The sequence below is a fragment of the Actinomycetota bacterium genome, assembly GCA_041658565.1.
Classification (GTDB): Bacteria; Actinomycetota; AC-67; order AC-67; family AC-67; genus JBAZZY01.
In genome coordinates this window covers 1-111,280 of sequence record JBAZZY010000006.1, presented here as the reverse complement: position 1 = coordinate 111,280, position 111,280 = coordinate 1, and the positions used below count along the sequence as shown (strand labels likewise).

Below are 111,280 nucleotides of genomic sequence, written 5' to 3'. Positions count from 1 at the left end.
CCCGCCAACCCGGCCGGTGACGCGCCGCGATGTCCGGCGCGCGCGACGCCACGTTCTCGGAAGGAGCCGCGCGCGACATGCGGTCCCATTCCTCAACGTAGAGCACCCACGCAGCCGCCAGGATGAACGAGGGCACCTCGAGCCACCAGCGGTCGCCGGCTGTCAGCGAGCCCGGAAGCAGGAACAGAGGCAATGTGCTCCCAATGGCAAGCAATGGGTTACCGAGCGGCACCGCAGCTGTGTGCGCCAGCCACACCGTGACCCACACGCCGAAGGCGACAATCATCAGCAACTCCGGCGACGGGTTCACCGGCGCCACCTGCACCAAGATCTGCTCTCGTCCTTCGCCCGCAGCCGACCACAGCGCTGCAAGCGTCTTGCCCGAGGGAAGCGGTCCCCACAGCGTCGTTCCGAAGAAGCGAATCGCGACGAACCACAACAGCGCGACGTACGAGGCGACCAAGCCCACAGGCGGCATCAGGTTCAACCGACGCACCACCCACGACGTCGTCGACGCAAGCACGATCGTGAGCGCGACGACCTCGCCCAGCCCGTACGGCTTGAACAGCCGGCCGAGCGGCAGCGAGGCCGCGGCTACGAGCGCCGCAACCGCGAACTCGGGTGCGATACCCCGGCGTTCAGCAGCGTTTTCCATATCGTTGGGAATCGGTCGGCGGCTCCGGCAACGGCAACGTTCCAACCTGCGCGCCCGAGGAGGTTTTGGGATTCGGCCAGACGTTGATCAAACAGCGTCCTCTCACGTGCCTGCGCTTGCCGGAACGACAATGTGTCGAGCAGCACCGCGCCGCACCAGTTGAAAGACGACGCCAGCCCCGCAAGCGCAACTGCGACTTCCGGCGAAGGCGGCGGCATAATCGCGACCAAGGCACCACCAACTGCCGGGGGAGTGCCAAGTTTGCGCAGGGCTCCAAACGGCGATTCGCGCGACGACCTGCGCGCCATCGCCAGTGCGGTCAGCAGCGGATCGGCCGCTTCGCGACCCCAGCGCACGCTTCCGGTCGGTCCATCCGCCGTCGCAACACGAAGGGCAAACCCATCGCGCGCAAGTTCCCACACCAATGTTGCGGCAGCAGAAATCGCCCACTCCAGGCAGACGTGCCCTCCGCCTCCGGGATACACCGACCCACGCGTGTCGACGAGAATCGTCGCGCGCGGATGCGGACGAACTTCGTCCTGGCGAATCATTAACTCGTTTCGGCGCGCGGTAGATCGCCAGTGGATCTTGCGCAGGTCGTCGCCCTCCTGCCAGCCGCGCACGGCGTACATCTCGTCGCCGGCCGCCGACAGGCGCGAGGCGAGCAACCGGCCGCTGCCTCCCCGTCGCTCGGGCGGCTCCTGCTCGCCGAGCGTCTCGACGTACGGGTACACCACCAGCGTCGTCGCCGGGACAACCTCGCGGGCCACCGAGGCCAACCCAAAAGGATCGGTCAGGCGCGCGCGCATCGGTCCGACCACATGCCGCCCGCGCGCCCGCGCGCGCCGCTCGATAACGACGCTCATGTCGTGTCCGTGGTGCAATCCGGGGATCGCAACGCGCACCGGGCCACCCAACTCGATCGGAAGATCGTCTTCGAGCATGAGCGGAGGGCTGGAGATCCGTCCCGTGCTGGTAGCCGTCAACCGCAACCGCAACGTCCCGCCGGCAAACGAACGCGCCGGTTCGAGCGCGCGTGCGCAGGTGATGTGGTGACGCCCGCGAACCACGAACGCCGATGCGAGTCCCTGCAGTAGCAGCGCCGCGAGCGAGATCGCGTACAACTCCCGCACGGCGGTGGCGCGCGCGAGCGGGTAACACAGCACCCCGGCAACGAGCAGCGCCCGGCCCCGGCGCGTCGGCATCGCTACCTCCCGATCGGCACAGGAACCCGCTCAAGAATCTCGCGCAGGATGTTTCCCCCACTGCGGCCACTCATCTCCGCTTCCGGAGCGATTGCGAGCCGGTGCTCGATCACAGAGCAAGCGAGCAACTTAACGTCGTCGGGCGTCGCGAACCGGCGCCCCAGCGCCGCCGCATGCACGCGCGCCGCGCGCAACAGCCCGAGCGCTGCGCGCGGACTGGCTCCCAACGAAAGCTCCGGCGCCTCTCGCGTCGCGGCGACGAGCGCAACGATGTAGTGATGCACACTCTCCGCGACGTGCACGGTCTTGGCCGCATCGGTCATCGCACGCATGAGCGCCGCGTCACAAACCGCCGACACGTCCAGGAGCGCCGAGTGCTCACCGTGACGGTGCAACACTTCGATCTCGGCTGCCTGACTGGGGTAGCCGATCGACAGCCGCATCAGGAATCGGTCCAGTTGCGCAAACGGCAACGGATACGTGCCTTCGTGTTCGATCGGGTTCTGGGTCGCGATGACCATGAACGGATCCGGCAGTTTGTAGGCCACGCCGTCGGCCGTCACCTGCCGCTCCTCCATCGCCTCCAACAGAGCCGACTGCGTCTTGGGCGACGCACGATTGATCTCGTCGCCGAGCACGACGCTGGCAAACACCGCGCCGGGCTTGAATTCGAACTCACGACGCTCCTGGTTGTAGACGGTTGCGCCGGTTACGTCCGTCGGCAGCAAATCCGGCGTGAACTGAATGCGACGCCAGTCGCAACCGATCGTGCGCGCGATCGCTTTGGCCAATAAAGTCTTACCGACGCCCGGAACGTCCTCAATGAGCAAGTGCCCTTCGGCAAGCAAGCACATCAGTGCGAGCCGGATTTGCTCATCCTTGCCTTGAATGACCTGTTCTATGTTCTCGACGATGCGATTAAAGACGGTGGGGAAATCACCGTCGGGCGAGGACGAACGTCGCTGAGCCACAGGTGACACCGAGGCTACCTTCCCGCACCCCTCACCGCTAGCGTCTCGGCGCAATGCGCGCGGCCCCCGGCTTCGCCGGGGGCCGCGGTTCGCGTGAGCCGGATCTAGGAGATCCGCTCGATGATCATGGCCATTCCCTGGCCGCCGCCGACACACATGGTCTCGAGTCCGTAACGGCCGCCGGTTTCCCGCAGGCCGTTGATGAGCGTGCCCATGATGCGCGCGCCGGTTACTCCGTACGGGTGTCCGAGCGCGATCGCGCCGCCGTTGGGGTTGACGCGGTCACCGAACGGGTCGATGCCGACCTCACGGCAAACCGGCAACACCTGCGCCGCGAAGGCTTCGTTCAACTCGAACTGATCGATCTGGTCGATCGTGAGTCCGGCTGCCTTCAAGACCTTGCGAACAGCTTCGATCGGACCGACGCCCATGATTTCGGGATCGATGCCCGATACAGCGCTGGCAACGATGCGAGCAAGCGGCGTGATGCCGAGCTGCGCCGCGCGCTCCGCACTCATCACAATCGCCGCCGCGCCACCGTCGTTCAACGGACATGCGTTGCCGGCCGTGATCGTGCCGTTCTCGCCGAAAGCCGGCTTCAGCGAAGCGAGCTTCTCGAGCGTGGTGCCGGCCCGCGGACCGTCGTCCTTGGACACCACGGTGCCGTCGACCTTCGTGTACTCGCTGATTTCCCAGTCGAAGAACCCACGCTCTTGCGCCGCAACGGCGCGGTCTTGCGAACGCTTGCCGAACACGTCCATGTCCTCGCGCGCGACGTTGTACTTCTGAGCAACCTTCTCGGCCGTGTGGCCCATCGGCATGTAGACACTGGTGAACGTCGTGCCGCCCTGACCTGGGTGGAACGCGGCGAAGTCGCGGGGCAACTGCGGTACGCGCGAAATCGACTCAGCGCCTGCAGCGACAAAGACATCGCCCTCTCCGGCCTTGATTGCGTGGAAAGCCATGCGAATCGCCTGGAGACTCGACGCGCAGAACCGGTTCACAGTCGTGCCGGGAACGCTGTCGGGCAAACCCGCGAGCAACGCTATGCGCCGACCGAGGTTCATCCCCTGCTCTTCCTCGGGGAACCCGCACCCGGCCACGACATCTTCAATCTCCGCCGGGTCAAGTTGCGGGATCTTCTCGAGCGCCTTCTTGACCGCAAAAGCGCCCAAGTCGTCCGGGCGAACGTCGATCAGTGAGCCTTTGCCGGCCCGGCCGATCGGCGTGCGCGCGGTTGCAACGATGACTGCCTCGGGCATCACACACCCTCCTTGAAGTCGTTAGGAGGCCCTATTGAAACCTCCCGAGGGCGTGTGCGCCAATCCGCTACGCGCTGGCGCCGGGGACCTGCATTCCCCCGGACCTCCGCCGCATGGTGGCGAAGTAAGCGATGGAACTGATCCACCCCAAACCGACCATCGACGGGACGACGAGCGCGATCATCCATCCAGCCTTGTGTCCCGATGGGAAACGCTCGATCGGGCGCGTCGTCGCATCCACAACGGCCCACGCAGTTGTTATCACCCCCACCGCAAACAGGATGAGGATGAGACGCACCAACAACAGACCACCGTCAATAGCGAGCATGGCTCCCCCCGCGCTGCGCTTGACCTTGCCTGAAATGGTACTCCCCCTACGCAATAGCCCTTTGCCTGCGGAAACAGGGCAGGCGCGCGCTTGGTACCATCTGCGGACCGGGCCGCTAGCTCAACAGGCAGAGCATCGGACTTTTAATCCGACGGACGGGGTTCGAGTCCCTGGCGGCCCACCGCTCTGAGCAGGGCTTTTGCATTCGGCAGCCTAATTCGCGGCGCCAGTTCCCGGCAATTTCCCGGCAGTCGTTTCGCCGAGCACCCTTTGGATAGCCTCCGAGGCCTTCTCTTGGAGCCCTTCGACGACGTGAGAATACGTGTCGAGCGTGAACGCGACGGACGAATGCCCGAGGGCCTCCGATGCGATCTTGGGATGCACTCCACCGACCAAGAGCGCGGTTGCGTATCCGTGACGTACGTCATGCAGTCTGGTTCGCCCGAGACCAGCGGACGCAGCGATCCGGCGGAACGCATTCGAGAAGCTATCGGGATCAAGCGCGCGCCCGTCGCCTGCATCGAACACAACGTCTAGATCCTGCCATGCCTCGCCGAGCAGCAGGCGGCGAGCGGCCTGAGCGGCCCTGTGGCGGCGCAAAGCATCGACCAGAATCGGCGGCGCGGCGATCTCGCGTCGCGCGCGCGGGGTCTTGGGGTCCAGGAAGCGCAGGTCGGTTGCCCCCTTGCCCGGCGCGCGCTGCAACGACGACGAGACCCGTATCCGCGCCGCGTCAAGGTCAACATCGCGCCAGCGCAGCCCGAGCAGTTCGCCGCGCCGAAGCCCCGTCGAGACGGCGGCGAGCATCGGCATTTCCCACGGCCCCCCCTTGGCGGCCTTGACGAGCGCGACGAGTTCGGGCGGGGTCGGGATCGCAAGATCCGGCCTCGACGGCCTCGGGGCCTGCGCCGCAGCAGCGGGGTTCGTCGCGATCAACTGCCAGCGCACCGCCTGCCGCAGCGCCTGCCCGAGAACTCGGTGACAGTGAATGACAGAGCGAGGCGCCAGCCCGGCAGCGCTCATCTGGTCGATGATCATCTGGACGTGCGCCGCGCGCAGCCTGGATAGCTTCACGCCCCCGATCCGCGGGACGATATGGCCCCGGACGAGGCCGGAGTATCGCTCGAAGGTGCGCGGGCGAACCCTGGTCTGGACGTGGGGGAGCCAACGATCAAGGTATGCCGCGACCGTCAGGCGCTCGGTGTCTAGGTCCGTCCCGGTGTCGATCTCGCGCAGCAGCTTTGTAAGCGCGCGCTCGGCGTCGGCCTTCGTGCCGCGAACCGTGCGGAACACTCGCCGGCGCTTGCCGGTTATCGAGTCAAAACCCCGGGACACCTCGACCTCCCAGGACCTTTTACCGCCCCTGCGAATCGAACCCCTCATGGCTTTACCTCCTGCCTTTGCGCGCGCCAGACAGCAGCGCGCAAACCTGGTTCATGGCTTCGACTTCCGCTTCCTCGGCGGCTCAAGTCCGCCAGCCTTGCCCTTCTTGGTGGGTCCCAGGAGCCCAAGCGCGCGCGTGCGTGCGACGTGCTTAGTCGCGGCTGAGTGGCTCAAGTGAAACCGGGCAGCGACCGCCTTGGTGGGATGATCTCCACGACGAAACGCTTCTCGATAGGTCTGGGCCACCTTCCGCCAATGATCGGCCCCGTACTCGGGCGGACGCCCGACCGAGCGGGTGCTTTCCCACCGCTCAAGTTCGCCTTCGGTGCGCGCGCGCCAGTCGGCATCCTCGTTGTCGAGACCCGCCCGAAAGAGGCCGACGACTCGCCCTCTCCGCTCCTTGATGAGTTTCGCGAGCGGGATGCTGCGAAGGGCCGTGGCGGTAAGCACCTTGGATTGACGCGCGCGCGGATCGGCGCCAAAAGCGTAGCCCATGATCTCTACGCCCACACACTCCATTGATGAGCCGACTTGATCGAAGGTGAGTTTGATCCGCCACCCTTTGTAGGCGAACTCGGTGAACTGAATCCGGGGACTGAGGTCCTTCGGCATGAGTGCGATGGTATAGAAACGGGAATGTACCGTCAAGGCCTAGTACCTATCCCAATACCCTGCCAACATTCTTGAATAGGGGTAGGGCTTGACAGCCCATACCGCTATCTTCACCATGAGCGACATGGACACGAACGAAGTTCTCGAACTCGCGGCGGTGCGCGCGCTCGCCCGCACCGGCACCGCGCGCCAGATCCGTCAGGCGGCCGGGCTGTCACTCGCCGAAGTTGCTTCTTCTCTGGGGGTTTCCTCGGCGGCCGTCTGCCGATGGGAGCACGGGCAGCGGATTCCTCGTGGCGAGCGCGCACAGCGATACGGGGCGCTCTTGCGACTCTTGGCGGGCGCCTCATGAGCGCGCGCTTGACGCTTTCGGTGTCTGAGGCCGCTGTCGCACTCGGCCTCGGACGCGGCCTGACCTATTCGCTTGTGCGCGAGGGCCGCTTGCCCTCGGTCCGGCTCGGGTCTCGGATTCTGATTCCGCGCGCGGCCCTGGAGTCGTTCCTCGCCGCGCAACCTGACCCGCGCGCGCCTGACGCGACCGCCTGAATAACGAAAGCCCCGGCGAACCGGGGCTCCGACCTCGACCGAAGGTGACTTCATTGTATCCCACCCAGCCGACCGAAACACCCCCCCCTGCCCCGCCGATCGTCGCGCGCGCCGACCAAGGCGACGCCAAGATTCTCGACGACGTTCGCGCCGCGATCGGTCGATTCGTCGTCTTGCCGTCCGAGGCCGCGAGCATCGCGGTTCCGCTCTGGATCGCCGCGACCCACGCCCAACGAGTCGCGACCCACGCGACCCGCCTTGCCGTGCTCTCGCCGGAAAAACGCTGCGGCAAAACTCGCTTGCTCGACATCCTCGCGGTCTTGTCGCGCGCGCCGTTGATCTCGGCGAACGCCTCAACCGCGGCGATCTTTCGCAGCATCGACGAGGACGACCCGCCGACGTTGCTGCTCGACGAGGCCGACTCGATCTTCGGCAAGCGGGCCGACGACGCCGGAGTCCAAGACCTGCGCGGCTTGCTGAACGCCGGTTTTGGTCGCGACCGGCCTTCGCTTCGCTGCATCGGGGCGAAGCAGGTTCCGACCCCCTTTCCCACTTTCGCGATGGCAGCCCTCGCCGCGATCGGCGACTTGCCGGACACGATCCTCGACCGCTCGGTAATTGTCCGGATGCGCCGCCGTTCGCCCGGCGAACGAGTCGATCCGTTTCGCGCGCGTCGTGACAAGCCACCTCTCCACGCTCTCCGCGATCGCCTCGCGGCCTGGATCGAGGCGAACCTCGATGCCCTCCGTGATGCCGACCCGCTGCTGCCCCTCGAAGATCGGGCGGCCGATGCTTGGGAGCCACTCATCGCCGTTGCGGACCTCGCGGGCGGCGCGTGGCCTGACCGCGCCCGCACCGCGGCGGTGTTTCTCGCGAACGAGGCCGACGCAGCGGCGAGCGAACTCTCGCTCGGGCTTCGACTACTCGCCGATCTCCGCACGATCTTTGGCGACCTCGGGACGACCGAGGCGTCGAGCGCGGCCCTGGTCGATCATCTTCGCGCCCTGTCCGAGTCGCCCTGGGGCGCCTTCGACTTCACGGCGGCCAAGCTCGCCCACCGCCTTCGGCCGTACGGGGTGTCTCCTTTACCCCTGCGCCCCGGCGGCGCCAGCGGTCCACAGGTGCGCGGGTATCGACTCTCGGACCTCGCGGACGTTTTCGCGCGGTATCTTCCCGCCGTCCCCCCGTCACAGACCGTCACGCCGTCACATTCGCAGGTCGGGCCGGTGACACCCTCAGGCGCTGTGACGGTCCAGACCGTCACACGGGGCGAAAGTGTCACAGGCTTGACCAGGGATTGTGACGCTGTGACACCCTGTGACACCCCCGTCCGGGGACCGAAAACCCCTCAGGAGACGCTTGCCGATGCCTTCGGCCCTTTCGTCGAGCAGAGCGAATGAGCCCCCTCTCCGCGGCCCTCGCCTACGCCGCGCGCGGCTGGTCGGTGTTTCCGTGCGAGCCTTGCGGCAAGCGTCCCTTAGGGCGTCTCGTGCCTCACGGCCTACTTGATGCGTCCCAGGACCCCGAGCAGATTTCCCGCTGGTGGACTGGCGCGCGCACCGCCAACATCGGGATATCTTGCGGTCCCTCCGGTCTACTCGTTCTTGATCTCGACGGCGCCGAAGGCGAGGCCTCGGCGCTAGAACTACAACAGCGACACGGCCCGCTCCCGAGCGACACGCTATGGCAGCGAACGGGCGGCGGTGGCTGGCAAGCGTTCTTTCGCAACCCCGGCGATCTCGGGAACACCGCCTCGAAGATCGCACGCGGAATCGACACTCGCGGGGTCGGTGGATACGTCATCGGTTCGCCGAGCATTCATCCCAGCGGCACCGCTTACGGGTGGTGGAACGAAGGCGCCGCGGTCGGGCCCTTGCCCGCATGGCTTCATCGCTTGCTTGTTCCGGCCCGGCGTCTGACGCTTTCTGCGCCGTCGGTAGACGTTCGAGATTCCTACGTGCGCGCGGCAGTCGAGCGTGAGGCGGACACCGTGGCCTCGGCGTCTCAGGGTGCCCGAAACGAGACCCTCAACGCGGCGGCCTTCTCGCTCGCGCGCCTGATCGGCGAACACCTATCGACCGAACAGATCCTCGGCGCATTGATGAGCGCCGCCGCCGCTTGCGGCCTTCCTGCCGCTGAAGCATCCCGAACGATTCGCTCGGCGATCGCGGCCCGCCAACGGGCGGCCTCGTGAGCGCGCGCGCGAGCGGCTCGACCTTGTTCGTTCCGTCCGACAGAAAGGATCTCCCGATGAAGACTCACCCTGCGCGCGCCTGGCGCCTCTCAGGCGGCAAGTGGTCCGAAGTCAGCATCGACCGCCCCATTGACGCACCACTGGTGCACTCGGTGGCCTACGGCCCCTCGGGCCATAGCGACTCCTGGGAGTGCTTCCGCGCCGTGCGCGTGCACCAGACGCCTCAGGGCTTCGTCATCGACTGGTACAGCGCGCCACGGGGCCGGACGACGTTCGTTGCGGACTCACCCGGCGACATGCTCGACCTCTTAGCGCGACTGGTGCCGCTCGTGCGGGACTCGATCGTCATCGACGTGCTCGACCAGGTGCGCGAGCAGATCGAGGCAGGCGGCGAACTGTCCGGCCTCAGTGGGCGTCTGGCGCGCGCCCTGTGGTCTGCCGGATCATCCGAGGCCTTGTCGGACGCGCAGGAACGAACGTCTCGATCCGAGGACGCGGCCGACCCCGCATAGGGGGGGCATAGGCGCGCGCGCATAGATGAACGTCTGGAAAGCACCCCGCGTCACTCGGCCCGCATTGTGTGCAGACCCGGTTTCCCTGAGAACTCGGACTCATACAACGAACACCATCAAGACCCGACGAGTCGAGACCTGCGCGACCTACCCTCCCCGCATAGGGGGGGCGTAGGTGCGCGCGCATAGATGAACGTCTAGGACAACCCCCGCGCTAGGACTCTGCACCCGTGTACGCCTCAGAGCGAATCGTGACCTGAAGGAGAGTTTTTTCGATGCCACTGCCCCCGAAGCCTCCAGCCCGCCGCCAGCGGCGAAACAAGCGGGACGCGACCGGCGCGCGCGCAGTACGCCCCGTGAGCACACTTCCCGTTCACCATCCCCCCGAGGCGCGCACGCAGTGGCTCGCGTCCACCAGCCGGGCATGGGCCTCGTTCTGGTCGAGCGACTTCGCCGGACTCCTGTGCCTAGACACCGATCTCTTTGCCCTGCTGCGGTTGTTCGACCTTCGCGACGAGCGCGCGCGCATGGCGAACGTCGCGCGTAAGAACCGGTTCCTCCTCGGGTCCAAAAACCAACTCGTGTTGAATCCCGCCTACAGAATCATCTCCTCGATGGATACCGAGATTCGTGCACTGGAGGATCGTTTCGGCCTTTCGCCGCTGGGCCGTCTTCATCTGGGGGTCACTTTCGCGGCGGCCACTCGCTCCCTCGAAGACCTCCACTCAGAGTCCGAGCGGCTCGCCGGCGACCCAGACGAGACGGACCCGCGAATGGTCTTCGAGGAGGAGGACCCCAAAGCATGAAGAGCCCCAACGGGTCAGCCCCCGATGAGCCCTGGTGGCAGGTCCGAATCGACGACGCGAGACGCCCTGTCGCGGCCTTGGGCCTTTGGCGGTGGCGCTCGGGTTGAACACCACCGCCAAGACCCGCAACGTTGCTCTACAGCACGGGCTTCGGCCTCATCATGACCCAGCGCCCTCAAGCGCCAGCTCTGCGGCGGGAACCACGCACGCGCGCGCCAGACTCTCGACCCTGGCCCCCATCGCTGCGGTCCAGGGGAGCGCGATCACATCCTTCGCGCTTGCGGTATCCCACGCGCCTTCGAGGCGATCGCACTCTGCCGCGTAGTCGATCCAGCGTCGCTCTCGCTCGTCGTTCGCGCCGTTGTCGCGTGCATCCCACGACCGGAGCGCCTCGGCAAGGATCGGGTCCGCCTCGGCAACCGCGCGCGTGTACACCCCGGCGCGGACGCGCGGCATCAAGAGTTCTTGCGCGGCCTCTGCCAGTGGATCGTGCGGATCGTCCGCCACTTCAGCGAAGACCCATACCTTGCCGGGCATGAGGAGTTCGTCATGCTTGAACACGTACCGCCGCTGACTCATCGTGATTCCCCCTTTTGTAAGTAAGACCGTGCATTCGACTCGGCGCGCTCGTCAGGCGGTGCGCGAGTCAGGCGGTGCGCGCGCCCGGGCGACATCGGCGCAAAGTTCCCGGCAATTTCCCGGCAGTCGTGCCGACACGGCCCAACACGGCCCGACACGCGATGATCGCGAAAACGCGCTCTGGCCCGCAAAACACGCCAATACTCGGCACTCGCCGATACGCGCCGAAACGCGGGAGCACGCTCTTTTAATCCGACGGACGGGGTTCGAGTCCCTGGCGGCCCACCGAGTCATCTTCGTTTTGCATTGGTCAGCTCGGACTATGGATGCCGTATTACCTGGATCGGAGGATTCCACTCTGCTCCTGAGTGAGCGACTCAAGCGGTGCCTCGAGGACGCGGGCAGGCGCGCGCGCGTCCTCGGCCACCCATCGATCGGGTGCGAGCACGTATTCCTCTCCATGCTCGAGGACACCCACGGCTGGCCTGCGGAACTCCTCGGGCGGCTCCAGGTCTTTGAGGCGACGGTCGCTCGACTGACGGAATTGCTGGCGGACCCGAAGTATCGATGGAGCCCATATCCGATCCCAGATGAGGCCGAGCCAGGGTTTACCGACCCCCGTGCGCCGGCGCTGGGGCCGACGCCCAGGATGCTGCACTGCATGGACGAGGCCGTCGGGTGTGGGCGATCCCTTGGACACGACGCCATCTCCTCCGAGCACCTCCTCCTCGCGTTCGCGGAGGACGCGCGCGGCGTCTGCGCCAAAGTGCTCGACGAGGTGGGGGTCCGGACGCGCGTTGTTGAGGAGACCACGCGCCTCATGACGGCCGACGACTACTACTCCACCGAGCAATGCATGATTGTCGGCCCCAACGAGAACTTCCTCGGGTGGCCGGAAATCCAGGACGGGAACCTGTGGATCAGAAGGGTCACGGGAAAGCTCGTCCGGCCTGAAGACGCGTGATTCAGCCGCAATCAGGCAGCAGGGCATGACTGCAGCGGCGCGGTGCGCGCCGCAAACACGCCTCAACCCTCAGTTACTCGACGGAGATGCCGGCTTCAATTGCGCGAAAATCGCTGCGGACGCAGCGTGTGCAAACGTACTGAGCGCCCCCGCGCTCAGTCGCCGGAAGCCACCCCGTCGGGATGTCACCCGGTGCACATCTTGCCGTCGCCCCGCACCGCGCGCATTCGCACGTTTCGGTTCGCCTACCCATTGCCGCATTCTGCCCGACAATCGCGCCCGGCTGCGACAGCGCGGTTATGGAGCCAGCACTGCATCGACTTCGTTGTCCGCCGCACGGCAGGAGTACGGGGGGCGTTCGATCTCGGTGATCTCGCGGGCGAACACTCGGCCGGTCGCGTCGGGGAGCATCAGCGGCAACGCGGCGTAGTCGTGAAGAGCCTTCAGACGTCCGTGCTCCTCCGCGCGACGAAGGATGGTCAAACCGATCGCATATGCCATCGGCGCAAGTTCCTCGAGCACGCGGTTGCGGTGCACGCGCTCCTCCAGGTCCACCTGCGCGATCGCGTCCAATCCGGTCTCGTACAACAAATCGATCAGCAATCCGACCTCGACGCTGTACCCGGTGAAGAACGGAACGCGCTCGAGTACTTCGCGCCGCCCCGCGTACTCGCCGGCAAGCGGCTGCAGCAGTCCGCTCAGTTCGGGGAACAGCGCGTTCAGCAGTGGGCGGGCCAGCAGCTCTGTGACGCGTCCGCCGCCGGAAGGGAGCAGCTCTTCTCCGAGCGCCAGCGGGCGGCGGTAGTAGCCCTTGACGAACGACACGCTCTGGTCCATCACAAGCGGAGCGATGAGCCGCGTCACGAAGTGCGGAGCGAAGTTCCGGATGTCGGCGTCGAGCCAAACAACGACGTCGCCCGTCAGCGCCGCAAGGCTTCGCCATAGCGACTCGCCTTTGCCCTGGACCCACGGGATCTCGGGGAGCAAGTCCTGCGCGCGCAACACGACCGCCCCGCCGGCGCGCGCCGCCGCCGCGGTGCGGTCGGTGGACCCCCCGTCGATCACGACCAACTCGTCCACCAGTCCAATGCCGCCGACCAAGTAGTCCGACACGGTTCGCGCGATGCCGCCGACCGTCGCCTCCTCGTTCAGCGCCGGAAGGCAGACGCTCACGCGCATGCCGAGCGCGCGCTTGCGCGCGGCCAACTCAGTCGGGCCGGGGAGATCCTCGGCGCCAAACGTGCGGCGGTCGAGCCACCGCTCGGCGACCCGATTCATCCAGGGAAGTTCTCGTATGTCGCTTGTCATCGCCGGGCCAGGATACGGCCCGCGACACAAGGTCGGAAAATCACGCCGTGGGGCATGCCGGACACCCGGGCGCGCGACGAGCGCCCGCGTTCGGTATCCTTTTCCGGCCCGCCCCCATCGTCCAGCGGCCTAGGATCCCACTCTTTCAAGGTGGTGACACGGGTTCGAATCCCGTTGGGGGTACTGCTCCGTCCTATGCTCGTGTCGCTGGCATCCTTGCTCTCACGTACCTGGCACCCATCCCGGCGCATATGAGCCAGCCTCCCTCCGGGACCCATTAGGACTGATGCTCACGCGCCCACGCAGCGAGCGTCTGCGCGGTTTTCGCTCCGGCGATCTTGGCGGCGCGGAGATCGGCCGTCAGCCACCGCCCACCCAGATCCTCGGCCAGGGCAACATACGTCGCGTCGTACCCGCTGAGCCCTCGACACGTGTGGTGTGCCGTGCGCACCAAGGCCGTCTCGGCCAAGGGCAGCGTCCTGATACCGAGCCGGATGACCAGCCTGAGAGCGCTCTCAACGAACACAGCGTCCCTGCCCGACTTCCGCGCAAGGACATGCACGAGTTCGGAATGGAACAACGACGGAACCACGTATCCGTCCGGCGCTTCCCGAAGATGCGCCCGCACCGCGAGCGCCAACTCGCGGTGCGGTTCGTCGGTGAAGAACCACCCGATCGCGACGGACGCGTCCAGAACGAGGAGCGTCTCAGGCACTGCCGCGCAGCTCTCGCAGCACTTCGACGCCGGGGGTTGGATCGATAGACCTCATCGAGAGAGCGTCCATCTCTTCGAGGATCTTGGCTCTGGCCTCGCCCGCGTCCTTCTCTGCGAACCGCTCCTGAAAGTCCCTGATCGAGATCAGCACAGCCACGGGCCTGCGCCCCTTCTCAAGCAGGATAGGCTCTCCGTCGTCGAGGATGGCCTCCACGATCTTCCCGAGCGATTGGCGCAGGTCTAGCGCGGTGACCTTCTTCATACACTGAACATATAACGTGTCTATACACGTGTCAAATACCGGCCACGGCTGATCGTCTGAGTGGGACCCGACGAGATGCGAGCCCGTCAGTCAAGGATGCGTTGGATCATCGCCAGCATCTCGGGGTTCGAGAGCGACTCGATCAGGGGTACCACCATCGACCCAGCGACGAAAGCTCGCCGGGTGCTAGCATGAGTTAATGATCCCATTTGCCCGACTTCTGGCTATTGTCTCCGTAGGAGCGGCGTCTCTGGGGGCGACCATGCCGGCCGTGAGCGACCCGACGACGGACGCCTCGTGCGCCGCCCTATGGGCAGGCACCGCGGGAATCCCGGTCGAGTCGCTCACCCGCTCGATTCCGGGCACGAACATCGAGCAATCCTGGGAGTCCGCCGGATCCGGTGACCTGCCCGAGGAAGTGGACATCCGAACGACCACCGAGACGTTCAACCGCCGCTACCAGTTCGCGTTGCGCGATGATCGACTGTGGTTCTCCCGCATCTCGGACGGCGCGCGTCAGTGGCGGACGGTTCCACTCCCGGCGTGTCTTGAGGGAGGCTTGCGCGCGATATCGGCGGACGACGATGAACTCGCGGCCGTCGACTCGGAAGGCCGCATCTTCACACTCGACGGGATTCTCTCCGACCCAGCTCTGTGGAACTGGACGAATCGTTGGGGGCCCTATCTTTGGGCCGGAACCGGATTCCGCATCCCAAGCGACACGACTGCCTGGTCCTTCTCGGACCTGTCCAACGCCGAGGACGTCACCTGGACCGATCGGGCGGGGAACAGCCAGCGCGTCGGCGGCGGAAAAGTCACGACGATCTACGTGCTGCGCGGCGACCGCCGCACGATCACGTTCCTCGACCCGTGGCTTCCGAACGACACGAGCTACGAGGTGTGCGGACCATTCGATGGACGGCTCGAGTTGGAGGCGCTGAGCGCGAGCGGCTCGACGATAGCGGTCATGACGCGCCACGGCGACGTCTTCGCGCGCCTTTACGACTTCGACATCTCGGGGGGCGATGCCGCGTTCTTTGGGTACTCCTACGAGGACCAGCGCGAGCGCCCCAACCCACTCGTCCAACTACCGGCTCCGGACTGGGTCGATCTCGGACGGCCGCCGGGCCGCGTAACCGACCGACTCTCGATTCACAAAACCGGGACCGACTCCGTCCACCGCATCGTGCGCGTGGGCGGGATCGACGATTACGACAACGCCGGATTCTGGGAGCGGGAAGTCGCCGGTGGGGACTGGGAATTCCACGCGCGCGCCGGACAGATCGAGGGAACAGCTCTGGCGCCCGCACCGAGTCCGGCCGTCGATCCCGCGCTGCTGGGCACGCCCTACACGCGCGCCTACGGCCCGGCGCCCGTCGAGGGTGCCGTCGTCGAAGTGCCCGCATTCCACTACGCGTGCACTCCAACCGCGCTGCACGCTCTCTTGCCGAGCGGAGAACAACTCGAACTCGTCCTTCACTCCGTGGACGGACTCCGACAGGAACCACGCGAAGAAGGACTCGTAGCCGAGCAGCGCCGCTACTACGCAGCAATCGAAGTGCCGGATGCGGTACGAGACGCGGCGTCGCCGGAAGCGCGGACTTGGCTGGAGCACACTTTCGGATTGAAGCAGTTCACCGAAACCGAACTCCTCGCCAGCACGGGCTCACTTGTCTTCCCCGAACTCGGATGGACCTTGCCGGCGATCGCGGGCGGGGAGACACTGGTCGCGCGCCCGGACCCCGGCGGCGACCCCGCCGCCGAAGCGTGGCGCTTGCGCCGCGCTGGCGCCCCGCTTCCGAACTTCGCGAGCGACAGGCCGATTGGATTCGAGTAGATCCCGGGCAGGGTTCTTGGCCCGGTCCGCCCCCATCGTCCAGCGGCCTGGGATCCCACTCCTTTGAGGGTTCGAAAGCGCCTGGATCAGGGGCACCGATCCGTACGTGGGTCGAAGTACCGGCAGAAGAAGACCAACGATCAACTGGGGAGAGGTAGTAGATCGAGCGCGTTGGTCGAATCGAAGAACACGAGCGCATCAAAGATGTCGGCAACTCGATACGAAGCAAACTCCTCATCCACACTGCGACCGGCAGTCACCGCATGACCGACTTCCCGCATTCGCCACTCCCGGGCAACAGGATGCTCCCTGCCGTCCGAGAGCCGAATAACAGCACGCTTGAGTCCAGCTTCATGGCAAAGCCATTCGAAGCTTCCCTCGAACGAAGGGATGGCTTCGACTACCTGAGGCGCCGACATGCCGCGGCCGTCGCGAGCATCTAGCCGAACACGGAAAGAGCCCTCATGAAAGGCGAAACCGATCGCCTTGTAGCTGTCTATGAGATCGTCGAGGACACCACCCATGAACTCCGGAATTCGTGCCACGTGGAAGTTGTGTGCCCACAACACGAGCTTGCTCTCTTTGCCCAGACGATCGAGTATCCACCGGACGTTTTCGGCCATGCATCGATCACGGTGTTTGACGGCGCGCAAATCCTCCAAGGTCGGTGGTGGGAGTGCGCGCAGCTGAAGAGATTGAAGAATAACGGACGCGTTCAGCGCCGCCACCCAAGACCCCTCGGTCCTTTGCAGACTGTCCATCTCGGCAACGCGCCGACTGATTTCAGCTGACGCGCGAAGAAGCCCGGGAGCACTCACTGAGGAAACAGTGTCAGCGATTCCAGCGGCAATCACCTCTTCCAAGGCTTCCATGACCGGCCCGACGGATGCCGCATACATCGGATCGCTTTCGGCTAGGAATCGACGAACGACATCAACCGAGCCGGCGTCCAATTCCTGCTGCATATCGAAGCCAACGAAACGGATCCTCTCGGAACGAGATCCGTTGCGGGCGCGTATCCATTGAAGCAACTCAAGAAGTTCTATCGAGCGCCACGGATACATTCCCGCAGGCAAGTTCGAGAGAGGAGTCTTCACGGGACCCAAGAGATTGTCGACGGCACCGACTACAGATACGTCTCGCTCAATACCAAGTGTCGTAAAGCCAAGTTCCTCAACCAGGAATCGGAAGAGCCGATGCTTCATTCGCGCTTCCTCTTGCGTCCCGTGAGTCGACTCCCCCAGTCCTATCACTCGCGAATCTCCGACGAGGTCGGCAATGCACTCCAGGTCAGACCAGTCTTCATCGTCAGGGTCATCGGACCGAATGGCCGACGCGTGCTCGCGTACCCAGGAAACCTCGGATAGAGACTGCCTCATCGTGATCCCAGTTCTACCGGAAGAGGCACATTGGCAACAAGCCCTCCAACTCGTCGGCCCGCTACGCGGCTCCGCAGACAAAACCCGCACGCTAGCTCCCCAGCGACTTGCCCGATCCGATCGCAAAGAGGTTTTTGGCCGTCGCGGGCGAAACCTCGGTGCATGCGAATCCTGAAGATCTTTCTCGCCGCGGCAACAACGCTCGCGGTTTCCGTCGGCGCTCCGGCGGCGCCCGGTGCGTGCGACCGGACTCCGAACCCCGCGCGGTGGAGCGACGTCGGCACGCCGGACGCCGGTCTCGAGCACATGCGCATCACCGTCCACCGTGGGGCTGCGAATCTCGCGCCGGAGGACACCATCCCGGCGTTTGAGTATGCGATCGCCTACGGGCTCGACATGATCGAGGTGGACGTCCAGCAAACTCTCGACGGACGCTGGGTCGTGCTGCACGACTATGAGGTCGACGACAAGACCAACGGCAGCGGACTGATTCCGCTGATGACCTACGACGAGGTCACCGCGCTGAACGCGGCCGACAACGACGGGTGGCGCGGCACCGAGTACGACCCGACCTACGTTCCCGGACTTGAGGAGGTGCTCGCGCTCGCGAGCAAGCACGACGTCGGCATTAGCTTCGACCTAAAGGAAACGGTCGCCAACGCAGCGGGCGTCGCGCTGCTCGCCTCGCAGTACCCCGGCATCATCGAGCGGTCGATCTTCCAACCGTACGTTCCCGGACGTACCGAGCAGATCCTGGCCGTGGCGCCGGACGCCACAGTGATGTTCAACAGCCAGTACGAAGACACGCCGCCCGCGGCTCTGTTCGCCCTCGGTACGGAGTACCAGTGGTTCGGCTCGTCCTTGCCCAACTTCCCACCGGAGGCGATCGCCGCGATCCACGATGCGTGCGGGTTCGTGCAGCCGAACGTGTATCAGGGAGACGTCACCGGTTCCGAGGCCGGCGACCTCGCGTTCGCGCGCGACATCGGCGCCGACGGCGCGATGGTGAACAACCCCGACGTCGCGGTCGCCGTGCTCGACCGACCGGTCGCAACCTCGATCACCCTTGACGGGGCGCGCGCGTGCTTGGTCGGCAATCGCGGACTCGGGCTCCCCGGAAAGACACTCGAGGTCGACGGCTCGCCGATTCAGACCGCGCGCGGCGGGTGCGTCGCACTGCCGCAGGACTGGGAGTCCGTCGTCTTCGCCGGCGACGACTCCGCATTGCCGTCGGCGTTGTGAGTTGTGGTTAGCCCTCGTACTTGAACGAAATACTGACGCGCGCGCGGTAGGCGGTGACCTTGCCGTCCTCGATCGTGACGTCGAACTTCACGACCTCGCCGATGCGAAGGTCCCGAAGCGTCTTGGCCGCGGTCTCGACGGCGTTCTTGACGGCTGCTTCCCACGACATATCGCTGGTGCCGATTACCTCGGTAACGCGATAGATGCTCTCTGCCATCTCGCTCCCCCTCCTTCGGACGCCTGTTCCGCACATCCTTCCAGAAAAGCCAACCGCTTCATAGCCCCCGATTCGGCGGTCGGCGGGGACGACTCAGCAGGGAAGCCGCAGCGCCGCGCAGATCGCGCCGGTGGGGTTCTCAGTGAAGGCTGCCCCGGACGGGGCATCGCCCGGCGGAAGTGAACGATCGACGGGCACCGTCGAGAACCGGATCCCCGACGGCGCCGAGGCGTCGTGGTGCACGAACATCGTGTCTGTCGTGCGCGCCGGCACGGCTTCACCCACATCCGACGGCGAAATGGCCAACATCAGCCGGTTTCCGACATCAATCCGATGACCGGACACGGTGAGAGGCACGATTACCTCCCGCGGGTTCGCACCCAAACCCCGCACGCCGCGACGGCCGCGCGCGAACTCCGTCACGTCTCCCGCCGGCGTTACTTCCGCCAGCGACACGTGAATCTGTCCCTCTCCCACGCCGGCGGCGTTCGACGACGACACCCATACCGACGCCTCGGGAAGACCGGTGATCTCGATCGTGTCCGGCATCGGATCGGTGAAGTACACGAGTCGCATGCCGGGTCGGCCTTGGGAGCCCTGGGTTCGCAGCATCGAGCCGACGAACGGCACGCCGGGCGGGCTGGATGCATTAGGCACGTTGAAGAGCGGTTCTGCCTCGCCGGCCGGCGAGTCCACGACCAGGGCTCCAGTCGCGTCGCTGCCGCTGCGCGACAGGAGCCGCACCTGGTCGGTCGTGCCCGGAATCGGCCACGCGGCCTCGAGCCGGAAACGATTGGCCCCCCACTCCTGCGCGACGGCGATCGGAGCCTCGTTCGGGTGCGACTGACCCGCGAGCGCCCGAGCAATCCAAGCGAAGACCTCGTCGAGCACCGCGAAATTGCCACCGACGTCGCCGTGACCGTCGTTGGAGATCAGCATCCGAACATCCTGCGCGTAGGGATCTTCGGCGGACGCGCCGCGCGCACGCATGTGCTCGTACGCCTCGGTCACCAACTGGGGAAGCACCAAGCGGTCCATGAAACTCGTGACGAAGTACACAGGGACATCGATTGCATCCAGCCCGGGAGTCAGATCCAGGATGATCGATCCCTCGGGATGCGAGCCGTCGGCTATGCACCCGGCGGCCGCATCGGTCAGTCGCGTGTTCCCGCGCGACATCGGAATCGCTTGGAGCAGAAATGTCGAGCAGGTGCCGTCACCCTCGAACCGAGTCGGGCCCTGCATCGGCACGACGGCGTCAACCCACCTGCCGCCCTCATCGCACGGAACACTTAGGTCGAAACTCGCTGCGCGCGAGGAGCCGCAGTTGTAGATTGCCGCGACCATCGCGAGCCATCCTCCCTGCGACACGCCGTAAACGGCGACCTTGGTAGGGGCCAGTTCGCGGTACATCCACGCAAGCACTGCAGCTTGGTCGGCGACGTCATCCCGTTGAAGGAACGCAGATTGGCCTCCCGAGGCCCCCTGTCCTCGCACGTCATAGCTCAGCACAACCAGGCCTCTGCCGACCGCGTTGTACATGTCGGCGACGGTCGCCTCCTTGGAGAACCCGAAGCCGTGCGCGATGAGTACGGCGGGGCAATCGCCGCCGACACAAGCATCAGGAACCCACAGACGCGCGGCAAGATGCACCGGCTCCGTGAACCCGGGTGAGCAGAGAACGAGTTCCTCATCGTGGAACCCGAATTGCGCGCGCTGCTGCGCGAGAACGGGATTCGCGGAGTCCGGCCGCGGGGTCTCGACGCAGGCACTCGCTCGGCCTCCCACCGGCGTAGCACACGCAGCAACGATGAAAAGCATCAACAGGGTGCGCTTCACATTCCCTCCTCGCGGGGCTTCCCGGCCCTCGGTATCTTCGAAGCGGGGAGAACTTCGTCGCACAAGGCCGGCATTCCTTCCGGCGCGCGCGCGCCATGGTGTACCGTTTGCGCATGCCCAAATCGACCCCGGCGCGCGCGCGCATCCCGGCGCCATGACCGATATCAGATCACTTCTCGAACGCGGACCGACGATCTCGTTCGAGTTCTTCCCGCCGAAGACGCCCGAGATGGAAGAGCAGTTGCGGCGCGCGTTGGACGAACTCGCACCGCTGCAGCCGTCGTTCGTATCGGTCACCTACGGCGCCCTTGGTTCCACGCGGGACCGCACGCGTGACCTCGTGATCGACATCGACAACCGCTATGACTTCCCCGCGATGGCGCACCTCACGTGCGTCGGACACACGAAGGCCGAGATCCTCGAGATCCTGACCCAATACCGCGCAGCCGGCGTGACCAACATCCTGGCGCTCGCGGGAGATCCCCCAGCCGACGCGCCGCCACCAGGCGGCGATTTCACCTACGCGCTGGAGTTGGTGGAACTCATTCGCACGTCGGGCGACTTCTGCGTTGGAGTCGCGGCTCACCCCGAACTGCACCCGCGCTCGGGTGGAGACCGTGACGCTGATCGCCGCCACCTCGCCGCGAAACTCGAGCGCTCCGACTTCGCCGTGACGCAGTTCTTCTTCGACGCGGACGACTACTTGCGGATGATCGACGAACTCGCAACGTTGGGGTGCACCAAGCCCGTGCTGCCGGGAGTGATGCCGATCATCAACGTGGCCGGCGCGCGCCGAATGGCCGCGATGAACCATGCGATCATTCCCGACGAGCTCAACGCGCGCCTCGACGCGGTCGAAGGAGATCCCGAGGCCGTGCGCGCGCTCGGCGTCGAAGTCGCAACGTCACTGTGCGAACGCTTGATCCGCGAACATGCGCCGGGGCTACACCTCTACTCGCTCAACCGTTCCCAGACCCCGACAGAGATCCTCAAGAACCTCGGCCTGGCCTAAGCCTCCACGCTGCGCGGAATCCGGCGCCGAAACTACGAACTTCGAATCCGTCCCCGCGCCGTGCGCGGGGACCCCGCGGGCGCGACGGGACCGCGGCGCATTTCGGTACCGGGGTTGTCGTCGCGCCTGTGCTCGCCCGAGTTCCCAGGCGCTCCGGACGCGTCGCCCGAACGCCCCTGATGAACCTTGCCGGCGGCCTTGGCGCCGTTCTCCATGGCGCGCTCCAACGCTTGCAGCGCGTTCGGGCTCGCATGTCCGGACGCCTCCAGGCGCGCGCGCACTTCGCCCAAACGCGTCACGTGCTTTCCAATCATTTCGAGCACGTGGGCATGCAGAGCCTCGAAATCCTTTCCGATGGCCTTTTGCGCAGAGGCCAGGGCTCGGTCCTCTGAGCGGGCGAGGTCGGAAGTCGCGCGCCCGATGCGATCCTGTCGGCCGCGCGCGCGCAGCACGTCGATCTCGCCAAGCCGTTCAGCCGCCTGTGCCAGATGCGTGTTGACCTCGGATTCCGGTGATCGCGCCATCGCCAATTGCAGACGCTCAATCGCGCGATCGACCCCGTACAACGAATCCCCGGGGACGGCGGTGTCCGCCGCGACCGCGACACCGGATCCGGCCAGCATGAACGTAGCCGCAGCCGCCAAGACCGCAATGCGGCGACGGTGCCGGAACAGCGGAGACACCGGACGCACCGACTTCCCAGCGGCCAGACGCATCTCCGACAAATGCGCTTCGGCGACATCCGCGGACGGTACACGCAAGAACACGCGTCGCACGAGTCCGCTGAACTCCGTCGGATCGTTCCCTTGAGGCTCACGTGTGGTCTTCATGTCTCTGTTACCGCCGGATTCCCCTAAAAGGGTACGCCCTCGGCCTCGATCGCCCGCCGGACGGCCGCCAAACCACGGCGTTGCAAGGCCTTGACCGCCCCTCTCCGCCGGCCGGTAATCCGCGCGACTTCCGCCACCGTCAGGTCCCCGAGAATCCGAAGCAGCAGAACGGATCTCTGCCCCTCGGGAAGTCCGTCCAACAGCGCGCGCACACGTCGGGCTTCCAGCGCCGCAATCGCCTCTTCTCCCACATCGCCGGCGGCAGCGTCCGGGCGCGGATCCAATCCGGCGGGCTCCGACGGGCGGCGACTACGGCTCCGTCGCTCTTGCTCGAGACGATGGTGCGCGATGACGAAGACCCAGGAGCGGAACTTACGCGAATTCCCCGAGAACCGAGGGATGTTCCGCACCACATCGACGAACACCTCTCCGAGGAGATCCTCCGGCTCGAAGGCACCCTGCGCACGAAGGTAGCCGAGAACGGCCGGCGACAGATCCTCGTAGAGCGCGCGCCATGCGTCCTCGTCCGCGCGCGCGGCGGCCGCGAGGATCGCGGCAAACTCCGACTCCGAAATCACAGCGCCATATTCGCATTGCGGTCGGACGGGTGCGACCCGTCTACCGCGTTACCACCAAGGCGTCCACGGCCGAGGGGGATCCCGCCGGAACAAGCACCGGGTTGACGTCGATTTCCGCGATCTGCGGGAAGTCCACGCCGAGCCGTCCGAGCCGCACAAGCATTCCGGCGAGCACCTCGACGTCCACCGCTGGTTCACCGCGCAGCGGACCCAGCAGCGCGCTCGCGCGCACCTGCGAGATCATCTCGCGCGCATCGGCGATTGACAGGTCGGCCGTGCGGAAGGACACGTCGCGCGCCGCTTCGGCGAAGATGCCGCCCTGTCCGAACATCACACACGGCCCGAACACCGGATCGCGCAACAGGCCGACGGTGAACTCGCGCGCCGACGACAGCATCGCCTGCACCAGGATCCCCTCCGCAGCATCGTCCCCCAGGCGCGCGTGCAGCGTCTCCCAGGCGCGCGCGAGTTCCTCCGGATTGCGGATCCCGGCAACAACGAGCCCGCGTTCGGTCTTGTGCGCGATTCCGCGTCCGCAAGCCTTCGCGACGACGGGGAATCCGAGGCGCGCGGCCGCATCGGAAGCACCTTCAAGTGATTCGCACAGCTCCCAACCGACCGTAGGAATCCCGTACGCGCCCAGCAGTTCCAGCGATTCGCGCTCGGACAACGACGCACCGGCCGGCACTGCGGCGAGCAACTCCGCGGCGCGCGCGCGATCTACTTCGAACTCGATCCGCGGTTCGGCCATCCGCGCCAGCGCGTGCGCATGCTCGGCCATTCGCGCCAGCACGAGCACTGCGCGGTCGGGCGTGTGGTACACGGGCAAGCGGCCGAGCGCCTCCGGTGGCGGAGCCACCCCTCCGAGCGACACGCCGATAATCAGCTTGCCGGTCTCCTGCGAAAGCGCGATGGAGCGTTCGGCGGTCTCGATGCCGAGTTGCCTGTACGCGGCAAGGCCGAGATCCGTGCCGTCTCCCAGGTAAGGATCGGTGGAACTCAGCAGCCCGAGGACGAGGATTGCGTCGAACCCGGGATCCCTCGCCAGGATGTTCAGCACTTCCAAGTGCGCGGCGTGGTCCAAGCCGCCGACCAGATCCACCGGATTGTCCTTGCTCCAGTACGGCGGCAGCAGTTGGTCGATCGCCGCAACGGTCTCGGCCGACAGCGCAGGGACTTCCAGACCCGCGGCCACGCAAGCGTCGGTCGCGAGCACGCCCCAGCCGCCGCCCCAAGTGATGATCCCGACTCGGGATCCCTTCGGCAGCGGCGCGACGTCCAGCGCGGTCGCGACGTCCATCATCTCCTCGATCGAGTTGCTAAGGATCGCCCCCGACTGCTTCACGACACCTTCGAACAACACCTCGGGTGTCGCAAGCGCCGCGGTGTGCGACTGCGCCGCGCGCGATCCTTCGCCGGTGCGCCCGCCCTTGGTGAGCACGACCGGCTTCACCGCGACGGCGCGCGCCAGACTTCGCAAAAGGCGCTCGCCGTCGTGCGCGCCTTCCATGTACAGCGCGATCACGCGGGTCTTCTCGTCGTCTGTGAGGAAGTCCAAGTAGTCGGCCCAATCAAGCGTGGCCGCGTTACCCACTGAGAAGAACAAGCTGAACCCGGTCCCGTGAAGGTGGCCGCGACCAAGGCCTTGGCTGCCGACGTTTCCACTCTGAGACAGGAATGCGACGCCGCCGGGCTCGGGACGCGGTGAGGCCATCATCGCGCGCGCGTGTGCGCGCGCCGAGAAGAACCCCATCGAGTTCGGACCCACCATCGCAAGGCCCCACCGGTTCGCGACCTCGACCAGACGCGATTCGGCCTCTTGGTTGCCGGTCTCGGCGAAGCCGGCGGTGATCATCGCCACGGCCCGCACGCCGGCCTGCGCCGCCTCTTCGAGCGCGTCGGCGGCCGCTGATGCCGGGACGCACACCAAAGCTACGTCGGGTACCTCCGGCAGATCCGCCACCGAGGGGTAGGCCTTCAGGCCGAGGATCTCGCTTTCCTTCGGGTTCACCGGATACAGGCGACCTTCGTAAGCGCCTTCAATGATGTTAAACAGAATGCGGTGTCCCCACTTCAGCGGGTTGTTCGACGCCCCGACGAGCGCGATCGATCGGGGACTTGCGAATCGTGCCAAATAGGAGGACACGGGGGCATCGTCGTCTAGAACGTGATCATCAGGGCTCAAAATGCTCACCTTTTCGAGGGAATCAACTCAGTCAGCAGGATACACGCGGCTCGGCGCAGCCGGATCGCCGCGTCCGCTAAGCCGATGCAATCCCGCGATAGCCGGCGCGCACGGCCTCGATCATCTTCGCGTGACCTCGCGGCGGCCCCCATCGCTCGACGGCCGCAGCGACGGCATCTTCCGGGATCACCTCGGCGACGGCCGCGGCCGCCATCGCCAGCGTCAACTCCGTCGCGCGGACGCCGGGGAACTCGACCGAAGTCGCCCCGGGGACCAGTGCGCCGAGTGACGGCTCGATCAAGACTCGCCGCGCCGTAGCGTGCATCGACACCGTCTTGCGCGCGCCGTCCTCGGACGAAATCACGAGCACGTCGGGCGCGCGCACCTGCAAGTCCTCAATAGGCTCGGGCGACAGGATCACTTCGGCGACCGAGAACCCTTTCATCACCGTCACCGGAATCACGCTCTTTTGTGTTGCGTACAAGCCGGACAACACAGCGGCGCGCGCGATGATCGAAGCGGCCGTCCCGACACGCATTCCAGCGCTTCCGGCAAGCACGACGCCCATTCGCCGCTCGAGCGTCGAGACGAACTCGACGGGCACTGCGAAGTCCTCAAGTCGCGGCACTGCAGCACTCCCGCGCGCGAGCGCGGAAGAGAACTCGCGCGCGCCGTCGTGGTGGCGCGCGATCCCGTACCCCGGCGTCGCGTGCGCGCGCTCGGAAAGCTGCGCCATTCGCTCGTCGTTGCGCTTCATGTAGTGCGCAGTGCAGATTCCCCAGACGTCCACGAGGGCAAACCCGTCGTGCGCGACCGCTTGCGCGATAACGTCGGGCAGATCGGGATCCGCCGCAGTGACCCGCGCCACGAAACCGGCACCCGCCGCCTCGGCAAGACGAACAAGATCCAGCGGCCGCTCGAGGTTGCCCTGAGGTGTCGTCGCGGTCAGCGCGCCCAAGGGCGTAGTGACCGAATGCTGGCCGCCGGTCATGCCGAAGTTGAAATTGTTGAACACCACAACGCACACGCCGATGTTGCGACGCGCCGCGTTGATCAAGTGTCCGCCGCCGATCCCGCACCCGCCGTCGCCGACAAGCACCACGACACGAAGCTGCGGGCGTGCGAGTTTGATTCCGGTCGCGTAGGTGATCGAACGCCCGTGCAATCCGTGAAACGTCGACAGGTTGATCTTCTGATCGGCAATTCCTTGGCACCCGATGTCGCTCACGACCATAACGTCGTCGGGACCGAGTTCGGCGCGCTCCAACCCGGCAGCGAGCCCGCGGAAGATCGACTCATGCGAACACCCCGCGCAGAAGGGCAGGTTCTCCAGCTCGATCAAGCTCACGAGAACGCAGCCTCCAAGATCTCCTCTGGGTCGATCAACGTCCCGTCGATCCGGTTGACCGGCGCGCGCACGCACTCCGGCGCGAGCAGCCAGATCTCGCGCGCGTACTGCCCGGAGTTCAACTCGGGAACCACAACGCGGTCGATGCCGCCGAGCGCGCGCCGGATAGCGGTTTCGGGAACCGGGTACAGGGTTTGCAGGACCAGCAGCGACAGCATCCGTCCTGACGCGCGCGCGCGCCGGACTGCCTCGCGCGCGGCGCGCGCCGGTGTCCCGTAGGCGACGACCAAGGCGCGCGCGCCCTCCTGCAAGTCCGCATCGACGATCGCGAGTTCGTCCGCGCGAGACTCGATCTTTTCGACCAAGTGACGCAGCTTGCGCTCCACCAGCGGCGTGTCGGTCGTGATGACACCGCGCTCGTCGTGCATCGAGCCCGTGAAGCGCGCCAGCCGCCGGTCGCCGACTGCGAGAAACCCCGGAACATCTTGAGGACGGAAGAACGCATAGGGAACTCGATCACCGGGCGCGCGCACAACGGCCTCCGGGCGCCGAAAATCCCCGAAATCCACGGTGTCCGACGTAAGCGCGAGGTCCTTGGAGCTGAGCACAATCACCGGCGTGCGCAGACGCTCGGCCGTATTGAACGCTTCGATCGTCAGCCGGTAGGCGTCGGCGTGGTTAGTCGCCGCATACACGACCAGCGGGTAGCCGCCCGAGGTGATCCAGCGCACGAACTGCACGTCGCCTTCGGCCGTCGTCGTGGCCCCTCCGGTCGCCGGACCCATGCGCTGGACGTCGACGATCACCAGCGGCACTTCGCCCATCGTCGCCAGGCCGATGTTCTCGGAGTAAAGGCTCATGCCGGGACCGCTCGTCACCGTCAGCGCCTTCGCGCCGGCCATGGCCGCGCCGATGCAAAAGCCGATCGAGGCCAGCTCGTCTTCACCTTGGATCGCAACGCCGCCCGAGGGCGGCAGGTGCCGCATCATCAATTCCAAGACGCCGCTGGCCGGCGTGATCGGATAACCGGCGAAGAAGTCGCAGCCCGCGTGCATCGCCCCGATCGCAATCGCTTCGGAACCGTCCAGATAGACGCGCACATCTTGATTCTAGGCCCGGCGCGCGCCGCCGGCCCGGCGCGCGCCGGCAGGAATGCGACCATCGCGGGGCGAACTTCATCGGCATGAGACCACGTCGATTCGTCCCACTTCTCCTGGCTCTCGCGCTCGCAGCCGGTTTCGCGGGCGCGCGCACGGCGACAGCAGACGCCGTCATCGGACAACCGCTGTGCGGGACCGAAGGAACGGCTCCCGCCCCGGCGACGTCCGGTGCCTTGCATGTTGCGACCTTCAACGTCTTGCACGGCTTGTCCGAGGACCCCCCGGACTACCCGGCGCATTCGACCCTGGACGAGCGTACCGAGATGGCCGCCGAGCAACTGGCAGCCTCCGGCGTCGATCTCGTGGGGATGCAAGAAGTGTCATTCACGGCGGCAAACGACCAGACGCGGCACACTCCGGGGCTCGTAGTCCAGCGCATCGCAGCACAGATGGCCCAAACCTCGGGTCATTCCTGGCACTGGTGCTGGTACCTGGCAAACCCGCACGTCCCGGGCGAGGACACCGCGGCCGGCGGCGGCGGACCGCTATCGGATCAACTCGCCGCGCTGGGCTCGTCGCGGTACGCATCCTTCAAGGAAGGAGTCGCGGTGCTCAGCCGTTATCCGATCCTGCTGGCCGAGGGACGTCGCCTTCCGAGCCGTCTTCCGGCCGAGGCTGCGTTGTGCCCACCCGAATCCTTCACGCAGTTCCCGCCCGAGTGCGCCGCGACGGTCGTGATCGAGTCGCGCGCCGCGCTGTGGGCGCGCGTTGCCGCGCCGGGCGGCGCAACCGACATCGTCACGACACACCTCGCTCACGGCCTGACCGACGCAAGCGACGCATCGGCGTTCACGCAAGTGGCCGCCGCTCTCGCCTTTGCGGAGCAGAAGTCGGCCGATGGCGCGGCGGCGCGGCGCTTCTTCACTTGCGACTGCAACTCGCGACGCGACGACGATGTCCCCGTCGTTCCATCGATCGAGGCCGCCGGATGGACCGACATGTTCCCGGAAACTTGCGAGAGCGCGGGAGACGCCGGCTGCACTGCCGGCCCCGACAAGATCGTGACGGACACGCCGATGCGCGACTTCATGGACGCGCGTATCGACTACGTCTTTGAGAAGTCCTGTCCGGCCGAAGACGCCGGGCTGCTGGCGAACCAGGCGCGCGCGCGCGACGACGGCTCGTATCTGTGGCCGAGCGACCACATCGGCATCATCGCCACCTGCTGAACGGACTAGAGCACGTGCGGCAAGACGCGCGCGGCAATGCCTCCGACGAGTAACGCCATACCCACGGAGCCGGCCGTTATGGCCAGCGTTCGTCGCATGCCGAGTTCGCTCTTCATCACCGCAAAGGTCGCCACGCACGGGATGTAGATCGTGTTCACCAGCGCGTAGGTCACGATCTGCGGAGCCGTCATGAAGTGCCTGAGATCTCCGCCCTGCGTCCCGTACTGAACGATCGCGAGCGTCACCAACAGCTGCAGCGCCAGCTCCTTGCGCAGCACGGCGAATATCAGTGCCAAACCGGCAACGGGCGGCAGCAGTAACCAGTCCTCGACCACCAGCGACAGTGGACGCGTGAGCTTCCACATCAACCCGGTCTCGTAGACTGCGCCGAGCACGAAACTGCCGAGCACGACGATCGGCGTGGCGACGACGACGAATGAGCGGAACCGGTGCCAGGTCTTGCGCAGGACGTGACGCAACACCGGTCGCCGGAACGAGAAGACCTCCATGATCATTCCGGCCGGACGGCCGGGCAGCAGCATGTTCAACCCGCGGCCGGCCGCGGCCACCAGAACCAGATCGGTTGCGAAGACGATGAGGGCGGGTCCCCATCCCGCGAACCGCGCAACGGCGCCGGCGATCACCGCAGTGCGCGCGCTACACGGAATCAGCACGATCAGCATGCTCGCGATCGTCCGCTCGCGTTTGTTGCCCAGCACGCGCGTTCCGATGATTGCCGGAACACTGCAACCGAACCCAGTAAACAACGGAATCACCGCGCGCCCGTGCAGGCCCAGGCGCGTCATGGCGCGGTCGGCGAAGAACGCGGCGGCGTTCAGGTACCCGGAATCCTCAAGAATCGCGATGAGGAAGTAGACGGTGAGCACGTAGGGAATGCCGACGCCGAGCGCCGCCGAAACGCCGGCGTCCAACCCCCACAGCACCGTCCGCGCGAAAACGCCGGTCCCCAGAGTCGCGTGCACAAGTCCCTGGATGAGTGGAGACGCCGTCGCCGCCCACGCGGAGGAGAACCCCGTGGCGAGCGCATTTCCCACGAAGAACAGGAACGACACGAGTCCGCCCAGAACCCCAGCCAAAAGCAACAGCCCCGTTACCGGGTGCGTTGCGATCTTCCACGCGCGGTCCTCGGGCGGCTCGCCGCGATGATGCTGCACCGACGTTGCGATGTGTGCCGCAAGACGGTGCCGTTCGGTGACGACGGCGCCGGCGCCCTGCGATTGCTCAAACGTTGCCACCCTGCGCCGGGCGACTTCGGCAGCTTCCGGGAACCGCTGCGCCGCTTCCGCGTCGCCCTCCAGCAACATCAGTGAGTCCGCACGGGTCGCACCCTCGGGCAGCGCGGCGGCGACTTCGGCAACGGCGGTCTCCAGCGCGCGCCCGTACTTCGGAGGGCGCGCAGAACTGCGCTGCGTCAGCACAGTCTCGATCAGGCTGGGAATCCCGACCTTGCGCGAGGCGATCGTGGGAATGACCGGAACCCGCAACGCACGCTGCAAACGCGCAACGTCGGTCATCAGTCCCACTTTGGCAGCCTCGTCCATGAGGTTGAGCGCAACGATCGTCGGCAACTCGAGGTCCAGGATTTGCAGCACCAGGTACAAGTTCCGCGCGAGGTTCGAAGCGTCCGCAATTACGACGACGACGTCGGGCTCGGATTCCTGCAGCGCGCGCCGACCGAGCGCTTGGTCCGACAACGTCGATCCGCCGATCGCATAGGTGCCGGGCAGGTCTACAACACGAACGCGCGTATCTCCGACGGTGACGACAGAGGCTGCGACGGTGATCGTCGTTCCGGGGAAGTTCGCGGTCTCCACAGACCCACCCGTCACGGCGTTGAAGAGCGTCGATTTCCCAACGTTTGGATTGCCTGCGAGCGCCACGACGAGTTCACCGCCCGGCGGGGGCGTTACCGCGTGCCGGTGCGAAAACGGCCACCGGCGGCGGCGTTCGGTTCCGTGGCACCCGGCCGATTGCGCGCGGCCGGTCCCGTCATGACACGAACTCACTTCAGCGCTCCGTCGGTGTGCGGTTCGACGGTGATCACGCCGGCAACCTCGCGCCCAAGCGCGTAACGCGCGCGGCCGACGCGAACCAACAGCGGGCCGCCGAAGGGTGCGGCAGTCTCGATACGAACTTCGGTACCCGGCAGCAGCCCCAGCGAGCCAAGGTAGACGAGCAGGTCGGGGTCTTCCCGCGAAATGCTCAAGATGCGCGCACGCGCCCCGGGGGAGAGCGAGTCGAGCCCGACACCGGACTCATCGCGCAGCGTTCCGTCGCGCGCGGGAATCGGATGCCCGTGAGGGCAAGTTTCCGGATGCCCGAGCACCTCGTCGATCTGGTCGGTGACCAAGTCCGACAACGCGTGCTCCAGCACGCACGCCGGCTCGTGGACCCCATCCCACGGCACCTTCAAAACGTCGGTGAACAGGCGCTCGACGAGACGATGGCGGCGAACCGTGCGAAGCGCAAGGCGGCGACCGACCGGCGTGAGGCCGGCACCAGACTTCCCGACGGTCACCCACCCGCGCGCGGCGAGCCGCCGCAGCATCTCGCTGGTCGAGGCTGCGGATACCCCCAACTCACGCGAAACCGTGGCAACCGAAGCTTTCCCCTGGCGCTCCAAATGCTCCAAGGCCTTCAGGTACATCTCTTCGCTTGGTGTTGAATCCGCCGATCCGGGAGCAGCCCCCCGCGCCGGCGCGCGCTTCTTCGGCATATTCCCAATGGTCGGGCATCCGGCGCCGGACCTGCATGATACGGATTGCCTAACTTCTATAGTTAGGCCCCCCGAACGTTTCCCTCTTTGGCATCTGCCGACTCGACTAGCATGGGTCGGAAACGCACGCGAGGGGAGGACGGGCCGTGAAGGCGAGCAAGAAGCTAATCGCGGGGCTGAACCGGGCACTGGCCGAGGAACTTGCGGCAATCGGCCGCTACACGGTGCATGCCGAGATGGCGTCGAACTGGGGATACGCGTTGCTCCACACGACGACCGAGGCGCGCGCGCACGACGAGATGCGCCACGCGGAGATGCTGATCGAACGCGTCATCTTCCTGGATGGGGCTCCGTCGGTGGAGAAGCCCGCACCAATCAAGATCGGTCGCGACGTTAAAGCGCAGATCGCCATCGACCTCGCCGACGAAGTCGCCGCGCGCAAGCTCTACAACGAGCTGATCGAACTGGCGCGCGCCGAAAAGGACCGCGGAACAGAGGACCTGCTCGCCCAGATCCTGCACGATGAAGAGCGCCACCTCGACGACCTCGAAGCCCAAACCGATCAGATCGAGCAGATGGGTTTGGAGAACTTTCTCGCCCTGCAGGTGAAGTAACTCTTATCCGCGGTTGGTCGGCACACCCACCGGCTGTCCCTGAGCGGCGAGTTCGAGGATCTTGTCGTCGGGGAGTTCATCGAGGAACTCGGTCGGCACTTCAGAGGCGATGTCGTTGAGGACCTGCGTCGCGCGCACGTAGCGCATCGCGAGCGCCATGTCGCCCTTCAGGCGGAGGCGACCCTGCATGACCGCCTTCATCGGGTCGATCTCCTTCTTCATGACCTTCTTCCACACCGAGTAAGGCGCACGGATCACGAACTTAGCGTCGGCGGCCTGATCGACGGGAACCTGACGCGCGTCCCGGCACTCGCCGTGCCAAAGGTCGAAGTAACCGCAAACTTCTTCCAGCAGGCCCTTGTCGGGCTCGGGGTCGAACACGTAGGCAATCGCGCCTTCCCAGTCGGGGGCCGCATCCCGGTACTCGGGGGAAGCGTTGATCGCGTCCTTGTATTCCTGCATCCACTCTTCGCTCGGCCAAATCGCCATGATGTCCCCTCGCTCGGATGTCTTCGTGCAGGCCGAGAGTTTCACCTGTTCGAGGCCCTTCGCGCACGTCGGGCCGACGATACCTGCATGATGCAGTTGTTGTATCTTGCAAGCATCATGCCGAACGACACGAAGTTGGAACCCCTGGTAGCCCAGATGGAAGCTTGCTGGAGCGACCTGGCGCGGTTCATGCGCGAGCGTCGTGCCTACGGCGCATCACGGCTGGACATCGCCGCGGAACTCTCGCACGCACAACTGCAAGCTCTGCACATACTCGTCGCCGAGGACTGCCGGGTGTGCGATCTCGCGGGACGGCTTGGACTGGCCGAGAGCACCACAACCCGGCTCGTGGACCGCCTGGAAGCCGAGGGACTCGTTGCGCGCGCGCCGTCGTCTGAAGACCGGCGCGCGGTCGTAGTTGCCTTGACCCTGGACGGGCGCGCGACCGCCAAGCGGCTGCGTGCAGGACGACGCGAACTGCTGCGACAAATGCTCGCCGGCCTCTCCTCAAACGAGAGCCGGCAATTCGTCCGGCTCTTCACACGCGTCACAGAATCGTTGAGCGCGGACGAGCGTCCCGCCGGGACAACGGAGGACGTTCGATGACGATGACCCGACGGCAAGTCATGCTCACCTTCGTCGGAGTGATGGCCGGCATGCTCCTGGCCGCGCTCGACCAGACAATCGTGGCGACCGCTCTACCTAGAATCGTCGAGGACTTACACGGCTTCGATCACCTGTCGTGGGTGGTGACGGCATACCTGCTCGCTTCGACCGTGACCGTTCCGCTGTACGGAAAACTGTCGGATCTCTACGGACGCCGTCGGTTCTTCATCATCGCGATCAGCGTCTTCCTGACCGGATCGGCGCTGTCGGGCTTCTCGCAAAGCATGACCCAGCTCATCGCGTTTCGCGCGATACAGGGTCTCGGCGCCGGCGGGATCTTCGCGCTGGCGCAAGCGACGATCGGCGACTTGTTCTCTCCGCGCGAGCGCGGCCGGTACCAGGGCTACACCGGCGCGCTGTTCGCCGCCGCGTCGGTGATCGGACCGCTCGCCGGCGGCGCGTTGACCGATCACGCGTCGTGGCGGTGGATCTTCTACGTCAACCTGCCGATCGGAGCCATCGCGCTCGCGGTCGTCACAACCTCGATGCACCTTCCATTCCACCGCCGCGAACACAAGATCGACTACGCGGGAGCCGGCGTGCTGGCGGCGGCGGTAACGTCGCTGTTGCTCGTCGCCGTCTGGGGCGGATCCACGTACCCGTGGGGATCACCGCAGATCCGAGTTGCAGCCGCCCTTGGCATCGCGCTGGCCGGGGTGTTCATCGCCATCGAGCTGCGAGCGAGCGAACCGATCTTGCCGCTCCGCCTCTTCCGCAACTCCATCGTCGTCGCCGGAAGCGCAGCGTCGCTGCTCGTGGGGGCCGGGATGTTCGGCGTGACCATCTATGTGGTCGTGTTCGTCCAGCGCGTCATCGGCTCGTCGGCGACCAACTCCGGAGTGGTACTCATCCCGCTGATGCTTGGAATGGTCGTCTCCAGCGTGGCCACCGGCCAGATGGTATCGCGCACCGGCCGCTACAAGGTCTTCCCCATCCTTGGATCCGCCGTGACCTTCGTCGGGTTCTGGCTGCTCACCCGGATGGACATCGCTACAACAAATGCCGTCGCGACTCGCAACATGGTCGTTGTCGGTGTGGGCATCGGGCTGATGTTCCAGACCTACGTGCTCGCCGTCCAAAACGCAGTCGATCGGGCCGACCTGGGAATCGCGACTGCGACAACACAGTTCTTTCGCTCGATCGGCGCGACGTTCGGCGTCGCGGTTCTCGGGACCGTACTGAACCAGCGACTCGTTTCCGAAATCACGACGCGCCTTGGCCCCGCCGGCCGCGTGATGGACGTGCGCGGATTGCTTAAGTCGGCAAGAACCGTCGACCTATCTCCACAAGCCGCCGAAGCGCTGCGCGGAGCGTTGGCCGCGTCACTGCACTCGGTATTCATGGTGGCGCTTCCGATCGTCGCCGCCGCACTTATCCCGGCTTTATTGCTGAAGGAGATCCCGCTGCGCACACACGCCAACGTGCATGCGCCGGTCGAACCCACTGCCGAACCCTAGAACGCAGCGCCGCTCAGACTTCGGCCGCGCAAATCTCGACGATGCGCGCTACCACGTCGGACGGTTCCTTGTGTCCGCGGCGACGGTTTGCGGGTTCGAGAACGCTCCAGATCTTGCGCCCGAGCGCGACCGTCGATGTGAGCCCGGGCGACCATGCGGACGGACGGCGTGCCGCATCGCGAACGGCGCGCTCGACCGCACCCGGGATCGCGGGAACCTTCGCAACCACGCGCTCGGAAGTGAGGCCGAGCAGCATCGCGTTATCCCCGCCCCCAAAGGGCGCGCGCGCATCGTTCTTGTAGAGCACGACCGGAGTACCGATTGCATACGCGATCGCAGTCTCGGCGACACCGCCTTCGTCGGGGACGCGTCCGTTGACGTTGAACACCAGGCAGTCGGCGCGCTCCGCAATCTGGAACACATCCAAGGCGAAGATCGCCCGATCGACGAGCGGGCGGGTCGGCACCAGTCGCGAACCGAGCGCCGAGGAGGCGAAGCGCATCACGTACGCCTCAATGCCGTCGCGGTGCGGCAAGAACGTCTCGTACCCGGCAGCCTCGAGCGCTTCAGCGATCGCCGTCATGCCGCCGATCTCCTCGGGACTGAACAGCGGTCCGGAGCAGTACACGATCTTCTTCTGCGTAGTCACGTCGAGGCCTCCCTTGTGGGGCGACCCTAGCGCACGCGCGCCGAAAACAGGCGCGCGCTACAGAAGACGCGAGTACAAAGGGAAGACGTCGGTAACGACGTACGCCTTCACCCAAGATGGAAGCGTCGTCCCCGCAGGGAGCGTGAGACGGACCTCCGAAACATTGCCGTCGTCACCCGCGATCACGCGCAGGTTCTCCTTGTAGGCCATGCTCACCATCTCACCGGTCGCCGCGTCGGCCAACACCACCGACACCACATGCGAGTTCGCCGGGTAAGACGCTCCGGGAGCGAGCACCAACTTCGCCGAGACCACGCCCTCCTGGACGAGGGTCGGACGCTGGATGGTCATGCGCGAAACGCTGAGTCCCTCAGGTCGCTTGTTTGCCGCCCCGTTGGGGTTGTACGCGTCGGTGATGAACGTGCCGCTCGCCGGCAGTGTGCCCTCGGTGTTGCACAGACCGGTGACGTACAACAGCGGACCGTAGAAAGGAACGTCCGCGCACGTAACTTCCGCATACAGCGACGCACCGGACCGGACGCGAAGGTCTTGACCCAACTGACCGCGCAACTCGAAGCGTCGCATGGGGACGTCGCCGAAACTGAACGGCAGGGTCAGGTTTCGCTGGTTCAGGATTACGAAGTCGTCCTTGTAGCGCCCCGCCAACGGGAACGAGAAGTACGCGTTCGGATCCACCACGGCCTGGCCGCCCACGTGCTTCGTACCGACAACCCACATCAGCAAGTTCCCCTCACCGGCAGCGTTGGGAGGGCCGATGTCGAGTACACCTGCGATCCAGTCGTAGCTGTCGAAGCCGATCTGGTTGACGCTCGGGATCAGCGGCGGCATCGGAACTGCAAGACGCCGGATGTCGAAGGCGCTCACCGAATTGGTGCCGACCGACAGGGGCAGCGAGCCGGCGGACGCCGCGGTCCGGAAACGGATCACATCGTTGAACGGCGACACCGTAGTGCCGCCCACGACGTAGTTGCCGACCGGAAGGCCACCGGTCGTGTAGTTCCCACCGATCCGCACCGAGTACTCGGTGTCGGGCGCAAGAAACCCATTCGGCGCGATGTGAACGAAGTGGCCGTCACCCGAGATCTGCGCAGTGAAGTCGAATGCCGGGAACGTGGAAACCAAACTCTCGCCCGAAAGAGCCGGCGGAGCGGCAAGCATCGACGCGTCCACGGTCTCGCCGCCCTCGCGTACCACGAGGCGGGCGTTGATCACCGTTGCGGGGGCCGGTGAGTCCGTCGGATCCCCGGGCAGGGTGCTCCCACCCGGAGTCACGAAGTACGTGCGAACCACATCGTTGCCGAACTCGTCCCCAGGGTCGGTCGAGCAGCGCGCGTCGGTCGCGTGCAAGCAGTAGTCGTAGGGAACGTAGACCAAGTACCCGTGCTCGCCGGTGGCGTAGATGCCGGTCGCGCCGAGGGCCGGCGCTCCGTTCATGTCGTTACGGTCGCGCAAGATCGGGTCGTCCGGCGTCGCGTCGTAGGACCAACGACGGCGTCCGGTCTGCGCGTCGAGTGCGTAGAGCTTGCCGTTGGACGAGCCGATGTAGACGATGTTCCCGTCGCCATCGGGCGCGCGCCCGATGGACGGCGAAGAGCGAACGACGTCCCCGGTGTCGTACCGCCACAGCAACGCGCCCGACGGGCTCAGCGCGTACACCGAACCGTCGGCAGAGGCGATGTAGATCGCCGTCGTGTTGCCGGCGTCGTCCTCGAGCAGCGCGGCCGAACTGTAGATGTGGTCGCTGGTTTGGAACGTCCACTTCGGAACGCCCGTCGCGGCATCCAGCGCGTAGAACTTGCTGTCGAAGGAACCCACGTATGCGGTTCCGTCGTTGCCAAGAACGATCGACGACGCGACGAAACCGAGCGTCGGTAAGCGCCAAACCAACTTGCCGTCCTTGTCCAGCGCGTACACCGACATGTCCAGCGAACCCCAATAGGTGGTCCCGTCGTTGCCGATCGCCGCTGCGGTCCAGATCGCGTTGTCGGTGGGGTAGGACCAGCGGAGCGTGCCGTCGGGGTTGAGCGCGTACATCGACCCGCCGGTGTTGCCCGCGTAGAACTCGCCGTCGAAGCCCATGACGACGTTGCCTTCCCACCACGTCACCTGCTGGCCGGCCCCCGGTGGGGCGGTCGCCTTGAACTTCCAGACTTCGCGGTCGCCGGTGACCTCCCCGGTGCGAAGGTGGTACACGTGTGAATCGCCCGACCCGAACGTGACCGGACTGGTGCCGAGCTCCTCGTCGTACGCGCCGAGCACGGCGGCGGAATCGATGACCTCTCCGGTCTGGAACCTCCACGCTTCGTGTCCCTGGGAATCCACGGCGTAGAAGTTGCGGTCGGCCGAGCCAAAGTAAGCGGTCCCGTCCGCGTCGATCACGGGAACGCTGAAGATGCCTTTGCCGGTCTGAAACGCCCACGGCGCGTCGCCGTCTTCATAGCGCGCGCGAATGGAACTGCGCCCGGTGTTCCGGCGGTCGTGCCGCATAGACGGCCAAGGTGAGCCCGCTTGAACCGGAACTTCACGCACCGCGTCCGACGACTGAGGGACGGCGCCGGATCCGGGGCCGATCAGGACCACGACAAGGGCGCTGAGGACGGCAATCAAACGTGTTTTCATCGGTGGTCTCCCTGCGCGCTTGTTGTGCGAAATGGGCTCCAAAGGCGCGCGCCGTCCAGTGTAGTTACAAAACGGACATAAGGTAAAGCCCTAGCGGCGCGGAGAAAACGTTCCGCCGGCGCAGGCCTCGCAGCGTGGACGCAGCCCTCGTGCGCGGATCTCGCGTGTCAGGGTCTGATAGCTCGCGGTGAACCCCAGCGGCACCCGCTCGCGCATGAACGCCTGGGCGCGAACGGGCGGATCACCGGCGAAGCGCTGAGCAAGATACGGCTCGAATGCGGCGAGGGATCGTCGATGCGAACGCGGGTTCCGGCCTCTCGCTGCTATTGGATGGGGATCTGATCGTCTTGCGGTCGCGGCCGGGTGGCGGGCGATCAAGGTGATCGACCACCCGCGCGCCGCCAGGGCATGTTCCTCCACGGACTCCTCCTGAGTGAACATGTGGCGGGGCTCCTCTCGACTGGTGGCGTAGTCACCAACAGCCTTGGGGCAGCCCCACTCTTCGTGGTGGAACCAGGTCGCACCGGGAGTCCGGGGGTGGGGAGTTTCAGTGAGCAGAAGGGGGAGATTTACGTGAGCGCTGTCAATACGTTGGCAGGGCCCCCATCTGGTGGTCCATGACGCATGAGAGTCTGTGAGGGCGCAGGAGCCGATCGAGACCCCGAGGTGTGCACTCGGAGATGTGCTTCATCACGAGACGCCCGCTCAACCGCGAACCGCGCACATCATCGTGCCCGAATCACCCGCACGCCGAAGGTCGTGATGAGCCCCAAGGCTACCAACAAGGGCAGTTGCCCAAAGAAACCCAACGTCCCCAACAAGGCACTCCCTACGACGAGGAGGAAGAACACGATGTTCAGGGCGACTGCCAGCCGACATGCCGCGAGACGCGGCCGTGATCGGCGCGAAGGGAGGAGCCAGAAGGCGAGTGCCCCAATGGCAAACGCCGCAACCGCGCCGCCCCGCCAAAGCAACCACCACATCGGCACCCCAGACGGTGCGGTGGGGTCGCCGGAATCAAACCGCAGAGAGACCGCACTCCATTGTGCCAAGAGGAGCGTTTCGCCCCCCAGAGCGACAGCCTCGCCAAACACCGCAGCCGCAAGAAGCCGTGCCCTACGTCGCGTGAGGTGCATCGTTCTCCTATCCGAACTACAGGGAGGTCTGTAGCACGCCGGATCTCGCCCACTGGTAACAGAGGGACACGACTTCCGCAGCATTCTGGCACAGGTTTCTTCCAGACATCATCCCGCGACCCATCGAGCAACTCTGATGATCGCAAGTCCCAATAACGCGACTGGAACCACGATGCGAGCAACCGCGAAAGTTACATGAGCGAACAACAGCTTGACCCACTCGGGATGGTCAGTCATCTCTACGGAAAACAGCCGACGTAGACCAGACTTGCCTTCCCCAAACAAGATCAACCACAGCGCCAGCGCCAGCATCAAACCCATGTAGAGCAGGATGCCCACGAGCCACTGCTCCAATGCGGTCAGGCGGCCCACCTCATCCCGAGCATCAAGCCGCCCCAGCGGATGTTGGTACCAGCCACGCGCATCCAGCGAGTCATCGCCAAGAGATGTTTCGCGCGGAGGACCCGGGACGATCGAGTCGCGGGGCCGGCTACCGCCGCGAAGTTCAGCATTGTCGACACCGCCGAATCCCTACACGATCGACTGCGTCCACCACGCGTTGTGCAGTTTGCGAACATCGAGACTCCAGAGTCGGCAGCCGCTGCGATGCTGAGGCCTTGACCCACGGCGCATCCAGCGCCCGCCGTGAACGGACAAGACGCATAGGCCACAAGTGCAGCAACACCCAGAATCGTGTTCCGATTACGCCATGCCGCCCCGCCGACCGCCGAGACCCCACGGCCGATCCTCCGGAACATCTTCTTCCAGCCGAAAGTGCCGGCGAGGTCGAAGTCGTTGACCGGATCCTGATCGACATAGTCGTAGTCGTTGGCGCTGCCCCCTTCGACCGAGTCAACCTCCAGGAATCTCCCGAGCGCGGGGTCGTAGAGCCTCACGCCCATGCGCACAAGCGCCAGGTTGCCTCCGGTTGAGAACCTCTGCTTGCCCCCAAGCCAGCCGAGGCGATTCGTCGGTGGCGCTCCCACCCCGAACTCGTCTGCTTCAGGGTTCGCGGTGAAGGCTCCGGCCGAATCCGTGGTGCCGACGACGTCCCCGTGGCCGTTTTGGATCGGGTAGGTCGCTGTGCCCGCGGTGTCGATCACGAGCAATCCGTCGGGGCCGGTGATGTAGGTGGTGGTTGCGCCACCTGCGACGGGGCGCGAGTACGCCGGGGAATCCGAGCCCGAGTCGTAGCCAAAGATCACGTCTTCGGAGACTTGGCCGGTCGCGTCGTCGGTGACGGTGCGCCGAAGCACTCGGCCCGAGGGCGACAGCACTTCGGTTGTGGTGTTGGTTCCGTCGTCGATCGAGGTCGCGTGATCGTTGCCGTCGTAGGTGATCACTTCTTTGGCCGGGCGTCCGGGGTATCCCGCGGTGAGCGTTCCCGATCCCACGCCGGTGAGCGGGGTGACGACCAAGGTGTAGGTGCCGGCGGATGAGACCGAGGGCGAGAACGCGAGGGCGCTTGTGCCTTGGTCGGTTGCGACCACGCCGCCCGAGGGGTTCTTCAGCTCCAGCTTGGCCGTGGCGGCGTGGGACTTCGGGTAGGTGAGGGCGAGGTTGTAGGTCGGGACGGCGAGATCGGCGGAGCCGTTTTGGATCTCGGCGGTGTAGTTGCCTTGGGCGGCAAGCGTTGTGGTCAGAGCAAGTGATCCCGCCGAGCCCGACGTGGAGGTGATCGTGGAGCCGCCGGGGTCCTTCAGGCGAAGCGTCAGGTTCGCATACGCCTGCTGCTGATAGCTCGCGGCGGCCGTATAGCTCGCGGAGTAGTTGGTGGAGATCACCTTGACGGTGTAGGTGCCCGCGGGCTCCGAGGCGGCCGAGACAGCTTCAGGTTTGGCCGTAGTGGAATAGCTCGAGGCAACAAGGGTCGAGCCTCGCCACAGTTCAAGATCAAGGTTTGCGGTCACCGGCCAGGTGGAGGATAGCGTGAAGGTGGATCCGGTGGCTTTGGCCTTGACCTGAAGGATGTAGTCGCGGGTTGCGGGGTAGGTGATCGAGGGAACGGTGTAGTCAAAGGACTCGGAGTTTCCGGTCAGGGCCTCGGAGCTTCGCAGCACCGCGCGCGTTGAGGCGTCCAGGAGATAAAGGTCAAGGTCCGGGTTCGGGATGGCCGAGGGCCAAGTGACGCCGGCGTGCAGGTTCCCTGCGCCACTTGCGGTGATGGTGCGCTCGTAGACCCCAAGGGTCCCGACGCTGCTTGCCCAGCTTCCCGAGGTTGTGGAGGCGTTCCAATCCAGGGTGGCCGAAACGGTCCCGGAGGCATCTGGAGAAACCGTGTGGGTGTTGGTCCCCCCGGCCCCCACGCTGGAGGGGAACGAACTTGAGACTTGGTGCTGGCCCTTGGTCCAGGTGAGAGATGCCGAGGAGTATCCGGAGCCATCGGCGGTGAAGGGTTTGGTCGCCGTCCCCGAGGCGGCGATGGAGCCCGTCGCGGAGTCGTCGGTCAGGGTCGTGGTCGACCAGGGCATCGAGTAGGTCGGAACGGCGATGTCTGAGGAGTTGTTGGTGATCGCCAGGGTGTAGGCGCCGCCGGAGGCGGCGAGGTAGGTGAACGAGAGCGATCCGGCAGAGCCTCGCACCGAGCGCACGGCGGTGCCGCCGGGGTCCTTGAGCGCGAAGCTGAGATCAGCGTAGGTGAGCTGCTGGTAGTTCGCCGTGGCGTTGTAGCCGGCGTAGAAGTCCTTGCTGAGGATCTTGAGGGTGTAGGTGCCCGCAGGCTGACCCGTGGCCGAGACGGACTCGGGCTTGGCGGTCGTGGAGTAGCTGGAGGCCACAAGCGTCGTGCCGCGCCAGATCTCAAGGTCCACGTCGGCGGTCACCGGCCAGGTGCTGGACAGGGTGAACGTAGATCCCGTCGTCTTGGCCTTGACCTGCAAGATGTAGTCCTTGGGCGCGGAGTAGCCGACGGATCCCGGGACGGTGTAGGAAAGGGATTCGGAGTTACCGGTCAGGGCCAGGGAACTCGCGAGCACCGCGCGCGTCGAGGCATCAAGAAGATACAGGTCAAGATCCGGGTTCGGGATCGCCGAAGGCCACGACAGACTCGCCGTCAGGTTTCCCGACGCACTTGCGGTAATCGTACGTTCGGATACGCCCAAGGCGGCGACAGTTCCCGGCCACGTTCCCGAGGTCGACGAGCCGGACCAATCCACGCTTGCGGATACCGTTCCGGAGGCGTCGGGGGCGAAGGTGTGGGACTTGGTTCCGCCTGCCGTCACGCTCGACGAGAAGGAACTGGAGACCTGATGCTGGCCTTTGGTCCATGAAAGCGAGGATGCCACGTAGCTCTCGCCATCCACGATGAGCGGCGTCGATGCCGAACCGCTCGCAGCAATCGAACCAGTCGGTGTGCCGGAGCGCCCCACCGGCGTCGAAGACGTCCACGCGTATTGCGCTGAAACCGAGCCTGCCTGCCCAACGGTGATCGGGAATGACTGCGAAGCTGTGGAGGCGAATGCGTCGAAGGTGACTGCCTGGCTGAAGTTCCCTGCCGGGGGCTGGGTCGACGGTGTGGCCTGCGTCAGGTTGCCGTGGGTGTCGTAGGTGTAGGCGGAGGCGAACGGCGAGGCCGTAAGGCGGTCGGCGTTGTCGTAGGTGTAGCTGCCGTCGCAGGTCGTTGAGGTCGAGCAACGGTTGGTGTTCGCGTCGTAGGAGTAGTTGCGCGTCGCGGCACCTTGCACCGTGCGCGTCAGGCGCCCGGCCCCGTCGTACGTGAACGCGCGCGTGCGTCCGGTCGTTGCTTCGCTCGCGATGTCGCCCGAGGCGTTGCGGGTGTAGGTCCAGGGCGACAGTTCGGTCGAGTTCTTCTTGTTCGTGATCGTGTTCAGCCACCCGCGCGAGGAGTCGTATGCGTTGGTGGTGACGACTCCGTTCGGTCGCGTCGTGGCGAGCAGACGTCCGGCATCGTCATAGGTGAAGCTTGTCGTGCGGCCGGTTCCCGAGGCGTATTCGGTGATCGAGTCCAGCCGGCCGGTCGAGGTGCTGTAGGCAAGCTGGGTGAGCTTGGCATTGCTTTGTCCTGAGAACTGCCGCCACGTCTCGGTGGGACGACCGGCCTGGTCATAGATCGTGCGCGTGACGGTGGCGTGCTCATCGGTGTAAGAGATCGACTTGCCGGTCCAATCGTTCTTCGACACGGTCGTGCGCGTGGTCCCGGCGGAGTTGGGGAAGGTCGCAGTGACCTGGAGAGGGTTGGAGTAATCGATGCTTGTCGTCTTGTTCGCAGAGTCGATACTCGAGGTGACGCGGCCGCGCGCGTCGTAGGTCGTGCACGACCAGTAGGTGTCGCCCACCACACGGCTTGCGACCTGTCGTCCGGCCGCGTCGTAGCGGTATTCGCGAACGATCGGGGTCTTCGGCCCCGCTGCGTCGGGGTCTGCCGCGGTCGTGGTCTTGAGCGCTCCCGCCTGCGAAATCCCGGATCCACCTCCCGGGCACGGGTTTGTCGCAGTCTCGGTGTCGCCGTAGTAGGTGTAGGAGACCTGGGTGGATGCGCCCTTGGGCAGCGTGCGCGCCGTACGGCGGAGGTATCCCACCCCGAGGGTCTCGAATGTGGTCGTCGAGCGAAGCGCCAAACCGTCGGGATCGATGACGCTCGCGGTCGCGAGCCCCAGTTCGGGGTTTGGATACTCGGTGCGGGTCTTCTTGCCGTCGGGGTCCACGGTCGTGGTCGCCAGGCCGTAGCGTGGGGCCAACGCCGACATCGGAACCTGCACGGCGCCGCTACCGGGTGGCGTCCACGACAAGATCAGGCGGGCCGAGCCCGTCTGGTCCTGATAGTCAAGGCGAATTCGGTGCACGCCCTGGGTCAGGGTCGTCGAGCCGGTGAGCGTGCCGGTGCCGCCCCAGCGGCCAAGCACTTGCTGGTCGTCGATGAGCAGCTTCACGCCGTCGTCGGTATCGACGTCGGCGGAAAACGCATAGGACCCTGCGGTCGCAGCGGTGATCTCGCCGGTGATGCGCCCCGAGAATCCGTCTGCGGGAATTCCTGTTGCCGGAGAACCACTCCCCCAGTTCGGCCATGCCGACAGCGTGGTGTGGACCTTCGGGGTGCTCGACAGGGTCTGGTTGTCCCACCATGCCGCACCGAGTCCGGTAATGCCTTCGTCGTAGAAAGTCTGCGAATGCGGCGCTGTGGCGGAACGGTTGTTCGCATCAAACTCGCCTGCCGCGCCAGGACCGTAGGAGTCCGTCGGGCGACCCTCAACGTCGTAGATCGTGGTCGTAACAAGGCCTGCCGGGTCGGTGGTCTTCACGACACGGTCGGCCGAGTCGTACACGTAGGTCGTCACCTTCCCGGCGAGGTCGCGGTCCTCGGTCATGCGCCCCGAGGAATCGAGCGTCACCTTGCGGCTGTAGCCAAGAGGTTCGGTGATGCCCGCGACGTGAACCACCGGCGCGGTCGGCGCGGTGTAGTCGTAGGTGCGCTGCGCGCGCGCGGCGCCCGCGCTCGACTCGGGCGCAGTGATACTTGAGACCTTGGCGTTGACGTCATAGGTGACCAGGGTCTTGTGCGCGTCGGAGTCCGTGAACGCCCCTGCCGCGATGAGGTCGTTCGTCAGGGCGTCACGAATGGCGATGATTCGACCGTTGGCGTCGTATCCGAAATCGGTGGTCGCGCCGCCCGGATCCACGATGCGGGCAAGGTGCCCATTCAAGTAATACAGGTCGGACTCACCGATGCCGAAGGCGCTGTAGTCGATCTTGCACAGCATGTATGACGGTGCCGCATCGAACCCCGCAGCGCTCGGACAACTCCCGCCGCCATAGGTGAGCACGACTGAGCGCGTCGAGACCGGATCGGTGATCTGGGTCAAGCGAAGAGGTTCGGTCTGCGACCCTTGTGTCCAGGTGTATGTGAGGGCCGCAGGCTTGCGATCATCGGCGGGAGCCACCATCTTGGCCAGCGAACCATCAGCGTTGAAGCTGAAGGCGCTGCCGTCTTCAGACTGGAAAACCAAAAGACCCGTGGAAGCGTCCGTCGCGAGAACGCCGTCCTCACCTGCGGGCGGCACCCACCCCGTCGGAGTCGAGGTGTAGATGTGGGTGGCGCCGGTGGAATCCGAAAGTAGTACCTGCTGTTCAAAGATCTTCGCAGACGAGTAAAACAACCCCCCGTCGGGATCGGTCGACATTGCCCAGCCATCGGGCAAACCCGGCGTGTCGGTCGTGAGCCACGACGACGGGACCTGGCAGTCCTGCACAGCTCCCCCGTCGCCGCAGGGGCCGTTTGCCCACAGCTCCATGCGGGCGGGGCCGGTGTTCTCGTAGTACTCGATCTTGATGGGAACCGACTGTCCTGCCGCAAGCGTGAGCGCAGTCCCGTACTGCGGCGCCGTCGGCGCCGTCTGGTTTACCCAGTGATCGAAGACGAGCTGGTTGTCCACCCACACGCGCGTGCCATCGTCGGCAAGAGTTCCGAATTGATAGTCGCCCGCTGCGGGAACGGTGACGTACCCGGACCAACGCGCAAGAAAGTAGTCGGTGCCCACGGAGCGATACGGATAGGCCGTTCCCCAGTTAAACGTGGCGTAATCCCGCCGAGACACCGAGGGAGCCTCGTTCGCGTCAAAGACGTGGTCATGGTCCAGATCGTTGAAGTAGGAGGCCATCAGGCCCCGACTGCTGGGACGACGGGAGTTGTACGAATAGGACACGCCGATGGGACCGCCGAGGGAACTGACGCTCGGTGAAGATATCCCCGCCGTGAGGTTACCGTTGGCGAGATTCACCGCGAGCGGGCCGAGGCGATCGTAGGCGTTCGCCGGTCGCTCTCCCAGACCCAGGTCCACCCGGAAGCTCCGGGTCGCGCTCCAATCCGAATACGAAGACCCCGGGTCCTTCACGGAGTCGCGCGCCTGGACCTGCCAGTAGTAGGTGCGTCCATCTTCCAAGGAGCCGTAGGGCGGCTTCCATGGAATGGTCCCGGTCCAGCCGGAATCCACCGCCGAATCAAATCCGTCCGGGGACGTGGAAAGGTGGAAGTAGTAATTGAGAGCATCGCCGTCTGGGTCCGTGGCCGACACGGTGAAGGTCGGCTGGTCCGTCGTCACGACCGCGCCATCAGATGGTGCGGACAACACCGGGGTCGTAGGCGGCCGGTTGTACGTGACGTCAAGGCGAGCACCGTCATAGACGGTGTCGTCAAAGGACGCCCAGTGCAAGTAGTTGCGCGCACCCGGAGCCGAACCGCTCACGTGCAGACGCAGTCCCGTGAAGCTGGAAAGCGAGACGCCATCCGAGTTATCCAGTGAAAACGTCCGGTAGCCGGTCCCTGTCGGGAAGTCCATTGAAGCGGCCGCGGTAGTCAGGGCCGAGGCCGAATAGTCGGTGCAGGTGATCGCCGAGCCTGCGTTGTACCAGTCCGCCGTGAGCTTGCGATTGCTGCCGGTGTAGTTGTCGGTAACCCGCAAGGTGAGCGTCGTCCCGAGAAGAATCGCGTCATATGGCAGTGCATTGGTGGCCCACCGCATGATCCCGTTCTTGATCGTGTAGTCGCCGGCGTAGTAGGACCGCTCAGCGTTTTGTCGCGTGTTGGAGTCCGGATACACGTAGTCGCATGCCGGAGGGTAGGACGTCCCCAGACCACGGACGGTGCCGTCATAGCTGCTCGCGGTGACGTAGAACTGCGTCGTCGGGTCGAGCTGGTAGGGATAGGCCGTCGCGGGCAGCGCCGATTCGTCCAGGTCGAAACTCACCTGGTCCGCGCCGGGGCCAAGCCGCCAGACTCCGATCGGATACTCCACATCGTCGGCACCCAGCGCCACCGGGGCAGGCACGGAAAACACGTCGCTGACCAGAGCGCCTTCTTGCACTGCGATTGGAGCGGCACCGCCCAGGAGGCGATAGGTGAACGACAGAGTTCGGGGGCCGAGCGGCTCGGAGACCGGAGCCAGAAGCTTGATACCGCTGACGCGGGTGTAGTAGGACCAGGTCAAGCCAAGCGGTCCGGCAAAGGACGCGCGGCGACCCGAGACGTCTGCCGGCGCGGGAGTGGCCCAGAAGACGCCCTTTCCGCTCGCGCGCTCTGTCGCCTGAACGCCGTCGGGGGTCACCCGAACAGCGACGTCGTGACGGTCCATCACGTAGTCGCGACCGACGGGACGGAAGTTCAGATCCACGTCGCGCCAGGTGTTGCCCTCGCGGTAATGCTGATAACGACCGAACACCGCGGTCTCGGAACCGTCGGGGTTGCTGAAGATGGACATGTCACGCGTGCGGCGTGATGGGGCCTCCACGCTGCGCCCCGCAACGAACCCCTGGATGCTGCCGAGATCGCGCGCCGGGAGTCCCGCGCCCGTCAGACCATCCTTCTCACCCCAGAGAATTCACCGTCGACAGGCGACGGACGCACCGATGTCCGGGGAGAATCAATCGGAGGGACTGGATGAGTGGTTGCGGCCACCGCGGGCCGGACTGCAGCGAACTGTGTCGCGAGACTAACTACAAGGGCAAGCGCGAGCCAGCGAAGGTTACGCCCCCCCCGAACAACGAATTACGCGCATACCCAATCCAGCCGCTCATGCTGACCCCCGCCAGTCGCCCCGGTCGCCGGACCCCGGCGACTCCATAAAGCGGGCAAAAGGTATCGGGGATGCGTTAGCGCGTCAACGACCGAGGTGCCACCAGAAGGCTTTGCATCCCCCGTCCGATTCGGCCGTCGCTGTCACGCAGCACGGTCTCGGCCAGACCGACGCCGCGCGCGCTCACCGTCGTCACCGAGTCCAGGTTGATCCACTCACCTTGCGGCATCCGGAACAGGTGCACGGTGAGATCGGTGTTGATGAACAGCCACTTGTGATAGTCGAGCACCGACGAAATCCCGTTGCCGGAGTCTGCCGCGACCAGCACTCGCTGCAACGGAGACGGTTCTTCACCGGCGACAAGCGGAACTCGCATGCGTGCCCACGCCATTGCCGGCCCGGACTCGCGAAAGGATCCTGTGAGGAACCGGAACTCCATCGCGGTGTGGTAACCAACATCTCGGGAAGTCTCGAAGAAAGGAGGAACCTCGCCGTCTTCGGGGCCGGGGGGTGGGTCCTCGCGCTCCTCGATCGAGGGATCCAGATCGGCCGCGCGCATGCGCCAGGCAGTCGCGCGCATGATCTCGCCGTCGTCGTCGCGCAGCGACCCCTCGAGCAACTCGACGCTGCGACTCCCGCGCGCCACGCGAGCTTCGATCTTCACCGCAGCAATGGGCACAGGCCGCAGGATCTCCAAGGTGATGCGCACAAAGGGGAAGTGCGTGTTCTCGCCACACCGCTCCAGCGCGCGCGCCAGAATCGCCGATGGGGGACCGCCGTGTTGCGCGCGCGCGTCCCAGGGACCGCGCGTCAGTTCCGTGGGAACGACGCGATCCCCTTCGTCGATGTAGAAGGCGTCCAATTCGCTACGAGCCTTTCGAGAGGCGCGCGCCGACCGCTTGCCACAACGCGTTGATTCCGGAAAGCGGCCGCACCATCACCGTGAAATCGTCGACGCGCCCGTCCGTGCCGGCGCGCAGCAAGTCGATTCCTTCAACTTCGCGGTCTCCCACGCGCGCGCGAAAGACAAGAATCGCAACTCCATCGCCTTCGACGTGATCGGTGTAATGGAAATCCTCGAAGGTCTCCATCAAGATCGAGAACAGACCTCGAACAGCGTCCTTCCCGCGAAAAGGCTTGAAGCTGACCGGACTGTGAAGCACAACGTCGTCCGACAGGACTGCGAGCATCGAGTCCAGGTCTCCTGCTTCAACTGCGCTTCGAAAGGCGCTCGCTGCAGCGTTCGACACGTCAGTCCTCCTCTCCGGCCGCCGGGAACGGCGATCGCGCGCGCCACTTTACGCGGGTCCGCGCACCGTCTGCGTCGTTCCGGTCGCGGCAGCTCGGTATGCCGCGTCGATGATCGCGAGCGCCGCACGGCCGTCCTCGCCCGAGACCGGCGGCGGGCTCCCGGTCTCAACGGCGCGCGCAAACTCCCCATACGGATCGAGCGTCTGCTCGGGCAGCGGCAGCGGCTCGGCATCGCCGCCGACGGCCGGTCTCAACCACGGCGGCGTAAACGCGTCCACGTGTGCAGTGCCCGCGGTCCCGAAGACGGTGAGTTGGTGGTCGGGGCCGGGAAGGGCATCCCAACTGACGTGCATGCTCCCCAGCGCCCCCGACGAGGTTCGCAGCGCAACTTGGGCCGCGCGCTCCACGTCTCCCGGCGTGACCATGGCGGCAACCTCAACGATCTCCTCGCCGAGCACGGCACGCAACACGTCCGCCACATGAATCCCAAGATCGAGCAGCACGCCGCCTCCTGCGGCCTCGGGATCGAGGAACCACTTCGCACCGGGCGCCCACGCTTCCGGCCCAGCGTGGCCGAAAGCCGCGCGGAATCCTCGGAGCGCACCGAGACGGCCCTGCGAGATCGCACGGCGCATCGCAACGAACGGCGGCGCAAAACGAACGTTGTGGGCCGTCATCATCACGACGCCGGCGGCGCGCGCCGCGGCAATCATCGCGTCGGCCTCCGCCAGCGTGCGCGCGATCGGCTTCTCAACGAGCACGTGCTTGCCGGCCTCGGCCGCAGCGATCGCAATCTCTGCGTGCAAAGAGTTCGGCGTGCAGATGTCCACGGCGTCCACGTCGGCGCGCGCCAGAACCTCTCGCCAGTTCTCGCACACTGCGCCGCCGCCCCACTCGGTCGCGGCGGCCGTCGCCGACGCCGGCGAGCCGCCTGCGAAAGCGACGACGTCGGCAATTCCCGATGCGCGGAACCCAGGGAGGTGAATGCGGCGCGCAACAGCGCCGCAGCCTATGAGACCGATTCGAACGGTCACGCCGGAAGCAGGGCCGCAGCGACCTTGCGGACGGCGGCAGCCGCGTCGCCGCAATCGGCTTCGGTGAAAGTCGCCCCGACACCGATCGACACCGAGCGCCCGACAAGGTCCTCCGTGCGTGGGCACATCCCCATCTCATACACCACGTCTGTCGGGTGCTCGGCGCAGTTCCACGGTCCGCCCTTGCCCGACGCCGTGCGTCGCTGCAGGATCGAAGGGGTCGCGTATACGGGTTTGCCGTCGTAGATCTGAGCCGATGGAATCCCCTCGGCGTTCAGCGCCGCGACGAAGCGGCGGGCGACCGCGGGTCCTGGCGCAAACCACGTAATGCTGGAGGATCCGTCGCCCGCGGGATCTACGACGCGGCGGCGCGTCAGGCCTCGAACGTCTCCAATCGCGTCGAGGATGCGCACCTTGTTCGCGCGCATAGCCGCGAGCAATCCCGGAAGCTTGCGCATCTGCACGCCGGCAATCGCGCCCGCGATCTCGGCCATGCGCAGGTTCTCCCCGACGAACGGCTGCTCCATCTCCCCGCCGCGACTGCCGCCGTGACCGGTGACAAACTGCCCGCCTTGATCCTGATACCGGGCTGCACGCAAGTGGAGATCGTCATCACCAGTCACGACGACACCGCCCTCGCCGGAAGTCACGTTCTTCTCGAGTTGCAGCGAGAACGCACCGATGTCTCCCAGCGTCCCGAGCGCGCGCCCGTGGTACGTCGCCCCCATCGACTGAGCCGCGTCCTCCAGAACCCGGATCCCGCGACTCCGCGCAATCGCGAGCAACGGATCCATGTCGCACGCAACGTTTTCCAGGTGAACAGGAATGATCGCCGCCGTTCGCGAGGTCACCTTCGACGCCACGTCGGCCGGGTCCAGCCCGAGCGTTTCGTCGATCTCCGCGAACACCGGAACGGCACCGGCAACGACAACGGCGTTGATCGTGGCGATGAACGTGAACGCAGGAACGATCACCTCGTCACCGCAACCGATGCCGAGCGCAGCAAGGGCCACCCGCAGTGCCGCAGTGCCGCTGGACGTCGCAACCGCATGCGGAGTACCCAGCTCGTCGCGAACGGCATCCTCGAACTCGAGTACCTTCCCCAAGAACTGCGGACCGTAGTAGCGGAACAACGAGCGGCTCTCGATCACTTCCAAGACCGCGGCGCGCTCCTCGTCCCCAAGAAGAGCTACCCCTTTGCCGAGCGGCAACGGCGCGATGCGCACCGGAGTCCCCCCGTCGATTGCCAGGCGTTCTGTCATCGGTTCCCCCGTTCTGCTTCTGGTACATCTTGCGAAGGCCTTCGCAGCCGCTCTTGTTCGGACCGAAAACCTTGAACCGGCAGGGGTACTCGGGGAACAGGTACTTCACTTGCGACCGTGGAACGCGTATATGGCAAATATCTATACCAATCTGTCCGATGTCAAGAAGAGGACGCGATCACAGCCGGAACGCGCGAAGGACCCCGTCCACCCCAACCACGTAAGCAACGCCTCCGGCACAGGCCAGCGCAGACGTGAGCGGAACTGCGAAATCGCGAACCTCGTCGATGACTCCGTCGTCTACGCGCAACCCAACCAGACGCCCGTCGCCCAGGGGAACCCAGGCCCTTCCCGCGACCACCGTCACCGGTGCGAGCGCCACGGCGCCGGTGTCGCGGTAAGGACCCATCGCGACCGGCGCGCTCTGGGACACAGATACGTTCCAGCGAAGAGCGCCGTCACTACGGTCCAGGCACGACACCTCCCCCGTTCCGGCGACGACGAACACCGCGTCCCCGCACACCACCGGCGGCGCCGGGTTGAACCAACCAAGGATCGGGGCCGCCCAGACCGACGACCCGTCCACGCACCGAACGCGTTCCACCACCGAACCCAGTCGCACGACGTAGGCGTCCGCACCGTCGGGATCGGGTGTGATCCCCCCGACGAGCGACCGAGGCAAATGCGCGACGATCTCCGCCATCGAACCCTCGTAAACGCTGCGCGCGCGCACCCCGTGCGGCCACAGCGTCGCTCCGGTCTCGGGATCCAGCCCGTACATATCCGGAACCTGTGCGGCGAACCCCACAATCAACGTGCCTCCCACAACAACCGGGTGCGCGAACGAAGTCATGTTCTCACGCTTGCCCAGATCATCGCGCGCCCAGATGATCGATCCGTCCCGTAGATCCAGACATGCGAAGCGTCCCACGTCGCCCACGAACACCCGCTTCCCGTCGGTCGCGGGCCGCAAATACGCCCACAGCAGCATCGCGTCCGCGAGCCGGACCCGCCAGCGCTCGGATCCGTCGACGGCGGCCAGACACACGATCTCACCCGCCACGGATGTAGCGACAACCGCGTCCCCGCACACCAAGGGCGAACTCTTGACCGCACTCGAAAGCCGCGCGCGCCAACGTGGTTCGCCCGTGATCGCATCGAAGGCCTCGACCGCCCCCGCTGCGCGATCCTCCTGCCGCGAAGTCGCGATAACCATGTCTCCCACGACGACCGGTGCCGCAAGGTGCGCGGCGCCGTCGAGCGCGCGCGCCCACGCCGGCCCGTCGGTCAAGGGAAGGGGCGCGCTGCGGAACGTCGCCCCGCGCAAGAACGCCGGACCTCGCGCCGTCGTCTGCACCCGCAACTCGGTACCGTCCCACTCGGCCACTCGGTAGTGCCGCGGGCAGAAGTCCAGACCGCCGAAGGTTGCCGGTCCCGTGTTGTAGTGGACCGTGCCGCCGTCGGACACCACGCGAGTCGTATGCCAATGCCCGGAGAACGACGCGATCGGAGCCACTCGCATTCGGCCGAAGAAGTCCGACGGCATCTGATCGTGCGCCAAGAGGACCACCGGCGTCTCCGGCTCGACCATCGCCAAGTCCGCGTCGAGCCACGCCTCCTGTACGTCGGCGTCGATGCCCAACCGGTGAGTAAACCAGTCGATCGCCACGAAGTGCACTCCCGCGTAGTCGAAGGAGAACCAGCGTGGGCCGACGTAGCGCTCGTAACGCTCGGTCACTGCCGTAAAGTTCGGCGACTCCGCCTCGGCGGCGCCGGGGTCTTGAGCGCTCGGCATGTGATCGTGATTGCCCGCAAGCGACACGACGGGAACGCGCGAGCGCGCTGCTTCGGCAACATACGCTTCGTACTGCTCCCGCGCGCCCGAGTTGGTGAGGTCCCCTGTGGCCACGATGAACGCCCCGTCCGGATGTCGTTCACCGATCTCTTCGAAGAGACCGGCCAACACATCCGGCGTCGTGACCACACGCTCATTCCACCGGCCGTCCGCGAACCAAAATGTCGCGTCGCCCGCGCCGGGGCCGAACGAGCGATCTCCGAGGGCGACGTGCAAATCCGTCACCTGTATGAACGAGAAGGGCAGTTCCTGGACTTGTGGAACCATGCGGAATTCCAGCGGTTCATCTCCGGCGCGCGCAAACCACGGATCTACGGCGAAGCCGGTCGGGCGCGCGCACACGACGAACGGACCGTATCCCGGAAGCGAGAACCCGCCGTCGGGTCCCGTCCGAGTCACATGCAAACCATCGGACACGACGACCCCCGGCACGCCACCGCCTTCGCTTACAACACGTCCCCTCACGGGGCTCCCGTCTTGCAGAGCCGCAGGCGACTCAAGCGTGGGCCGGACCCACATATGCCGGGAACGGGTCGAGCGCCGGGACGACTCCCTCGGTGTAGTAGCGCAGCATCCAGTAAGGGAGCAGGTAGTCCGACCCTGGGGCCTGGTGGGTCGTGCTCGTCCATGTCTCGAGTTGCGTCGGAGGCCGCTGCCACAGGAAGTCCGTCTGCGGACGGTCGGCAATGGGAAGAGGGCGCCGCGCGCGCAACTTGGAGGACGTGCCCGCAACGACGATCGTCTGGTCGCCGGAAGGCGTGGAGACGATCGTCTCCAATTGGTCCTGGGGCACGCACTCGAACGAGACGCCGCACTTCGCCTCGTTGCCGGTTGGGCCACCCCGGTCGACGCGCGCGCGGTAGTCCCGCCACTCGCGCAGGTGCTCGATCGCCGCATCGCGCCGTGAGGTCTCCCCCGTGAGCGTGTAGGTGATGGTTTCAAAGTGCGCGTTGATCTCGTCGCCGGTCGTGCGATCCATCACACCCAAGGCTTGCTTGATCAGTCCGCGCACAGCGGCGTTCGGCTCCAGGCGAGTGACGCTGTAACCGGTGAGGTGATGCAGGTTGTACTTGTAGTAGCTGTCGTTTGGCTGCACCGCGTCCACTTCCATCGACGCGGCCAGGATCGGACCCTGCGAGGCCAACTCCTCGGTCCAGATGCGCTCCCAGTAGTCGGATTGCTCGGGCGTGCCGGCGGAGTGCGACACATGGCGCGCGGCCTGGGTCATGTTCAGCCGCGCGAGCGGAACATAGACGAACAGCGGGGAAATGAAGTTATGGAAGTCGTGGCCTAACGGCGGCAGCGACACGTTGCCGTGCGGCCGCGGAGTCGTCCACCCGTACTTAAGAGCGAACGCCGTCATGCGGATGACGTCATCGCGAATCTGCGCGCGCATCGACGGATCATCTGCACCCACGAGATCAAACGCGTTGAGCAATCCGAACGTAGTCCCCGCGTAAGCGTCGCGACTCGTTCCATCCTCGCAGTAATACCAACCGGCGTCGGGGCCCTCGTCCCAATACAGCTTGAAAGTCACCCCGTTGGGACCGGGCCGCCATTGGAAGCTCTCGCGAACACACGCCCGGAACAAATACCCCGCCTCACCGCGCACGACTCCGCCTCCGAAACTCGCCGGATGCGCGGGATCGCCGGGGTTCACCGACGGACCGAAGTCGTGGTTCCAGTTGCGCGAGATATTGATGAGCATGTGGTACTTGGCAACCATTTCGTCGATACGCGATTTCGCTTGCGACTTCTGCCGCTGCCAGAACACGGCATCGTCGCCGCTCGCTCCGCCGGCCAGCTTGATCTTGGCCAGTGCGTATCGGAAAGACTGGGCGCTCAAATACGTGCCGGTCCACAGGGCGGAGTCCCCGAACGCACCTACGTTCGTGATGTCACCGGGAATGCGGTCCGCGGTCCGATAATCGACTTCGTAGATCTGACCCTGGTAGAAGTTGTCCTCGATCTTTGCTTCCAGCTCGATCGCAGCCGCCTCATCGGCGGCATCGAGGGCCCCCACCAGAGCCGCGCGCCCTGGGGTCGCCGGGAGCAACACAGCGACCGCGAGCAGTGCAAGAGCTTGCCGCACGATGTGCCTGGGTGAAGAGCGCATGGCCATCCGATTCGTCCTTTATGTGAGCGTATGTATTTGTAGGGTATTCATACGTTTTCGTGCAGTCAAGGGTTTTCAGCAGGGAAAGCAAAGAGCTCACCAGCGATAGTGTGAAACACCGCGAAACGGAACCAGAAGTTCCCCGGATCGGAAGCGAGAGAAGAGATATGGCGGCAGTCGTCGTCGCAGGCAGCATCAACATGGACGTCGTAGCCTCGGCCGCGCGCCACCCGCGTGTCGGAGAAACCGTTCACGCCTCGGACCTCCGCTTCTACCCGGGAGGCAAGGGCGCGAACCAGGCGGTCGCCGCCGCGCGCCTGGGATGTCCCACGCTGTTGTGCGCCGCATTGGGAACCGACGCCTTCGGGGATGACCTGGCCACGTTTCTCTCGGGGTGCGAAATCGATACCACCCATGTCCGGCGCGTCGCCCATGTTCCGACGGGAACCGCACTCATCGTCGTGGCCGAAGCAGACAACACGATCGTCGTCGCAGCGGGTGCGAACGCGCTGATGGACGCGGCAAGCATCTCCGCCGTCCCGATCGCATCCGATGACGTCTTGGTGAGTCAGTTCGAGATCCCCCTGCCCACCATCGAAGCGTTCTTCATGCGCGGCAGATCGGCCGGAGCAACGACGCTACTGAACCCGGCGCCCGCGGCTCCGGTTCCGGCAACGCTCGCGCGCCTGTGCGACGTAATCGTCGTGAACGAAACCGAACTGGCTGCGCTACTGGGCGAAGAAGTCGCCGCGGACACACAGCCGATTCTGGCGGCAGCCGCGCGCCTGCGGACGCTTCCATCGCAAGTCGTCGTGGTAACCCTGGGAGCCGGCGGCGTCGTTGCCTCAGCGCCGGGGGGCGACATCGTGGTCCCAGGACGTGTTGTGCGCGCGGTCGATACCACCGGCGCCGGCGACTGCTTCGTCGGCGCGCTTGCGGCGCAACTCGCCGGACGCGCGCCACTTGCCCAGGCACTTCGGTACGCCAACGCAGCCGCCGCACTCTGCGTACAGCGTCCCGGCGCCGGTCCGTCGATGCCTCGCGCGCGCGAGGTCGAGAACCTCCTGTCTCAAAACGCGTAGACACGCACGTATCCTTCGGACGTGGCAACCGCAGCAAGACCGCATCCGGACGCGCGCAAGATCTACGCTGCGCAAGGAGTGCGCGCGCTCGCGTACGGCTTCGGATCGGTTCTGCTCGGAGCCACCCTGGAGGCGCGCGGGTGGTCGGGCGCGCGCGCCGGTCTCCTATTCGCAGCCGTCGTGTCGGGCATCGCGGTCATGTCCGTGGTTGTCGCACGGTGGGGAGACGTCGTCGGAAGGCGGCGCTTTTACTTCTTGCTCTTCTGCGGATTCGCTGCGACCGCGGTCGTGTTCGCGTTCGCCGAGGCATTCTGGATCCTCCTCATCGTCGCACTTACCGGAACCCTGTCGACCGAAGTCATCGAGTCGGGCCCGTTCACATCCTTGGAACAAGCCATGCTTCCGTCTGTAGTTCCCGCGTCGAGTCGGGCGCGCGCGTTCGGCACCTACAACGCGATCGCTGCACTCGCCGGCTCGACGGGAGCATTACTGGCGGGCGGTTCAGCACTGCTTCGGGATGCGTTCGGATTCGGCATCGCCGACCAGCGGTTCTTCCTGCTGCTGGTTCCGGCGGCCGCAGCCGGGGCGCTAATCGCACGTTCGCTGACGGATACGGTGGAAGCATCCCGCACCACGGTTCGGCGCGCGCCGCTGGAACGAAGCAAGAAGACCGTCATGCGCTTGTCCGCGTTGTTCGCTGCGGACTCGTTCGGCGGCGGATTCGTCATCCAGTCGTTCGTTGCATTCTGGTTCCGCCGCGAGTTCGACGCGTCGCTGGAGACACTCGGACTCGTGTTCTTCGGGGCCGGCCTGCTGCAGACCGCTTCGTTCCTCGCCGCGCCGCGCATCGCCGAGCGTTTCGGCCTTCTGAACACCATGGTCTTCACGCACCTTCCGTCGAACCTGCTACTCGCGGGGATTGCCTTCGCCCCGTCGCTGCCGGTGGGCATCGCTCTGCTGCTGGCGCGACAGGTGCTGAGCCAGATGGACGTGCCGACACGCCAGGCGTACATCGTTTCGCTCGTGGATCCGGACGAGCGCATCGCGGCCGCCTCGTACACCAACGTTGCGCGATACCTCACGCGTCCGGTCGGCGCAGCGTTTGCCGGCGCCGCGCTTCGCGCGGCGCCGGGGCTCCCGTTCCTTGTGGCAGGAGGAATCAAGACCATCTACGACCTCGCCTTGTACGCATGGTTCCGCCGCGTACCTCTGGGCGCCGGCGACGATCACGCTGCGACTTGATCAGGCGCGCGACAGCAGGGCGCGCGCCGGTGCGCCGTCCCCACCCGAGACCTTCAAAGGCAAACACATGAATGTGTAATCGCCCGGATCCACGGCGTGAAGGTCGAGCCCCTCGACGATCACCACGCCGGCTTCCAACAACGCGACGTGCACGGGGTGCCCCGGCGCTCCGCGCTGCTCGATCGACAGGAAGTCGGTGCCGACCAAACGCACACCGCGCGCCGCCAACCACCGCGCGCCCTCCAGCCCCAGCGATACGTAGTCCTCGGGGAACGCGCGCGCGCCACGTGCCCACAGATCAGAGTTGCACGTACGGAACAACACGCGCTCGGCCCCGTCGGGCAAGGCGCACAGATCCTGCGGCGTGATCTCTCCGGCAACCGCGCGAAGGTCCAGCACGACGGCCGGGCCCACAAGAACGTCGGGCGGGATCTCGTCCACCGTCACGGCTCCATCGATGAAATGACAGGGGGGATCGACGTGGGTGCCCGTGTGCGTGCCCAGTCGCAGCGTCGAAACGTTGGCAAGGTCGCCGCGCGCCATGCGCGAAGTCTCCTCCACCACAACGAGCGGATCCCCCGGCCACACCATCATCCCGGGCTCGATGCCGAGCGAGATGTCGAAGACCGGCATCGCACCTCCCCCCTGAAGCCGCCGAAACCTAGAAGTCGGTTACGAACGCTTCAAGCGTAACGTGCTCTTGCTTGGCACAGCTGGCCTTCAGCACGTGCACCTGGCGCGCGCCGAAGTGGTCGGTGGGACTGTAGTTCTGGTCGGGGAACACCCCGCCGTGAATCCCGGTCTGCGTTTCCAGGAAGTCACGGAAGTCCTCGCGCGTCAGGTCGGTTCCGTACGCGGCTTCGTATCGCCTGAAAGATTCGTGGGTTCCCTTCGCCTGACCCCAGATCGCAAACGCGAGGTCGTCCTGCGGGGCACCGAAATGTGCAGCCGCCTGGAAGAAGTCCTTCTGGTTCTTGCGCGCCCAGTCCAGTCCGGGGAACGGGGAGAAGAAGATGCCCCCGTCCACGTCGGGACACCCCGACTCCAGAACCGGGTTCAGAGCCATCGTGATTCCGACACCGACGTACTGCGGGCGGAACCCTTGCTGGTTCGCCTGCTGCGCAAAGCGAATGTAGTCCACGGGAGATGTGTTGATGTACAGCACCTGAACGCCGGCATTCTGCAGATCGCGCGCAACGGTGTTGTACCAAGAGGTGTCACCCTTGGGATGACGGAACGTTCGGAAGTAGTTCAGATTCTGAGCCTTGACGCCCTTTTCCCATCCCTGCACCGCATCGTCGAAGTTCGGAGTGTCCGTGAGAACGGCCGCCACCTTCTTGTTGCCGAAGTTCCGCTTGACGTACTTGGCCAACAACTCGCTCTGGGTGCGGTAGGACATGGAGAACGCGAAGTACCACTTCAGCCCGGTCAGCCCCCGCTCGGTGACGCCGACGGACGTGTACGGGATGTGTGCGGCATCGGCGTAACGGCCACACGCCTGGATCTGGTCGGTCCCGCCGGCGCCCGACATCGCAAAGACTTTCTGCCCCAACTCGCGACACACCTGCGTCGCAGAACTCGGCTGGTACCGGTCATCCGCGAACGACAACTCGATCTTGGAGCGCCCGAGGATCTTCTGGTGCTTCACCTCGGTGATCCATCGCCAATACAAGTCGGCCGCCTTCTCGAAGCTGCGACTCGGCAGCGGCGCGGCGCCGGTCACCGGCGCGTGCGCGCCGAAGCGGATAGTGGTCGCGGTAACGCCGGTCCGGTCGTGGCCGCGAACGACGTAGCGTCCCGGCGCAGCGGTCGCAGTCGGACCTCCGGTGGGCACGCCGGTCGTCGTCGGCACCGGATCCCCAGGATTGTAGGACGGCTGGTCGATGGGCTGGTCGGACGGATACACGTCCTCGGAGTAACCATCGCGCGGAGCACCGATCTGATTCCGGCTCTCGACGTGCGCGTTGGGAAGCTGGCCGCACCCCACGAGCCCCAAAGCAAGGGCCAGAAGCACCGCGGTACCGGCAGGAGATCGCCTCATTGGAACCGACCTTTCATCGTCGCGCGCGAAATTCGCGCCAAACCTACCGAAATGCCGTGGAAGTCCGTACAATAGTTGTCATGCGCAACGGACCGATGGAAACCAGAAACATCGCGATGGGGCTGATCCTGTCCGGGTTCGGAGTTCTCGCTCTGGGGTGGTACGGCGCCGCGCGCATCGACTACGTACAGGGACAAGTCCCTTACTTGATCTCCGGCGGACTCGGAGGAATCGGCTTGATGGGCGCCGGATTCACGCTGCTGCTGGTTCAAGAGTCCCGTCGCCGGCGCCGCGATCTGTCGGCCCACATGGATCGGCTGATCGAAACGCTCGAGCGCCGGTCCACAACACCCGCGGATAGCCCCATGCTGCACCGAGGTCCGCAGATCGTCGCCGGAACCTCCGTCTACCATTTGCCGACGTGCCGCTTGCTGGAGGGTCGCGGGGAACTTCCCGAGTTGTCTCTGGGCGATGTGTCGGAAACAGGACTGACGCCTTGCCGGGTATGCCGTCCGACGGCAACTCTGAACTAGACCCGCTCGCCGCCTCATCCCAAGAACACCTTCCGCACGCGCGAAGAGTCCTTCAACTCGTCCCCACGGAATTCCGCCGCAATCGTGCCTTGCTCCATCACGAGCGCAAGGTCGGCAACCTGCAGCGCGCCGACGTGCTGCTCGACCAGAAACACCGTCACTCCGTCGGCGTTGATGCGGCGCACGATCTCGAAGACCGTCTCGACGAGGACCGGAGCCAAACCCAAGGACGCCTCATCGATGATCAGCATGCGGGGCCGGGCCATCAGCGCGCGCGCGATCGCAAGCATCTGTTGCTCGCCTCCCGACAGGCTTCCCGCATTCTGTCCGCGGCGTTCCTGCAGGCGTGGGAAGTACTCGAAAACGCGCTCAAGTTGTTGCCCGAGCCACGAGGAATCCCGGCGTTGCGACCAGGCGCCGACCTCGAGGTTCTTCTCGACCGTGAGATCGGGAAATACGTGCCGGCCTTCCGGCGACATCACGACTCCGGCCGCCACGGCTTGCTGCACGCTCCAATGCTCGGCGGCCTTCCCGTCGAACTCGACGCTGCCCGACCACGGGCGCACGGCGCCGCACAGCGCCTTAGCGGTCGTCGTCTTGCCGGCACCGTTCAGACCCAGCAAGACCACGGTCTCACCGGCGCGCACTTCGAAAGAGATACCGTGCAGCACCGGCCGAATCCCGTACCCGGCCCGAAGATCGGTGACGCGCAGCAGCACGGGACGGTCGTCTGCGATGATCTCCGGCGCGCGCGCCGCGGCGGCCCTAGGCAACGCTGGTCGCCTCCTTGCCCATGTAGGCCTCGGCGACGGCCGGATTCACGCGGATCTCCTCGGGACTGCCCTGCGCGAGCAAACTCCCGAAATTCAACACGTAGACGTAGTCGGCGACTCGCAGCACTTGGGGCACGTGGTGATCCACGATCACGACCGCGAGGCCCAACTCCCGCCGCATCACCAGCAACCGATCGCCGAACTCCGTCGCCTCCTCAGGCGCGAGACCCGCGAGCGGCTCGTCGAGCATCAAAACCTGGGGGTCCACCGCGATCGCCGCAGCAACCTCCACCATCTTGAGCGTTCCGTAAGACAACCCCGACAAGGTCTCACCGGCGAGATCGGCCAGTCCCATGAATTCGAGCACAGTCATCGCCCGATCTCGCATCACACGCTCCCGCGCGCGCGCGCGCGGCGCGCCGACAAACCCGGAGAGGTTCGTGTAAGCGGCAGTGAGATGCTGCGCGGCCAACAGGTTCTCCGCAACGGTGAACGACCGCACCAGGCCGACTTGCTGGAACGTCCGGCCGATCCCAAGCGCGACGCGCTCGTCCGGTCGCATCGCTGTGATGTCCTGCCCGCGGAAGTGGATACTTCCGCGGTCGGGCCGCGAAAACCCTGAGACGCAGTTGAAAAACGTCGTCTTGCCGGCGCCGTTGGGTCCAAGGATTCCGACGATCTCCCACTCATCCACCGAGAAGTCGATACCGTCCAGAGCCTGCACTCCGCCGAACCGTATCGCGATGTCGCGCGCCTCAAGCACCGGCATGAGCGCCCTCCCCCACGGAGACATCGATGAGCGGATCGGAGGCGACGGCTACGGCAGCCGCCGCGCGCGACCGCGCGGCCCGGGCGCGCACGGCTCCGGCAATCGTCCTGCCGACCTCAGCAAAACCGCCGGGGAAGAACAGGAAGCCGATCAACACAAGCAGCGCGACAACCAGCGGAGAGAACGAAGCGTTCAGCACGCTGAACGGAGGGAACGGAATGTTGCGGTGCGCGGCATCGAGCAGTGTCGGCAAAGATGCGACGAAGACTCCCGCGACCACCGCGCCGGCGCGACTACCGACGCCACCGATAACCGCCATCAGCAGGAACGTGAGGGACAACGTGAATGCGAAGTCCAACGGCGCCACGATCTGCTCGACCGACGCAAGCAGCCCACCCGCAATCCCCGCCATCGCGCCTGAGATGACGAAGCCGAGCAACTTGTATGCAGTCACATTGACGCCCCACGACGCCGCGACTCGCTCGTCGTCGCGCAGCGCCTGGATCGCACGTCCGGCACGCGAACTCGTCAAGCGCCGGTCGAACGCGATCGCCACACCCAGCAACCCAAGACACATGTATGCGTAGGCCAGATTTCCCGTAGCGAAACTCGGCCGCGGAGCCGGCATGCCGGCTCCGCCTCCCGTCAGCGACCGGATGTTGAAAATCACTTCCTGAGCGAAGATCCCGTATGCGAGCGTTACCAGCGCCAGGTACAAGCCGCGCACGCGCAGCGCCACACCACCGAGCACAACCGCGGCGACGCCGCCGGTCAGCCCTGCGAACACCAGCGCGACGGGAAACGGCAACACCATCTCGGTCTGCGCGAACCCTGCACCGAACGCGCCGATGCCGACGAACGCCGCGTGGCCGAGCGAAACCTGTCCGGTGTATCCGATCAAGACGTTGATCGACAAGCCCACAATCCCAAACAAGATCGCGCGAGAAGCGACGTTCAAGAACACCTCTGGAACCAGCAGCGGCGCCAGTGCGGCCGCCCCCGCAACGACGAGGACTCCCGCGCGCGCGCCACGGATCTGCGGAACCCGCACTACGCTTCCTTCCCCAACAGGCCGCGTGGACGCACCAGCAACACAGCCATCAACACCAACAAGACCGCGACGTGCGGAGGACCGGGCAAGTTCCACCTAAGGCTCTGCACGATTTGGTTCGCCGCTGCAACGGTGATCCCAAGGACGATGCCGCCGACTGCAGCACCGGCCATCGACGTGATGCCGCCGAGCACTGCCGCGGTGAAGCCGGGAATTAGGAACGTCCCCAGCATCAACCCCGGGGTCAACTGATTGAACACGCCTGCACCGAGGATCCCGGCGATAGCCGCAAGCGCACCGGCCATTCCCCACGCCAGCATCGTCATGCGCCGCACCGAGATCCCCTGCAATTCGGCGGCGTAAGGATCCTGCGCCATCGCCAGCAGCGCCGTTCCCCATCGCGTACGGAAGAAGGCGGCAAGCAGCAACGACGTCACTCCGAGCACGGCCAGAATGATCAACGTGTGCCAAGAAACCACAATGCTGCCGATCGTAAGTTCGCGCGCGCACGTTCCGTCGGCTGCTCCGCGCAAACACGGCGAGCCTTCGACGAACCGCGGGAATCGACGAGCCTGTGCGCGAAAGAACCCGAGCTGCGTTGCCACGAGCAGCAACGCAATCGCCACCGTCGCAACCAGCGATGTTACCGCCGAGCTTCCGCGAAGACGGCCGATCAACGTGCTGACTCCCATCGACAGCAACACTCCAACGACCACTGCCGGGATCGCGGCCCACCACAGAGCGCCCGGCGTGAGCGCACCGCGCTCTGTGTCGCCGCCGACGATGAGCACCCACGCAACGAACGCGGCGGTCGTACCCACCTCGCCGTGCGCGAAATTCAGCACCCGCGTGGCCTTGTAGACGAGCACGAGCCCGAGCGCCACGAGAGAATAGATGGCTCCGTTCTGGAGCCCGATGACTAGTACGTCGAGTACTGCCTTCACGAATCCCCGCCCGTCAGGCGGGTGAGCGCGCCACCGGCACGCGCGAAAGCCGGCTCGGCTTCAGAACCGAGTCCGCGCGAGAACAGTGCCGCAGCCACCAGCCCGAGGGGGAAGGCCAGCCACATGCGTGCAGGGATGAAGGGCTTGCCGACCGGGAGCGTCGGCCCCAGCGCGATCGGACCCCCCCTCACGGGAGGAGACACGGTGGTGGGGACCGAAGTCGTCGGGAAATCGTACGAGGGAACCGGATCACCAATGGGAACCGGCTCGAACGAAGGCGTCGGGTCCGGCTCGATCTCCGCGGGAAGTTCCACGTAAGACACTCGCAGGGCCGGGTGCGTTGCTTCGGCCGCGTCCTTGCTGCCGAACGAGAGCAGGAAGTTCGTCGAGTAGTCCGGGTCCCCGTACTCGAGGTTCTGCGCAGTGATGGGACCCAGGTACACGCCTTGGTTGGGGATCGTGCCGTCGGCCCACGCGCGCGCCATCACACTTAGGTCGAAGGTCCAAGATCCGTCGGCGGCTTTGACCCCGTTGGAGCCGAACGCGCATTCGCGTTCGGGCAGCCCTGCGGCATCCTGGTTGTCACCCTCAGTCCAGGACCCAGTGACCGCGCACGCCTCAACGCCGGTCGGTTCCACCGACGCCAGCGCCGTCTTTTGGGCAACAATGCTCTCAAAGAAAGCCTGGAAAGGCTCGTAGGACGGCTCGTCCACGTACTGACCGATCAACGTACGCACCAAAGAACGGAATGCCGGGGACTCCATCGCGTAGGCAGCCCCGTCCTCGTGCAGCACCAGATCAAACCGGTCGATCGCGAAGTTCTCCGGCAGGGGCTCTGTGTCGATCTTCATCACCGTCGCGTAGCGGAGCTTGCCGCCCAGCAGCCCGACCGGGATCGTTGCCGGAGCCACCGGCTGCACGGGCCCACCCGGAATCGATATGCCGACCATCGCATCCTCTACCGGCTGAGTAACCGCGTTCGCCTGGTCATTGCACGCCTCGGGTCCGACGAGGCACATGAGCCCGGGTGGGAATTCGTGGAAGATGACAGCCGGGAAAGCATTGCTGGTCTTGGCCGTGTACCAGGCCTGCTTGGAGATCGCCGCCGCCTTCGGGGCAGGATCGGCGCCTTCCGCTCCGGCGCCGCCCGGGAACGCGACCAGAGAGAACACGGCAGCCCCTGCGACTGCCGCTCGCGACACCAACAAGATCCGACGCTGCGTCATGGGCTCCCTCACACGCAGGACAGCTTGGATGAACCACTCAAACTTAGCACGGGAACTCAAAATCCCCTATCCCCTTTCCCCCTTTTCCCCCTTTCGAAAGTTCGCCGGGTCTCCCACCCGCGCGCGCCCGAATGCACTCCCGCCCAACCGTGCGTACCCTGCCTCCGATGAATCTAGGACTACGCGCGCGCGCCCTGCTTGAACCCAAACGAACCGCATTGGTCACCAGTGACGATCGGGTGTCTTTCGCCGACCTCTGCGCGCGCGCCTGCCGCGCCGCGAACGTCCTTCGCGAGCGCGGTGTCGTAGCCGAAGACGCGGTGGCCGTCGCGCTGCGCAATAGCGTCGAGTTCTACGAGATCGCGGCCGGCGCCGCTTTGCTCGGCGCCGACGTGGTTCCAGTGCCCTGGCGTTCGCAGCGCGACGAGGTTCACTACTTGGTCGAAGACTCGCGCGCGCGCGTCCTGGTTGTCGAGAGCGACTTCGCTTTCACGGACCTACCCTCTATGCCCCTGGACGAGTACCGGGCTTTGGTCGCTGCGGCGTCGGTGGAACCGCCGCCGGGCGCGCGTGACCTTGCTCCGATCTCACTTCGCCACTACACCTCGGGAACCACCGGCCGGCCCAAGGCCGTTGTGCGCGCGCCTCTGGACGCGCGCGTACAACTCGAAGGGATCCCGCGCCACCTCGCGCTGTTCGGCGTCGACGACCCGAGCGGCGTCCACCTGGTCTGCGGGCCGCTTTACCACACCGCTCCACTGTCATTCTCTTGTCAAGCTCTGCAGGCCGGACAGACGGTGGTCTTGCCCGAACGGTTCGACCCGGCGCAGACACTCGCGCTGATCGAGAGCGAGCGCGTCACGTGGACCTTCATGGTGCCGATCCACCTCGCGCGAATCCTGCGTCTGGAGCGACGAGACGCCGACCTGTCGTCACTGCGACGAGTCCTTCACGCCGGCGCGCCGTGCCCCGAGGAAGTGAAACGGCGCGCGCTCGAGTTCTTCCCCGAAGGCACGCTGTGGGAGTTCTATGGAACCACCGAAGGGCGTGCCGCGCTGATCTCGCCCGGCGAGTGGCTCGCACACCCCGGAAGCGTCGGGCGCGCGCTCCCGGGTGTGACCGTGCGCATCTTGAACGACGACGGCAAGGACGCCGCACCGGGTGAAACCGGACTCGTGTATTTCTCGCCGGCCGACGGCCGACGGTTCGAATACGCCGGAGCGCCCGACAAGACCGCGCGCGCCTGGCGCGGCGACGTCTTTACCGTCGGCGACATCGGCACGCTCGACGCGGACGGCTATCTGTACCTGACCGACCGAAGCCAAGACGTGATCATCACCGGAGGCGCGAACGTTTACCCGGCCGAGGTCGAGTCGGTCCTGCACGCGCACCCCGGCGTCGCCGACGTAGCGGTGATCGGGATCCCCGACGAGGAGTGGGGCGAGTCCGTTCACGCCATCATCGAAGCAAGCCCGGGGACCGAGGCCGGCCCGGCCGAGTTGATCGAGTTCTGCCGAGCGCGCCTGGCGCACTTCAAGTGCCCACGCACAGTTGACCTGGTTGACCGGCTCCCGCGCGACCCCAACGGCAAAGTCCGCAAGCGGGAGCTGAGGGAGCCGTTTTGGAGCGGGCGCGCGCGCCGGATCTAGCGTGCAGGGACAACCCGCCTGCTGGTACAGTGCTTGAACTCTAGGGCGTGTGGAGCAGTCTGGAGTGCTCGTCACCCTGTCAAGGTGAAGGTCGGGGGTTCAAGTCCCCTCACGCCCGCTCTGACCTGCGGAATCAAGAAATCCGCGGTTCCGGCCAGGTAGCTCAGTTGGCAGAGCACGGGTCTGAAGAACCCGGTGTCGACAGTTCGATTCTGTCCCTGGCCACACAGCGGCGCAGCCCCACAAGGCCTGCGCCGTTTCCCGTTTCCGACGTCTCGCCTTTCTGGTGTCGGTTTGGCGACACAGACGGCGCCGGAGCTACACCAGAACGGGGGGAACTCGTGGCGCGTCAGGTGAATCCTGATCGCCGGCAAGCACCTCCGAGGCGGCACGAACCGTGCCACTCCTGATCAACCGCCTAGCGCGCGCCTAGGCTTCGGGCACCTCTCCGCGGGGCACGCGCTCCATGTTCGCCAGATGCTCGTAGAACGCCCACCGGTCCTCGATGTCGGTTTGGGCTTGACCGATCAGATCGTCGAAGCGCGCCGGATCGTCCCTCGACACCATCGCGAACCGCGTCTCACCCAGCGCGAAATCGCGCACCTTCTGGGTCGGCGGCTTGCTGTCGAGCTTGAAAGGCTTGGCGCGCGCCGGGTTGTACCGGTACAGCGGCCAGTACCCGGTCGCCACCGCGTCCTTCTGGTGGGTCATCGAGTCCTCCATCTCAAAGCCGTGGGCGATGCACGTGCTGTAGGCGATGATCAGCGCCGGTCCGGGCCACGCTTCGGCTTCGGTGAACGCGCGCACAGTCTGCATGTCGTCGGCGCCCATCGCGATCTGCGCTACGTACACGTTGCCGTACACCATCGCCATCACACCGAGGTCCTTCTTGGCCGTAGCCTTGCCCTGCGCCGCGAACTTCGCCGAGGCCGCGCGCGGCGTGGCCTTCGAAGCCTGACCGCCGGTGTTGGAGTACACCTCAGTGTCGAGCACGAGGACCTTGACGTTGCGGCCCGTGCTCAACACGTGGTCCAGTCCGCCGTAGCCGATGTCATATGCCCAGCCGTCGCCTCCGACAATCCACACGCTCTTGCGAACGAGTTCATCCGCCAGGCCGGCTAGGTCGCGCGCCTTTGCGGCCGAGTCGCCGTTGACTCCGGCGAGCAACTCCTTGACGCGCGCCACGCGCGCACGCTGCGCGGCCATGTCGGCGTCGCTCTCCTGCGACGCCTCCAAGATCTCGCGCACCAAGTCGGACCCAATCGCCGGCTCCAGTTCACGCAGCAACTGCCGGGCGAAAGCGTTTTGGCGATCAAGCGCCACGCGCATCCCCAGGCCGAACTCCGCGTTGTCTTCGAACAGCGAGTTCGCCCACGCGACGCCGCGGCCTTCCGGGTTGGTCGTCCACGGTGTGGTCGGCAAGTTGCCGCCGTAGATCGACGAGCAACCCGTGGCGTTCGCCACGATCACGCGATCGCCGAACAACTGCGTCATGAGCTTCAAGTACGGCGTCTCGCCGCACCCCGAGCACGCACCGGAGAACTCAATCAACGGCTGTCGAATCTGCGAACCCTTGATCGTCCCGGGAGCGACCAACGTCGAATCCACCTCGGGAATCGTCAGGAAGAACTCCCAGTTCTCGCGCTCGCGATCCAAGTGATCGTGGATCGGCTCCATGTTGATCGACAGGTGCGAAGGATCTTCCTTGCTCTTGGCCGGACACACACTCACGCACACCGTGCACCCGGTGCAGTCCTCCGGCGCGACCTGAATGGTCAGCTTCTTGCCGGGAACCTGCTTGTTGGCAAAATCCTTCATCAAGAAGCCGGCGGGCGCACCTGCGGCGTCGGCCGGATCGAAGATCTTCATACGAATCGCCGCGTGAGGGCACACCAGCGCGCACTTGCCGCAGTCGATGCAAATGCTCTCGTCCCAGATCGGGATCTCCTGCGCGATCCCTCGCTTCTCCCACTTCGCCGTACCGACCGGAAACGTCCCGTCCGGCGGCAACGCGCTCACGGGCAAAAGGTCGCCTTCACCAATGAGCATGCGCGAAGTCACGCGCTGCACGAAGTCGGGCGCCTCGACGGGAACCGCACGGCGACGGCGACGCGTTCCGACGACTTCGGCTGGGACCGCGACGCGGTGGAGCCCCGCGAGCGATGCATCGACGGCGGCGAAGTTCTGATCGATGACCGCCTGCCCACGCTTGCCGTAGCTCTTGACGATCGACTTCTTGATCTCGGCGATCGCCTCGTCCTTGGGCAGCACTCCCGACAGCGCGAAGAAGCACGCCTGCATGACGGTGTTGATGCGCCCACCCATCCCTGCTTCGTGGGCAACCTTGTATGCGTCGATGACGTAAAGGTCCAGCCCCTTGTCGATGATGTCCTGCTGCGTCTCGACCGGGATCTGCTCCCACACCTCGCCGGGACCGTACGGGCTGTTGAGCAAGAACACCGCGCCCGGCATCGCGAGCTTGAGCATGTCCATGCGATCCAGGAAGCCGAACTGGTGACACGCGACGAAACTCGCGCGATCAATCAGGTAGGTCGACTCGATCGGCTTCGGACCGAACCGCAAGTGCGAAACCGTGACCGAGCCGGACTTCTTCGAGTCGTAGACGAAGTAGCCCTGCGCAAACAGTCCCGCGTCCTCTCCGATGATCTTGACCGAACTCTTGTTGGCGCTGACGGTTCCGTCCGCGCCGAGCCCATAGAACACCGCACGCACAGTCGCGTCGTCCTCGGTCGAGAAAGACGGATCGAACTCCAGGCTCGTGTGCGTCACGTCGTCGAAGATGCCGACGGTGAAGTGGTTCTTCGGCTCGGGCTTGGCGAGTTCGTCCAAGACGGCCTTGACCATCGCCGGGGTGAACTCCTTGGACGACAAGCCGTAGCGCCCACCGATCACCCGGGGGAACGAGAACGGCAGCGTTCCAGCAGCCTGCCCCTCGGCAAGGGCCGTGATGATGTCCTGATACAGCGGCTCGCCGATCGCACCGGGCTCCTTGGTGCGATCAAGCACGGCGATGGAGCGCACCGACGGCGGCAACGCGTCGATCAACTCGCGCGCGGGGAACGGACGGAACAGCCGGACCTTCAGCACGCCGACGCGCTCGCCGCGCGCGCGCAAGGCAGCGACGGCCTCTTCGGCCGCGCCGACTCCCGATCCCATCAACACGACCACGCGCTCGGCGTCGGGGTCGCCGACGTAGTCCACGAGGTTATAGCGACGACCGGTTTGCTCGGCGAGGAGATCCATCTTCTCGCGCACGATGCCCGGCAGCGCCAAGTACCAGGGGTTGCCGGCCTCGCGCGCTTGGAAGAACACGTCGGGGTTCTGCGCAGTCCCACGCAACTCGGGCCGGTCGGGGGACAGTCCCCAAGCCCGGTGCGCGCGCACCGCGTCCATGTCGATAAGCGCCGCGATGTCCTCGTCCGAGATCATCTCGATCTTGTTGACCTCGTGCGAAGTACGGAATCCATCGAAAAAGTGCAGGAACGGCACGCGTGCGCGGATTGTGGACGCGTGCGCGATCAAGGCCATGTCGTGCGCTTCCTGGACCGACGAGGACGCGAGCATCGCGAACCCGGTGGTGCGCGCCGACATCACGTCACTGTGGTCACCGAAGATCGACAAAGCGTGGGTCGCGAGCGTTCGAGCCGCGACGTGGATGACCGCAGGGGTCAACTCACCCGCGAGCTTGAACATGTTGGGCAGCATGAGCAGCAAGCCCTGGGACGCAGTGAAGGTCGTGGAGAGCGTGCCTTTTTGCACCGCGCCGTGGACGGCCCCAGCGGCACCGGCCTCGCTCTGCATCTCGAAGACCTCGGGGACCAGGCCCCACAGGTTCGGCCGGTCGGCCGCAGCCCACGCGTCTGCGAACTCCCCCATGGGCGAAGCGGGCGTAATCGGATAAATCGCGATGACTTCGCTGAGCTTGTAGGCGATCGTCGCGGCTGCTTCGTTTCCGTCGGTACAAACCCAGCGTTTCGTCATCGAGGCTCTACCCCCATAACCGATCGAGTTCATGCGAGAAGGATGATGCTAGTCCATCACATGATAAGGGAACCGTCGGGGGCCAACGGCCCCGGCATCGCGGGGTCGGTCGGCGCCGAATAACCGCCGGGGGGGCGCGCGGCAACCCAGGATGCGAAGAAAGGCCCCAAAAGGAACGACGGGCCTGGGCGCAATCGCGCTTCAGGCCCGTCGAGTTATCGACGAGGTTTGCGGGTGAGACTCTCGCTTCTCGCCCAGGGAAGTTGCTCGTCGGACGCAACCACGACAGCGTCTTAGCTGTTGTGAGTAGCCACGCCCTCGAGAAGACTCATTACCTCGGACTCGCGGTAACGGCGGTGACCGCCCAAGGTCCGAATCGAACTAAGCTTCCCGGCCTTCGCCCAACGGGTGACCGTCTTCGGGTCCACCCGGAAGAGCGCAGCAACCTCCGCCGGAGTAAGCAGCGTCTCTCCAGATGACTGGTCGCGCTTCATGTATTCCCTCCCTCCTTGGCGGCTATCGGTGTCCCGCTCTGCCGCGGTATGTATCACGTTGCCCTAGCATCGGGCCTTTACCACTTGGAACACAATGGCCCTTTCGGGGGGTTTGCCGGGTGGCCCCTTCGAACCGCCCGATGTCCCTTTCAGGTGCCTCTGCGTATCCTTCTACAGGTGTTTCGTCACTTTCCGCGCCGGGTTTAGCTCATATCCCCAAAAACGACAACCTTCGCGTTTTGTGACGCCTCGATCCTACGCCTTCGTCAAGGATTGCGCCTCCCTTGTTTGCGCAGGTGGGAGGCCCCGATACCATACGAGCGTGGGCGTCTTTGATCGGCTGGGCAGCGAGTATGAGCAGATCGTGTTCGCACACGAACCCACTGCCGGACTTCGGGCAATCTTCGCGATTCACTCAACACGGCTGGGACCGGCCCTCGGGGGAACCCGAATATGGCCCTACACCAGCGAAGATGCCGCCTTGACCGACGTCCTTCGGTTGAGCAAGGCCATGGCCTACAAGGCCGCAGCCGCCGGCCTCGCGTTGGGCGGAGGCAAGGCCGTGATCATCGGCGACCCCGCCCGGGACAAGACTCCGGATCTGCTCCAAGCCTACGGTCGGCACGTCGAACGCCTCGGCGGGAAATACCTCACCACGGCCGACGCGGGAACGACGGTCGCAGACCTTGACCTGATAGCGACAACGACGCGTTACGTCACAGGGACCTCGCACGGTTCCGGGGATCCGTCTCCGATGACCGCACACGGAGTGCTTCACGGACTTGCTGCCGTCGCGCAGGAGTTATGGGGCGATCCGTCCCTGGAGAAGCGCCACGTCTTGATCCAGGGGGTCGGCAAGGTCGGGGGCGCGCTGGCGCGCGCGCTCGCGGGAACCGGCGCGCGCCTGAGCATCTGCGACATAAACCGCGAACACGCCAAAGCCCTGGCCGAGGAGATCGGCGCGCGCGCAGTCGAAGCGGATTCGGCGATCGCCGCCGAGTGCGACATCCTCGCGCCGTGCGCACTCGGGCCGGTCGTCACCGACAACACGCTCGGGACCTTGCGATGCCGCGCCGTCGCCGGAGCCGCCAACAACCAACTCGCGACGCCGGAGCACGGGCGCGCGCTCGCCGCGGCCGGGATCTTGTACGCGCCCGACTACGTCATCAACGCCGGAGGCCTCATCAACGTCGAAGACGAGCTTCACGGCTACGACGAGGCACGGGCGCGCGCCAAGACCGAGGCGATCGCCATCACGCTTCGCGACGTGTTCGAGCGCGCGCGCGCGGCGGGAATCACACCGGGGGAGGCCGCCGACCGTCTAGCGGAAGCGCGCATCCGCCACGGTGCTCGCGCCCTGGAAGACGGCACGGCTCCCGGCTAGACTCCGCCGCAATGGAGAAGGATCTTAAGAAGATCGTCCGAGGGATCCTGAAGAACGCGGCACAAAAGGAACCTCCGACAGATCTCGCACGTGTGTTGGCGTACCTTCGAATCCACCACGAACGCCCGTGGCATCTATCGCCGGACACCTGGGACGCGCTCAGCGCTCCCGCGCGCGGACGCACTCGACTGGTCAGCGGCGAGCGAATCGCCGGCGCGCGCCGGCGGTGGCGTCTGGCTCACGAGATCGGACACCACGTCCTGCACGGCGCGCAGCCGCATCTGCGCGCAGGAACCTGGGAAACTCACGAGTTGGAGTACGAAGCCGACCTGTTCGCCGCGGAACTGCTCATTCCCGATCCGTGGATCGCACGTGCCGTGGGGACGCAGGATCCAAGCCACTTCGACATCGACGAACTTGCGCGCGCCTTCGAAGTCGGACGTGACGAACTGGAGAGACGTTTGCGGCAGCTCGATCTTCTGCCGCACGTGGTCCTCGGACGTGGATGAATCCACCGCTCGTTGACGGGCGGTTCTGAACGCTGCAACGATGTGAACTCAAGGCGCCGCATCCTTCGCTCTGTCGAAGGAGTTCGCACCGGCCACAAGCCGGTGAGCGTATCGCCGAGAGCCGACCTACCCGGCGGCGATCCCGTCGGGTACAGGAGGGACCGATGAAGGGATTCGTCGATCCGGCCTCGTTGCCGGCCGATTCGGTCGAGATCTTGCGGCCGGACGGCACACTCGTTCCCGATCACGGGTACGACGTCGGGCTGAAAGAACAAGACCTTCGCGAGATCTATCGGCTCATGGTCCTGACGCGCCGCGTGGATCAGGAATCGACGAACCTGCAGCGCCAGGGCGAACTCGGCGTCTACACGCCATCTCTTGGACAAGAGGCGGCACAAATCGGCGCCGCGTATGCGCTGCAGGACCAGGATTGGGTGTTCCCGTCCTACCGCGAATTGGGGTTCGCGCTGGCGCGCGGAATCGACCCGGCTCACATCATGCACTTGTTCCGAGGCACGTGGCACGGAGGACTGTGGGACTACCGCGAGCACCGTTTCGCCCCCTACTCGGTCCCGATCGCATCGCAAGCACTGCATGCTGTGGGGTTCGCGAAGGGGGCGAAGCTCGATGGAAAAGACTGCGTGACGATCGCGTGCTTCGGCGACGGGGCAACGTCCGAAGGCGATTTCCACGAGGCCTGTAACTTCGCCGGCGTGTGGCGCGCGCCGGTTGTGTTCTTCTGCCAGAACAACCAGTACGCGATCAGCGTTCCGCTCGCCAAGCAAACCGCGGCGATCGCCATCGCTCACAAGGCGCTCGGATACGGATTCCCCGGAGTGCGAGTAGACGGCAACGACGTCCTGGCGTGCTACGTCGTGGTCCGCGAGGCACTGCGGCGCGCGCGCGCCGGTGAAGGCCCGACGCTGGTCGAGGCGCTCACCTACAGGCGCGGACCGCACTCCACCGCCGACGATCCCACCCGCTACCGCAGCAACGAAGAACTGGCGAAGTGGGAAGCACTCGATCCGCTCGCCAGGTTCAGAAGTTACTGCGAAACCGAGCAAGTGCTGGACGAGGAGTTCGTTCAGCAGTGCAATGACGAAGGTGACCGAACAGCCACGCAACTTCGCCGCGATATCGTCGGCGCCGGCCCACTGGATCCGAAGCTGCTGTTCGAACACGTCTACAACGAAATGCCACCCACGCTCGTACGCCAGCAACAGGCGTACATACGCGAACACGAAGGAGGGATCTGATGCCGGCGGCCACGATGGCACAGGCCCTCAATGAAGCCTTGCGCTACTGCATGCGACGCGACGACCGCGTGTTGATCATGGGGGAGGACGTCGGCCCTGCGGGCGGCGTCTTCCGGATCACCGACCGCTTGCAGGCGGAATTCGGCGAGCAGCGCGTGTTCGACACACCGCTGGCGGAGTCCGGCATCATCGGCACCGGGATCGGCCTGGCGATATACGGCTTCAAGCCGGTGTGTGAGATTCAGTTCGACGGGTTCACCTACCCGGCGTTCAACCAGATCATCAGCCACCTTGCGAAATATCGCTCGCGCACAATGAGCAAGATTGCTCTTCCAATGGTCGTGCGAATCCCCTACGGCGGCGGCATCGGAGCCGTCGAGCACCACTCGGAATCACTCGAGGCGTACTTCGCGCACACCGCCGGGCTGAAGGTCGTCACGCCCGCAACGCCGTCGGACGCGTTCCGGTTGCTGGTCGCGTCGATCGAAGACCCCGACCCGGTGATCTTCCTTGAACCGAAACGCCGCTACTGGATCCGTGAGGACGTCGAATTCCCGATCGAGGGCGGACTGCCGCTCGGGCGCGCGCGCGTCGTCCGCGAAGGGACCGACGTGAGCATCATCACCTACGGTCCGAGCGTTCGCACCGTCGAAGAGGCCGCGCGCGAGGCCGCGCGCGACGACGTCTCGTGCGAGGTGATCGACCTTCGCTCGCTCATGCCGCTGGACCTGGAGACCATCATGACTAGCGTGCGAAAGACGGGGCGCGCGGTCGTGGTGACCGAGGCGCCGGTAACCGGCAGCTTCGCGGCGGAACTAGCCGCGCGCATCGCGGAAGACGACTTCCTTTCGCTGAATGCACCCGTGCTTCGCGTCGGGGGCTGGGATATTCCGTACCCGCCGGCAAAGATCGAAGACCTGCACATCCCGGATCTGGACCGCGTACTCGACGCCGTCGATGCGGTGCTCAACTACTGATGGCCACACGGCGAGGGACTTGGAGGAAGCCTAATGTCCGACGAGGTACGTGAGTTCAAACTGCCCGATCTCGGGGAAGGTCTGACCGACGCCGAGATCGTCCAGTGGCTGGTTCACGAAGGCGACAGCGTCGCGCTGAACCAACCTCTCGTCGAGGTCGAGACCGAGAAGGCTATCGTCGAGATTCCGTCGCCGTACGAGGGCACCGTGGAGAAGACGTTCGGAGAGGTCGGCGCGCGCGTGAACGTCGGCGCAACACTGATCACAATCCGAACGGCCTCCGACGCCCCACAGACCGGGCGCAGAGAAGTACTCGTCGGTTACGGACCCGAGGACGGCCCGCCGATGCGGCGCAAGCAGCGTCGCATCGGCAAGCGCGATTCGGATGAGCCCGGGGCGCAAACGCCTTCCGCAAGGGCACTCACCACGCCGCCGGTGCGCAAACTGGCCCGCGAATTGGGCATCGACGTCGACACGGTCGCCGGCACCGGACCCGATGGGCGCGTCACGCGTGAGGACGTACAGAATGCGGCCGCCGCCGGCCCATCGGACGCCCCCGCGGAGGTCGCGGTCTCCTCGGTGCGCGCACCCCGCGCGCGCGTCGTGGAGGGCGCCGAAGACGAGCGGATTCCAGTGCGAGCAATTCGCCGCTCGATCGCCGAGAAGATGGTCCGCTCGGCGTTCTCCATTCCGCACGTGACCGAGTGGCTGCAGATCGACGCGACTCAACTCACCCAATTGCGTCGGGACCTCAGCACGGCACCCGAGGCCGCCGAACAGAAGATCTCCCCGCTGCCGATCGTGATCAAGGCGCTGGTGGCGGCACTGCACCGGCATCCGCTCATCAACTCACGCTGGGACGAGGAAGCCACCGAGATTGTGGTCCGCCGCGCCTACCACGTCGGCATCGCGACCGACACCGAGCGCGGGTTGCTGGTACCGGTAATCAAGGACGCGGATCAACTCAACGTTTTCGAGATCGCGACTGAGGTTACCCGCCTCGTCGCGGCGGCGCGCGCCGGCCGCATCGGTCCCGCCGACCTCACCGGTTCGACCATCACGATCACCAACATCGGATCGTTCGGGATGGAATCGGGAACCCCGATCATCAACTACCCCGAGTGCGCGGTCCTCGCGGTGGGGGTGATCGCGAGACGACCGTGGGTTGTTCAGGACGAGGTCGTGCCGCGCGATGTGATGACCCTGGCACTGACCTTCGATCACCGGATCGTGGACGGCGCAGAAGCCGGACGGTTCCTGCGCTACCTGGGCGACTTGATCGAGAAACCGGCGCGCTTGTTCGGCGTGCTCTAGCCCCGTCCGTCGCGACGGCGCGGCAGCGCGATCGTGAAGGTCGTGCCCTTGCCGCGCTTGGAGTCGGCCCACACCCGTCCGCCGTGCGCGCTCACGAGATTGCGCACGATGTACAGCCCGAGGCCGACGCTGGCCCGCCCGCGCGCGTTCGACGCTTGCTGGAATCGCTCGAAGATGTGGGGCAACTCCTCCGGGTCAATCCCTTCGCCCTCGTCGGCCACGGTCAGCAACACCTCGCCGTCGCCTTCGAACAACCCGATGCGCACGGTCCCCGAGGAGTACTTCAGCGCGTTGTCGACCAGGTTCGTCACAACGTGTTCCATGGCAGCCTCGTCGCCGTAGAGCCCTAAATCGTGAGAAGGGGTCTCCACGAGGATCTCCCTGTCGCGCGCGGCCGCCAACTCCGTAGCAACCCTTCCGGCAACGGCGGCGAGATCCAGAGGCGCGCGCCGCAACCGGCTCTTGCCGCTCTCCAGGCGCGAGGACTGCAGCAACTCCTCGATGAGACGCAGGATGCGCTCCGCTTGCTCTTGCATCACCGCGATGTACTCGTCGCGTTGCTGAGCGCTCAGATCAGCCGCGCGCTTGCGCAAGATGATCGCGTATCCCAGCAAGGAGGTGAGCGGCGTTTTCAGCTCATGCGTCACCGACGCCACAGCATCCCCTCGCATCTGATCGAGCTCGGCCAAGTGCGAAGCAACGCGATGCTCTTCGGCCAATCGCGCGGCCACCCGGTGCGCCGAGTACTCACGCAAGATCGTATACACCGCAAGTCCCGCCAACATCGCCGAGAACGCGGGCTCCCAAGCCGTCAGATGATGAGCTTCAAACAGCCCGTCGGGCACGACGTCGTAATCCGGCGCCAACACGAGCGCCACGCCGATCGTCACTATCGCCCCGGCGAAACCGGCTACCGGGATTCCGAGGCGCGCGCGGCGGATCACCTCGGGGACACTGCGTCCCGGCCCGGAATCCACCGGCGCGCTCATCCCTCGATCACGACTCCCTCGCCGGCCACAACGTGGCCGGCGACCGAAGCGGTCTCGCCATGCGCGCGCAGAACGTCGACGACGGTCGCTGCGGCCGGCTCTGGAACGACAAGAACCATCCCAAGCCCGCAGTTGAACACGCGCCGCATCTCGCCTTCAGAGATGCCGCCTTCGGCCTGGAGGAAATCGAAGATCGGCTGACGTCGCCATGCGCGCGCGTCGAGGCGTACGCCGAGGCCGTCCGGGAGCGCGCGCGCCACGTTGTCGACAAGCCCGCCGCCTGTGATGTGCGCGGCGGCATGCACCTCCGCCGCGGCTTCGGCGGCCAGAACCGCCGGCGCATGGATCCGGCACGGGCGCAGCAACTCCTCGCCCAGCGTCCCTTCGCATCCCGGCACCGCGACCCCAAGGGAGAGATCTCGGTCCAAGATGATCTTCCGCACCAAGGAGTACCCGTTCGCGTGCAAACCGCTGGACGCCAAACCGACGACAACGTCGCCTTCGCGCACGCGGTGCGGCCCGAGCATACGTTCGCGCTCTACGACCCCGACGGCGAACGTGGCGATGTCGTACTCCGCTTCGCCCATCGCCCCGGGATGCTCGGCGGTCTCGCCGCCGAGTAACGCCGCCCCGGCGATCCGGCACCCCTCGGCAACCCCGCCGACGATGTCGGCGATCCGCTCGGGAACGAGTCGGCCGCACGCGATGTAGTCCAGAACGAACAACGGACGGCCGCCTTCACAGACAATGTCGTCAACCACCATCGCGACGGCGTCGATTCCGATGGTGTCGTGCCGGTCGAGCGTCTGGGCAATCATGACCTTCGTGCCCACGCCGTCGGTGCCCGACACCAGGACCGGGTCACGCATTCCGTCGAACGCGGCAGAGAACCCGCCGGCGAACCCGCCGATCGCCCCGAGCACCTCCGGGCGCGTTGCGCCGGCCGCCGCGATGCGCTCGCGAATCAGACCGACTGACCGATCACCCGCCTCAATGTCCACACCCGCCGATCGGTAGGCGGAATCGTTGCCGCGCGCGCCCACGTTCTAGGTCTGCTGCGCGCGCCACTCGCCGCGCGCCTCACGGTCGTCCGCCGGGTCCGCCTCTTCGAGCGCGAACTTCAGCTGATCGACGTTCTCGGGAATCGGAATCGGATAGATGCCGTCGAAACACGCTCGGCAGAAGGAGTCCGAAGGCAACTGAGTCGAGCGCACCAGAGACGGCAACGACAGATAGGCGAGGGAATCGGCCCCGACAAACTGACAGATCTCATCAACCGCCAGATCCGAGGCGACCAGCTCGGACTTCGTCGCCATGTCGATGCCGTAGAAACAAGGCCAGCGAATCGGCGGGCTCGTGATACGAAGATGGACTTCGCTCGCGCCGGCTTCCCGCAGAAGCTTGACGATCTGCCGCGTCGTATTCCCGCGCACGATCGAGTCGTCCACGACGACCAGCCGCTTGCCCTTCACCGCGGAGCGAAGCGGATTGAGCTTGAGGCGAATCCCCAGTTGCCGGATCGTCTGCGTCGGTTGAATGAACGTCCGGCCGACGTAGCGGTTCTTCACCAGTCCTTCGCCGTACGGGATCTTCGAAGCCTCGGCGAAACCGGCGGCCGCCACAGGACCGGTGTCGGGAACCCCGATCACAAGATCGGCGTCGACTGGAGCTTCCTCGGCGAGCGCGCGCCCCATCTCTCGACGGACGTCGTGGACGGTCCGGGACTCCAACACGGAATCGGGTCTCGCCAGGTAGACGTACTCGAAGATGCAAAGCTTTGGATTCGGCTTCGCGTAGATGCGACTGCGGAGGCCGTTCTCGTCGATCGCGACGATCTCGCCGGGCTCGACGTCTCGCACCCACTGGGCGCCCACGATGTCCAGCGCGCAGGTCTCGCTCGCCAGGACCCAGCCGCCGGAGGCCAGCCGTCCAATCGCCAACGGCCTCACGCCGTTGGGATCACGGACCCCATACACGGTCTCCTCGTCCATGATCACGAGCGAAAACGCCCCACGCAGCAACGGCATGATCTCCTCGACGGCCTCATCCAGGGACCCCTCGTGCTGAGCCAGCAACGCCGTGATGAGGTCGGAGTCGGTGGTCGCGCGCAGCCCGAAATGCGGCTCGTGCGTGCGCCCCGCGATGTCGAGGGTGTTGGTCAAGTTGCCGTTGTGTCCCAACGCCACGCCGCTGTTGCGATGCTTGACCTCACGGAAGGACGGCTGCGCGTTCTCCCAGTTGCTGGAACCCGTCGTCGAGTAGCGTGTGTGCCCGATTCCGATGTGCCCTTGCAGTGCCGCGAGAGTGGACTCGGCGAACACCTGCGCGACAAGACCCTGGTCCTTGTAGACGATGATCCGGGATCCGTCCGAAACCGCCATTCCTGCCGCCTCTTGCCCCCGGTGCTGCAAGGCGTAGAGGCCGAAGAAAATAAGCTTCGATACGTCCTCGCCCGGCGCCCAAACGCCGAAGAGCCCACACTCGTCACGGGGAGAATCGTCGATCATCGAAAGCATTCTATCAGCGTCACAGGCCTGCCCTCCCGGCCGGCGGATCGCGGCCTTGCGTGTTCGCGGCGCACCCATCGGAGCCGGATGGGTTGCTACCATGCGCGCCGTATGGCGAAACCAGAGTCCCCGCGCACCCAGATATCCTCGGAAGCCATCGATCACCTGCTTCAAGACCTGATGGAAGAGGGTGCCACCGACCTCCTGCTCACGGCGGGAACCCCGCCGTTGATGCGCGTGGATGGCGCCTTGGTCCCGATGAGCGGCAAGAAGCCACTGCGTCCGGAAGACACCGAAGCGCTCATCCTGAGCACGCTTACGCGGGAACTCGGCGCGGCCTTCCAGCGAGCCAAGGAGGTGGACTTCTCGTTCAACTGGCGCGGAGTCGCCCGTTTCCGGGCAAACGCCTTTCGGCAACGAGGGTCCGCCGCCCTCGCGCTGCGCCTGATCCCCTACCGGATCCCAACGTTTGACGAGTTGGGCCTTCCCGAGGTCGTCGAGAGTTTCGTTCTGCGTAACCAGGGGCTGATCCTGGTGACCGGCCCGTCCGGATCCGGGAAGTCCACGACACAGGCTTCAATGATCGACCGCATCAACGAGAACCGCGCCTGCCACATCCTGACGATCGAGGACCCGATCGAGTACGTCCACAAGCACAAGCGTTCGGCGGTCAACCAGCGCGAGATCGGTGAGGACTCGTACTCATTCGAGCGCGCGCTGCGCTCGGCGCTGCGTGAGGACCCCGACGTCCTTTTAGTGGGCGAGATGCGTGACCTCGAAACGATCCAAGCGACGCTGACGATCGCCGAGACCGGTCACTTGGTACTGGCGACGCTGCATACCAACGACACGTCGCAGGCCCTGGATCGAATCGTGGATGTCTTTCCTTCCGAGCGCCAGCAACAAATCCGCATCCAGCTCGCGGGATCGCTCAGCGCGATCATCTACCAGCAGTTGCTTCCAAAGATCGGGGGCGGACGAGTAGCGGCTTTCGAGATCTTGGCAGCGACCGCCCCCGTGCGAAACCTGATCAAGGAAGGCAAGACGCGGCAGTTGCGCAACGTGCTGGCGACGGGCCAGCAGGACGGCATGCAGACACTCGAGATGTCGCTGTCCGACCTCGTGGCGCGCGGCGTGGTCGCCTACGAAGACGCCCTCGCGCGCAGCACGCACGCCGGCGAGATTCGGCGCGCGGCGGCGGCACCTGCGGAAGCAGAAAACCGCCCGCGTCGCCGTCGCTAAGCGACGACTGCGCAGGCGGTCTCCGAAAGCCCTACGGACAGCCCGCCAGAGACGTCCCCGTCGCGGTAGGAGTCGCCGCAGGCTTGACCACTGTGATCACTCCTGTTGTAGCGGTGGTGATTCCGTAGGAATCACTAGACGGAGCCGAACGCAGAAGTCCCGCCGTCACGAGTCCCGCAACACTCGATGCGTAGGACCCGTTCTTCGCGTAGTAAGCCTCTTGCGCGGTTTCAACCGCCTTGAAATCCGACTTACACGCAGACGACGCCCCTCGATCGGTGATGCCGCTGACGGCGAACACGACGACCGCAGCCAGAACGCCCAAGATCACGATGACAATCAACAACTCGATGAGAGTGAACCCTTCGTCCGGGCTCCTCCCTCTTAGGCGCTTTATCAATCCGGCCACCCCTTTCCACCTACCCGAGTCCCCGCAAGATCTATCGGCGAAACACGCCCCGAACAATAGATGCTAAGTCCGGGTTTGACCTCGTACGCGGTCATCTCAGCACGCTCCACGAGTTCACGGTCACCGTCGCCCCGGGTGTTACGCCCCCGAGATCTCCAAAGGTTACCAGCGCGCGCAGCCGATCGGCCCCCCCCACGCTCGCCACAAACAAGACGACACGATCATTCGCCGGAGAGTTGCTCGGCGTCCCGACGGGGAACCCGGTGAATCCGCCGGCCGGCGCCACAGCCATGCGGACCACGCGCGCCACAACCCCGCGACCGAACACCTGCGCAGACAAACTGAGGCCGGCCACGTCTACCGGCGCCAAAGGCGCGTATACCGTCCCCTGGACTGCCAACGTGGACAGAAGGCCGCTGCTCTTGAGCACGGCACACGCGGTCCCGCTCGCCTGATTCGCCTCCGTATACGGAACGACGATGCATCCGTCTTGCGCTTCGAATGCCCGAGGAATGTAGGTGATGGCGAGATCAACCCCGTCCAGCCAAGCGGTGGTGCTCAGCAGCGAAGTCGCCTGGGCTGTGTAACGCACGGTCATTCCCGACAAGACGCCGGGTCCGTTGTCCATTCCCTTCGCCAAGAGATCGCACGTGCCCAAGGTCCGCGATGAAGAGGCGCTGAACGTGCAAGAAAGCGCCGAGCCGCCTCCTCCGGGTGTGACGGTCGCCGTCAGACTCGCGACCGAGAGTGGAACCGTCTCTTCGTGGCCGACTCGAAGCGTCGCGGACGTGATGCGCGATCCTGCGGGCAACGACGGTGTCGTCGTGAATTCTCGGAGCGTCTCGTATGCGCTCGAACCGGTGAGCGACGCGGAGGCGCACGTGGACGTCGAGCACGCCGAGGAGGCATCGTTGGTCACGCCCTGCGTGGGGTTGGTAAACCCGGAAGTCGCAGCGGGATCGTGCGACCCAGCCAAGGAGGCGGCCGCCGTTGAGGTTCCGGATCCGGTCTTGAGTCCGTAGACGGCGATCTCCTGGTCGGCCGTCGCCGGTTGCGCACACAACTCGACCATACCGGCTTGCACGTCCATGCGACTGGACCTGCCGAAGATGAACTGCACGCCGTCGTTCGGGGCGGCGTCGGTCTCGAGCTTGCAGCCGCCGGGGATCGGAACGATCGGACGAGGAAGCAGCGGCAGCCAGTTCTTCGGCGTCCCGCCCACGACGTTTACCGTTGCGTCGTTGATCGTCCACACGCTGCTTCCGTTGCGGAAGTTGAAGTAGTACACGCCGACGCCCGCAGGGGAGGTCGCCGCCGGGAAGTACAGCAGAGCGCCCGTGCACGCGCCGTTCGTCAGCGCGTTGAGCGCAACCACATCGTCGTACATCCCGGGAGTGAACGTAATGATCGACGCAGGACCCGGGCACGACGGCACAGCCTGATAGGTCGGGACCGACGCCGTGGCCTTCGCGTAGTCCGGATCCGGCGCGTCTGCCGGGTTCGCCGCACCGCCGGACTTGTTGGCGCACTTCAAGGGGGGGACCGTTGAAGTGATGGTGCCCAAACAGTCCCCGACCGCCGAGACCTGCCCCGTCACGGCTATCGTCGACAGCAGTCCGCTAGCCGTGATGTTCGAGTGGGAAAAGACCGGCCCGCTGACGGCGAGGCTCGAAGCAGCAGCAGCCTGTTCGATCCCGTTCTCCGTCGAGTCCGTGCTGAGCGTCAGGATCGCGTTCGGCGGGTGGTTGTTGGGGTTGGGACCCGGAATCGTTCCGCTCCCGCTTTGCCCGGTGCACGTCGTGGTCGCCGACACGCCGTTCGTCGACGGGAGGGAGAACGATGTACACGTCCCGCCGCCCGCCGGGTCCTGCCCCTGGGCCAAGTTCCCACGAATGCTGTTGATCCCGCCTTGGACCGCGCCCTCGGCGGCGTACACCGCGGCACGCTGCTCGCGCACCGCGATCGTCGTGCGAAAACTGGCCTCGGCGAATCCAAGCAGCGACGCGATCGCAATGCCGAACAGCGAAAGGAAGACCAACGCCAGAACGAGCGCCATCCCTTCCTCGCTGCCGGCGCGCGCTCGCCGAAGCGTCAGGATTCCGCGGAACGGCCGCCGGCTCATCCGACCCTCCGCGAGCCGACCACGTCGAACGAGGCGCCACTGGTATCGGTAATCGTGAGCGTCACCTTCGACGGCGTCGAGGTGCCCGGGCACGCGGGCGTACACACCAAAACGGGATTCACCGATACCGACAGATTGTGAACGACGGAACTCGTGTTGATCACAACCGAGTCCTCGCAGTAGTACCTGCGCAGTTGTCGCTCGTTCTCCGCGGCAACGATCGCGTACGCGGCTACCTTGACGACGCCCTGGTCCGTCCATTGGAACCGCACGACCGGGATCACGCCCGAGCAAGTGGTGTCCGACAGAGATACGTCGTCGGAACTCTGCACGTCCGTGATGAAGAACGCGGGAGTCATCTGCCGATCATGGGACTGCGCGAGTCGGGTCTGCGTCGCGTCCGTCGTGCGCAAGCCCACGACGATCGCGGTCGAGATGGCTGCGCCGATGATCCCCAGAATCACCATTGTGATAACCAGCTCGACCAGTGTGAATCCCTCGTCGCGACGCATCACACACTCCGCTTGACGATCTGCAGCGTTTCGGTCGCGCGCGCGTCGTCGGACACCACTCTCAGCGACAGCCGCTGCAACCCCGAGTCCGACACCGGACACGTCCCATAGGACGACTCGAAGGTCTGTGTCGCGGACGTGTAGTACTCCACGGCTGTGACCGACACCGTGAATCCGGTAGGCGGCGTGAACGACACCGCTTCGTAAGACGACGTCGTTCCGCACGTGACGTACGACGCGGCCGCCAGAGTTTCGGCGTAGTCACGAAGGACGACCTCCGATGTCGCCTGTTTGCGATGGATGTCCGACGCGAGGATCGACGTGCCCATTGCGCCGACGATCGCGGCAAACGCCATGCCGAGGATCACCACCGTGACGAGCACCTCGACGAGAGTGACTCCCGCCTCGCCGCACGACCCGCGCCGCCGAAACATTAGATCTTGCCGGTCTGGTTGAAGATGCCGTACATCGCCGAAATCAGCGCCACCGCCACGAACCCAACCACCAGCCCCATGAAGATGATGACGACAGGCTCGAACAGCGTCGTCAATCGCTTGATCTTGTAGTCCAGTTCTTGGTCATAAAAAGCCGCCGCGGTCGCTAACTGCTCGTCGAGGGTTCCCGTGTCCTCGCCGACCCGGACCATCTGAGTGACCGAGGGCGGAAACAACTGACTGCGCACCATCGGGCGCGAAATCCCTTCGCCCTGCAGCATCGCGTTGCGGACAGCCGCCAAGCCTCGCTCGTAAACGATGTTCTTCGTTCCCTCGGCCACAACCTCCATGGCCTCGGGAAGGGGCACACCGGCTTGGACCATCGAGCCCAGGATCCGACAAAAGCGTTCCAGAATCGAGTAACGAACGACTTCTCCGGCTACGGGGAAACGCAGCAGCGACTTGTCCTTCAACTCACGGCCCCACGTCGTCCGTCCCGCCAGATACAGCGCCGTCCCCAAGAGCAGGCCCCCGAGGAACAACGCCCACCACCAGTGCGAGACGAACCGCGAGAATGACAGCAGCATCCGTGTCGTCAGCGGCAACTGCGCGTCGAGCGACTCGAAGAACTTCTCGAACCGAGGCAACACGAATGCTGTCAGGATCACGACGGTCACCACGCTCATCACCAAGATGACCATGGGGTAGGCCAGCGCAGAGCGGATCTTGCGTCGGGCTTCGAGGTCGCGCTCGATGTAGCGCGAGAGCTGATCGAGAACCTGATCCAGATGCCCTGTCATCTCGGCAGACCGCAGCATGTCGACGTAGAACGTTGGGAAGTGGCGGCCGTGCTGCCCGATCGCTGCCGACAGAGTCGACCCCCCGCGAAGGGCCTCGCGCACCTCTCGAAGCATCTGGCGAAGCGCGGGGTTGCCGGACTCCTCGCCGATGACCTCCATCGCATCCAAGATCGGAATCCCGGCGCGGATGAACGCGGCCAGCTGCCGCGAGAAGTGCATGATGTCGGTGCGAGGAATCTTCTTCTTCGAGATCTCGAAGGAGAACAGTCTCTTCTTCTCTTGCACCTCGATGGGTTCGAGCTTGCGCTCGGCGAGACTCAGACGCGCGCCGGCCAAGGTATCGGATTCGATCTGGCCCTTGACCTCGGTTCCGTCTTCGGCCCGTGCGATGAAACTGAATCGGGACATGGCCCCCACTCCTCAGAGGACGTAGATGGCCCGAACAACCTCCGAGATCGTCGTTGTGTCCTCGGCCACCAGCCTCAACGCTTCCTGCCGTAGCGTACGCATTCCTTGGTCTTGCGCCAGGGAGCGGAGTTCCTCGTGCGAGGCATCCTTGAGGATCATCTGCTTCATCGCCTCGGTGACGCGTAGCAATTCGTAGACCCCGATACGGTCTTGGTAGCCGGTCTGAGCACAGAAGTTGCACCCCGCACCGTGCCAGAACTTGGTCTTGGGATTCCCTCCGGCCTCGACATAGAACACCAGTTCTTCGGCCGCCGGCGCGTACCGGGTCTTGCACGATGGGCAGATGCGGCGAACGAGTCGCTGCCCGAGCACGGCCAGAACCGACGAAGCCACCAGGAACGGCTCGATTCCCATGTCCATGAAGCGGTGCAAGGCAGTCGCCGCGTCGGTGGCATGCAGCGAGGACAGCACGAAGTGTCCGGTAAGTGCAGCCTGCGTCGCAATCCGCGCCGTCTCGGCGTCGCGGATCTCTCCGACCAGGATAATGTCGGGGTCCTGTCGCAAGATCGCCCGCAACCCGCCGGCAAACGTGACTCCGACCGCTTCCTTGATCTGGATCTGGTTGATCGACGGGAAGACGTACTCGACCGGATCCTCAATCGTCATGATGTTGCGCTCGGTCTGGTTGATCTCGTTGACCGATGCGTACAAGGTGGTGGTTTTACCGCTCCCCGTGGGTCCCGCGCACAGCACCATGCCGAACGGCGAGCGGATGAGCTTCGAGTACGTATCGTGGGTGAACTTCGGCATCCCAAGGTCGTCGAGGCACAGCAGCGACTTCCCCTTGTCGAGCAGACGCAGCACGGTCTTCTCGCCCCAGATAGTCGGCGTCGTCGAGACTCGAATGTCGATCGGTCGCCCCTCGACCTCCATCGCGATCTGTCCGTCTTGCGCGCGCTGGCGCTCGACGATGTTCATGCTCGCCATGATCTTGACGCGGCTGACGATTGCCTGCGCCATGTCTCCGGGCAACTCCAGCATGTCGTGCAGCGCCCCGTCGATACGGAAACGCACTCGCACCCGGCCGTCTTGCGGCTCGATGTGGATGTCGGACGAGCGATCACGCAGGGCCTGGATGATGACGAGGTTGACGATCTGAACGACCGGGGCATCCTGCACGATCGCCTTTTGCAGCGACGTCTCGGTACGGCGGCCGACATCGCTTGCCTGAAACTGATCGACGAACTGCTCGACATCAGCGAGCGCGCGATAAGAGTTGTCGATGGCCCGCCGGATATCGCCAGACGGCGCAATCATCAAAAGGACGTCGAGTCCTGCGGCCACGGCAAGCTGGTGTGCAATCTCGCGGTTCGAGGGGTCGGCAACCGCCACCTCGAGAATGCCGTCAACGATGCGCATCGGAATCGACGTCGTCGAGCGCGCGACCGCTTCGGGAACTCGCTCCAGAGCCGACGGCTCGGGAGCTTGAGTCCGCAGGTCGGCCAGCGGCACCCCCATCTGCTCGGAGAGCGCACGAGCTAGATCGCGCTCGTCCAAGGCGCCAAGATCCACCAAGAGCTGACCCAGCCGCTTGCCCGACGAGGATTGCTGCAACAAAGCCTCGGCGATCTGGCGCTGGGACACCAGCTTGTTGCGCACCAAAAGATCGCCCAGCCGGTTCCCCGTCTGCTCCTTGGTCGAGGCACGCCGCGTTCGCCGCGGCTCGATCTCGACCGCCTGTGCGCTGCTTCTCCTGGCCAACCGATTACCTCTTCAAGTCTCGCGCGCGCGCGGAGTCTCCGAGCGTTCGCTTACTTAGTCGGCGTTTCTCGGCCGTCATTGATCTTTCGCATGTCCCTTTCCGACATGTGTGCACCGTCTGCACACATATCGGAACGAAGATCGACCGACCTAAGAGCTCCGGACGGATCTCCAAAGAGGGCGTGTGTCTCCGACACGCTGTACGGGGCGCGGCGCCGCAGGCCGCTGCAGGCTGTGAGTTACGATCCTCGCCGACGTGGAACACATGACCTCACTCCAGCGCTTCTTGCTGCGGCTCAGACCCGGACTCGAGCGAATGTCTCCGCCCGGGGCCGCACGCGGAGTTTCGCGCGTCTTCAGGGCGGCAGCCGGAACCATCGACCTCGCCCTGAAGACGGGAGTTCGCATGCGCGTCGATCTGGGCGACCGCGTGCAAACCCTGGAGGCCTTGGGCTGTACGAGCGTCGTGAACTGTCGTTGCTGTTGCGAGAACTTCGGCCGGGAAACGTCTTCATGGATATCGGCGCTCATGTCGGCTACTACGCAATCCACGCAGCCAAGGTGGTGGGCCCGACCGGCCACGTGTTCGCGTTCGAACCCGTTCCGTCGAACCTCCGGCGCCTTGAAGAAAACGCGGCATTGAACGGCTTCTCCAATCTCACATCCGTGGCGTCCGCAGTCGGAAACCGCACGGGCAAGGCAACTTTTCGCGCCGTGGATGTCCCGGGCGAGTCGGGCTGGGGTTCGCTCCTGCTTGACCCGGCATCCAATACGAAGGACCTCGAGGTGTCGGTCGTCTCTCTCGACGACTTTGCGGAGCAGCATGGCGTCACGCGCGTTGACGTCCTGAAGCTGGACGTGCAGGGGGGGGAATTCGACGTGCTCACCGGCGCCGGGAAGATCCTCGACGCCTGGCATCCCACCATTGTTTGCGAAGTCACCGACGTCTATTGGGGCTCGGCACAAACGACGACGGCAAAAGACCTCTTCGAGTACCTCGCAGGACGAGAGTACGAACCGTGGGTAATCGGAACGCGAGGCCGGCTCACGCGACTGGACGATGCAGGGTCGGCGCCTCAGAACCTACTCTTCCGCTTTCGGCGAGACTGAACGCTTCACGCCCGACGAGCAACAAAGCAGCATCCCGCATGGTGGTTCAAGCGGTCCGCCGTCAGAGGTATCGGGAGACTTCGGCGGTGACCTCGGCAGCGGAGCGGGATCCTACGAGACGCAAGAGTTCAGAACCGCCATGGATGAGAATCAGGGTGGGCAGTGCGCTGACCTGGAAGCGGCCCGCCACTTCGCCGAACTCCTCCACATTCACCCTGAGGACGTCTACTCCGAGGCTCTCCCTCGCTTCGTGCAGGGCTCGATCCTGAACGGTGCACGGTTTGCACCATGGAGCCCAGAAGTCCAGCAGAAGCGCCCGCGAGCCCCGGTCGACCTCGATGTCTTCGGCATCCACCATGTCCACCATGCTGGAGGAACCGACCTTGCGTGCGACATCGACACCCGCTCTGCCGCGGCTGATGCCGTTGAGCACAAGCTCGGGACGAGTTGCCCGCAATGCGTCCGCTTCTTCGGATGTCATCTTGACCCCCACAACCTGAACCCTCCCCGCAGGTCTGAATCCAAGGAGTCCGGTCGCAGTGATTCCTGTACTTGAAACCACGAGGGTCGATAGAGCGGGGAAGCCTGCCAGCACGCACAGCGCATCATCCCCCACAGGAGTTCCCGAGAGATGCAATTCCGCCAGGCGCGGAAGGCAACTCAGGTGAACAAGACCGTCGCCAAGGACTGAAGTCCCAGACAAGTCGAGCATCTCGACAAGTTGCAGTGAACCAAGGCTCTCCAGACCGCCGTCACTCACTCGGTTGTTCCCCAACGAGAGCCGTCGCAACGAAGTAAGCAGCGACAGATAGGGCAAGCTCAGATCGTCGAGCCTGGCCTTGAAGAGGTTCAACTGCGATAGCTCTGGAAGGCCCTCGAGGTGTCGCAAACCCAGACTGCTTACGGCGCAGTTGGTCATTACGAGGGAACGCAGGCCCCGCAACGCCGAGATCACTTCGAGAAGTCGATCGCCCTGCTTGTGGGAGTCCACGGTGAGCCCATGAAGGTCGGTCGGACCCAAGAGCCGAAGATCTTCAGGCCTGGCACGCCTGGAGAGAATGAGCCGGACGGAATCGTCCTCCGGAATCGTGACTACACCTTGGGCAGGAACGAACCTACTGCCGACGTATAGCCGACCGACCGCATGTCCCGGGAAGCGGATTTCCTTCACGCCTAATGGCCCCTGGTGGTTGTCCTCGTCTGATGTTGCCATGCCCCTCTCAGCGCATCAGGGCTGGGAACGTCCCCTCGTAGGCCTCGCGCAGTGCGGCGACGTCGAGTGACAGGACGCCCGGGATGTCCAGCACGTTTCCGCCGGCAGATCCAAGGACGCGCGCCGGCACTCCCGCAGCCTCGGCCGCGCGCACCGCCTCATCGGGGTCACGCGTCGCGACGACGGCGCGCGCGCCGGTCTCGGAGAACAGCCAGACGTGCGGAGCAAGGTCCCCGGTCTCGGCTTCGAGCCGCGCGCCGACTCCGGCAGCAACCGCGCACTCGGCAAGCGTGACCCCGAGGCCGCCTTCGGAGCAGTCGTGGGCGGCGGTAACCATTCCCCGACGGGCCAGCTCCCAAAGCAGATTCACTAACCTTCCCTCGGCCGCGAGATCAATCGACGGAGGGAACCCTCCAAGGAAGTCGTGCGCGGCCCAGGTCCATTCCGAGCCGCCGAGGTCCGCGCGCGTCTCTCCCAGCACAACGATCGCGTCGCCTTCGTTCCACGCGACACCGACTCGATCCGAAACGTCCTCGAGGATCCCGACCATCCCAATGACCGGCGTTGGGTGGATCTGAACTTCGTCGGTCTTGTTGTAGAAGCTGACGTTCCCTCCGGTAACCGGAGTCCCGAGCGCGCGGCAGGCCTCGCCCAAGCCTGCGACGGACTCTGAGAACTGCCACATGACCTGAGCGTCCTCGGGGTTGCCGAAATTCAAGCAGTTGGTGACGGCAACCGGCCGTCCGCCGGAGCACGCAACGTTGCGCGCCGACTCGGCGACTGCGAGCATCGTGCCGACGCGCGGATCAAGTTGGCAGTAGCGACCGTTCCCGTCGGTCGAAATCGCGAGCGCGCGCGATGTCCCTTCGATCCGGATCACCGCAGCGTCACCGCCGGGGCCGGCCAAAGTGTTGTGTTGCACGATCGAGTCGTACTGTTCGTAGACCCAGCGTTTCGAGCAGATGTTCGGGCTTGCGAGCAGATCCAGCAGCGCGCGACCTAGATCGGCCGGGGCAGGCAGGGAGAGCGGATCGCGCGCGTTTAGTTCGTCGATCCACTCCGGGCGCGCCATCGGTCGGTGATAGGTCGGCCCGTCGTCGGCCAGAGAGCGCGCCGGCACGTCGGCGACCACCTCACCATGCGACACCACCGTAAGGTTGGCGCCGGCCTTGACCGTCCCGATCGGCGTCGCGAGCACTTCCCACTTAGTGCAAACAGCGACGGCTTCTTCAACGTCCTCGGGACGCACAATGGCGAGCATGCGCTCCTGAGATTCGCTCGTGAGGATCTCGAAGGGCTCCATGTCGGCCTCGCGAAGCGGCACAGCATCGAGATCGACGTGCAGCCCGACTTCTCCGCGCGACGCCGTTTCGCTCGTAGCGCAGCACAATCCAGCGCCGCCGAGATCCTGCAACCCGACGAGCAACCCGCGCGCGCCGAGTTCTAAACACGCTTCAATCGACACCTTCTCGGTGAACGGATCCCCAACCTGCACGCTCGGGCGCTTCGCCTCCGCCGTGGCGTCGAACGGCCGGGAAGCAAGCACGCTGACACCGCCGATCCCGTCGCGTCCGGTCTTGGACCCCATGAGCAGCGCCACGTTGCCCTCGCCCTCGGCGCGCGCGCGCTGCACGGTGTCGATGGTTCCGATGCCGATGCACATCACGTTCACGAGGGGGTTCCCCTGATAGCAAGGGTCGAACTTCACCTCGCCACCGATCGTGGGAATCCCGATCGAGTTGCCGTACTGCGAGATCCCGGCAACGACGCCGTCGATCAGCCAGCGCGTGCGCCATTCGTCGGGCGAGCCGAAACGCAGTGGATCCAGGATCGCCACGGGGCGCGCGCCGGCCGCGAAGATGTCGCGCACGATCCCGCCGACGCCGGTCGCGGCGCCCTGAACCGGCTCGACGAAAGACGGGTGGTTGTGCGACTCGAGTTTGAACACCGCGACGAGGCCGTCGCCGATGTCGATAATGCCGGCCGACTCACCCGGGCCCATGATGACGGCGGGGCCTTCGGTCGGCAGCGTCTTCAGGTAGATCTTCGAACTCTTGTAGGAGCAATGCTCGGACCACATCGCGGCGTACATCGCGAGTTCGGCGGCCGTCGGCTCACGGCCGAGTGTCGCGATGATCTGCTCGTACTCGTCGGCGGTCAGCGCGAGAGTCAGGGCTTGTTCGAGGCTCATCGCGTCTCCGTCCCGGCGCGCGCGCGCAACAAGCCGCGCAGCACAGCGACTCCACCGTCGCATCCGTATCCGATCGCTGCGTCCACGGCGTGTTCGGGATGCGGCATCATGCCGACGACGTTGCCGGCTTCGTTACACACGCCGGCGATGTTGCCCAGGGAACCGTTCGGGTTGGCGCTCGCAACGACCTCGCCGTTCTCGTCGCAATAACGCACGACGATCTGCCCTCCGTCCTCGAGGCGCCGCAACGTCTCCGGATCGGCGACGTAGCGTCCCTCGCCGTGCTTGATCGGGATGACCAACACGTCGCCGGGTTCCGCGTCGACGAAACCGGCGTTGCGCTCCACGCGCACCGACTGGGCGCGACAAAGAAACTTCAGGCCTTCGTTTCGCGTCAACGCGCCGGGGAGCAACCCTGACTCACACAAGATCTGAAAGCCGTTGCAGATCCCCAGAACCGGTCCGCCGGCGCGCGCGAACTCGGCGACCGAGGCCATCACCGGCGCGAAACGAGCGATGGCTCCGCAGCGCAAGTAATCGCCGTACGAGAACCCGCCGGGGAGAAGCACCGCGTCCACGCCGCGCAACGACGAATCGCCGTGCCACAGCAACTCAGCATCGCCGCCGAGGCGACGCACCGCCCAAACGGCGTCGCGCTCGTCGTTGGAACCCGGAAATTGGACGACGCCGACCTTCATGACGCGCAAAGGATATCGCTCATCGGGCGTACCCGGCGGAGACCAACAAACGCAGGGCGTCTTCACGCGGCAAACGGGTCAGATCGTCCGCGTCTTCGCACCAGCGCGGCCACTTCGAGATTGGGATCACTTGGCGGCACGCCTCGACCTCCGCGCGGCGCGCGCCCAGTTCCTCTTCGGCAGTGACCTCAGAGGAGGCGCGCGCCAGATGCCACGCGTCGTGAAGGATGACCGGAACCAGTTCAACAACCGGCGTCCTGCGCAGACCGAACTTAATGTTGAGCCACACCGTGCGAGTCGTGAAGTCCGCGGTCGACTCCGCCCCGGTCACGTCGAAACCCCCGAAGCGCAAAGTGGCACCGTCGAGGCCCGCGATCGCCTCGGTCACCTCGACCGCAACCCCGCCCGCGGCGAACCCGCATATCTCCTTCAACGCCGAGCGCAGCCGGAGAACTCCGTCACCGCCCGCAACCAACCTGGTTCCCGACACCGCGGAACACGCGGGCGACAGCGTCGGGACGACGGACGGAACAGGGGCCGGAGCCAATGACCCGACCCCGTGAGAGAAGTCCCCCCGGGGCGGTGGCCGTCGATCCTGCAGTGCGACGCCCCCCGCGACCGGGCGCAACATCAGCACGACAACCGCTGCGAGCGCTGCGACGGAGAATGCGAGGAAAACAACCAACAGAGGCCGGGGCATCGCGTCCATCAGCCGAACGCTCCCCGTGCGCGGCTTATCGCTCATTCGGGTTCGAACCGGTATCTGAAGTCCTCGATCACGGGGTTGGACAGAAGCTTGCGCACCATCTCCTCGACCTGAACGGCCGCCTGCTCGCGCGAATCCGCTTCGATCTCCAACTCGATGTGCTTTCCGATCCGAACCGCTGCAACGCCGGTAAAGCCGAGGGAGGGAAGATGCTCCTCGACCGTCTTGCCCTGAGGGTCAAGGATGCCGTCCTTCAGCATCACGTCGATCGCTACGCACAGCTTCATCGGTCCGTCCATTCCGCAAATGATTCCCCAGTTAGGCGCTCATACGCCTCGACGTACTTCGCCCGGGTGTTCGTGATGACATCCGAAGGAAGATCCGGACCCGGAGGCGTGTGGTCCCACCCGGAGGCGTCGAGCCAATCGCGCACGTACTGCTTGTCGAAGCTCGGTGTCGCGCCGCCGGGAACGTACTCAGACGCCGGCCAGAACCGGCTCGAATCCGGCGTCAAGGCCTCGTCGACCAAGACGATCTCGCCGTCAATGACTCCGAACTCGAACTTCGTGTCGGCAATGATGATCCCTCGCTCGAGCGCGTAGGCAGCGGCCTGCGTGTACAGACCGAGAGTCAAATCACGCAACCGCTCCATCGTCGCTCGCCCCGCGATTTCACACGCCTGATCAAAGGTGATGTTCTCGTCGTGGCCCGTGTCGGCCTTTGTCGCCGGCGTGAAGATCGGATCGGGCAGACGGTCGGACTCCCGCAGGCCGGACGGCAACGAGATCCCGCACACCGTTCCCGAAGCCTTGTATTCCTTCCACCCGGATCCGCTCAAATATCCGCGCGCCACACACTCGATCTGCACGACCTCCGCCGGGCGCACCAGCATCGTGCGACCCCGCAAGGCCTCGGCATGCTCCTTGGCCTCGGGCGGAAAGTCGCCCACGTCGGTCGACAGCAGGTGATTGTCCACGACGTCAGACAAGAGGTCGAACCAGAAGATGCTGAGTCCGGTCAACACCTTGCCCTTGTCCGGGATCGGGGTGGGCAGCACCACGTCGTAGGCGCTGATGCGATCTGACGCGACCATCAGAATCCCATCGTCGGTGCGATATAGGTCCCGCACCTTGCCCTGCTTGATCAGATCCAACCCCGCGAACGTCATCGATCCTCCCCGGCGTCGATTGCCTCGACGCGCTTGAACACAGTGTGCGCGTGAACTAAGTACTTCTGCGGGTCCATGATCCGGTCGAGAAGCCCTCCGTCGACCTTCCGGGAAACCGCGTCCTCCTCCAGCAGAGTCTCGCGGAACGGAGTCCCCTCTTCCCAGGTCTTCATCGCCGCGCGCTGAACGCTCGCGTACGCGTCTTCACGGGTAAGGCCCGCCTCGACCAGAGCAAGCAATACGGCGGCCGAGTAGACCAGTCCGCCGGTGGACTCCAAGTTCGCGCGCATGCGGTCGGGGAAAACGCGCATCCCCGAGACGACCTTGATGGTCAGATGCAACATGTAGTCCAGGCCGATCGTGACGTCCGGCAAGATCACGCGCTCGACCGAGGAATGAGAGATGTCGCGCTCGTGCCACAGCGCGATGTTCTCGACTGCAGGTCCGACCGCCGCGCGCACCACGCGCGCCAGTCCGGTGATGCGCTCGCACAGAATCGGGTTGCGCTTGTGCGGCATCGCGCTGGAGCCTTTTTGCCCGGCGCCGAACGGCTCCTCAGCCTCGCGCACCTCGGTGCGCTGCAGATGCCGGATCTCAACCGCGATCTTCTCGAGCGTCCCGGCGGTCACGGCACACGCGGCGACGAACTCCGCGTGAGCGTCGCGCTGCACAACCTGCGTAGCTGCCTCCGCCGCACTCAGTCCCAACTCGCGACAGACATACTCTTCGACGAAGGGGTCGATGCTTGCGTAGGTGCCTACCGGTCCGGAGAGCTTGCCGACCGACACCGCCGCGCGCGCACGTTCAAGTCGCTCCAGATCCCTGCGCACTTCGAAAGCCCATACGGCAATCTTCAGCCCGAACGTTGTCGGTTCCGCGTGCACGCCGTGGGAACGCCCGACACAGATCGTGTCGCGGAACTCCAGCGAGCGCTCCTTCAAGATCCCGAGCAGAGAGCGCGTCTTGGCGATCAGCAAGTCGGCGGCCTCGCGCAGCTGCAGCGCGAGTGCCGTGTCGAGCAGGTCCGACGACGTCATTCCGTAGTGAATCCACCGCGACGCGGGGCCGATCGGCTCGCCGAGCGCCGTCAGAAACGCAATCACGTCATGCTGCGTGCGCTCTTCGATTTCGTCGACGCGCGCCGGGTCGACCGGCTGCACCCGATCACGAATCGTCTGAACGTCCTCCCGCGGCACAACCCCGAGTTGAGACCAAGCCTCCACCGCCAGCAACTCGATCTGAGTCCAGCGACGATACTTCGAGCGCTCTTCCCAGACTGCTCCCATTTCCGGAAGCGTGTAACGAGGAATCACAGCCTTAGCCCCTCCGCCAATTGCGCCTTGTATTCACGAAGCTTCTCTCGAAGTGCAGGATCCCCCGTCGCAAGGATCTGCACCGCCAGGACCGCTGCGTTCGCCGAGCCGTTCACCGCGACCGTCGCGACGGGAACCCCTGCCGGCATCTGCACGATCGCCAGCAGCGCGTCGAGGCCGTCGGCCAAACCTCCCGACAGCGGAACGCCGATAACGGGAAGCGGCGTCATGGCCGCGACGACTCCCGGCAAATGCGCGGCCATACCCGCGCCCGCGATGAACACTTGTATCCCGCGGGCTTCGGCGCCTCCGACGAACTCCTGTACGCGCGCCAAGTTGCGGTGCGCGCTCATGGCCTCCATCTCGAACTCGACACCGAACCGCTCCAGGACGGCCCCGGCCTTGGCCATCTTGTCCTGATCGGACGGGCTGCCAAACACAATGCCGACTTTGGCGCTCACGCCGACCCCTCCATGCTCGCCGCGCGCGACGCGATGTCACCGCGGAGCTGCTTGCCTTCGAACTCGATCAGCGCTGCGGCCGCGTAGGCGCGCGCGCGCGCCTCGGCGATGTCCTTGCCCAGCGCGGTGACGTTCAGAACTCGGCCGCCGGCGGTGACGATCTCGCCGTCGCGCTCAGCGGTTCCCGCGTGGAACACCATGACGCCGGGCACCGCCGAAGCAGCCTCCAGTCCGCGAATCGGCACGCCTATTCGGTAGTCGCCCGGATACCCGCCGGACGCCAGCACGACGGTCACGCACGCCTCGGGCGTCCACTCCAACGTTTGACCCGCGAGATTCCCCTCAGCGCACGCCAGCAGAATCTCGGCAAAGTCCCCGCGCATACGAGGCAGGACGACCTGCGTCTCGGGATCCCCGAAACGGCAGTTGAACTCAAGCGCCTTGGGGCCTTGCGGTCCGACCATCAGCCCGCCGTAGAGCAACCCGCGGAAGCGCGCGCCCTCGGCCGCCATCTGACGAACAACCGGAACGAAGATCTCGTGCACCGCGCGCTCGACGATGTCGTCGCCCATGTGCGGAACCGGAGAGTACGCACCCATCCCGCCGGTGTTCGGACCCAGGTCACCGTCGAAGGCGCGCTTGAAGTCCTGCGCTCCGGCGAGCGGCAACACCGTGGTGCCGTCGGTCAGGCAAAACAGCGACAACTCCTCGCCTTCGAGGAACTCCTCAATCACGACGGTGTCCCCGGCTTCACCAAAGGCTCGGCCCACCAGGCAATCCCGGACGGCAGAGACCGCATGCGCACGATCCTGCGCGATGACAACTCCCTTGCCGGCCGCGAGACCGTCGGCCTTCACAACGTAGGGAGGAGAGAGTTCGTCGAGGAACGCGACGGCGGCAGCCGCGTCGGTGAACGCCTCCGCGCGCGCGGTCGGAGCCCCGGAAGCCGCGCAGATCTGCTTCATCCACGCCTTCGAGCCCTCGATGCGCGCGGCGGCCGCCGTCGGCCCGAACACCGCGTAGCCGCGCGCCTGAAGGTCGTCGGTCAGTCCGGCCACCAACGGCACTTCCGGTCCGATAACCACAAGCTCGGCGCCGCAACTTTCGGCCACGCGCGCAACGTCGGCAACGTCGGCAACGTCCGCCGGTATGCACTCCGCGATCTGCGCGATCCCGGCGTTCCCCGGCGCCGCGAAGATCTTGTCTACCCCCGGGTCGCACGAGAGCTTCCAGGCAAGCGCGTGCTCGCGCCCGCCGCCGCCGACCACGAGAACGCGCATCATGCGGGCGCGGTCTGGCGCTGCATGTGGACCAGTTGGTCTCGTTCGGGTCCGACCGAGATCCAGTTCACCGGCACCCCGGCGATCTCCTCGACCCTGCGGACGTACCGCTGCGCCGCGGCCGGCAGTTGAGTGAACTCGCGAACGCCCGAGATGTCCTCGGACCAACCCTCGAGTTCTTCGTAGACCGGCTCACACTTGTGAAAGATCGACTGGTGCGGCGGAAACTCCTCATAAGTTTCGCCCTCGTGGCGATACGCAGTCGCGATCTTCACGCGCTCGAACCCCGACAAGACGTCGAACTTCGTGAGGAAGATGTCGGTCAGCGAATTCAGCCTCGTCGCGTAGCGCAGCACCACGCCATCGAGCCATCCACACCGGCGCTTGCGCCCGGTGACGGTCCCAAACTCGACTCCGATTACGCCCATGCGGTCCCCGTCGGGACCGAGGTCCTCCGTCGGAAACGGTCCCGTCCCGACCCGGGTGCAGTAGGCCTTGGTGATACCGACGACGCGATCCACGTCGCAAGGACCGATCCCCGCCCCTGCGCACACACCGGCCGCCGTCGGCTGAGAGGACGTCACGAACGGATACGTACCGTGGTCGATGTCCAGCAGCGTCCCCTGGGCCCCTTCGAACAGCACGTCCCCGCCCGCGCGCATCGCACGCCAGACCTCGAGTCCGGTATCGCCGATGTACGGAGCAAGCCTTGCGGCGTAGTCCTCGTACTCGGCAATGATCTTCTTGGGGTCCAGCGGCAATTGGTTGTAGACCTTCGCCAGGACCGCGTTCTTCTCTTTGAGATTCACCGCGAGCTTCTGCGCGAAGATCTTCATGTCCAGCAGGTCCTGGACCCGAAGCCCGATGCGCGCGGCCTTGTCGGCGTACGCGGGACCGATGCCCTTGCGGGTCGTGCCGAGCTGACTGCGGCCCAAGTGTCGTTCGATCACCCGATCGAACACCCGGTGGTAGGGCATGATCAGGTGCGCGTTTCCGCTGACCAGCAGCCGGTCACAGGAGATCCCCTGCGCAGCCAGAGCCTCGATTTCCTCCAGGAGCACTTCGGGATCGACGACGACGCCGTCACCGATCATCGGCCGCACGGCCGGGTGCAGGATGCTCGAAGGGATCAAGCGAAGCTTGAGCTTGGTGTTGCCTGCGATGACGGTATGGCCGGCATTGGCGCCGCCTTGGCAGCGGATGACGACATCGCATCCGGCGGCCAGAAGGTCGATCGCCCTGCCTTTGCCTTCGTCACCCCATTGTGTACCGACGAGAATGGTCGAGGACATCAGGAACTCACTCGGGTAAGGGGCTGGAGCCTGGGCGCGGCGGCCCAGGCGACGGGGCCGGACGGAAGAAACGTCACAATCTCATGCAGCGCGACAACTCATGCAGCGCGACAGAACGCCGCTGAGTATACCAATCCGCGCGGCCGGCAGTCAGGCGCCGGCCCCCTAGCGGTTAATGCGGAACCGGATCCGGACGTGGGTCTGATACTCCTTGATGCGATCATCTTCGACGACCGCGGAAGTCTCTACGACCTCCATCCCCTCGATGCCGCGCAGCGTCTTGGTCGCCTCCGCCAGCGCAGCCTGCGCCGCGTCCCGCCAGGACTCCGTCGACACGCCTACGAGATCGATCGTCTTGATAACCGACATTGCACACCCCCGAAACGGACAGAAGCAGGATTGTAAACTACGTGGGCCGCTACGAGCCGAACTTCGCCGCCAGATCGTGCAGCCGCTCGCACAGGGCAACCGCCTCGGCGAACGGACGCTGGAACATGTTGCGTCCGAAGATCAGACCCTTTGCGCCGGCCTCAAAGCTCAGGCGCGCCTTGTCGATGATCGCATCGTCGCCCTCCTTTGAGCCGCCCGAGATAAGGATCGGGGTCCGCGGAGCAAAGGAGATCGCGTGGCGCGCGGCTTCTGCGCCGGAGAGGTCGAGCGTGTCGTAGGGCTTCGGCGAGTTCTTGCTCGGCCCCGACTTCGGGAAGTTGATCTTGGCGACGTCGGCCCCAAGTTCGGCAGCGACGCGAGCCGCATAGCTGATCTGGTACAGCGAGTCGCGGCCGCCCTTCTCGTCGACGGCAGTCCCGCGGGGATAGCTCCAGCAGATCAACGGGATGCCCAGGCGCTCGCACTCCTCGCGCACCTCGCGGAACTGAATGAAATCCTCGTCCTGACGTGGCGATCCGACGTACAGCGTGTACCCGATCGCGTCCGCCCCCAGGCGAACCGCTTCCTCCACGGTGCAGGTCACCGGGCTGAAAGCCTCGGCATCCGAGGGAATCTCGGTCTTGCCGTTGATCTTGATGATGAGCGGAACCTCGCCCGCGAACTCCCATGCAAACTTCGAAACCTGGCCGACCTGCAACACCAGCGCGTTGAAGTTCCCTTCCTTCGCCAGCTTGAACAAGTAGCGCGTGTCGCCCGCTTCAGGGTTAGGGATGAAGTCCCGCGGGCCGTGCTCGAGGCCCTGGTCCACCGGGAGAAAGACCCCGATGCCGTTGCCGGAACCCGCTCCGTAGAAGATCCGGTGCAGCCGCGCCTTCTTGCCGGGCGCGAGCCCCATCTCGTCAAGCCAGGTCATGCGTGCCACCTCCAGGTCTCATGCGTCCTGCCAAGTCTAGTCTTGTCGAGAGTCCAACCTGCGCTCGCGCACCGCGAGCGTCACCCGCCCCGCCGCAACCTTCTTGCCGGTCTCGACCGCGACGACCTGCACGTCCCAGACGTGTGACGAGCGCCCTATGTGTACCGGGGTCGCAGTCCCGCGCACGTGGCCTTCGGTCGCAGTGGAAAGGAAGTTACAGGTCTGGAGCTGCCCCATCACGACCTTGGCGGGCCAGCCTGCGTGCAGCGCGCCGGCGAGGGACGCAACCGATTCGATCAGCGACATCGTCGCACCACCGTGAAGGAATCCGTCAGGCTGCGTGTTCCCTTCAACCGGCATGGTCGCAGAAACCCGCTCCAGGGTCGCTTCTTCGATGACGAGCCCAAGTTTGTCCATGAAGACTTGGGCCTTGGATAAGTCGTGCTGGGTCTGTTCCACGCGCGCATCCTAAGGGGTGCGCCGGGTCACGCTCAAAGCCCACGTGCGGAAGCCACCAGCGCGCGCAGCGGCTCAAAGATCTCCGGAGCCGTGGCGACGACCCCGACCCCACCCCCGTCGACCAAGTCCTGCGCCGTCCTTCCACCCGCTTCACGGACAAGGAGCACCCCCGCCGCGATATCCCACCACTCGATAGGCGACTCGTAGTAGCCGTCGAGGCGGCCGCAGGCGACCCACGCAAGGTCCAAGGCCGCCGCGCCCGCGCGCCGGATATCGCGAACCGCCGGCAAGACCGCCGGCAGCAGTGCCGCCGAGGCCGCGCGCTCCGCCGGGCGGTAGGAGAACCCCGTCGCGATGAGGGCGCTCGACAGATCGGTCTTGGCGCTGACCGCGATCGGGTTGCCGTTCTTGGTGGCGCCGCCGTCGCGCGCCGCGGCGAACAGCTCATCCCTAACTGGGTCGTACACCACCCCGATAAGCGGGCCCGTGGCGTCCTCGCACGCGATGCTCACGGCCCACTGGCCGATGCCGTAAAGAAAGTTGGTCGTTCCGTCGAGCGGGTCCACGACCCAACGAAACCCGCTATTTCCCGCCGCTTCTCCCGACTCCTCTCCCAAGATCGCGTCGCGCGGGCGCGCGGCGCGGATCCCTTCAAGAATCAGCGCCTCGGCGGCCCGATCGGCGTCGGACACCATGTCGGTCGCGGTGGACTTGGTCTGCACGCCGGTACCTGGAGCGGCGAAGCGCTGCAGCAGCAGTACGCCGGCGGCGCGCGCCAATGTGCAGCCCAACTGCAGCAGTTCATCGGCGTGCGACGGTTCGGTCGATCGATCGCTCACGGATCCCTTCCCTGTCGGTCGCCGGAAGTATCGCAGACGACCGTTTTGTCCCAATAACACATCCTCGCTGCGGACATGCCTCCGGTCCGGTAGCCTGATCGACTGTCCTATTGGACGTTGGCGATGATCGGCAGGCCGGGTACCGTTGGAGGTCCCGCAGGCGGCACCAGGAGGGAAGCCATCAAAGAGATGCAGCGCAGTGAGGGAGCGTCCCTCGTCGCGGCGTTCGGTACCACCACCGGCGAGACGCGCACCGCCTCCGCCGACATCGCCATCTTCACCGCCGCGACCTCCCAACTCATCGACATCACCGACCAGGTCGCCGTCATCGTCGCCGAAGCGGACATCGAAGCCGGTCTCGCGCTGATCTCCTCGCCGCACACAACGTGCGCCGTGATCGTGAACGAGGCCGAGCCGGGATTCATTCGCGACTTCGCGCGCGCGCTCGAGAGGCTCGCCCCCGAAGACGCCCACTACGACCACGACGCAGCGCCTCACGATGCGGACTACGAACAGCCCAACGGCTACGCGCACATCCGCTCGGCGTTCTTGTCATCGCCCTCGGTCATGCTGCCGATCCGCGACGGCATGCTGGCCCTTGGCCGCTGGCAGCGGATCTTCTTCGTCGAGTTGGATCACGCGCGCCCGCGCACCTGCCAAGTCACCCTGCTCGGCCGCGGCTAACCGCCGCCGGTTCGCTCGCAGACCCGGCCGTTTCTGTCCCACCCTGCCCCTACCCTTCCGAGTACTCGCGCTGGGCGCAAATGGTTTGCGCTGAGCGCGAGTGCCGGAGGACACATGTCCATCGTCGAAGCCACCAAATACGACGACGCGTTCTGGGAACGACTCGGGGCGCGTCCCCGGCGTCCGCCCCTGATCGAGTTCACCGAGGAAGTGGATCTCTTCGTCGCCCGACGCGTGAAGACCGCGCGAGTCCATGCCGGCCTGCGCCAGAAAGATCTCGCTGCCGCGATCGGGCTCACGGTCACGCAGATCAGCCGACTCGAACGCGGTCACCGCTCGCTCACGGTTCCCGAACTCCTGCGCATCGCAGTGCAAACCCGACGCCCGGTTTCCTACTTCATTGAGCCGCCGGATCCACAAGAGGTCGTCCGCACGGGATGGGAAAAGCACCCGGCGCGATCTTTGTGGGACCAACTCCGCGACCTCGACTGAAGCGCGCGCGTCAGGACTTGCGGAAGGCCAGACCCCCGTCGGAGGCGTCGGCGGTGACTGTGTCGCCGACGGCGAACTCGCCTTGGAGTAGCCGCAGGGCGAGCGCGTCTTGGATTTCCTTCTGCATCAGGCGCTTGAGCGGGCGCGCGCCGTACGCGGGATCGAATCCGCGCTCAGCTAGATACTCGCGCGCCTTGTCCGTGAGCGTCAGCGTGATGCCGCGTTCGGACAACCGACGCTGCAGTGCGCGCGCCTGTATGTCCACGATCGCACGCAGGTCGTTCTGAGTCAGGCGGTGGAAGATCAGCGTGTCGTCCACGCGATTGACGAACTCCGGACGGAAGGACGCGCGTAGATCGGCCATGACCGAGTCGCGGATCTCTTCCTCGCTCGCCGTGAGGTCCATGATCGCCGCGCTTCCTAGGTTGGAGGTCATGATCACGATGGTGTTGCGGAAGTCCACCGTGCGGCCTTGACCGTCGGTCAGACGGCCTTCGTCCAGAAGCTGAAGCAGGACGTTGAAGACATCGCTGTGAGCCTTCTCGATCTCGTCCAGGAGCAGAACCGAGTACGGGCGCCGCCGTACCGCTTCGGTCAGTTGGCCGCCCTCTTCGTACCCTACGTATCCGGGGGGGGCTCCGATCAACCGGGACACGGTGTGTCGCTCTTGGTACTCGCTCATGTCGATGCGAACGAGCGCGCGCTCGTCGTCGAACAGGAACTCGGCCAGCGCGCGCGCCAACTCGGTCTTCCCGACGCCGGTGGGTCCGAGGAAGATGAACGAGCCGATGGGACGGTTCGGGTCCGACAAGCCCGAGCGCGCGCGCCGGATCGCGTTCGACACGGCCGCTATTGCCTCGTCTTGCCCGACCACCCGCTCGTGCAGGTTCTCCTCCATGTGAACAAGTTTCGCGATCTCGCCTTCCATCAGTTTCGACAAGGGAATCCCGGTCCACTTGGCGACGACTTCGGCGACGTCTTCCTCGTCCACTTCTTCCTTCAAGTAACGCTGGGTCGATTGCAGATCCGCCAGAGCCGCTGAGGCTGCTTCCATCTCTTTGCCGAGAGACGGAAGGTCGCCGTAGCGCAGTTGCGCGGCGCGCTCTAGGTCACCCGAACGCTCGGCGAGTTCAGCCTGTGTCTTGGCATCCTCGATCTTGGTCTTGAGATCACGAATCCGCCCAACCGCGTCCTTCTCTTGCAGCCAGTGCGCCTTCATGCCCGCGGAGCGCTCCTGAAGTCCTGCGAGATCTGCTTCGAGTCGCTGCAGGCGATCGACGGACGCGGGGTCAGTCTCCTTGCGCAGCGCGGCGCGTTCGATTTCCAGACGCTTGATGTCGCGCTCCACTTCGTCGAGTTCCGTCGGCATGGAGTCCATCTCGATGCGTAGGCGACTCGCCGATTCGTCCATCAGGTCGATCGCCTTGTCGGGCAGGAACCGACCCGTGACATATCGACTCGAGAGCATCGCGGCGGAAACCAGCGCTGCGTCGGTGATGCGGACGCCGTGGTGGACTTCGTAGCGCTCCTTCAGCCCGCGAAGGATTGCGATGGTGTCCTCGACGCTCGGCTCACCGACGACGACCGGTTGGAAACGGCGCTCAAGCGCCGCGTCCTTCTCGACGTGCTTGCGGTACTCGTCCAGCGTCGTCGCGCCGACCAAACGCAGTTCGCCGCGCGCGAGCAAGGGCTTGATCATGTTGCCGGCGTCCATCGCCCCTTCGGCCGCCCCGGCGCCGACGATCGTGTGCATCTCGTCGAGGAAGGTGACGATCTCGCCCTCGGAATCGGCGATCTCCTTCAACACGGCCTTCAGCCGTTCTTCGAACTCACCGCGGAACTTCGCGCCGGCGATGAGCGCGCCGAGGTCGAGCGCGACGACGCGCTTGTTCTTCAAGCCTTCCGGCACGTCGCCCGCAACGATGCGCTGGGCGAGTCCCTCCACGATCGCGGTCTTTCCGACGCCGGGTTCGCCGATCAACACGGGGTTGTTCTTGGTGCGTCGCGAAAGCACTTGAATCACGCGCCGCACTTCGTCGTCACGGCCGATTACCGGATCGAGTTTGCCACGGCGCGCAAGGTCGGTGAGATCGCGCGCGTATTTCTCCAACGCTTGGAACGTCCCCTCGGGCGTCTGCGACGTGACGCGTTGCGACCCGCGAACCTCAGCCAGCACGCGCAAGACCGAATCGCGCGTGAGGCCGTTCTCCTTCAGCAGCGTCGCAACCGGTCCCGGCACTTCCGTCAACGCGAGCAGCAGGTGCTCGGTGGAGACGTACTCATCTGTGAGCGCGCGCGCCTCCTCTTGCGCGCGCTCGATCACGCGCACAAACGCGGGCGAGGCGCTTGGCGACGGCGGTTGCCCACCAATGCTCACCCGCGGCAGGCGGTCGATCAAAGACTCGACGCGATCGCGCAGCGCGCGCGGCGACGCACCCGCCTTCTGCACCACGGGGAAAACCACACCCTCGGCGTCGGCGAGCAACGCGTGGAGCAAGTGCTCGGGTTCGATGGACTGCCGGCCGCGCGCCGCTGCGAGTTGCTGCGCGGAAACGACGGCCTGCTGCGATTTCAGCGTCAGCCGCTCGAAGTCCATCAGAGGTCTCCGAGCACCCGCGGGATGTCGCGCAGCGGCACCAGCGACGTAGTCACCTGAGGGCGCGCCGCTTCGAGACGCTCCTGCATGTCTTCGATCTCGCGCGTCAGACGTAGCACCATCTCGACGCCGGCAAGGTTCATGCCGCGCACCTGCGTCATTTCTTGGATCATCCGGATGTGTTCGATGTCGCGCTCGGAGTAGCGGCGCGCGCGACCCTCGGTGCGCTGCGGACACAGCAGTCCCTTGCGGTCCCACATCCGCAGCGTTTGTGGATGAACGCCGGCACGTTCCGCGGCGACCGAGATCAGATACCGCGCGCGGTCGTCGGTGACCCGCCGCGCGGTCTTGGGAGTCGGAATCCTTTCTCGCTCCATGGTGTCCTCCTAGGCCTTCGGACGCTCCGGTGCCTGGGTGATCCGTGCGAGTTGCTCAATCAACTCGCGCTGTTCGCGTGTAAGTTCGTCGGGGACGGCAAGGCGGATAGTTGCCAACAAATCCCCATGGCCGCCGCCGGTTCGCGGAACACCCTTCCCGCGGACGCGGAATGTCTTTCCCGGCTGCGTTCCGGCGGGGATCTTCACCGTCACCGGCGCTCCGTTAAGCGTCGGCACCGTTACCTTCGCGCCGAGAGCGGCTTCGGGGAACGAAACCGTAACCTCCACGACAAGGTCATCACCGCGACGCGCGAACACCGAATGCGGGTTCACGCGAACGATGACGTACAGATCCCCCGCACCCCCCTCCGCCGTCCTGCCTCGCCCGCGCACGCGAATGCGCGCGCCGTCGGCGATTCCGGCCGGGATGCGAACCTTGACCTCACCGGTCTCTGTTCGTACGGCGACGGTGCTGCCGTGAACCGCGTCCTCGAACGAAACACGCAAGGCCGTCTCGAGGTCGGCGCCGCGGCGGGCGCGCGCGCGCCCGCCGAAGAACTCCCCGAAGATGTCTCCCATGTCGAACGGGATGTCCTGGTAGCGGATGGTGTTCTCCCAGCCCGAACCGGGTGCTCCCCCCGCATACCCGGAGTGAGCCAGATGCCGGACCTGGTCGTACTCCGCACGGGTCTTCTCGTCGGCCAGAACATCGTAGGCCTCGGAGATCTCCTTCATCCGCTCCTCAGAGGCCTTGTCTCCGGGATTGCGATCGGGATGGAACTTGCGTGCCAAGTTCTTGTACGCGCGCTTGATCTCCTCGGTCGTCGCCTTCTCTGCGACGCCGAGCACCTTGTAGAAGTCCTTCTGAAACCAAGCGCGTGAACCGTTCACGGCTTCCTCTTGCCCACCTTCACCATCGCGGGGCGAATCACCTTCCCCTTCAACTCATAGCCCGGCCGGAAGACCTCCGCGACGAACGGTTCACCTTCCCCGTCGTCGTCGGCCTGCATGACCGCCTCGTGATGTTCGGGATCAAATGACTCACCTTGCGCATTCATGCGCTGCAAGCCTTCCTTCTTCAGCACCTCGAACAACTCCCCAAACACCAACTCGACACCGTGGACGAGTTTCTCGTAGTCGCGGGTCTGGTCGGCGTGCATCAGGGCCAGTTCGAACGCGTCGAGCACGGGCAACAGCTTCTCGACGAGTGCCTGCCCGGCGAACTCCAAGATGGCGCTCTGGTCCTTCAAAATGCGCTTGCGGTAGTTCTCGAACTCGGCCTTGAGCCGCCGCAGATCGTCGAGGTGCGAGGCCGCCTCACGGCGCGCGGCAGTGAGTTCGTCCTCCTCGACGATTTCGGCCGCAACGACCTCTTCGGCATTCGCATCGTGCACGAACCCGTTCCCGTCTCCACTCACTTCTTCGGGCATCCGATTACGCCTCCCCGGCGCGCTCATCCTCGTCGACGATCTCGGCCTCGACGACGTCGTCGTCGCCCGACGCGCCTTGATCCGGCGCCGCGCCGGCCTGAGCCTCCTGCGCTTGCTGCGCGTACATGGCTTGACCGATCTTCTGCGCCGACGTCGACAGCTCCTCACTCGCCGACTTGATCGCCGCAACGTCGGACCCCGCGAGAGCGGTCTTGACGGAGGCCACCTTTGCCTGGACCTCTTCGCGGTCGGCGGCCGGGATCTTGTCGGTGTTCTCCGCGATGAGCTTCTCCGTCGTGTACACGAGGTTGTCGGCAAGGTTGCGAGCCTCGGCCTCTTCGCGGCGCGCGTGGTCCTCGGCCGCGAACTGCTCGGCTTCCTTGACCATCCGGTCCACTTCGTCGCGAGGAAGCGCGGTGCCGCCGGTGATCGTCATCGCCTGCTGCTTACCGGTCGCGAGGTCTTTTGCCGACACCTGCACGATGCCGTTGGCATCGATGTCGAAGGTGACTTCGATCTGCGGGATGCCGCGCGGCGCCGGCGGGATGCCCATCAACTGGAACTTGCCGAGCGAAAGCACGGCGTGCGAGGTCGCCATCTCGCCCTCGCCCTGCAGAACGTGAACCTCGACCGACGTCTGGCTGTCGGATGCCGTCGAGAAGATCTCGCTCTTGCGCGTGGGGATGGTCGTGTTCCGCTCGATCAGGCGCGTGAAGATGCCGCCCATCGTCTCGATGCCGAGCGTCAACGGCGTCACGTCCAGCAGCAGCACGTCCTTGACCTCGCCGCGCAGAACTCCGGCTTGAATCGCCGCGCCGATGGCAACGACCTCGTCGGGGTTGACGCCCTTGTGCGGCTCCTTGCCGCCGGTGAGCTTGCGCACGAGTTCCTGGATCATCGGCATCCGCGTGGAACCGCCGACGAGGATCACGTGATCAACGTCGGCAATCGGAATGCCGGCATCCTTGACCGCAAGTTCGAACGGAATCCGGCAGCGGTCCACCAGGTCCGCCGTCAAGCGCTCGAACTCGGTGCGGGAGAGCTTCTCCTCGAGGTGCAGCGGGCCCTCGGCGGTGGCGGTGATGAAGGCCAGATTGATGGTCGTCTCCATCGTTTGGGACAACTCGATCTTCGCCTTCTCGGCGGCTTCCTTCAGACGCTGCGTCGCCATGCGGTCGGCGGCCAGGTCGACGCCGTGCTTGTTCTTGAACTGCGTGACCATCCAGTCGATCACGCGCTGGTCCCAGTCGTCACCGCCGAGCAACGTGTCGCCGTGGGTGGACTTGACCTCGAACACGCCGTCGCCGATCTCGAGCAGCGAGACGTCGAAGGTCCCGCCGCCCAGGTCGAAGACCAGGACGGTCTGCTCCTTGCCCTTCTTGTCCAGGCCGTACGCGAGTGCCGCCGCGGTCGGCTCGTTGATGATGCGCAAGACTTCGAGTCCGGCGATCTCGCCAGCTTCCTTGGTCGCCTGGCGCTGCGAGTCGTCGAAGTAGGCCGGGACCGTGATGACCGCCGCGGTCACCTTGTCGCCCAGGTAGGCCTCCGCGTCGCGCTTGAGCTTGAGCAGGATCTGCGCGCTGATCTCTTGCGGGACCCACTTCTTCCCGTCCACGTCGAGGGACCAGTCGCGGCCCATGTCTCGCTTGATCGAGCGCACGGTCCGGTCGGGGTTGGTGATCGCCTGGCGCTTGGCGACCTCGCCGACCAGAATCTCGCCACCGCTCTTTGCGAACGCGACCACGCTTGGCGTGGTGCGCGTGCCCTCGGCGTTCGCGATAACCGCCGGCTCGCCGGCCTCCAACACGCTGACGACCGAGTTGGTGGTCCCCAGATCGATTCCAACGGCCTTAGCCATGTTCGGCGTGTCCTTTCTTGAGTCTGGCACTGTCAAGGTGGACTCTATGAACCTGCGCCTGGTCCTGTCAACTAAACTTGCGCGCGCCCTTATCAAGTTGCGCCGACGCCGCCCTTGATGTCCCTATTTCTGCCATTGTGAGCGGGCCCAAAGGAAAGCGCCCTCCGGACAACGAAATGAGCCTTGCCGACAATCAGCGGCGGGTTCACGGGCAACACGGGTAAGGGGGATTGTTGTGAGATTTCGGAGCGCGGCGCTCGGGCGGCGTCGAAAGGCAGTTTTCGGCATCGCCATCACCTTGGCACTCACGCTTTCTGGAATCCCATCGCACGCCGCGTCGTCCAACGACGACTTCGCGACCGCCTTCGTCGTCACCGAGACGCCCTTCTCCGACGTGACGTCGAACGCCGACGCCACCACCGAAACTGGGGAGCCGCAAACGTCGTGCTCGACCGCGACCGGGACGACCGTGTGGTACGCCTACGCTCCCGTCGAGACCCTCCGAATCGACGCCTCGACCTTCGGCAGCAAGTTCGACACCGTCCTCGCCGCCTATACCGGATCCTCGCTTGAGGATCTCACCGAGGTCGCCTGCAACGACGACGCCACCGACGTCGGCAGCCGGCAGTCCCGACTCCGAGTGGTCGCGCGCCCCGGCGAGACACTGTTTCTGCAGATCGGCGGGTACCAAGGGGAGACCGGCGCACTGAGCTTGTCTCTGACCGCCTCGCCCGCGGCGGCAAACGACGACTTCGCGTCGGCAATCGAGATCGACTCCCTCCCCTTCGAGACGTCGATCGACCTCTCGAACACCACACTCGAGGACGGCGAACCGACGGAATGCGACATGTCGGAGGAGGACAGCAGCGTCTGGTTCCGCTTCGTTCCGTCCGAGAGCGTCGGCGTGAAGTTCGCCTACGAGGAGGATGAGAGCCCGATTGTCGCGATCTACGCCGGGGATTCACTCCCCGAGCTCACGCCGGTAACGTGCGACTACCCTTCCCGAACCAGAGGGGCGTTCCGCGCAGATACGGGCACCACCTACTACGTCCAAGTCCGGTCGCCGTGGGAAGGGTTCTCCACAACCGATCTGCTCCTGGAAGAAGTCGCGGTCCCAACCAACGACGACTTCGCGGACGCCATCGAGATCGACGCGATCCCCGCCGACATTGATGCCTCCACTTGGACGACCACGCTGCAAGAAGACGAGCCGGACGGCTGCGGGGAATATCTCTGGGCGAGCGTCTGGTACCGCTACACAGCGAAGGACGCAACCCCGCTTCTGGCCAGCGTGAGATCACAGGACTTCTGGCCCGCGCTTGCCGTGTACCAGGGAAGCGCGCTGGACAACCTCTCGCTGGTGGCGTGCGGTCGAGACGAGCCCGGAACCGGGGACGGATTCATCCCGACACCGGGCGAGACCTACTACCTTCAGGCCGGCGTTCACTGGTGGGGATTCGGGGACATGACCGTACGCCTCCGCCCGGGGGCGGGCGTGCGGGATCCGGGGCTGACCTACTCCTCCGCATCGACCGACGCAGACAACCCTGATGACTGGTCTGCCGGCGTCTGGGTAGACGCCCTGGTTGCCGGGGCCGGAGCCGGGACCGAGTCGGACCCGCAATACGGCGCCTCGGCCGAGGCCTGCGTCGGGATAGCCTTCTTCGTCTGGGAATGCGTCGGCCCCGGAAGGGGCTACTACGGGCGTTAGCGCAGCACGGGAGCGTCCACGAGGGCACCCGCCTGCAGGCCGGCGCGCGCCGCTTCTCCCCGGGCGACCTCGAGAGCAGCGTCGGCTGGAGGCGTGGTCGTGACCGGGCACGGGTCCGCCCGGCAGGGCTCCAGACGCTG

General features: G+C 65.4%; 97 protein-coding genes and 4 tRNA genes. 32 read left to right on the top strand and 69 right to left on the bottom strand.

The genetic code is table 11. The features are described from left to right. The 5 genes from WDA27_05655 to WDA27_05635 form a co-directional block, all read right to left on the bottom strand. Nucleotides 1–655: hypothetical protein (locus WDA27_05655; GenBank protein MFA5890418.1), on the bottom strand; the 655-nt coding region annotated here is incomplete at its 3' end. Beyond that, complete coding sequence (locus WDA27_05650; protein MFA5890417.1) at nt 595–1,860, bottom strand: DUF58 domain-containing protein; 1,266 nt, start codon at nt 1,858–1,860, stop codon at nt 595–597. The genes WDA27_05650 and WDA27_05655, both read right to left, overlap by 61 nt. Nucleotides 1,861–1,862: 2 nt before the next feature. Then, nucleotides 1,863–2,831 carry a MoxR family ATPase gene (locus tag WDA27_05645; protein ID MFA5890416.1) on the bottom strand — a complete coding sequence of 323 codons (969 nt, stop codon included), beginning with the start codon at nt 2,829–2,831 and terminating at the stop codon, nt 1,863–1,865. A gap of 104 nt (nt 2,832–2,935) precedes the next feature. Continuing rightward, nucleotides 2,936–4,093 carry an acetyl-CoA C-acyltransferase gene (locus tag WDA27_05640; GenBank protein MFA5890415.1) on the bottom strand — a complete coding sequence of 386 codons (1,158 nt, stop codon included), beginning with the start codon at nt 4,091–4,093 and terminating at the stop codon, nt 2,936–2,938. A 67-nt stretch (nt 4,094–4,160) separates the two neighbouring features. Continuing rightward, nucleotides 4,161–4,421: a hypothetical protein gene (locus WDA27_05635; protein MFA5890414.1), complete on the bottom strand. Its 261-nt coding sequence runs from the start codon at nt 4,419–4,421 to the stop codon at nt 4,161–4,163. Between the two features lie 109 nt (nt 4,422–4,530). Between WDA27_05635 and WDA27_05630 the strand changes: the two genes are divergently transcribed. Further along, nucleotides 4,531–4,602: transfer RNA gene (locus tag WDA27_05630), tRNA-Lys, on the top strand. A gap of 32 nt (nt 4,603–4,634) precedes the next feature. Here WDA27_05630 and WDA27_05625 read toward each other — a convergent pair. After that, a complete protein-coding gene (locus tag WDA27_05625; GenBank protein ID MFA5890413.1) occupies nt 4,635–5,756 on the bottom strand; it encodes a site-specific integrase in 1,122 nt (373 codons plus the stop codon). 99 nt (nt 5,757–5,855) lie between these two features. Continuing rightward, nucleotides 5,856–6,416, bottom strand: coding sequence for a hypothetical protein (locus tag WDA27_05620; GenBank protein MFA5890412.1), 561 nt, complete (start codon nt 6,414–6,416; stop codon nt 5,856–5,858). Nucleotides 6,417–6,504: 88 nt separating this feature from the next. Here WDA27_05620 and WDA27_05615 point away from each other — a divergent pair, with 88 nt between their 5' ends. The 6 genes from WDA27_05615 (at nt 6,505) to WDA27_05590 (ending at nt 10,474) form a co-directional block, all read left to right on the top strand. After that, on the top strand, nt 6,505–6,768 hold the full coding sequence (locus WDA27_05615; GenBank protein MFA5890411.1) for a helix-turn-helix transcriptional regulator: 264 nt from the start codon (nt 6,505–6,507) through the stop codon (nt 6,766–6,768). After that, nucleotides 6,765–6,962, top strand: a complete 198-nt coding sequence (locus WDA27_05610; protein MFA5890410.1) for a helix-turn-helix domain-containing protein — start codon at nt 6,765–6,767, stop codon at nt 6,960–6,962. Before WDA27_05615 ends, WDA27_05610 begins: the two co-directional genes overlap by 4 nt. A gap of 53 nt (nt 6,963–7,015) precedes the next feature. Then, a complete protein-coding gene (locus WDA27_05605) occupies nt 7,016–8,362 on the top strand; it encodes a DUF3631 domain-containing protein (GenBank protein ID MFA5890409.1) in 1,347 nt (448 codons plus the stop codon). Beyond that, nucleotides 8,359–9,156, top strand: a complete 798-nt coding sequence (locus WDA27_05600) for a bifunctional DNA primase/polymerase (GenBank protein MFA5890408.1) — start codon at nt 8,359–8,361, stop codon at nt 9,154–9,156. Before WDA27_05605 ends, WDA27_05600 begins: the two co-directional genes overlap by 4 nt. A 56-nt stretch (nt 9,157–9,212) precedes the next feature. After that, on the top strand, nt 9,213–9,668 hold the full coding sequence (locus tag WDA27_05595) for a hypothetical protein (protein ID MFA5890407.1): 456 nt from the start codon (nt 9,213–9,215) through the stop codon (nt 9,666–9,668). Between the two features lie 275 nt (nt 9,669–9,943). Further along, nucleotides 9,944–10,474 carry a hypothetical protein gene (locus WDA27_05590; protein ID MFA5890406.1) on the top strand — a complete coding sequence of 177 codons (531 nt, stop codon included), beginning with the start codon at nt 9,944–9,946 and terminating at the stop codon, nt 10,472–10,474. A gap of 159 nt (nt 10,475–10,633) precedes the next feature. Here WDA27_05590 and WDA27_05585 read toward each other — a convergent pair whose 3' ends face one another. Further along, a complete protein-coding gene (locus WDA27_05585; GenBank protein ID MFA5890405.1) occupies nt 10,634–11,053 on the bottom strand; it encodes a hypothetical protein in 420 nt (139 codons plus the stop codon). A gap of 322 nt (nt 11,054–11,375) precedes the next feature. Here WDA27_05585 and WDA27_05580 point away from each other — a divergent pair, with 322 nt between their 5' ends. Next, nucleotides 11,376–12,017 carry a Clp protease N-terminal domain-containing protein gene (locus tag WDA27_05580; protein MFA5890404.1) on the top strand — a complete coding sequence of 214 codons (642 nt, stop codon included), beginning with the start codon at nt 11,376–11,378 and terminating at the stop codon, nt 12,015–12,017. Between the two features lie 297 nt (nt 12,018–12,314). On the opposite strand, the gene WDA27_05575 is transcribed toward WDA27_05580, so the two are convergent. After that, a complete protein-coding gene (locus WDA27_05575) occupies nt 12,315–13,295 on the bottom strand; it encodes a glucosyl-3-phosphoglycerate synthase (GenBank protein ID MFA5890403.1) in 981 nt (326 codons plus the stop codon). Nucleotides 13,296–13,435: 140 nt separating this feature from the next. Between WDA27_05575 and WDA27_05570 the strand changes: the two genes are divergently transcribed. After that, nucleotides 13,436–13,508: transfer RNA gene (locus WDA27_05570), tRNA-Glu, on the top strand. 94 nt (nt 13,509–13,602) lie between these two features. Here WDA27_05570 and WDA27_05565 read toward each other — a convergent pair. Beyond that, entirely contained in the window at nt 13,603–14,040 is a 438-nt protein-coding gene (locus tag WDA27_05565) for a type II toxin-antitoxin system VapC family toxin (protein ID MFA5890402.1), read from the bottom strand. After that, a complete protein-coding gene (locus WDA27_05560; protein ID MFA5890401.1) occupies nt 14,033–14,302 on the bottom strand; it encodes a type II toxin-antitoxin system Phd/YefM family antitoxin in 270 nt (89 codons plus the stop codon). The genes WDA27_05565 and WDA27_05560 overlap by 8 nt, the downstream gene beginning before the upstream one ends. A 199-nt stretch (nt 14,303–14,501) precedes the next feature. On the opposite strand from WDA27_05560, the gene WDA27_05555 reads away from it, so the two are divergent. After that, nucleotides 14,502–16,139, top strand: coding sequence for a hypothetical protein (locus WDA27_05555; GenBank protein ID MFA5890400.1), 1,638 nt, complete (start codon nt 14,502–14,504; stop codon nt 16,137–16,139). 140 nt (nt 16,140–16,279) lie between these two features. Here WDA27_05555 and WDA27_05550 read toward each other — a convergent pair whose 3' ends face one another. Beyond that, nucleotides 16,280–17,344, bottom strand: coding sequence for an erythromycin esterase family protein (locus WDA27_05550; GenBank protein MFA5890399.1), 1,065 nt, complete (start codon nt 17,342–17,344; stop codon nt 16,280–16,282). Between the two features lie 336 nt (nt 17,345–17,680). Between WDA27_05550 and WDA27_05545 the strand changes: the two genes are divergently transcribed. Then, entirely contained in the window at nt 17,681–18,760 is a 1,080-nt protein-coding gene (locus WDA27_05545) for a glycerophosphodiester phosphodiesterase family protein (protein MFA5890398.1), read from the top strand. Nucleotides 18,761–18,767: 7 nt separating this feature from the next. Here the strand turns inward: WDA27_05545 and WDA27_05540 are convergent, their stop codons facing one another. Both WDA27_05540 and WDA27_05535 read right to left on the bottom strand, forming a co-directional pair. Further along, nucleotides 18,768–18,977 carry a dodecin family protein gene (locus WDA27_05540; protein MFA5890397.1) on the bottom strand — a complete coding sequence of 70 codons (210 nt, stop codon included), beginning with the start codon at nt 18,975–18,977 and terminating at the stop codon, nt 18,768–18,770. Nucleotides 18,978–19,070: 93 nt separating this feature from the next. Continuing rightward, entirely contained in the window at nt 19,071–20,816 is a 1,746-nt protein-coding gene (locus WDA27_05535) for an alpha/beta fold hydrolase (GenBank protein MFA5890396.1), read from the bottom strand. 154 nt (nt 20,817–20,970) lie between these two features. On the opposite strand from WDA27_05535, the gene WDA27_05530 reads away from it, so the two are divergent. Then, nucleotides 20,971–21,828, top strand: a complete 858-nt coding sequence (locus WDA27_05530) for a methylenetetrahydrofolate reductase (protein MFA5890395.1) — start codon at nt 20,971–20,973, stop codon at nt 21,826–21,828. Between the two features lie 32 nt (nt 21,829–21,860). Here WDA27_05530 and WDA27_05525 read toward each other — a convergent pair whose 3' ends face one another. From WDA27_05525 to WDA27_05505, 5 genes are all read right to left on the bottom strand, one after another. Continuing rightward, the gene (locus WDA27_05525) at nt 21,861–22,658 is read right to left on the bottom strand and encodes a DUF5667 domain-containing protein (GenBank protein MFA5890394.1); all 798 of its coding nucleotides are present in this window, start codon (nt 22,656–22,658) and stop codon (nt 21,861–21,863) included. Between the two features lie 23 nt (nt 22,659–22,681). Then, a complete protein-coding gene (locus tag WDA27_05520) occupies nt 22,682–23,236 on the bottom strand; it encodes an RNA polymerase sigma factor (protein ID MFA5890393.1) in 555 nt (184 codons plus the stop codon). Between the two features lie 40 nt (nt 23,237–23,276). Continuing rightward, nucleotides 23,277–25,382, bottom strand: a complete 2,106-nt coding sequence (locus WDA27_05515; GenBank protein MFA5890392.1) for an acetate--CoA ligase family protein — start codon at nt 25,380–25,382, stop codon at nt 23,277–23,279. 115 nt (nt 25,383–25,497) lie between these two features. Continuing rightward, nucleotides 25,498–26,769 carry a thiamine pyrophosphate-dependent enzyme gene (locus tag WDA27_05510; protein MFA5890391.1) on the bottom strand — a complete coding sequence of 424 codons (1,272 nt, stop codon included), beginning with the start codon at nt 26,767–26,769 and terminating at the stop codon, nt 25,498–25,500. Next, a complete protein-coding gene (locus WDA27_05505; GenBank protein MFA5890390.1) occupies nt 26,766–27,869 on the bottom strand; it encodes a pyruvate flavodoxin/ferredoxin oxidoreductase in 1,104 nt (367 codons plus the stop codon). Before WDA27_05505 ends, WDA27_05510 begins: the two co-directional genes overlap by 4 nt. Before the next feature lie 83 nt (nt 27,870–27,952). On the opposite strand from WDA27_05505, the gene WDA27_05500 reads away from it, so the two are divergent. Then, on the top strand, nt 27,953–29,098 hold the full coding sequence (locus tag WDA27_05500) for an endonuclease/exonuclease/phosphatase family protein (protein ID MFA5890389.1): 1,146 nt from the start codon (nt 27,953–27,955) through the stop codon (nt 29,096–29,098). Nucleotides 29,099–29,103: 5 nt separating this feature from the next. On the opposite strand, the gene feoB is transcribed toward WDA27_05500, so the two are convergent. Both feoB and WDA27_05490 read right to left on the bottom strand, forming a co-directional pair. Next, entirely contained in the window at nt 29,104–31,125 is a 2,022-nt protein-coding gene (gene feoB, locus WDA27_05495) for a ferrous iron transport protein B (GenBank protein MFA5890388.1), read from the bottom strand. Beyond that, on the bottom strand, nt 31,122–31,835 hold the full coding sequence (locus tag WDA27_05490; GenBank protein ID MFA5890387.1) for a metal-dependent transcriptional regulator: 714 nt from the start codon (nt 31,833–31,835) through the stop codon (nt 31,122–31,124). The genes feoB and WDA27_05490 overlap by 4 nt, the downstream gene beginning before the upstream one ends. A 146-nt stretch (nt 31,836–31,981) precedes the next feature. Here WDA27_05490 and bfr point away from each other — a divergent pair, with 146 nt between their 5' ends. Further along, nucleotides 31,982–32,449: a bacterioferritin gene (gene bfr / locus WDA27_05485; GenBank protein MFA5890386.1), complete on the top strand. Its 468-nt coding sequence runs from the start codon at nt 31,982–31,984 to the stop codon at nt 32,447–32,449. Nucleotides 32,450–32,452: 3 nt separating this feature from the next. Here bfr and WDA27_05480 read toward each other — a convergent pair whose 3' ends face one another. Beyond that, the gene (locus tag WDA27_05480; protein MFA5890385.1) at nt 32,453–32,938 is read right to left on the bottom strand and encodes an SCP2 sterol-binding domain-containing protein; all 486 of its coding nucleotides are present in this window, start codon (nt 32,936–32,938) and stop codon (nt 32,453–32,455) included. An 87-nt stretch (nt 32,939–33,025) separates the two neighbouring features. Here WDA27_05480 and WDA27_05475 point away from each other — a divergent pair, with 87 nt between their 5' ends. Together WDA27_05475 and WDA27_05470 are read left to right on the top strand one after the other, a co-directional pair. Next, complete coding sequence (locus WDA27_05475) at nt 33,026–33,544, top strand: MarR family transcriptional regulator (protein MFA5890384.1); 519 nt, start codon at nt 33,026–33,028, stop codon at nt 33,542–33,544. Then, a complete protein-coding gene (locus WDA27_05470; GenBank protein MFA5890383.1) occupies nt 33,541–35,061 on the top strand; it encodes an MDR family MFS transporter in 1,521 nt (506 codons plus the stop codon). The genes WDA27_05475 and WDA27_05470 overlap by 4 nt, the downstream gene beginning before the upstream one ends. Before the next feature lie 13 nt (nt 35,062–35,074). Here WDA27_05470 and WDA27_05465 read toward each other — a convergent pair whose 3' ends face one another. From WDA27_05465 to WDA27_05420, 10 genes are all read right to left on the bottom strand, one after another. Next, a complete protein-coding gene (locus WDA27_05465; GenBank protein ID MFA5890382.1) occupies nt 35,075–35,710 on the bottom strand; it encodes a nucleoside 2-deoxyribosyltransferase in 636 nt (211 codons plus the stop codon). Nucleotides 35,711–35,767: 57 nt separating this feature from the next. Further along, on the bottom strand, nt 35,768–38,350 hold the full coding sequence (locus WDA27_05460; protein ID MFA5890381.1) for a PQQ-binding-like beta-propeller repeat protein: 2,583 nt from the start codon (nt 38,348–38,350) through the stop codon (nt 35,768–35,770). Nucleotides 38,351–39,594: 1,244 nt separating this feature from the next. Beyond that, a complete protein-coding gene (locus WDA27_05455) occupies nt 39,595–39,825 on the bottom strand; it encodes a hypothetical protein (GenBank protein ID MFA5890380.1) in 231 nt (76 codons plus the stop codon). A 20-nt stretch (nt 39,826–39,845) separates the two neighbouring features. Continuing rightward, nucleotides 39,846–47,726: a PA14 domain-containing protein gene (locus WDA27_05450; protein ID MFA5890379.1), complete on the bottom strand. Its 7,881-nt coding sequence runs from the start codon at nt 47,724–47,726 to the stop codon at nt 39,846–39,848. 361 nt (nt 47,727–48,087) lie between these two features. Continuing rightward, nucleotides 48,088–48,873, bottom strand: coding sequence for a thioesterase family protein (locus tag WDA27_05445; GenBank protein ID MFA5890378.1), 786 nt, complete (start codon nt 48,871–48,873; stop codon nt 48,088–48,090). A 4-nt stretch (nt 48,874–48,877) separates the two neighbouring features. Continuing rightward, entirely contained in the window at nt 48,878–49,261 is a 384-nt protein-coding gene (locus tag WDA27_05440) for a nuclear transport factor 2 family protein (GenBank protein MFA5890377.1), read from the bottom strand. A 48-nt stretch (nt 49,262–49,309) separates the two neighbouring features. Then, nucleotides 49,310–50,296, bottom strand: coding sequence for a Gfo/Idh/MocA family oxidoreductase (locus WDA27_05435; GenBank protein ID MFA5890376.1), 987 nt, complete (start codon nt 50,294–50,296; stop codon nt 49,310–49,312). Continuing rightward, nucleotides 50,293–51,558 carry an aminotransferase class V-fold PLP-dependent enzyme gene (locus tag WDA27_05430; GenBank protein ID MFA5890375.1) on the bottom strand — a complete coding sequence of 422 codons (1,266 nt, stop codon included), beginning with the start codon at nt 51,556–51,558 and terminating at the stop codon, nt 50,293–50,295. The genes WDA27_05435 and WDA27_05430 overlap by 4 nt, the downstream gene beginning before the upstream one ends. 178 nt (nt 51,559–51,736) lie before the next feature. Next, nucleotides 51,737–53,878, bottom strand: a complete 2,142-nt coding sequence (locus WDA27_05425; protein ID MFA5890374.1) for a PQQ-binding-like beta-propeller repeat protein — start codon at nt 53,876–53,878, stop codon at nt 51,737–51,739. Between the two features lie 31 nt (nt 53,879–53,909). Beyond that, entirely contained in the window at nt 53,910–55,535 is a 1,626-nt protein-coding gene (locus tag WDA27_05420; GenBank protein ID MFA5890373.1) for a hypothetical protein, read from the bottom strand. Nucleotides 55,536–55,696: 161 nt separating this feature from the next. Between WDA27_05420 and WDA27_05415 the strand changes: the two genes are divergently transcribed. Both WDA27_05415 and WDA27_05410 read left to right on the top strand, forming a co-directional pair. Further along, on the top strand, nt 55,697–56,611 hold the full coding sequence (locus tag WDA27_05415; GenBank protein ID MFA5890372.1) for a ribokinase: 915 nt from the start codon (nt 55,697–55,699) through the stop codon (nt 56,609–56,611). A 21-nt stretch (nt 56,612–56,632) separates the two neighbouring features. Beyond that, complete coding sequence (locus tag WDA27_05410) at nt 56,633–57,853, top strand: MFS transporter (GenBank protein ID MFA5890371.1); 1,221 nt, start codon at nt 56,633–56,635, stop codon at nt 57,851–57,853. Here the strand turns inward: WDA27_05410 and WDA27_05405 are convergent, their stop codons facing one another. Both WDA27_05405 and WDA27_05400 read right to left on the bottom strand, forming a co-directional pair. Next, nucleotides 57,854–58,486: a cyclase family protein gene (locus WDA27_05405; protein MFA5890370.1), complete on the bottom strand. Its 633-nt coding sequence runs from the start codon at nt 58,484–58,486 to the stop codon at nt 57,854–57,856. A 28-nt stretch (nt 58,487–58,514) separates the two neighbouring features. Next, a complete protein-coding gene (locus WDA27_05400; GenBank protein MFA5890369.1) occupies nt 58,515–59,894 on the bottom strand; it encodes an ABC transporter substrate-binding protein in 1,380 nt (459 codons plus the stop codon). A gap of 80 nt (nt 59,895–59,974) precedes the next feature. Between WDA27_05400 and WDA27_05395 the strand changes: the two genes are divergently transcribed. Further along, nucleotides 59,975–60,427 carry a hypothetical protein gene (locus WDA27_05395; protein ID MFA5890368.1) on the top strand — a complete coding sequence of 151 codons (453 nt, stop codon included), beginning with the start codon at nt 59,975–59,977 and terminating at the stop codon, nt 60,425–60,427. Nucleotides 60,428–60,441: 14 nt separating this feature from the next. Here the strand turns inward: WDA27_05395 and WDA27_05390 are convergent, their stop codons facing one another. From WDA27_05390 to WDA27_05370, 5 genes are read right to left on the bottom strand one after another with little or no spacing between them, the layout of a single operon-like run. Continuing rightward, entirely contained in the window at nt 60,442–61,200 is a 759-nt protein-coding gene (locus tag WDA27_05390) for an ABC transporter ATP-binding protein (GenBank protein MFA5890367.1), read from the bottom strand. Then, a complete protein-coding gene (locus WDA27_05385) occupies nt 61,193–61,969 on the bottom strand; it encodes an ABC transporter ATP-binding protein (GenBank protein MFA5890366.1) in 777 nt (258 codons plus the stop codon). Before WDA27_05385 ends, WDA27_05390 begins: the two co-directional genes overlap by 8 nt. Further along, nucleotides 61,956–63,020, bottom strand: coding sequence for a branched-chain amino acid ABC transporter permease (locus WDA27_05380; GenBank protein MFA5890365.1), 1,065 nt, complete (start codon nt 63,018–63,020; stop codon nt 61,956–61,958). The genes WDA27_05385 and WDA27_05380 overlap by 14 nt, the downstream gene beginning before the upstream one ends. Continuing rightward, nucleotides 63,020–63,964 carry a branched-chain amino acid ABC transporter permease gene (locus WDA27_05375; protein ID MFA5890364.1) on the bottom strand — a complete coding sequence of 315 codons (945 nt, stop codon included), beginning with the start codon at nt 63,962–63,964 and terminating at the stop codon, nt 63,020–63,022. Before WDA27_05375 ends, WDA27_05380 begins: the two co-directional genes overlap by 1 nt. Further along, nucleotides 63,961–65,190, bottom strand: coding sequence for a hypothetical protein (locus WDA27_05370; protein MFA5890363.1), 1,230 nt, complete (start codon nt 65,188–65,190; stop codon nt 63,961–63,963). The genes WDA27_05375 and WDA27_05370 overlap by 4 nt, the downstream gene beginning before the upstream one ends. Before the next feature lie 167 nt (nt 65,191–65,357). Here WDA27_05370 and WDA27_05365 point away from each other — a divergent pair, with 167 nt between their 5' ends. From WDA27_05365 to WDA27_05355, 3 genes are all read left to right on the top strand, one after another. Beyond that, the gene (locus tag WDA27_05365) at nt 65,358–66,839 is read left to right on the top strand and encodes an AMP-binding protein (GenBank protein MFA5890362.1); all 1,482 of its coding nucleotides are present in this window, start codon (nt 65,358–65,360) and stop codon (nt 66,837–66,839) included. 43 nt (nt 66,840–66,882) lie between these two features. Then, nucleotides 66,883–66,957, top strand: a tRNA-Asp gene (locus tag WDA27_05360). 34 nt (nt 66,958–66,991) lie between these two features. Continuing rightward, nucleotides 66,992–67,064: transfer RNA gene (locus WDA27_05355), tRNA-Phe, on the top strand. A 204-nt stretch (nt 67,065–67,268) separates the two neighbouring features. On the opposite strand, the gene nifJ is transcribed toward WDA27_05355, so the two are convergent. Then, nucleotides 67,269–70,841 (bottom strand): pyruvate:ferredoxin (flavodoxin) oxidoreductase, encoded by a 3,573-nt coding sequence (nifJ, locus tag WDA27_05350; protein ID MFA5890361.1) that lies wholly within the window; start codon nt 70,839–70,841, stop codon nt 67,269–67,271. A 293-nt stretch (nt 70,842–71,134) separates the two neighbouring features. Next, nucleotides 71,135–71,335 (bottom strand): BldC family transcriptional regulator, encoded by a 201-nt coding sequence (locus WDA27_05345; protein MFA5890360.1) that lies wholly within the window; start codon nt 71,333–71,335, stop codon nt 71,135–71,137. 322 nt (nt 71,336–71,657) lie between these two features. Between WDA27_05345 and WDA27_05340 the strand changes: the two genes are divergently transcribed. From WDA27_05340 to WDA27_05320, 5 genes are all read left to right on the top strand, one after another. Continuing rightward, nucleotides 71,658–72,719 carry a Glu/Leu/Phe/Val dehydrogenase dimerization domain-containing protein gene (locus WDA27_05340; protein ID MFA5890359.1) on the top strand — a complete coding sequence of 354 codons (1,062 nt, stop codon included), beginning with the start codon at nt 71,658–71,660 and terminating at the stop codon, nt 72,717–72,719. Between the two features lie 11 nt (nt 72,720–72,730). Then, the gene (locus WDA27_05335; protein ID MFA5890358.1) at nt 72,731–73,228 is read left to right on the top strand and encodes an ImmA/IrrE family metallo-endopeptidase; all 498 of its coding nucleotides are present in this window, start codon (nt 72,731–72,733) and stop codon (nt 73,226–73,228) included. Nucleotides 73,229–73,392: 164 nt separating this feature from the next. Beyond that, nucleotides 73,393–74,484: a pyruvate dehydrogenase (acetyl-transferring) E1 component subunit alpha gene (gene pdhA / locus WDA27_05330; protein MFA5890357.1), complete on the top strand. Its 1,092-nt coding sequence runs from the start codon at nt 73,393–73,395 to the stop codon at nt 74,482–74,484. Then, entirely contained in the window at nt 74,484–75,461 is a 978-nt protein-coding gene (locus tag WDA27_05325; GenBank protein ID MFA5890356.1) for an alpha-ketoacid dehydrogenase subunit beta, read from the top strand. The genes pdhA and WDA27_05325 overlap by 1 nt, the downstream gene beginning before the upstream one ends. A 33-nt stretch (nt 75,462–75,494) precedes the next feature. Then, complete coding sequence (locus WDA27_05320) at nt 75,495–76,775, top strand: dihydrolipoamide acetyltransferase family protein (GenBank protein MFA5890355.1); 1,281 nt, start codon at nt 75,495–75,497, stop codon at nt 76,773–76,775. Here the strand turns inward: WDA27_05320 and WDA27_05315 are convergent. The 3 genes from WDA27_05315 to purF are packed head-to-tail and all read right to left on the bottom strand — an operon-like array spanning nt 76,772 to nt 80,271. Further along, entirely contained in the window at nt 76,772–77,764 is a 993-nt protein-coding gene (locus WDA27_05315; protein MFA5890354.1) for an ATP-binding protein, read from the bottom strand. The two genes, WDA27_05320 and WDA27_05315, sit on opposite strands and share 4 nt — an antisense overlap. After that, the gene (gene purM / locus WDA27_05310; GenBank protein MFA5890353.1) at nt 77,761–78,807 is read right to left on the bottom strand and encodes a phosphoribosylformylglycinamidine cyclo-ligase; all 1,047 of its coding nucleotides are present in this window, start codon (nt 78,805–78,807) and stop codon (nt 77,761–77,763) included. The genes WDA27_05315 and purM overlap by 4 nt, the downstream gene beginning before the upstream one ends. Nucleotides 78,808–78,810: 3 nt before the next feature. After that, nucleotides 78,811–80,271: an amidophosphoribosyltransferase gene (gene purF, locus WDA27_05305; GenBank protein MFA5890352.1), complete on the bottom strand. Its 1,461-nt coding sequence runs from the start codon at nt 80,269–80,271 to the stop codon at nt 78,811–78,813. A 111-nt stretch (nt 80,272–80,382) separates the two neighbouring features. Here purF and WDA27_05300 point away from each other — a divergent pair, with 111 nt between their 5' ends. After that, nucleotides 80,383–81,513 carry a type IV pilus twitching motility protein PilT gene (locus tag WDA27_05300; protein ID MFA5890351.1) on the top strand — a complete coding sequence of 377 codons (1,131 nt, stop codon included), beginning with the start codon at nt 80,383–80,385 and terminating at the stop codon, nt 81,511–81,513. 31 nt (nt 81,514–81,544) lie between these two features. On the opposite strand, the gene WDA27_05295 is transcribed toward WDA27_05300, so the two are convergent. The 6 genes from WDA27_05295 to WDA27_05270 form a co-directional block, all read right to left on the bottom strand. Continuing rightward, nucleotides 81,545–81,922, bottom strand: coding sequence for a prepilin-type N-terminal cleavage/methylation domain-containing protein (locus tag WDA27_05295; GenBank protein ID MFA5890350.1), 378 nt, complete (start codon nt 81,920–81,922; stop codon nt 81,545–81,547). A 91-nt stretch (nt 81,923–82,013) separates the two neighbouring features. After that, on the bottom strand, nt 82,014–84,044 hold the full coding sequence (locus WDA27_05290) for a hypothetical protein (protein ID MFA5890349.1): 2,031 nt from the start codon (nt 84,042–84,044) through the stop codon (nt 82,014–82,016). Continuing rightward, the gene (locus WDA27_05285) at nt 84,041–84,556 is read right to left on the bottom strand and encodes a prepilin-type N-terminal cleavage/methylation domain-containing protein (protein ID MFA5890348.1); all 516 of its coding nucleotides are present in this window, start codon (nt 84,554–84,556) and stop codon (nt 84,041–84,043) included. Before WDA27_05285 ends, WDA27_05290 begins: the two co-directional genes overlap by 4 nt. Then, nucleotides 84,556–84,990 carry a prepilin-type N-terminal cleavage/methylation domain-containing protein gene (locus tag WDA27_05280; GenBank protein ID MFA5890347.1) on the bottom strand — a complete coding sequence of 145 codons (435 nt, stop codon included), beginning with the start codon at nt 84,988–84,990 and terminating at the stop codon, nt 84,556–84,558. The genes WDA27_05285 and WDA27_05280 overlap by 1 nt, the downstream gene beginning before the upstream one ends. Next, nucleotides 84,990–86,198: a type II secretion system F family protein gene (locus tag WDA27_05275; GenBank protein MFA5890346.1), complete on the bottom strand. Its 1,209-nt coding sequence runs from the start codon at nt 86,196–86,198 to the stop codon at nt 84,990–84,992. Before WDA27_05275 ends, WDA27_05280 begins: the two co-directional genes overlap by 1 nt. A 12-nt stretch (nt 86,199–86,210) precedes the next feature. Then, nucleotides 86,211–87,959 (bottom strand): GspE/PulE family protein, encoded by a 1,749-nt coding sequence (locus WDA27_05270; protein MFA5890345.1) that lies wholly within the window; start codon nt 87,957–87,959, stop codon nt 86,211–86,213. A 513-nt stretch (nt 87,960–88,472) separates the two neighbouring features. On the opposite strand from WDA27_05270, the gene WDA27_05265 reads away from it, so the two are divergent. Further along, complete coding sequence (locus WDA27_05265; GenBank protein ID MFA5890344.1) at nt 88,473–89,069, top strand: FkbM family methyltransferase; 597 nt, start codon at nt 88,473–88,475, stop codon at nt 89,067–89,069. A gap of 61 nt (nt 89,070–89,130) precedes the next feature. Here the strand turns inward: WDA27_05265 and WDA27_05260 are convergent, their stop codons facing one another. The 14 genes from WDA27_05260 to WDA27_05195 form a co-directional block, all read right to left on the bottom strand. Beyond that, on the bottom strand, nt 89,131–90,282 hold the full coding sequence (locus WDA27_05260) for a thioredoxin domain-containing protein (protein MFA5890343.1): 1,152 nt from the start codon (nt 90,280–90,282) through the stop codon (nt 89,131–89,133). 7 nt (nt 90,283–90,289) lie between these two features. Next, nucleotides 90,290–92,473 (bottom strand): phosphoribosylformylglycinamidine synthase subunit PurL, encoded by a 2,184-nt coding sequence (gene purL / locus WDA27_05255; protein MFA5890342.1) that lies wholly within the window; start codon nt 92,471–92,473, stop codon nt 90,290–90,292. Next, nucleotides 92,470–93,171, bottom strand: a complete 702-nt coding sequence (purQ, locus tag WDA27_05250; GenBank protein ID MFA5890341.1) for a phosphoribosylformylglycinamidine synthase subunit PurQ — start codon at nt 93,169–93,171, stop codon at nt 92,470–92,472. The genes purL and purQ overlap by 4 nt, the downstream gene beginning before the upstream one ends. A gap of 19 nt (nt 93,172–93,190) precedes the next feature. Next, nucleotides 93,191–93,916 (bottom strand): hypothetical protein, encoded by a 726-nt coding sequence (locus tag WDA27_05245; GenBank protein ID MFA5890340.1) that lies wholly within the window; start codon nt 93,914–93,916, stop codon nt 93,191–93,193. Continuing rightward, nucleotides 93,913–94,164: a phosphoribosylformylglycinamidine synthase subunit PurS gene (gene purS, locus WDA27_05240; GenBank protein ID MFA5890339.1), complete on the bottom strand. Its 252-nt coding sequence runs from the start codon at nt 94,162–94,164 to the stop codon at nt 93,913–93,915. Before purS ends, WDA27_05245 begins: the two co-directional genes overlap by 4 nt. Then, on the bottom strand, nt 94,161–95,045 hold the full coding sequence (locus tag WDA27_05235) for a phosphoribosylaminoimidazolesuccinocarboxamide synthase (GenBank protein MFA5890338.1): 885 nt from the start codon (nt 95,043–95,045) through the stop codon (nt 94,161–94,163). The genes purS and WDA27_05235 overlap by 4 nt, the downstream gene beginning before the upstream one ends. Continuing rightward, a complete protein-coding gene (purB, locus tag WDA27_05230; protein ID MFA5890337.1) occupies nt 95,042–96,358 on the bottom strand; it encodes an adenylosuccinate lyase in 1,317 nt (438 codons plus the stop codon). Before purB ends, WDA27_05235 begins: the two co-directional genes overlap by 4 nt. Beyond that, nucleotides 96,355–96,819, bottom strand: a complete 465-nt coding sequence (gene purE / locus WDA27_05225) for a 5-(carboxyamino)imidazole ribonucleotide mutase (protein ID MFA5890336.1) — start codon at nt 96,817–96,819, stop codon at nt 96,355–96,357. The genes purB and purE overlap by 4 nt, the downstream gene beginning before the upstream one ends. Next, nucleotides 96,816–98,102: a phosphoribosylamine--glycine ligase gene (gene purD, locus WDA27_05220; GenBank protein MFA5890335.1), complete on the bottom strand. Its 1,287-nt coding sequence runs from the start codon at nt 98,100–98,102 to the stop codon at nt 96,816–96,818. The genes purE and purD overlap by 4 nt, the downstream gene beginning before the upstream one ends. Next, nucleotides 98,099–99,391: an adenylosuccinate synthase gene (locus WDA27_05215; protein MFA5890334.1), complete on the bottom strand. Its 1,293-nt coding sequence runs from the start codon at nt 99,389–99,391 to the stop codon at nt 98,099–98,101. Before WDA27_05215 ends, purD begins: the two co-directional genes overlap by 4 nt. 165 nt (nt 99,392–99,556) lie before the next feature. Beyond that, on the bottom strand, nt 99,557–99,760 hold the full coding sequence (locus tag WDA27_05210) for a dodecin family protein (protein ID MFA5890333.1): 204 nt from the start codon (nt 99,758–99,760) through the stop codon (nt 99,557–99,559). Nucleotides 99,761–99,809: 49 nt separating this feature from the next. Beyond that, complete coding sequence (locus WDA27_05205; protein MFA5890332.1) at nt 99,810–100,694, bottom strand: fructose-bisphosphate aldolase; 885 nt, start codon at nt 100,692–100,694, stop codon at nt 99,810–99,812. A gap of 36 nt (nt 100,695–100,730) precedes the next feature. Further along, complete coding sequence (locus tag WDA27_05200; GenBank protein ID MFA5890331.1) at nt 100,731–101,153, bottom strand: PaaI family thioesterase; 423 nt, start codon at nt 101,151–101,153, stop codon at nt 100,731–100,733. A gap of 32 nt (nt 101,154–101,185) precedes the next feature. Then, on the bottom strand, nt 101,186–101,992 hold the full coding sequence (locus tag WDA27_05195) for an inositol monophosphatase family protein (protein ID MFA5890330.1): 807 nt from the start codon (nt 101,990–101,992) through the stop codon (nt 101,186–101,188). A gap of 123 nt (nt 101,993–102,115) precedes the next feature. Between WDA27_05195 and WDA27_05190 the strand changes: the two genes are divergently transcribed. Both WDA27_05190 and WDA27_05185 read left to right on the top strand, forming a co-directional pair. After that, nucleotides 102,116–102,676 (top strand): secondary thiamine-phosphate synthase enzyme YjbQ, encoded by a 561-nt coding sequence (locus WDA27_05190; GenBank protein MFA5890329.1) that lies wholly within the window; start codon nt 102,116–102,118, stop codon nt 102,674–102,676. Between the two features lie 114 nt (nt 102,677–102,790). Continuing rightward, the gene (locus tag WDA27_05185; protein MFA5890328.1) at nt 102,791–103,168 is read left to right on the top strand and encodes a helix-turn-helix transcriptional regulator; all 378 of its coding nucleotides are present in this window, start codon (nt 102,791–102,793) and stop codon (nt 103,166–103,168) included. Nucleotides 103,169–103,178: 10 nt separating this feature from the next. On the opposite strand, the gene clpB is transcribed toward WDA27_05185, so the two are convergent. The 5 genes from clpB to dnaK are packed head-to-tail and all read right to left on the bottom strand — an operon-like array spanning nt 103,179 to nt 109,429. After that, nucleotides 103,179–105,767, bottom strand: coding sequence for an ATP-dependent chaperone ClpB (gene clpB, locus WDA27_05180; protein MFA5890327.1), 2,589 nt, complete (start codon nt 105,765–105,767; stop codon nt 103,179–103,181). Further along, nucleotides 105,764–106,141, bottom strand: a complete 378-nt coding sequence (locus WDA27_05175) for a MerR family transcriptional regulator (GenBank protein MFA5890326.1) — start codon at nt 106,139–106,141, stop codon at nt 105,764–105,766. Before WDA27_05175 ends, clpB begins: the two co-directional genes overlap by 4 nt. Nucleotides 106,142–106,150: 9 nt before the next feature. Further along, nucleotides 106,151–107,032, bottom strand: coding sequence for a J domain-containing protein (locus WDA27_05170; GenBank protein MFA5890325.1), 882 nt, complete (start codon nt 107,030–107,032; stop codon nt 106,151–106,153). Further along, nucleotides 107,029–107,571 carry a nucleotide exchange factor GrpE gene (grpE, locus tag WDA27_05165; protein MFA5890324.1) on the bottom strand — a complete coding sequence of 181 codons (543 nt, stop codon included), beginning with the start codon at nt 107,569–107,571 and terminating at the stop codon, nt 107,029–107,031. The genes WDA27_05170 and grpE overlap by 4 nt, the downstream gene beginning before the upstream one ends. 4 nt (nt 107,572–107,575) lie before the next feature. Next, nucleotides 107,576–109,429, bottom strand: a complete 1,854-nt coding sequence (gene dnaK, locus WDA27_05160) for a molecular chaperone DnaK (protein MFA5890323.1) — start codon at nt 109,427–109,429, stop codon at nt 107,576–107,578. Nucleotides 109,430–109,664: 235 nt separating this feature from the next. On the opposite strand from dnaK, the gene WDA27_05155 reads away from it, so the two are divergent. After that, nucleotides 109,665–111,140, top strand: a complete 1,476-nt coding sequence (locus tag WDA27_05155; GenBank protein ID MFA5890322.1) for a hypothetical protein — start codon at nt 109,665–109,667, stop codon at nt 111,138–111,140. The last annotated feature ends 140 nt before the right edge of the window (nt 111,141–111,280 follow it).

What these genes read in the sequence shown, in the direction of transcription:
- WDA27_05475 (MFA5890384.1), top strand. Translation starts at nt 33,026, where the DNA reads ATGATGCAGTTGTTGTATCTTGCAAGCATCATGCCGAACGACACGAAG.
- WDA27_05470 (MFA5890383.1), top strand. Translation starts at nt 33,541, where the DNA reads ATGACGATGACCCGACGGCAAGTCATGCTCACCTTCGTCGGAGTGATG.
- WDA27_05260 (MFA5890343.1), bottom strand. Translation starts at nt 90,282, where the DNA reads ATGGCAACATCAGACGAGGACAACCACCAGGGGCCATTAGGCGTGAAG.
- WDA27_05235 (MFA5890338.1), bottom strand. Translation starts at nt 95,045, where the DNA reads ATGACGTTCGCGGGGTTGGATCTGATCAAGCAGGGCAAGGTGCGGGAC.
- WDA27_05600 (MFA5890408.1), top strand. Translation starts at nt 8,359, where the DNA reads ATGAGCCCCCTCTCCGCGGCCCTCGCCTACGCCGCGCGCGGCTGGTCG.
- WDA27_05635 (MFA5890414.1), bottom strand. Translation starts at nt 4,421, where the DNA reads ATGCTCGCTATTGACGGTGGTCTGTTGTTGGTGCGTCTCATCCTCATC.
- WDA27_05590 (MFA5890406.1), top strand. Translation starts at nt 9,944, where the DNA reads ATGCCACTGCCCCCGAAGCCTCCAGCCCGCCGCCAGCGGCGAAACAAG.
- WDA27_05385 (MFA5890366.1), bottom strand. Translation starts at nt 61,969, where the DNA reads ATGCCGGTGCTTGAGGCGCGCGACATCGCGATACGGTTCGGCGGAGTG.
- grpE (MFA5890324.1), bottom strand. Translation starts at nt 107,571, where the DNA reads ATGCCCGAAGAAGTGAGTGGAGACGGGAACGGGTTCGTGCACGATGCG.
- WDA27_05415 (MFA5890372.1), top strand. Translation starts at nt 55,697, where the DNA reads ATGGCGGCAGTCGTCGTCGCAGGCAGCATCAACATGGACGTCGTAGCC.
- WDA27_05215 (MFA5890334.1), bottom strand. Translation starts at nt 99,391, where the DNA reads ATGTCCTCGACCATTCTCGTCGGTACACAATGGGGTGACGAAGGCAAA.
- WDA27_05320 (MFA5890355.1), top strand. Translation starts at nt 75,495, where the DNA reads ATGTCCGACGAGGTACGTGAGTTCAAACTGCCCGATCTCGGGGAAGGT.
- WDA27_05460 (MFA5890381.1), bottom strand. Translation starts at nt 38,350, where the DNA reads ATGAAAACACGTTTGATTGCCGTCCTCAGCGCCCTTGTCGTGGTCCTG.
- WDA27_05185 (MFA5890328.1), top strand. Translation starts at nt 102,791, where the DNA reads ATGTCCATCGTCGAAGCCACCAAATACGACGACGCGTTCTGGGAACGA.
- WDA27_05285 (MFA5890348.1), bottom strand. Translation starts at nt 84,556, where the DNA reads ATGCGTCGCGACGAGGGATTCACACTGGTCGAGCTGGTTATCACAATG.
- nifJ (MFA5890361.1), bottom strand. Translation starts at nt 70,841, where the DNA reads ATGACGAAACGCTGGGTTTGTACCGACGGAAACGAAGCAGCCGCGACG.
- WDA27_05575 (MFA5890403.1), bottom strand. Translation starts at nt 13,295, where the DNA reads ATGAATCGGGTCGCCGAGCGGTGGCTCGACCGCCGCACGTTTGGCGCC.
- WDA27_05610 (MFA5890410.1), top strand. Translation starts at nt 6,765, where the DNA reads ATGAGCGCGCGCTTGACGCTTTCGGTGTCTGAGGCCGCTGTCGCACTC.
- WDA27_05540 (MFA5890397.1), bottom strand. Translation starts at nt 18,977, where the DNA reads ATGGCAGAGAGCATCTATCGCGTTACCGAGGTAATCGGCACCAGCGAT.
- WDA27_05650 (MFA5890417.1), bottom strand. Translation starts at nt 1,860, where the DNA reads ATGCCGACGCGCCGGGGCCGGGCGCTGCTCGTTGCCGGGGTGCTGTGT.
- WDA27_05480 (MFA5890385.1), bottom strand. Translation starts at nt 32,938, where the DNA reads ATGGCGATTTGGCCGAGCGAAGAGTGGATGCAGGAATACAAGGACGCG.
- WDA27_05430 (MFA5890375.1), bottom strand. Translation starts at nt 51,558, where the DNA reads ATGACAGAACGCCTGGCAATCGACGGGGGGACTCCGGTGCGCATCGCG.
- WDA27_05345 (MFA5890360.1), bottom strand. Translation starts at nt 71,335, where the DNA reads ATGAAGCGCGACCAGTCATCTGGAGAGACGCTGCTTACTCCGGCGGAG.
- WDA27_05370 (MFA5890363.1), bottom strand. Translation starts at nt 65,190, where the DNA reads ATGACGCAGCGTCGGATCTTGTTGGTGTCGCGAGCGGCAGTCGCAGGG.
- WDA27_05500 (MFA5890389.1), top strand. Translation starts at nt 27,953, where the DNA reads ATGAGACCACGTCGATTCGTCCCACTTCTCCTGGCTCTCGCGCTCGCA.
- WDA27_05620 (MFA5890412.1), bottom strand. Translation starts at nt 6,416, where the DNA reads ATGCCGAAGGACCTCAGTCCCCGGATTCAGTTCACCGAGTTCGCCTAC.
- WDA27_05205 (MFA5890332.1), bottom strand. Translation starts at nt 100,694, where the DNA reads ATGACCTGGCTTGACGAGATGGGGCTCGCGCCCGGCAAGAAGGCGCGG.
- WDA27_05525 (MFA5890394.1), bottom strand. Translation starts at nt 22,658, where the DNA reads ATGAAGACCACACGTGAGCCTCAAGGGAACGATCCGACGGAGTTCAGC.
- WDA27_05290 (MFA5890349.1), bottom strand. Translation starts at nt 84,044, where the DNA reads ATGAGCCGGCGGCCGTTCCGCGGAATCCTGACGCTTCGGCGAGCGCGC.
- WDA27_05490 (MFA5890387.1), bottom strand. Translation starts at nt 31,835, where the DNA reads ATGCCGAAGAAGCGCGCGCCGGCGCGGGGGGCTGCTCCCGGATCGGCG.
- WDA27_05395 (MFA5890368.1), top strand. Translation starts at nt 59,975, where the DNA reads ATGCGCAACGGACCGATGGAAACCAGAAACATCGCGATGGGGCTGATC.
- pdhA (MFA5890357.1), top strand. Translation starts at nt 73,393, where the DNA reads ATGAAGGGATTCGTCGATCCGGCCTCGTTGCCGGCCGATTCGGTCGAG.
- purF (MFA5890352.1), bottom strand. Translation starts at nt 80,271, where the DNA reads ATGATCGACGATTCTCCCCGTGACGAGTGTGGGCTCTTCGGCGTTTGG.
- WDA27_05400 (MFA5890369.1), bottom strand. Translation starts at nt 59,894, where the DNA reads ATGAGGCGATCTCCTGCCGGTACCGCGGTGCTTCTGGCCCTTGCTTTG.
- WDA27_05365 (MFA5890362.1), top strand. Translation starts at nt 65,358, where the DNA reads ATGAATCTAGGACTACGCGCGCGCGCCCTGCTTGAACCCAAACGAACC.
- WDA27_05595 (MFA5890407.1), top strand. Translation starts at nt 9,213, where the DNA reads ATGAAGACTCACCCTGCGCGCGCCTGGCGCCTCTCAGGCGGCAAGTGG.
- WDA27_05300 (MFA5890351.1), top strand. Translation starts at nt 80,383, where the DNA reads ATGGCGAAACCAGAGTCCCCGCGCACCCAGATATCCTCGGAAGCCATC.
- WDA27_05175 (MFA5890326.1), bottom strand. Translation starts at nt 106,141, where the DNA reads ATGGAGCGAGAAAGGATTCCGACTCCCAAGACCGCGCGGCGGGTCACC.
- WDA27_05265 (MFA5890344.1), top strand. Translation starts at nt 88,473, where the DNA reads ATGGATATCGGCGCTCATGTCGGCTACTACGCAATCCACGCAGCCAAG.
- purL (MFA5890342.1), bottom strand. Translation starts at nt 92,473, where the DNA reads ATGAGCCTCGAACAAGCCCTGACTCTCGCGCTGACCGCCGACGAGTAC.
- WDA27_05190 (MFA5890329.1), top strand. Translation starts at nt 102,116, where the DNA reads ATGATCGGCAGGCCGGGTACCGTTGGAGGTCCCGCAGGCGGCACCAGG.
- purD (MFA5890335.1), bottom strand. Translation starts at nt 98,102, where the DNA reads ATGATGCGCGTTCTCGTGGTCGGCGGCGGCGGGCGCGAGCACGCGCTT.
- WDA27_05405 (MFA5890370.1), bottom strand. Translation starts at nt 58,486, where the DNA reads ATGCCGGTCTTCGACATCTCGCTCGGCATCGAGCCCGGGATGATGGTG.
- WDA27_05555 (MFA5890400.1), top strand. Translation starts at nt 14,502, where the DNA reads ATGATCCCATTTGCCCGACTTCTGGCTATTGTCTCCGTAGGAGCGGCG.
- purS (MFA5890339.1), bottom strand. Translation starts at nt 94,164, where the DNA reads ATGAAGCTGTGCGTAGCGATCGACGTGATGCTGAAGGACGGCATCCTT.
- WDA27_05585 (MFA5890405.1), bottom strand. Translation starts at nt 11,053, where the DNA reads ATGAGTCAGCGGCGGTACGTGTTCAAGCATGACGAACTCCTCATGCCC.
- dnaK (MFA5890323.1), bottom strand. Translation starts at nt 109,429, where the DNA reads ATGGCTAAGGCCGTTGGAATCGATCTGGGGACCACCAACTCGGTCGTC.
- WDA27_05210 (MFA5890333.1), bottom strand. Translation starts at nt 99,760, where the DNA reads ATGTCGGTTATCAAGACGATCGATCTCGTAGGCGTGTCGACGGAGTCC.
- purQ (MFA5890341.1), bottom strand. Translation starts at nt 93,171, where the DNA reads ATGAAGGTCGGCGTCGTCCAATTTCCGGGTTCCAACGACGAGCGCGAC.
- WDA27_05420 (MFA5890373.1), bottom strand. Translation starts at nt 55,535, where the DNA reads ATGGCCATGCGCTCTTCACCCAGGCACATCGTGCGGCAAGCTCTTGCA.
- WDA27_05275 (MFA5890346.1), bottom strand. Translation starts at nt 86,198, where the DNA reads ATGTCCCGATTCAGTTTCATCGCACGGGCCGAAGACGGAACCGAGGTC.
- WDA27_05280 (MFA5890347.1), bottom strand. Translation starts at nt 84,990, where the DNA reads ATGTTTCGGCGGCGCGGGTCGTGCGGCGAGGCGGGAGTCACTCTCGTC.
- WDA27_05245 (MFA5890340.1), bottom strand. Translation starts at nt 93,916, where the DNA reads ATGAGCGATAAGCCGCGCACGGGGAGCGTTCGGCTGATGGACGCGATG.
- WDA27_05530 (MFA5890395.1), top strand. Translation starts at nt 20,971, where the DNA reads ATGACCGATATCAGATCACTTCTCGAACGCGGACCGACGATCTCGTTC.
- WDA27_05325 (MFA5890356.1), top strand. Translation starts at nt 74,484, where the DNA reads ATGCCGGCGGCCACGATGGCACAGGCCCTCAATGAAGCCTTGCGCTAC.
- WDA27_05335 (MFA5890358.1), top strand. Translation starts at nt 72,731, where the DNA reads ATGGAGAAGGATCTTAAGAAGATCGTCCGAGGGATCCTGAAGAACGCG.
- WDA27_05580 (MFA5890404.1), top strand. Translation starts at nt 11,376, where the DNA reads ATGGATGCCGTATTACCTGGATCGGAGGATTCCACTCTGCTCCTGAGT.
- WDA27_05560 (MFA5890401.1), bottom strand. Translation starts at nt 14,302, where the DNA reads ATGAAGAAGGTCACCGCGCTAGACCTGCGCCAATCGCTCGGGAAGATC.
- WDA27_05550 (MFA5890399.1), bottom strand. Translation starts at nt 17,344, where the DNA reads ATGAAGCATCGGCTCTTCCGATTCCTGGTTGAGGAACTTGGCTTTACG.
- WDA27_05545 (MFA5890398.1), top strand. Translation starts at nt 17,681, where the DNA reads ATGCGAATCCTGAAGATCTTTCTCGCCGCGGCAACAACGCTCGCGGTT.
- WDA27_05315 (MFA5890354.1), bottom strand. Translation starts at nt 77,764, where the DNA reads ATGAGCGCGCCGGTGGATTCCGGGCCGGGACGCAGTGTCCCCGAGGTG.
- WDA27_05640 (MFA5890415.1), bottom strand. Translation starts at nt 4,093, where the DNA reads ATGCCCGAGGCAGTCATCGTTGCAACCGCGCGCACGCCGATCGGCCGG.